The sequence below is a fragment of the Rummeliibacillus sp. NPDC094406 genome (assembly GCF_044763875.1).
GTDB lineage: Bacteria > Bacillota > Bacilli > Bacillales_A > Planococcaceae > Rummeliibacillus.
Map to the genome: position 1 here is coordinate 115,158 of NZ_JBIWGZ010000003.1, position 115,343 is coordinate 230,500.

At 35.2% G+C, this 115,343-nt stretch carries 115 protein-coding genes, 1 pseudogene and 1 riboswitch (1 of these 117 only partly in view); of the genes and pseudogenes, 21 read left to right on the top strand and 95 right to left on the bottom strand.

The window, feature by feature from the left end; genetic code table 11:
- From meaB to ACIQ4I_RS08990, 9 genes are all read right to left on the bottom strand, one after another.
- Positions 1 to 766, bottom strand: partial view of a methylmalonyl Co-A mutase-associated GTPase MeaB gene (gene meaB, locus ACIQ4I_RS08950; RefSeq protein ID WP_403095421.1) — the 5' portion only. Its footprint begins 314 nt before the window's first position; only the first 766 of its 1,080 coding nucleotides appear in the window; its start codon is at positions 764 to 766; the stop codon falls past the left edge of the window.
- Entirely contained in the window at positions 766 to 2,913 is a 2,148-nt protein-coding gene (gene scpA / locus ACIQ4I_RS08955; RefSeq protein ID WP_403095423.1) for a methylmalonyl-CoA mutase, read from the bottom strand. Before scpA ends, meaB begins: the two co-directional genes overlap by 1 nt.
- A complete protein-coding gene (locus ACIQ4I_RS08960) occupies positions 2,910 to 4,571 on the bottom strand; it encodes a methylmalonyl-CoA mutase family protein (RefSeq protein WP_403095424.1) in 1,662 nt (553 codons plus the stop codon). The genes scpA and ACIQ4I_RS08960 overlap by 4 nt, the downstream gene beginning before the upstream one ends.
- 118 nt (positions 4,572 to 4,689) lie before the next feature.
- Positions 4,690 to 5,952 carry a dihydrolipoamide acetyltransferase family protein gene (locus ACIQ4I_RS08965; RefSeq protein ID WP_403095426.1) on the bottom strand — a complete coding sequence of 421 codons (1,263 nt, stop codon included), beginning with the start codon at positions 5,950 to 5,952 and terminating at the stop codon, positions 4,690 to 4,692.
- A 126-nt stretch (positions 5,953 to 6,078) separates the two neighbouring features.
- Positions 6,079 to 7,062 carry an alpha-ketoacid dehydrogenase subunit beta gene (locus tag ACIQ4I_RS08970; protein WP_403095429.1) on the bottom strand — a complete coding sequence of 328 codons (984 nt, stop codon included), beginning with the start codon at positions 7,060 to 7,062 and terminating at the stop codon, positions 6,079 to 6,081.
- A gap of 3 nt (positions 7,063 to 7,065) precedes the next feature.
- Positions 7,066 to 8,070 carry a thiamine pyrophosphate-dependent dehydrogenase E1 component subunit alpha gene (locus ACIQ4I_RS08975; RefSeq protein ID WP_403095430.1) on the bottom strand — a complete coding sequence of 335 codons (1,005 nt, stop codon included), beginning with the start codon at positions 8,068 to 8,070 and terminating at the stop codon, positions 7,066 to 7,068.
- A gap of 15 nt (positions 8,071 to 8,085) precedes the next feature.
- Entirely contained in the window at positions 8,086 to 9,513 is a 1,428-nt protein-coding gene (gene lpdA / locus ACIQ4I_RS08980; protein WP_403095432.1) for a dihydrolipoyl dehydrogenase, read from the bottom strand.
- A gap of 181 nt (positions 9,514 to 9,694) precedes the next feature.
- Complete coding sequence (locus tag ACIQ4I_RS08985) at positions 9,695 to 10,789, bottom strand: Leu/Phe/Val dehydrogenase (RefSeq protein ID WP_403095434.1); 1,095 nt, start codon at positions 10,787 to 10,789, stop codon at positions 9,695 to 9,697.
- A 186-nt stretch (positions 10,790 to 10,975) separates the two neighbouring features.
- Positions 10,976 to 13,027 carry a sigma 54-interacting transcriptional regulator gene (locus tag ACIQ4I_RS08990; protein ID WP_403095452.1) on the bottom strand — a complete coding sequence of 684 codons (2,052 nt, stop codon included), beginning with the start codon at positions 13,025 to 13,027 and terminating at the stop codon, positions 10,976 to 10,978.
- A gap of 132 nt (positions 13,028 to 13,159) precedes the next feature.
- On the opposite strand from ACIQ4I_RS08990, the gene ACIQ4I_RS08995 reads away from it, so the two are divergent.
- On the top strand, positions 13,160 to 13,405 hold the full coding sequence (locus ACIQ4I_RS08995) for a DUF2627 domain-containing protein (protein WP_403095454.1): 246 nt from the start codon (positions 13,160 to 13,162) through the stop codon (positions 13,403 to 13,405).
- A gap of 438 nt (positions 13,406 to 13,843) precedes the next feature.
- Here the strand turns inward: ACIQ4I_RS08995 and ACIQ4I_RS09000 are convergent, their stop codons facing one another.
- From ACIQ4I_RS09000 to nusB, 17 genes are all read right to left on the bottom strand, one after another.
- Positions 13,844 to 14,308, bottom strand: coding sequence for a DUF4825 domain-containing protein (locus tag ACIQ4I_RS09000; protein WP_403096119.1), 465 nt, complete (start codon positions 14,306 to 14,308; stop codon positions 13,844 to 13,846).
- A 695-nt stretch (positions 14,309 to 15,003) separates the two neighbouring features.
- A complete protein-coding gene (locus ACIQ4I_RS09005; protein ID WP_403095455.1) occupies positions 15,004 to 15,735 on the bottom strand; it encodes a glycerophosphodiester phosphodiesterase in 732 nt (243 codons plus the stop codon).
- Entirely contained in the window at positions 15,728 to 17,299 is a 1,572-nt protein-coding gene (locus ACIQ4I_RS09010) for a flagellar assembly protein A (protein WP_403095457.1), read from the bottom strand. Before ACIQ4I_RS09010 ends, ACIQ4I_RS09005 begins: the two co-directional genes overlap by 8 nt.
- A 475-nt stretch (positions 17,300 to 17,774) precedes the next feature.
- On the bottom strand, positions 17,775 to 18,065 hold the full coding sequence (locus tag ACIQ4I_RS09015; protein ID WP_403095460.1) for a hypothetical protein: 291 nt from the start codon (positions 18,063 to 18,065) through the stop codon (positions 17,775 to 17,777).
- Between the two features lie 737 nt (positions 18,066 to 18,802).
- Complete coding sequence (locus ACIQ4I_RS09020; RefSeq protein ID WP_403095463.1) at positions 18,803 to 19,249, bottom strand: GyrI-like domain-containing protein; 447 nt, start codon at positions 19,247 to 19,249, stop codon at positions 18,803 to 18,805.
- A 354-nt stretch (positions 19,250 to 19,603) separates the two neighbouring features.
- Entirely contained in the window at positions 19,604 to 19,765 is a 162-nt protein-coding gene (locus ACIQ4I_RS09025) for a hypothetical protein (protein WP_403095466.1), read from the bottom strand.
- A gap of 425 nt (positions 19,766 to 20,190) precedes the next feature.
- Positions 20,191 to 20,982, bottom strand: coding sequence for a sporulation transcription factor Spo0A (gene spo0A / locus ACIQ4I_RS09030; protein WP_403095469.1), 792 nt, complete (start codon positions 20,980 to 20,982; stop codon positions 20,191 to 20,193).
- A 296-nt stretch (positions 20,983 to 21,278) separates the two neighbouring features.
- Entirely contained in the window at positions 21,279 to 22,238 is a 960-nt protein-coding gene (locus tag ACIQ4I_RS09035) for a SpoIVB peptidase S55 domain-containing protein (protein WP_403095471.1), read from the bottom strand.
- Between the two features lie 149 nt (positions 22,239 to 22,387).
- Positions 22,388 to 24,085: a DNA repair protein RecN gene (gene recN, locus ACIQ4I_RS09040; RefSeq protein ID WP_403095474.1), complete on the bottom strand. Its 1,698-nt coding sequence runs from the start codon at positions 24,083 to 24,085 to the stop codon at positions 22,388 to 22,390.
- A 26-nt stretch (positions 24,086 to 24,111) separates the two neighbouring features.
- A complete protein-coding gene (gene ahrC, locus ACIQ4I_RS09045; RefSeq protein ID WP_403095477.1) occupies positions 24,112 to 24,561 on the bottom strand; it encodes a transcriptional regulator AhrC/ArgR in 450 nt (149 codons plus the stop codon).
- Between the two features lie 102 nt (positions 24,562 to 24,663).
- The gene (locus ACIQ4I_RS09050; RefSeq protein WP_397539247.1) at positions 24,664 to 25,485 is read right to left on the bottom strand and encodes a TlyA family RNA methyltransferase; all 822 of its coding nucleotides are present in this window, start codon (positions 25,483 to 25,485) and stop codon (positions 24,664 to 24,666) included.
- Entirely contained in the window at positions 25,485 to 27,392 is a 1,908-nt protein-coding gene (gene dxs, locus ACIQ4I_RS09055) for a 1-deoxy-D-xylulose-5-phosphate synthase (protein WP_403095480.1), read from the bottom strand. Before dxs ends, ACIQ4I_RS09050 begins: the two co-directional genes overlap by 1 nt.
- Positions 27,393 to 27,484: 92 nt before the next feature.
- A complete protein-coding gene (locus tag ACIQ4I_RS09060) occupies positions 27,485 to 28,369 on the bottom strand; it encodes a polyprenyl synthetase family protein (protein WP_403095483.1) in 885 nt (294 codons plus the stop codon).
- On the bottom strand, positions 28,370 to 28,609 hold the full coding sequence (locus ACIQ4I_RS09065; protein WP_397539250.1) for an exodeoxyribonuclease VII small subunit: 240 nt from the start codon (positions 28,607 to 28,609) through the stop codon (positions 28,370 to 28,372).
- A 3-nt stretch (positions 28,610 to 28,612) separates the two neighbouring features.
- Complete coding sequence (gene xseA / locus ACIQ4I_RS09070; RefSeq protein WP_403095486.1) at positions 28,613 to 29,968, bottom strand: exodeoxyribonuclease VII large subunit; 1,356 nt, start codon at positions 29,966 to 29,968, stop codon at positions 28,613 to 28,615.
- Positions 29,969 to 30,170: 202 nt separating this feature from the next.
- Positions 30,171 to 31,022, bottom strand: coding sequence for a bifunctional methylenetetrahydrofolate dehydrogenase/methenyltetrahydrofolate cyclohydrolase FolD (gene folD / locus ACIQ4I_RS09075; protein ID WP_403095489.1), 852 nt, complete (start codon positions 31,020 to 31,022; stop codon positions 30,171 to 30,173).
- A 36-nt stretch (positions 31,023 to 31,058) separates the two neighbouring features.
- Entirely contained in the window at positions 31,059 to 31,433 is a 375-nt protein-coding gene (gene nusB / locus ACIQ4I_RS09080) for a transcription antitermination factor NusB (protein ID WP_403095492.1), read from the bottom strand.
- A gap of 372 nt (positions 31,434 to 31,805) precedes the next feature.
- Between nusB and ACIQ4I_RS09085 the strand changes: the two are divergent.
- Positions 31,806 to 32,042 (top strand): annotated as a pseudogene (locus ACIQ4I_RS09085) (transposase); the annotation flags it as partial.
- Positions 32,043 to 32,259: 217 nt separating this feature from the next.
- On the opposite strand, the gene ACIQ4I_RS09090 reads toward ACIQ4I_RS09085, so the two are convergent.
- The 13 genes from ACIQ4I_RS09090 to ACIQ4I_RS09150 form a co-directional block, all read right to left on the bottom strand.
- On the bottom strand, positions 32,260 to 32,667 hold the full coding sequence (locus ACIQ4I_RS09090; protein WP_397539254.1) for an Asp23/Gls24 family envelope stress response protein: 408 nt from the start codon (positions 32,665 to 32,667) through the stop codon (positions 32,260 to 32,262).
- A 21-nt stretch (positions 32,668 to 32,688) separates the two neighbouring features.
- The gene (accC, locus tag ACIQ4I_RS09095; protein ID WP_403095495.1) at positions 32,689 to 34,044 is read right to left on the bottom strand and encodes an acetyl-CoA carboxylase biotin carboxylase subunit; all 1,356 of its coding nucleotides are present in this window, start codon (positions 34,042 to 34,044) and stop codon (positions 32,689 to 32,691) included.
- Between the two features lie 15 nt (positions 34,045 to 34,059).
- Positions 34,060 to 34,566, bottom strand: coding sequence for an acetyl-CoA carboxylase biotin carboxyl carrier protein (gene accB, locus ACIQ4I_RS09100; RefSeq protein WP_403095498.1), 507 nt, complete (start codon positions 34,564 to 34,566; stop codon positions 34,060 to 34,062).
- A 115-nt stretch (positions 34,567 to 34,681) separates the two neighbouring features.
- Positions 34,682 to 35,230, bottom strand: coding sequence for a SpoIIIAH-like family protein (locus ACIQ4I_RS09105; protein ID WP_403095500.1), 549 nt, complete (start codon positions 35,228 to 35,230; stop codon positions 34,682 to 34,684).
- On the bottom strand, positions 35,227 to 35,478 hold the full coding sequence (locus ACIQ4I_RS09110) for a hypothetical protein (protein WP_403095503.1): 252 nt from the start codon (positions 35,476 to 35,478) through the stop codon (positions 35,227 to 35,229). Before ACIQ4I_RS09110 ends, ACIQ4I_RS09105 begins: the two co-directional genes overlap by 4 nt.
- A 264-nt stretch (positions 35,479 to 35,742) precedes the next feature.
- Complete coding sequence (locus tag ACIQ4I_RS09115) at positions 35,743 to 35,889, bottom strand: hypothetical protein (protein ID WP_403095504.1); 147 nt, start codon at positions 35,887 to 35,889, stop codon at positions 35,743 to 35,745.
- Positions 35,889 to 36,689, bottom strand: coding sequence for a stage III sporulation protein AE (locus ACIQ4I_RS09120; protein ID WP_403095506.1), 801 nt, complete (start codon positions 36,687 to 36,689; stop codon positions 35,889 to 35,891). The genes ACIQ4I_RS09115 and ACIQ4I_RS09120 overlap by 1 nt, the downstream gene beginning before the upstream one ends.
- 126 nt (positions 36,690 to 36,815) lie before the next feature.
- Positions 36,816 to 37,136, bottom strand: coding sequence for a hypothetical protein (locus tag ACIQ4I_RS09125; protein ID WP_403095509.1), 321 nt, complete (start codon positions 37,134 to 37,136; stop codon positions 36,816 to 36,818).
- A gap of 54 nt (positions 37,137 to 37,190) precedes the next feature.
- Entirely contained in the window at positions 37,191 to 37,421 is a 231-nt protein-coding gene (locus ACIQ4I_RS09130; RefSeq protein ID WP_403096120.1) for a SpoIIIAC/SpoIIIAD family protein, read from the bottom strand.
- Between the two features lie 1,551 nt (positions 37,422 to 38,972).
- On the bottom strand, positions 38,973 to 39,530 hold the full coding sequence (gene efp / locus ACIQ4I_RS09135) for an elongation factor P (RefSeq protein ID WP_403095512.1): 558 nt from the start codon (positions 39,528 to 39,530) through the stop codon (positions 38,973 to 38,975).
- A 24-nt stretch (positions 39,531 to 39,554) separates the two neighbouring features.
- The gene (locus tag ACIQ4I_RS09140) at positions 39,555 to 40,622 is read right to left on the bottom strand and encodes a M24 family metallopeptidase (protein WP_403095515.1); all 1,068 of its coding nucleotides are present in this window, start codon (positions 40,620 to 40,622) and stop codon (positions 39,555 to 39,557) included.
- 5 nt (positions 40,623 to 40,627) lie between these two features.
- The gene (gene aroQ, locus ACIQ4I_RS09145; protein WP_403095518.1) at positions 40,628 to 41,068 is read right to left on the bottom strand and encodes a type II 3-dehydroquinate dehydratase; all 441 of its coding nucleotides are present in this window, start codon (positions 41,066 to 41,068) and stop codon (positions 40,628 to 40,630) included.
- Between the two features lie 28 nt (positions 41,069 to 41,096).
- Positions 41,097 to 41,546: a hypothetical protein gene (locus tag ACIQ4I_RS09150; protein WP_403095520.1), complete on the bottom strand. Its 450-nt coding sequence runs from the start codon at positions 41,544 to 41,546 to the stop codon at positions 41,097 to 41,099.
- A 389-nt stretch (positions 41,547 to 41,935) separates the two neighbouring features.
- Between ACIQ4I_RS09150 and ACIQ4I_RS09155 the strand changes: the two genes are divergently transcribed.
- Positions 41,936 to 42,820, top strand: a complete 885-nt coding sequence (locus tag ACIQ4I_RS09155) for a DUF1385 domain-containing protein (RefSeq protein ID WP_403096121.1) — start codon at positions 41,936 to 41,938, stop codon at positions 42,818 to 42,820.
- A 109-nt stretch (positions 42,821 to 42,929) separates the two neighbouring features.
- Here the strand turns inward: ACIQ4I_RS09155 and ACIQ4I_RS09160 are convergent, their stop codons facing one another.
- The 4 genes from ACIQ4I_RS09160 to ACIQ4I_RS09175 all read right to left on the bottom strand — a co-directional run bounded on the left by ACIQ4I_RS09160 (position 42,930) and on the right by ACIQ4I_RS09175 (position 47,569).
- Positions 42,930 to 43,277: a hypothetical protein gene (locus ACIQ4I_RS09160; RefSeq protein WP_403095522.1), complete on the bottom strand. Its 348-nt coding sequence runs from the start codon at positions 43,275 to 43,277 to the stop codon at positions 42,930 to 42,932.
- 68 nt (positions 43,278 to 43,345) lie between these two features.
- Entirely contained in the window at positions 43,346 to 43,924 is a 579-nt protein-coding gene (locus ACIQ4I_RS09165) for an HAD-IA family hydrolase (protein ID WP_403095525.1), read from the bottom strand.
- Between the two features lie 68 nt (positions 43,925 to 43,992).
- Positions 43,993 to 46,557 carry a vitamin B12-dependent ribonucleotide reductase gene (locus tag ACIQ4I_RS09170; RefSeq protein ID WP_403095529.1) on the bottom strand — a complete coding sequence of 855 codons (2,565 nt, stop codon included), beginning with the start codon at positions 46,555 to 46,557 and terminating at the stop codon, positions 43,993 to 43,995.
- 178 nt (positions 46,558 to 46,735) lie between these two features.
- A complete protein-coding gene (locus ACIQ4I_RS09175; RefSeq protein ID WP_403095532.1) occupies positions 46,736 to 47,569 on the bottom strand; it encodes a lipoate--protein ligase family protein in 834 nt (277 codons plus the stop codon).
- Between the two features lie 107 nt (positions 47,570 to 47,676).
- Between ACIQ4I_RS09175 and ACIQ4I_RS09180 the strand changes: the two genes are divergently transcribed.
- The gene (locus ACIQ4I_RS09180) at positions 47,677 to 48,057 is read left to right on the top strand and encodes a rhodanese-like domain-containing protein (protein WP_403095535.1); all 381 of its coding nucleotides are present in this window, start codon (positions 47,677 to 47,679) and stop codon (positions 48,055 to 48,057) included.
- A 340-nt stretch (positions 48,058 to 48,397) separates the two neighbouring features.
- Here ACIQ4I_RS09180 and gcvPB read toward each other — a convergent pair whose 3' ends face one another.
- The 11 genes from gcvPB to comGA form a co-directional block, all read right to left on the bottom strand.
- Positions 48,398 to 49,876 carry an aminomethyl-transferring glycine dehydrogenase subunit GcvPB gene (gcvPB, locus tag ACIQ4I_RS09185; RefSeq protein ID WP_403095538.1) on the bottom strand — a complete coding sequence of 493 codons (1,479 nt, stop codon included), beginning with the start codon at positions 49,874 to 49,876 and terminating at the stop codon, positions 48,398 to 48,400.
- A complete protein-coding gene (gcvPA, locus tag ACIQ4I_RS09190) occupies positions 49,869 to 51,215 on the bottom strand; it encodes an aminomethyl-transferring glycine dehydrogenase subunit GcvPA (RefSeq protein WP_403095541.1) in 1,347 nt (448 codons plus the stop codon). The genes gcvPB and gcvPA overlap by 8 nt, the downstream gene beginning before the upstream one ends.
- Positions 51,216 to 51,240: 25 nt before the next feature.
- Positions 51,241 to 52,341, bottom strand: a complete 1,101-nt coding sequence (gene gcvT / locus ACIQ4I_RS09195; RefSeq protein WP_403095544.1) for a glycine cleavage system aminomethyltransferase GcvT — start codon at positions 52,339 to 52,341, stop codon at positions 51,241 to 51,243.
- Positions 52,342 to 52,481: 140 nt separating this feature from the next.
- Positions 52,482 to 52,576: riboswitch (glycine riboswitch) on the bottom strand.
- 148 nt (positions 52,577 to 52,724) lie between these two features.
- A complete protein-coding gene (locus ACIQ4I_RS09200; RefSeq protein ID WP_403095546.1) occupies positions 52,725 to 53,237 on the bottom strand; it encodes a shikimate kinase in 513 nt (170 codons plus the stop codon).
- Between the two features lie 173 nt (positions 53,238 to 53,410).
- A complete protein-coding gene (locus ACIQ4I_RS09205) occupies positions 53,411 to 53,614 on the bottom strand; it encodes a hypothetical protein (protein WP_403095549.1) in 204 nt (67 codons plus the stop codon).
- Positions 53,592 to 54,035, bottom strand: coding sequence for a competence type IV pilus minor pilin ComGF (comGF, locus tag ACIQ4I_RS09210; RefSeq protein ID WP_403095551.1), 444 nt, complete (start codon positions 54,033 to 54,035; stop codon positions 53,592 to 53,594). Before comGF ends, ACIQ4I_RS09205 begins: the two co-directional genes overlap by 23 nt.
- The gene (locus tag ACIQ4I_RS09215) at positions 54,014 to 54,319 is read right to left on the bottom strand and encodes a hypothetical protein (protein WP_403095553.1); all 306 of its coding nucleotides are present in this window, start codon (positions 54,317 to 54,319) and stop codon (positions 54,014 to 54,016) included. The genes comGF and ACIQ4I_RS09215 overlap by 22 nt, the downstream gene beginning before the upstream one ends.
- Complete coding sequence (gene comGD / locus ACIQ4I_RS09220; protein ID WP_397539279.1) at positions 54,309 to 54,773, bottom strand: competence type IV pilus minor pilin ComGD; 465 nt, start codon at positions 54,771 to 54,773, stop codon at positions 54,309 to 54,311. Before comGD ends, ACIQ4I_RS09215 begins: the two co-directional genes overlap by 11 nt.
- Positions 54,757 to 55,071: a competence type IV pilus major pilin ComGC gene (gene comGC, locus ACIQ4I_RS09225; protein WP_403095556.1), complete on the bottom strand. Its 315-nt coding sequence runs from the start codon at positions 55,069 to 55,071 to the stop codon at positions 54,757 to 54,759. Before comGC ends, comGD begins: the two co-directional genes overlap by 17 nt.
- A gap of 13 nt (positions 55,072 to 55,084) precedes the next feature.
- Entirely contained in the window at positions 55,085 to 56,158 is a 1,074-nt protein-coding gene (gene comGB, locus ACIQ4I_RS09230) for a competence type IV pilus assembly protein ComGB (protein WP_403095559.1), read from the bottom strand.
- Positions 56,118 to 57,149: a competence type IV pilus ATPase ComGA gene (gene comGA, locus ACIQ4I_RS09235; RefSeq protein ID WP_403095561.1), complete on the bottom strand. Its 1,032-nt coding sequence runs from the start codon at positions 57,147 to 57,149 to the stop codon at positions 56,118 to 56,120. The genes comGB and comGA overlap by 41 nt, the downstream gene beginning before the upstream one ends.
- A gap of 300 nt (positions 57,150 to 57,449) precedes the next feature.
- On the opposite strand from comGA, the gene ACIQ4I_RS09240 reads away from it, so the two are divergent.
- Both ACIQ4I_RS09240 and ACIQ4I_RS09245 read left to right on the top strand, forming a co-directional pair.
- The gene (locus ACIQ4I_RS09240) at positions 57,450 to 58,145 is read left to right on the top strand and encodes a helix-turn-helix transcriptional regulator (protein ID WP_403095564.1); all 696 of its coding nucleotides are present in this window, start codon (positions 57,450 to 57,452) and stop codon (positions 58,143 to 58,145) included.
- A gap of 136 nt (positions 58,146 to 58,281) precedes the next feature.
- Entirely contained in the window at positions 58,282 to 58,524 is a 243-nt protein-coding gene (locus tag ACIQ4I_RS09245) for a DUF2626 family protein (protein WP_403095567.1), read from the top strand.
- A gap of 669 nt (positions 58,525 to 59,193) precedes the next feature.
- Here the strand turns inward: ACIQ4I_RS09245 and ACIQ4I_RS09250 are convergent.
- Positions 59,194 to 59,832 (bottom strand): MBL fold metallo-hydrolase, encoded by a 639-nt coding sequence (locus tag ACIQ4I_RS09250; RefSeq protein ID WP_403095569.1) that lies wholly within the window; start codon positions 59,830 to 59,832, stop codon positions 59,194 to 59,196.
- 233 nt (positions 59,833 to 60,065) lie between these two features.
- Here ACIQ4I_RS09250 and ACIQ4I_RS09255 point away from each other — a divergent pair, with 233 nt between their 5' ends.
- On the top strand, positions 60,066 to 60,248 hold the full coding sequence (locus ACIQ4I_RS09255; protein ID WP_397539286.1) for a DUF2759 domain-containing protein: 183 nt from the start codon (positions 60,066 to 60,068) through the stop codon (positions 60,246 to 60,248).
- Positions 60,249 to 60,367: 119 nt separating this feature from the next.
- Here the strand turns inward: ACIQ4I_RS09255 and ACIQ4I_RS09260 are convergent, their stop codons facing one another.
- The 5 genes from ACIQ4I_RS09260 to rpmG form a co-directional block, all read right to left on the bottom strand.
- Positions 60,368 to 61,462 carry a YqgU-like beta propeller domain-containing protein gene (locus tag ACIQ4I_RS09260; protein ID WP_403095573.1) on the bottom strand — a complete coding sequence of 365 codons (1,095 nt, stop codon included), beginning with the start codon at positions 61,460 to 61,462 and terminating at the stop codon, positions 60,368 to 60,370.
- 170 nt (positions 61,463 to 61,632) lie between these two features.
- Positions 61,633 to 63,513, bottom strand: coding sequence for an LTA synthase family protein (locus tag ACIQ4I_RS09265; protein ID WP_403095574.1), 1,881 nt, complete (start codon positions 63,511 to 63,513; stop codon positions 61,633 to 61,635).
- Positions 63,514 to 63,708: 195 nt separating this feature from the next.
- Positions 63,709 to 63,921 carry a YqgQ family protein gene (locus tag ACIQ4I_RS09270; protein WP_403095577.1) on the bottom strand — a complete coding sequence of 71 codons (213 nt, stop codon included), beginning with the start codon at positions 63,919 to 63,921 and terminating at the stop codon, positions 63,709 to 63,711.
- A 23-nt stretch (positions 63,922 to 63,944) separates the two neighbouring features.
- Positions 63,945 to 64,508: a 5-formyltetrahydrofolate cyclo-ligase gene (locus ACIQ4I_RS09275; RefSeq protein ID WP_403095580.1), complete on the bottom strand. Its 564-nt coding sequence runs from the start codon at positions 64,506 to 64,508 to the stop codon at positions 63,945 to 63,947.
- A gap of 67 nt (positions 64,509 to 64,575) precedes the next feature.
- Complete coding sequence (rpmG, locus tag ACIQ4I_RS09280) at positions 64,576 to 64,725, bottom strand: 50S ribosomal protein L33 (RefSeq protein WP_066786565.1); 150 nt, start codon at positions 64,723 to 64,725, stop codon at positions 64,576 to 64,578.
- 168 nt (positions 64,726 to 64,893) lie between these two features.
- Between rpmG and ACIQ4I_RS09285 the strand changes: the two genes are divergently transcribed.
- On the top strand, positions 64,894 to 65,277 hold the full coding sequence (locus ACIQ4I_RS09285; RefSeq protein ID WP_403095583.1) for a hypothetical protein: 384 nt from the start codon (positions 64,894 to 64,896) through the stop codon (positions 65,275 to 65,277).
- Complete coding sequence (locus tag ACIQ4I_RS09290; protein ID WP_403095585.1) at positions 65,274 to 65,756, top strand: hypothetical protein; 483 nt, start codon at positions 65,274 to 65,276, stop codon at positions 65,754 to 65,756. The genes ACIQ4I_RS09285 and ACIQ4I_RS09290 overlap by 4 nt, the downstream gene beginning before the upstream one ends.
- A gap of 423 nt (positions 65,757 to 66,179) precedes the next feature.
- Here the strand turns inward: ACIQ4I_RS09290 and phoU are convergent, their stop codons facing one another.
- The 5 genes from phoU to ACIQ4I_RS09315 form a co-directional block, all read right to left on the bottom strand.
- Complete coding sequence (gene phoU / locus ACIQ4I_RS09295; protein ID WP_403095588.1) at positions 66,180 to 66,836, bottom strand: phosphate signaling complex protein PhoU; 657 nt, start codon at positions 66,834 to 66,836, stop codon at positions 66,180 to 66,182.
- Between the two features lie 12 nt (positions 66,837 to 66,848).
- Positions 66,849 to 67,643, bottom strand: coding sequence for a phosphate ABC transporter ATP-binding protein PstB (gene pstB, locus ACIQ4I_RS09300; RefSeq protein ID WP_403096122.1), 795 nt, complete (start codon positions 67,641 to 67,643; stop codon positions 66,849 to 66,851).
- Positions 67,644 to 68,301: 658 nt separating this feature from the next.
- The gene (locus ACIQ4I_RS09305; protein WP_403095591.1) at positions 68,302 to 70,488 is read right to left on the bottom strand and encodes a peptidoglycan D,D-transpeptidase FtsI family protein; all 2,187 of its coding nucleotides are present in this window, start codon (positions 70,486 to 70,488) and stop codon (positions 68,302 to 68,304) included.
- 351 nt (positions 70,489 to 70,839) lie between these two features.
- Entirely contained in the window at positions 70,840 to 71,448 is a 609-nt protein-coding gene (locus ACIQ4I_RS09310) for a superoxide dismutase (protein WP_403095593.1), read from the bottom strand.
- 130 nt (positions 71,449 to 71,578) lie between these two features.
- Positions 71,579 to 72,058, bottom strand: coding sequence for a DUF456 domain-containing protein (locus tag ACIQ4I_RS09315; protein WP_403095594.1), 480 nt, complete (start codon positions 72,056 to 72,058; stop codon positions 71,579 to 71,581).
- Positions 72,059 to 72,245: 187 nt separating this feature from the next.
- Here ACIQ4I_RS09315 and ACIQ4I_RS09320 point away from each other — a divergent pair, with 187 nt between their 5' ends.
- The 4 genes from ACIQ4I_RS09320 to ACIQ4I_RS09335 all read left to right on the top strand — a co-directional run bounded on the left by ACIQ4I_RS09320 (position 72,246) and on the right by ACIQ4I_RS09335 (position 74,947).
- A complete protein-coding gene (locus ACIQ4I_RS09320; RefSeq protein ID WP_403095596.1) occupies positions 72,246 to 72,758 on the top strand; it encodes a DUF1189 family protein in 513 nt (170 codons plus the stop codon).
- 52 nt (positions 72,759 to 72,810) lie between these two features.
- Complete coding sequence (locus ACIQ4I_RS09325) at positions 72,811 to 73,143, top strand: hypothetical protein (RefSeq protein WP_403095598.1); 333 nt, start codon at positions 72,811 to 72,813, stop codon at positions 73,141 to 73,143.
- Between the two features lie 96 nt (positions 73,144 to 73,239).
- The gene (gene ispG / locus ACIQ4I_RS09330) at positions 73,240 to 74,355 is read left to right on the top strand and encodes a flavodoxin-dependent (E)-4-hydroxy-3-methylbut-2-enyl-diphosphate synthase (protein WP_397539299.1); all 1,116 of its coding nucleotides are present in this window, start codon (positions 73,240 to 73,242) and stop codon (positions 74,353 to 74,355) included.
- Between the two features lie 19 nt (positions 74,356 to 74,374).
- Entirely contained in the window at positions 74,375 to 74,947 is a 573-nt protein-coding gene (locus ACIQ4I_RS09335) for a hypothetical protein (protein ID WP_397539300.1), read from the top strand.
- Between the two features lie 60 nt (positions 74,948 to 75,007).
- Here ACIQ4I_RS09335 and ACIQ4I_RS09340 read toward each other — a convergent pair whose 3' ends face one another.
- Positions 75,008 to 75,487: a hypothetical protein gene (locus ACIQ4I_RS09340; protein ID WP_403095600.1), complete on the bottom strand. Its 480-nt coding sequence runs from the start codon at positions 75,485 to 75,487 to the stop codon at positions 75,008 to 75,010.
- 660 nt (positions 75,488 to 76,147) lie between these two features.
- Here ACIQ4I_RS09340 and ACIQ4I_RS09345 point away from each other — a divergent pair.
- Positions 76,148 to 76,450: a hypothetical protein gene (locus ACIQ4I_RS09345; RefSeq protein WP_403095601.1), complete on the top strand. Its 303-nt coding sequence runs from the start codon at positions 76,148 to 76,150 to the stop codon at positions 76,448 to 76,450.
- Between the two features lie 735 nt (positions 76,451 to 77,185).
- Here ACIQ4I_RS09345 and ACIQ4I_RS09350 read toward each other — a convergent pair.
- The 3 genes from ACIQ4I_RS09350 to ACIQ4I_RS09360 are packed head-to-tail and all read right to left on the bottom strand — an operon-like array spanning position 77,186 to position 79,246.
- Positions 77,186 to 77,611 (bottom strand): Fur family transcriptional regulator, encoded by a 426-nt coding sequence (locus ACIQ4I_RS09350; protein ID WP_403095603.1) that lies wholly within the window; start codon positions 77,609 to 77,611, stop codon positions 77,186 to 77,188.
- 16 nt (positions 77,612 to 77,627) lie between these two features.
- Positions 77,628 to 78,476 (bottom strand): metal ABC transporter permease, encoded by an 849-nt coding sequence (locus ACIQ4I_RS09355; RefSeq protein WP_403095605.1) that lies wholly within the window; start codon positions 78,474 to 78,476, stop codon positions 77,628 to 77,630.
- Positions 78,473 to 79,246: a metal ABC transporter ATP-binding protein gene (locus ACIQ4I_RS09360; protein ID WP_403095606.1), complete on the bottom strand. Its 774-nt coding sequence runs from the start codon at positions 79,244 to 79,246 to the stop codon at positions 78,473 to 78,475. The genes ACIQ4I_RS09355 and ACIQ4I_RS09360 overlap by 4 nt, the downstream gene beginning before the upstream one ends.
- A gap of 104 nt (positions 79,247 to 79,350) precedes the next feature.
- Between ACIQ4I_RS09360 and ACIQ4I_RS09365 the strand changes: the two genes are divergently transcribed.
- A complete protein-coding gene (locus ACIQ4I_RS09365) occupies positions 79,351 to 79,596 on the top strand; it encodes a hypothetical protein (RefSeq protein WP_397539306.1) in 246 nt (81 codons plus the stop codon).
- Between the two features lie 271 nt (positions 79,597 to 79,867).
- Here the strand turns inward: ACIQ4I_RS09365 and ACIQ4I_RS09370 are convergent, their stop codons facing one another.
- The 18 genes from ACIQ4I_RS09370 to ACIQ4I_RS09455 form a co-directional block, all read right to left on the bottom strand.
- A complete protein-coding gene (locus ACIQ4I_RS09370) occupies positions 79,868 to 81,406 on the bottom strand; it encodes an acyl-CoA carboxylase subunit beta (RefSeq protein ID WP_403095608.1) in 1,539 nt (512 codons plus the stop codon).
- 16 nt (positions 81,407 to 81,422) lie between these two features.
- Positions 81,423 to 82,202: an enoyl-CoA hydratase gene (locus ACIQ4I_RS09375; protein WP_403095610.1), complete on the bottom strand. Its 780-nt coding sequence runs from the start codon at positions 82,200 to 82,202 to the stop codon at positions 81,423 to 81,425.
- Positions 82,202 to 83,110, bottom strand: a complete 909-nt coding sequence (locus ACIQ4I_RS09380) for a hydroxymethylglutaryl-CoA lyase (RefSeq protein ID WP_403095611.1) — start codon at positions 83,108 to 83,110, stop codon at positions 82,202 to 82,204. Before ACIQ4I_RS09380 ends, ACIQ4I_RS09375 begins: the two co-directional genes overlap by 1 nt.
- Complete coding sequence (locus ACIQ4I_RS09385) at positions 83,110 to 83,322, bottom strand: acetyl-CoA carboxylase biotin carboxyl carrier protein subunit (protein ID WP_403095613.1); 213 nt, start codon at positions 83,320 to 83,322, stop codon at positions 83,110 to 83,112. Before ACIQ4I_RS09385 ends, ACIQ4I_RS09380 begins: the two co-directional genes overlap by 1 nt.
- A gap of 539 nt (positions 83,323 to 83,861) precedes the next feature.
- Positions 83,862 to 85,223 carry an acetyl-CoA carboxylase biotin carboxylase subunit gene (locus tag ACIQ4I_RS09390; RefSeq protein WP_403095614.1) on the bottom strand — a complete coding sequence of 454 codons (1,362 nt, stop codon included), beginning with the start codon at positions 85,221 to 85,223 and terminating at the stop codon, positions 83,862 to 83,864.
- Between the two features lie 12 nt (positions 85,224 to 85,235).
- A complete protein-coding gene (locus ACIQ4I_RS09395) occupies positions 85,236 to 86,879 on the bottom strand; it encodes an AMP-binding protein (RefSeq protein ID WP_403095616.1) in 1,644 nt (547 codons plus the stop codon).
- Positions 86,880 to 86,914: 35 nt separating this feature from the next.
- Entirely contained in the window at positions 86,915 to 88,057 is a 1,143-nt protein-coding gene (locus ACIQ4I_RS09400; protein ID WP_403095618.1) for an acyl-CoA dehydrogenase family protein, read from the bottom strand.
- Between the two features lie 98 nt (positions 88,058 to 88,155).
- Complete coding sequence (locus ACIQ4I_RS09405; protein WP_403095620.1) at positions 88,156 to 88,776, bottom strand: TetR/AcrR family transcriptional regulator; 621 nt, start codon at positions 88,774 to 88,776, stop codon at positions 88,156 to 88,158.
- A 623-nt stretch (positions 88,777 to 89,399) separates the two neighbouring features.
- Entirely contained in the window at positions 89,400 to 90,053 is a 654-nt protein-coding gene (locus tag ACIQ4I_RS09410; RefSeq protein WP_403095622.1) for a hypothetical protein, read from the bottom strand.
- A gap of 12 nt (positions 90,054 to 90,065) precedes the next feature.
- Positions 90,066 to 90,563 carry a DinB family protein gene (locus ACIQ4I_RS09415; protein WP_403096123.1) on the bottom strand — a complete coding sequence of 166 codons (498 nt, stop codon included), beginning with the start codon at positions 90,561 to 90,563 and terminating at the stop codon, positions 90,066 to 90,068.
- Positions 90,564 to 90,928: 365 nt separating this feature from the next.
- Positions 90,929 to 91,636, bottom strand: coding sequence for a class I SAM-dependent methyltransferase (locus ACIQ4I_RS09420; protein WP_403096124.1), 708 nt, complete (start codon positions 91,634 to 91,636; stop codon positions 90,929 to 90,931).
- On the bottom strand, positions 91,620 to 92,123 hold the full coding sequence (locus tag ACIQ4I_RS09425) for an NUDIX hydrolase (protein ID WP_403095624.1): 504 nt from the start codon (positions 92,121 to 92,123) through the stop codon (positions 91,620 to 91,622). The genes ACIQ4I_RS09420 and ACIQ4I_RS09425 overlap by 17 nt, the downstream gene beginning before the upstream one ends.
- On the bottom strand, positions 92,104 to 92,811 hold the full coding sequence (locus tag ACIQ4I_RS09430; protein WP_403095625.1) for a Type 1 glutamine amidotransferase-like domain-containing protein: 708 nt from the start codon (positions 92,809 to 92,811) through the stop codon (positions 92,104 to 92,106). Before ACIQ4I_RS09430 ends, ACIQ4I_RS09425 begins: the two co-directional genes overlap by 20 nt.
- A 19-nt stretch (positions 92,812 to 92,830) precedes the next feature.
- Positions 92,831 to 93,298, bottom strand: a complete 468-nt coding sequence (locus tag ACIQ4I_RS09435) for a GNAT family N-acetyltransferase (protein ID WP_403095627.1) — start codon at positions 93,296 to 93,298, stop codon at positions 92,831 to 92,833.
- A gap of 247 nt (positions 93,299 to 93,545) precedes the next feature.
- A complete protein-coding gene (locus ACIQ4I_RS09440; protein ID WP_403095629.1) occupies positions 93,546 to 94,304 on the bottom strand; it encodes an aminoglycoside phosphotransferase family protein in 759 nt (252 codons plus the stop codon).
- Between the two features lie 175 nt (positions 94,305 to 94,479).
- Entirely contained in the window at positions 94,480 to 96,066 is a 1,587-nt protein-coding gene (locus ACIQ4I_RS09445) for an amidohydrolase (RefSeq protein ID WP_403095631.1), read from the bottom strand.
- A 216-nt stretch (positions 96,067 to 96,282) separates the two neighbouring features.
- Positions 96,283 to 97,173 carry a deoxyribonuclease IV gene (locus ACIQ4I_RS09450; protein ID WP_403095632.1) on the bottom strand — a complete coding sequence of 297 codons (891 nt, stop codon included), beginning with the start codon at positions 97,171 to 97,173 and terminating at the stop codon, positions 96,283 to 96,285.
- A 17-nt stretch (positions 97,174 to 97,190) separates the two neighbouring features.
- On the bottom strand, positions 97,191 to 98,489 hold the full coding sequence (locus ACIQ4I_RS09455; RefSeq protein ID WP_403095634.1) for a DEAD/DEAH box helicase: 1,299 nt from the start codon (positions 98,487 to 98,489) through the stop codon (positions 97,191 to 97,193).
- A gap of 163 nt (positions 98,490 to 98,652) precedes the next feature.
- Here ACIQ4I_RS09455 and vrrA point away from each other — a divergent pair, with 163 nt between their 5' ends.
- Positions 98,653 to 99,615 carry a VrrA/YqfQ family protein gene (gene vrrA / locus ACIQ4I_RS09460; RefSeq protein WP_403095636.1) on the top strand — a complete coding sequence of 321 codons (963 nt, stop codon included), beginning with the start codon at positions 98,653 to 98,655 and terminating at the stop codon, positions 99,613 to 99,615.
- A gap of 79 nt (positions 99,616 to 99,694) precedes the next feature.
- On the top strand, positions 99,695 to 100,678 hold the full coding sequence (locus tag ACIQ4I_RS09465) for a 4-hydroxy-3-methylbut-2-enyl diphosphate reductase (protein ID WP_403095638.1): 984 nt from the start codon (positions 99,695 to 99,697) through the stop codon (positions 100,676 to 100,678).
- Between the two features lie 112 nt (positions 100,679 to 100,790).
- On the opposite strand, the gene ACIQ4I_RS09470 is transcribed toward ACIQ4I_RS09465, so the two are convergent.
- The 8 genes from ACIQ4I_RS09470 to ccpN all read right to left on the bottom strand — a co-directional run bounded on the left by ACIQ4I_RS09470 (position 100,791) and on the right by ccpN (position 109,651).
- The gene (locus tag ACIQ4I_RS09470) at positions 100,791 to 101,909 is read right to left on the bottom strand and encodes a Nif3-like dinuclear metal center hexameric protein (protein WP_403095640.1); all 1,119 of its coding nucleotides are present in this window, start codon (positions 101,907 to 101,909) and stop codon (positions 100,791 to 100,793) included.
- 2 nt (positions 101,910 to 101,911) lie between these two features.
- Entirely contained in the window at positions 101,912 to 102,604 is a 693-nt protein-coding gene (locus tag ACIQ4I_RS09475; RefSeq protein ID WP_403095642.1) for a tRNA (adenine(22)-N(1))-methyltransferase, read from the bottom strand.
- Positions 102,605 to 102,805: 201 nt separating this feature from the next.
- A complete protein-coding gene (gene cccA / locus ACIQ4I_RS09480) occupies positions 102,806 to 103,180 on the bottom strand; it encodes a cytochrome c550 (protein WP_403095644.1) in 375 nt (124 codons plus the stop codon).
- A gap of 1,112 nt (positions 103,181 to 104,292) precedes the next feature.
- Positions 104,293 to 104,859: an NfeD family protein gene (locus ACIQ4I_RS09485; RefSeq protein WP_403095646.1), complete on the bottom strand. Its 567-nt coding sequence runs from the start codon at positions 104,857 to 104,859 to the stop codon at positions 104,293 to 104,295.
- Between the two features lie 90 nt (positions 104,860 to 104,949).
- Positions 104,950 to 106,098, bottom strand: coding sequence for an RNA polymerase sigma factor RpoD (rpoD, locus tag ACIQ4I_RS09490; RefSeq protein WP_403095648.1), 1,149 nt, complete (start codon positions 106,096 to 106,098; stop codon positions 104,950 to 104,952).
- 33 nt (positions 106,099 to 106,131) lie between these two features.
- Positions 106,132 to 107,955 carry a DNA primase gene (gene dnaG / locus ACIQ4I_RS09495; protein ID WP_403095650.1) on the bottom strand — a complete coding sequence of 608 codons (1,824 nt, stop codon included), beginning with the start codon at positions 107,953 to 107,955 and terminating at the stop codon, positions 106,132 to 106,134.
- Positions 107,956 to 108,184: 229 nt separating this feature from the next.
- Positions 108,185 to 109,000: a pyruvate, water dikinase regulatory protein gene (locus ACIQ4I_RS09500; RefSeq protein WP_403095652.1), complete on the bottom strand. Its 816-nt coding sequence runs from the start codon at positions 108,998 to 109,000 to the stop codon at positions 108,185 to 108,187.
- A gap of 12 nt (positions 109,001 to 109,012) precedes the next feature.
- Positions 109,013 to 109,651: a transcriptional regulator CcpN gene (gene ccpN, locus ACIQ4I_RS09505; RefSeq protein ID WP_403095654.1), complete on the bottom strand. Its 639-nt coding sequence runs from the start codon at positions 109,649 to 109,651 to the stop codon at positions 109,013 to 109,015.
- Positions 109,652 to 109,968: 317 nt separating this feature from the next.
- Here ccpN and ACIQ4I_RS09510 point away from each other — a divergent pair, with 317 nt between their 5' ends.
- The 4 genes from ACIQ4I_RS09510 to ACIQ4I_RS09525 all read left to right on the top strand — a co-directional run bounded on the left by ACIQ4I_RS09510 (position 109,969) and on the right by ACIQ4I_RS09525 (position 115,053).
- On the top strand, positions 109,969 to 111,351 hold the full coding sequence (locus tag ACIQ4I_RS09510) for a glycine--tRNA ligase (RefSeq protein ID WP_403095656.1): 1,383 nt from the start codon (positions 109,969 to 109,971) through the stop codon (positions 111,349 to 111,351).
- Between the two features lie 427 nt (positions 111,352 to 111,778).
- A complete protein-coding gene (locus ACIQ4I_RS09515) occupies positions 111,779 to 112,651 on the top strand; it encodes an ABC transporter ATP-binding protein (protein WP_403095657.1) in 873 nt (290 codons plus the stop codon).
- Positions 112,652 to 112,662: 11 nt separating this feature from the next.
- Positions 112,663 to 113,760, top strand: a complete 1,098-nt coding sequence (locus tag ACIQ4I_RS09520) for an ABC transporter permease (RefSeq protein ID WP_403095659.1) — start codon at positions 112,663 to 112,665, stop codon at positions 113,758 to 113,760.
- Positions 113,761 to 115,053 (top strand): ABC transporter permease subunit, encoded by a 1,293-nt coding sequence (locus ACIQ4I_RS09525; RefSeq protein ID WP_403095660.1) that lies wholly within the window; start codon positions 113,761 to 113,763, stop codon positions 115,051 to 115,053. It abuts the gene before it with no gap.
- Positions 115,054 to 115,343 lie beyond the last annotated feature (290 nt).

The window sequence follows — 115,343 nt, forward strand, 5'->3', positions numbered from 1 at the left end:
AAAGGTGCAGAATCTGTTTATATTCTGCAACTGTTTTTTTGGCATTACGGACATTATCGCCATCTGCTTTATGCACAACAATCGTATCGGCAAGTTCCATAATTCCTTTTTTCATGCCTTGTAGCTCGTCTCCTGCTCCTGTCAAAACAAGTAACAGGAAGAAATCAACCATACCACGTACGATTGTTTCGCTTTGTCCAACGCCGACTGTTTCAATCAAGATGATATCATAACCGGCAGCTTCACATAAAAGCATCGTTTCACGTGATTTTTTGTGTACGCCACCAAGTGTACCGGCAGACGGAGATGGTCGGATGAAAGCATTCTTCTCACGAGATAGTTCTTCCATTCTTGTTTTATCCCCTAAAATACTGCCACCCGTAACGGTTGAACTTGGATCAATGGCTAGTACCGCTACTTTGTGACCTTGACTGCAGAGCATTTTCCCGAAGGTTTCGATAAATGTACTCTTCCCTGCACCAGGTACACCGGTAATCCCAATTCGAATGGAATTGCCTGTATAGGGGAGGAGTTTTTTTAATAACTCCTGCCCCTCCACTTTATCATCAACATTTGAGCTTTCAAGAAGTGTAATTGCTTTTGCCAGATGTAGGCGTGAGCCTTCTCTCACTTCGTTAGCTAATGCATCTAAGTCAAGACTCACTTTCTTTTTCTTGACAAACTTTTTTCGCTTTGTAGGCTCCATACCATCGTGAATCGCTTTAACACCTGGTTGTACAAAAAGCGCTGATTCTTTATCAGTCATTAAGCTTCCTCGTAGCCTAGTCGTTCATAAATGATTTCAATCATTTTTTGTGATGCGATTGGCAATACAGTACCAGGTCCAAAGATTGCCGCTGCACCATTTTCATATAAGAATTCGTAATCTTGAGCTGGTATTACACCGCCTACGATTACGATAATATCTTCACGGCCTAATTTTTTTAGTTCTGCGACTAATTCAGGAACTAATGTTTTATGGCCAGCTGCAAGTGAAGATACGCCAACAACGTGAACATCGTTTTCTACAGCCATTTGAGCTGTTTCTTCTGGTGTCATAAATAATGGTGAAATATCGACGTCAAAGCCAAAGTCAGCATATGCAGTCGCAACTACTTTCGCACCACGGTCATGACCATCTTGGCCCATTTTAGCAACTAAAATACGTGGGCGACGACCTTCATTTTCTAAGAACTCATCTGTCATTTGTTTAATTTCAGTAATAGCTTCTGTATCTGAATAGTTTGAAGCATATACACCACTAATTGAACGAATGACCGCTTTATGGCGTCCAGATACTTCTTCAATAGCATCAGAAATTTCACCAAGTGTTGCACGTGCACGAGCAGCGTCTACTGCAACAGCAAGTAAGTTTTCTTCACCAGTTTGTGCTGCTTTTGTTAATCGTGCTAAGTGGCGTTTCACTTCTTCATCATCTCGTTCAGCTTTCATTTTGTTAATACGGTCAATTTGAGATTGACGTACTAATGTGTTATCGATATCCAAAATTTCGATTGGTTCTTCTTCAGTCAATCGATATTTGTTTACACCGATAATGGTTTCTGCTTTTGAGTCGATTTTCGCTTGGCGTTTCGCTGCTGCTTCTTCGACTTTCATTTTTGGAAGACCCGTTTCGATTGCTTTAGCCATACCACCTAGTTCTTCGACTTCTTCAATCAATTTCCATGCTGATTCAGTTAATTCATCTGTCAATTTTTCAACATAGTATGAACCGCCCCATGGATCGATTGTTTTTGTCATACCTGTTTCATTTTGTAAGAACAATTGTGTATTACGTGCGATACGAGCAGAGAAATCAGTAGGAAGTGCAATCGCTTCATCAAGTGCATTTGTATGAAGGGATTGCGTATGTCCCATTGTTGCTGCATTAGCTTCGACTAACGTACGTGTCACGTTATTGAATGGATCTTGTTCTGTTAAAGACCAACCAGAAGTTTGTGAGTGTGTACGTAATGCAAGCGTTTTTGGATTTTCTGGATTAAATGTAGACATCATTTGTGCCCAAATTCGACGAGCTGCACGCATTTTCGCAACTTCCATGTAATAATTCATACCGATTGCCCAGAAGAATGATAAACGTGGTGCAAATTTATCGATATCAATACCAGCTTTCAACCCTGTACGAACATATTCAAGTCCATCCGCTAATGTATAAGCAAGTTCGATATCGTTTGTAGCACCAGCTTCTTGGATATGGTAACCAGAAATTGAAATAGAGTTAAATTTCGGCATGAATTTTGAAGTATATTCAAAAATATCAGCGATAATTTTCATTGACATTTCTGGTGGGTAAATATATGTGTTACGAACCATATATTCTTTTAAAATATCATTTTGGATTGTACCCATTAATTTATCAGGTGTTACGCCTTGTTCTTCCGCAGTAACAATATAGAATGCAAGAACTGGAAGAACTGCACCATTCATTGTCATGGATACAGACATTTGATCAAGTGGAATGCCATTAAATAGAATTTTCGTATCTTCTACTGAGTCTATTGCGACACCGGCTTTACCTACATCACCAGTTACACGAGGGTGATCTGAGTCATAACCGCGGTGTGTTGCAAGGTCAAATGCAACTGATAAACCTTTTTGTCCCATCGCAAGGTTTCGGCGATAGAATGCATTTGATTCTTCAGCAGTTGAGAAACCTGCATATTGACGGATTGTCCAAGGACGACCTACATACATTGTTGGATATGGTCCACGAGTATTTGGAGCAATACCAGCAACATCATTTAGATGTTTTAGTCCTTTGTAATCTTCTTTTGTGTAAACATTTTTCACTTCAATGTTCTCATTTGTATTGAATGTTTCAGTTGAAGTGGGTACTTGTTCTTGTTGTAATACATCTTCTATTGAAATCTCTGCAAAGTTTGGCTTGCTCATCGTTGAACCTCCTTCAAGGTATCTTGGATGCCTTGTAATTTCTCGATAATATTTTGACCAGCATAGACAAAGCCATTTAAGCCTTGGCTTTCCCAATCTTCATCAAATTTACCTGCTGCATCAAGGATTACATGTCCAGGTTTTGCAGCTAATAATGCTGGAATGACTTCTTTTGTATCTTCATCGATTGCGCTAAATACGACATAATCTGCAGAAGTGTTTGCTAACCACTCTTGTGCTTTTTCTACATCAGTAAATGGTTCTGTTTCTTCAGCTGTAATACCTGCAGTAGCGAATACACCTTTTACAAAGTCTGTACGTGGTTTAATCTTTTTGAAAGAACCATAAGTTAGAATTGCAACATTAATCGGTGATTTTTTGAATTCATGTCGAAGATCTTCGAATGGTTTTGCGATACGATTCACTTCATAGAAGGATTCTGTAGGTAATTCTTCTTGAGCGTTTGCAAAATCATTTGTACCAACTAAAACTGTTTTACGACGTTCAACATCTAGGATCCGTTTTGCCATCATTTCTTCAAGTTCTTTTTGAAGATTGCCAGATGCAACATAAGCACTATAGCCGCCTGCTTCTTCGATTTCGACAAATTTCGCCCAAGCTTCCTTCACAAGATCATGCGTTAATGATTCGATGTAATATGAACCACCAGCTGGATCCAATACTTTTGTTACATGAGATTCTTCTTTTATCACTAGTGAAACATTTCGTGCGATACGAATTGATTGTTTTGTTGGTTTTGTTAATACATCATGAGGATGTACTGTCACCACGTCCGCTCCACCTAAAACAGCGGAGAAAGCTTCATTACCAGCACGTAAAAGATTTACATACACATCTAATTTAGAAAAACTACGCAAAGATGTTTCTGCAAGGATTTTCACAGGTTGTGGTTTTTTAACACCATGTCCTAAAGCAAATGCTTTCCATAACACTCTAAATGCACGAAGTTTCGCAATTTCCATAAAGAATTTTGTATCAACAGAAAATGATACAAAGAATTGTTTTTCGAATTCCTCAAAACTTATGTTGCCAGCTAACTCACTCGCTTTTGCAAGTGCAATGGCTAATTCTTGAACGGCATTTGCCCCTTCATAATGCGCATCAGAAATGTAAGCGTTTAACTTTCGAACATTCGGAAAATCAGAAATATTAAATATTTCTCTTGATTTGATAAATCCTGTTACTTCTTTATTTTCAATGTAATTAAATACATTTAATACTGCTGGATCCACTACATTGATGCAAAATGGATGTTTTTCAAGTAATTTCGCCAATTGTTTTAGTGCAAATTCATTCCATTCGAAATTCACTTTACCAACTGTGACATATTGATTACCACGCTCAAAAGAATCTTCTACTTGTGCTATAAATTCTTCAATTGTATCACCGAAAGCTTCTTGTGCTAAGCCAAATACACCTTCAGTTTGCATTGCTCGAATAGTAGAAACCTGTTCTTCTAATTTGCCATCAACTTTTGCTAATAGGCTTTCAGCAGTATATAAAGGTTCTTGTGTGATACCTTCAATTGTTTTAGTAAATAATGATTCAAAAGGTTTCCCCTTCAAAGCTTTTATCGATGTTTCCTTCCATTCATCATAAGAAGGATTTGTAAATTCTACTTCTTTCATTTTTGTCATACGGACGCGATGACGCTTCCCCCCTTCGGTGATTCTATTAACTATTTTACACAACATTGTGGATTGGTAAAAGTAAAAAAAGTCTGAAAACCGTAATATAACGGTTTTCAGACTACTGTTAATAAATTGAAGTATTGTCATTTGAGATGTTTTCGAGAATTTCCTTCACGCGAGCGAGAAATTTCCCACTAATAAATCCATCTAAAATTCTATGATCAATTGATAAACAAATATTTACCATATCCCGTGCAGCGAACATTCCGCCGTTCATAATAACAGGACGTTTGACAATGGATTCAATTTGTAAAATAGCAGCTTGAGGGTAATTGATTATGCCCATAGATTGTACAGAACCAAACGAACCTGTGTTATTGACAGTAAATGTTCCGCCTTGCATATCCTCAGATTTTAGCTTGCCACTTCTTACTTTCGTTGCTAGCTCATAAATTTCCTTAGCAATTCCTTTGATGGATTTATCATCAGCATTGTGAATGACTGGTACAAATAATGAATCTTCCGTCGCAACAGCTATAGACAAGTTAATCTCTTTTTTCTGGATGATTTTGTCACCTTGCCATTGTGAATTCATCATCGGGAATTCTTTCAAAGCTTGCGATACAGCTTTTACAAAGAAAGCAAAGTAAGTAAGACTGTATCCTTCTTTCTTTTTAAATTCGTCTTTGATTGAATCACGATAACTTACTAAGTCTGTCACATCAACTTCCATCATCATCCATGCGTGCGGTATTTCTTGTGTACTTGTCACCATATTTTTTGCGATGGCTTTACGCACACCGGATATTGGAATTTCAATATCCCCTGAACTGATTGGCGTAAATTCTTTTTCCACTTTGGATTCAGCAACTGGTTGTTGTTTCACTTCTACTACAGGCTTCTCATCTGTTTGTGTAGAAGCTTTTGGAATAAATCCTTCTTCCAGTATTCTTTGAATATCTTTTCTCGTAATACGCCCTGAAGTACCGCTACCTTCCACTTGAGTCAAATCAATTTTATGTTCTGCAGCTAAGCGTACGACTGCTGGAGAATATCTTGTTTTCATGGATTGATCTGTTGGTTTTGTGGATGTAGCAACATTGGTACTTGGACTATTTTGAGGTGCCTTTTTAGTTGTTGCAGCTTCTTCAATTTCAATCTTGCAAACAACTTCGCCAACAGCAATTGTGTCGCCTTCGTTTGCAATCAGCTCTCCTATTGTACCTGTAAAAGATGAAGGAAGTTCTGCTGTTACTTTGTCTGTTTGTACTTCAGCCAAAGTATCATATTTTTTTACTTGATCGCCTGGCTTAACCAACCATTTTTCAATCGTTCCTTCTGTTACACTTTCACCTAACTGTGGCATTGTGATGTTTTGAGTTGCCATCATATAACCCCCTTTACCTTTTAGAAAATATCCGGTTTCAGCAGCTCACAGGATATGAGTCAGATAGCCGTTGCCACAGACCGTGGCGCGCTTAGGCTATCTTCCTTAAGACGAGCCGCTTCAGCATTAAAATTCTGCTAATTCACGCATTGCTTGCTCTACTTTTTCTGGATTAATCATAAAGAATTTTTCCATTGTTGGTGCATATGGCATTGCAGGTACATCAGGTCCTGCTAATCGTTTAATCGGTGCATCAAGATCAAATAGCGCATGTTCCGCAATGATCGCAGCCACTTCACCTATGACACTACCTTCTTTGTTATCTTCTGTTACAAGTAAAACTTTACCTGTTTTTTTCGCAGCTTCAATAATTGCTTCTTGATCAAGTGGATAAATCGTACGCAAATCTAAAATATGAGCAGAAATCCCATCTTTTTCAAGTCGTTCTGCAGCTTGTAATGCAAAATGAACGGCTAATCCATAAGTAATCACCGTAATATCTTCGCCTTCGCGTTTAACATCCGCTTTCCCAATTTCGATTGTGTAGTCATCATCAGGAACTTCGCCTTTAATCAAACGATAGGCTCTTTTATGTTCAAAGAACAATACAGGATCTTCATCACGAATTGCTGCTTTTAACAAACCTTTTGCATCATAAGGTGTAGAAGGAATGACGATTTTCAAACCTGGTTGATTGGCAAATACAGCTTCTACTGATTGTGAATGGTAAAGTGCGCCGTGAATACCTCCGCCAAAAGGTGCTCTGATCACCATTGGACAAGTCCAGTCATTATTTGAACGGTAGCGAATTCTTGCAGCTTCAGAGACAATTTGGTTAACAGCAGGCATGATAAAATCTGCAAACTGCATTTCAGCAATTGGTCTCAATCCATACATTGCTGCACCAATTCCAACCCCTGCAATAGCAGATTCAGCTAAAGGTGTATCGATGACTCTTTCTTCCCCAAATTGTTCATACAGTCCTTGGGTTGCTTTAAAAACGCCACCTTTACGACCAACGTCCTCACCAAGTACGAAGACGCGTTCATCTCTTTCCATTTCTTCTTTCATTGCTAATGTAATCGCATCAATATAAGATAAAATAGCCATTTGTTACACCTCCTCTTGTTCTGCATAGACATATTTTAGTGCGTCCTCAGGTGCAGCATAAGGAGCTTGCTCTGCATAATCAGTTGCTTCATCAATTTCAGCCATAATTTCTTCTTGTAGTTTTTCTTCAATTTCAGCAGTTAAGATGTTTTGTTCTCTTAGATAACTTGAAAATCTTATAATTGGATCATTAGCTTTACCTTCGGCTAGATCCTCTTCAGTACGATATTGACGTTGATCATCGTCGGAAGAATGTGCAGTTAAACGATAACAAACAGATTCTATCAAGCTAGGACCTTCACCTGCTCTTGCACGGTCCGCAGCTTCTTTTACTACTTTGTATACTTCTATTGGATCATTTCCATCTACTGTTACTCCAGGCATTCCGTAACCAATTGCGCGATCTGATATGTTTTCACAGGCAATTTGTTTATTTAATGGAACGGAAATAGCATAACGGTTATTTTCCACCATAATGATAACTGGCAATTTATGGACACCTGCAAAATTAGCTCCTTCATGGAAATCTCCTTGATTGGATGATCCCTCACCTAAAGTCACAAACGTTACAAAATCCTTCTTTTGCATTTTACCAGCAAGCGCAACGCCCACTGCATGTGGTACTTGTGTTGTAACCGGGGAGGAGCCTGTTAATATACGGTTTTTCTTCTGACCAAAATGCCCTGGCATTTGTCTACCACCAGAGTTCGGATCTTCTGCTTTCGCAAAAGCAGATAACATTAAATCTTTTGTTGTCATCCCAAAGTGTAATACAACACCCATATCTCTGTAGTATGGTGCCACAAAATCTTCTTCACGATTTAGTGCAAAAGCTGCACCGACTTGAGCGGCTTCTTGACCTTGGCAAGAAATTACAAATGGAATTTTACCTGCTCGATTTAAAAGCCACATTCTTTCATCTAATCGACGTGCTAATAGCATTGTTCTGTACATTTCAAGTACTACTTCATCTGATAAGCCTAATGCAGCGTGTCTATTTTCAGTCATATTTTCATCTCTCCCTTACTGATGAATAGCTTTTCCCTCAACAGCTAGAGCTGCTTCTCCTATTGCTTCCGATAACGACGGATGTGGGTGAATATGTGAAGCAATTTCCCATGGTGTCGCATCTACTAGCATCGCAAGACTAGCTTCAGAAATGAGTTCTGTCGCATGCGCACCAATTATATGCACACCAACAAGGTCTTCTGTTTTTTTGTCTGCAATCATCTTGACAAAACCTTCTGTTTCACCAAAGACAAGTGCTTTACCTATTCCTGCAAACGGGAATTTCCCTACCGCTATTTCAATTCCTTGTTCTTTCGCTTGTTTTTCAGTTAAACCAATACTCGCAACCTCTGGACTACCGTAAATACAGCGAGCAATTTTATGAAGCTCTAACGTTTCTGGTTCAAAGCCTGCGATATGTTCAACTGCATGAATCCCTTCATGAGATGCTACATGTGCTAGTTGTAAGCCTCCAATAACATCTCCAATCGCATATATATGTGATTCCTTTGTTTGATAATGATTATTTACTTCGATAAAACCTCGAACTACTTGAATATCTGTATTTTCAAGTCCAATATTTTCAGTATTAGCCTGTCTGCCAACCGATAATAATAATTTTTCCGCTGAAAAAGTTTGTTGTTCTCCATCGATTTCAGCTGTAATTTCAACTCGATCTTCCAACTTTTGAAGAGAAGTTGCAATAAGATTGGCATTCGTCACTACCTTAATACCACGTTTTTTAAAGGATTTAGCCATCGCTTTTTGAATGTCTTCATCCTCAGTAGGTAAAATAGCGTTTGAATACTCAACAACAGTTACTTCTACACCAAAGTCATGTAGCATAGAAGCCCATTCAATCCCAATAACGCCACCGCCAACAACGATTAATGATTTTGGTAATTGATCAAGTGTCATTAAATCATCAGAAGTTAAGATTCTTTTTCCATCAGGTGTCAAGCCCTCTAAAAATCTGGGTCTTGAACCCGTTGCAATGATTACATTTTGAGGTATTAGCATTTCATTTTCTCTATTGTCTTCAAATTCTACAGAAATTGTACCTGGCATTGGTGAGAAGATGGATGGGCCTAGAATTCTTCCATACCCTTCATAAACATCAATTTTCCCTTTTTTCATCAATGCTTGAATCCCTTTATGCAATTGGTCAACAATCCCATTTTTACGGTTTTGAGCCTGTTCAAAGTTTAATGTAATATTTTGAACATCTACACCGAATTCGTGAGCTTGCTCTTTTGTTGTCCGATAAACTTCAGCACTGCGTAACAAAGCTTTACTCGGTATACAACCTTTATGTAAACAAGTACCTCCTAGTTTACTTTGTTCCACGATGGCAGTAGAGAGGCCTAATTGTGCAGCTCGAATTGCAGCGACATATCCTCCCGGACCGCCACCTACTATGACAAGGTCATAATTCTTAGCCATAAGAACACGCTCCCATTTTATATTTCCATATTATTTATACCACTTAATAGTATATCTCAAACCTGATAACTGTCACTTTTTCTCTATGACATTTAGATAAAAGTGACAGCTTCTTTTTTATTACCTGGTACTAAATTATATCATACTCTCAGAAAAAATCATCTTTTTATCTTATTCTATTTTAGCGATTTGATAGAATATGCTTTTCATTTTGCAAGAATGTGCTTCTTGATTTGGAAACCCTAGAAATTCTTTCCTCTGCTAATCGGTTGGCAGCCAAATAAGTCGGAATTCCATCTCGTTTTGAAATTTCAATTATTTTTGCGATACTGTCATAAATTCCTTCGACTCTTTTCATCGCTCGATCTCTATTGTAACCATAAAGTTCATCTGCTACGTTTATCACGCCTCCAGCATTAATAACATAGTCAGGTGCGTAGACAATTCCTAATTCATGCACTATTTGACCATGATGTGATTCTTGCAATTGATTATTTGCAGAACCTGCAATAACTTTTGCTTTTAATTGAGGAATGGTTTGGTCGTTTATTATTGCTCCTAGGGCACATGGTGCAAAGATATCAACGTCTTGTGCATAAATTTCAGTTGGATCAACAGCTGTTGCGCCAAATTCTTCTACAACACGTTTAACTGCAGTTTCGTTGATGTCTGTAACAATTAATTGCGCTCCATCTTCATGTAAATATTTGCATAAAGTGTATGCAACATTCCCAAGACCTTGAACTGCAACCTTTTTACCTTCTAAACTTTCGCTTCCGAAGGCTTCCTTCGCCGCAGCTTTCATTCCAACATAAACACCATATGCAGTAACAGGAGATGGATTACCTGAAGAACCAAATGCTGGAGAAATCCCGGTAACATAATTTGTTTCTTCATGAATTAAATCCATGTCTGCAACTGTTGTACCCACGTCCTCAGCAGTAATGTAGCGACCATTTAACCCTTGAATGAATCTGCCTAACGCACGGAACATTTCTTCGTTTTTATCTTTGAAAGGATCTCCCATTATTACTGTTTTCCCACCACCAAGATTTAAACCTGCTGCTGCGTTTTTATATGTCATACCACGTGCTAATCGCAATGCATCCTCGATTGCCGCTTCTTCTGAAGCATATGTCCACATCCGTGTTCCACCTAATGCTGGCCCCAATGTTGTATCGTGAATAGCTATTATTGCCTTTAATCCTGATGTTTGATCCTGACAAATCACCACTTGTTCGTAATCGTATTTCTCCATGTATTTAAAAATTTCCATTTGTAAATCCCCCTTTGAAGTTGTGAAAAAATCCACCTTTTCTGGTTGCTTAGATAACCCAGTTACTTATATTAATTGCAAGATGTATGCCAAATGAAAAAAGCCTATCAAAAATGATTTTCATTAATGATTGGCTTTTTATATTATGCATTTTTTTGCACACCATGCAACTTTTTGCGCGCCATTTTATGCAAGTTCATATTTTTCTAATTTATAATATAAACTTCTTAAAGAGATATTAAGCATTTTTGCGGTTTTTGTTTTATTATGCTGACAACTTTCTAATGCATGATATATGATTTGTTTTTCAAAATGATTAATCCGTTCTTCTAATGTACCTTCAACATTCAAATCATTTGTTAGCCTTTTTACATCCATATCCTTTTGATTTGTTGAAATATGCAAATACCTTTCATGTAATTCTGTTTCATTTATCGGCATGTAAATCATTGCACGTCCAATTACATTTTCTAATTCACGTACATTCCCTGGCCAACGGTAGGACTTTAATCTTTGTAAAACAGTTGGTGTTATGCTTGTAACATTTCTTCCATACTCACGATTTAGTTTCGAAAGAAGCCGTTCTACAAGTTGGGGTATATCCTCTAAACGTTTTCGTAATGATGGAATATAAATCGGCATTCTATTCAAACGATAATAAAGATCCTCGCGGAATGTATGATCATGCAAAGCTTTTTCCATATTGACATTTGTCGCCGCAATAATTCGTACATCGATTGGAATCGGTTTTGAGCCACCTACCCGAACAATTTCTTTTTCCTGTAGGACTCGCAATAATTTCGCTTGCGTACTTAGCGAAAGCTCACCAATCTCGTCTAAAAAAATACTTCCTTTATTTGCTTCTTCAAATAACCCGCGTTTCCCCCCTTTTTTGGCTCCAGTAAATGCCCCGTCTTCATAACCAAATAGTTCACTTTCTAAAAGATTCTCAGCGATTGCAGCACAATTTACACGGATAAACTTTTCGTAATGACGATTACTTTCACTATGAATCGCATGCGCGAAGAGTTCTTTCCCTGTCCCTGATTCGCCTCTTAAAAATACTGTGACCGGCGTTTTAGCAGCTAATTTAGCTTGTTCAACAGCTAATTTCATTTCATCTGAATCTCCGATAATATCATCGAAAACGTATTTAGATTCTAGCGTTCTAATAATTGTTTTTGCCTGATTTAACTCATTTGCTAACCTACGCATTTCTGTCACATCATGAATAACACCTACACTACCTTTTAGTTTCTCTTCAACTATAATGGGAGCAACATTAACAATTACTTCTCTCTTATGAGGTCCAAGTCGCATATTCACACCACGAATCGGTTTTTTTGTTTCAATTACTTTTAAATGCATACTTTCCCCTTCAGAGATGTCCGTTGTAGCTGGTTGGCCGATGATTTCATCTGGTGATAATCCTGTAATCCGAGTATATGCGGGGTTTACTACTATCCCCCGTCCTTTTTCATCCACAACTGAAATAGCATCATCACTAGATTGTATTATCGCTTCTAGCATCGTTTTGATCTCTTTTAAATCTGTTATTTCTTCAGCTAAGGCTACAACTTCTGAAATATCCTTAAAAATCGCTAAGACGCCAATTTGCTGAGAATTTTCATCAATCATTGGAATGCGGGAAGTCACTAATCTTTTCCCTGTTTCTAATAGAAATTCTTGGTTTGTTTCTGCAATTCCTGTTTCCATTACGCGCTCTATACCACGATCATGAATCACAGTTGTAAAATGCTTTCCTATTGCATCTTCAATTGAAACTTCCGTCATTCTTGCAGCACTTTGGTTAAAAAATGTAATCATACCTTCTGGATTTACGCTAACCATACCTTCTTCAATTGAATTAAAAATAATTTGCTGACGACGTGAAAAGTTTTGGAGTTTTTGAATATAGTATTCTTTTTCCTGTAAAAGTTGAACGATAATCTCAGCTATTCCACCTGGTATTAGTATTGTTTTTTTTGATAACGATGTTAAAAGATCATTAAAAACCACACTTTCACCTGTAACATCAATAACCATATCTAACGGATAGTGCAAAAAGTCGCGCCAATTACTACCTGTCTCAATGCCGGCTTTCCTTGCTGCTGCAATTCCTGGCGCATCTTCCCTTATATCTACCACTGCAACAGTTTGCAAATTTGTTGAATGGGCTAACAGCTTTAATATAGCTGTCCCACCGCTCCCCGCACCAACAATCATTATTCTATGCAAATTTTTTCACTTCCTATCTACTAAATGCAATTTTTTTCAAGAATTAATTGATATTATCTTAACCAATGTTTCAGCCCTTGACAATCAAAGCATTACACGTGAGAATAAAATAGATTAGAGGAGTGGACGAAAATGGGTCGTTTTATAGCTTTTGTCATTTTGGCAATTCCTGCAATAATGGCTGCCGTTGGGATTAAATTAATGCGTGATACCTTTTTCGCGAAACTATTTGATCCAATTCCATATCTATGGCTGCAATTTGTTTTAGGAATAGTGTTGTTTCTATTGGGATTTGGCTTCTTTGCAGGTTTTTTATTGAATCGAGACCGTAAAAACGGACGAGTTGCGCCAAAATACACTAAGAACAAAGAAAACTAGAAAATGATTGTATTAAAAACGCAAGGATCACAATGATCCTTGCGTTTTTAATCTCTATTTATTTTTGAATGAATCAATTTCATAAATCCATTTTCGTTTTTTCATTACGAACATGTCAACACATTTACTTTTTAATATTCAGATTTGAATGACAGGCTTGGCTTCAATCTCCTCGGGCCAACACGATGTTGGTCACGAAGCCGTTGCTACAGGACGTGCCGTTCTTAGGCTTTGTTCCTTAAAAGATGTGCTCCTGCTGTAGGTTTAAATTAAAGTTTGATCAATAACACATCGCAAACCCACATTTTTGGCCAAAATTAAAAGAATCCGTTTTGAAAAAAGATTGATCAAAACGGATTTTTCTCTTGTGAATTAGTATACATTTTTTATAAAAAAGTTTGATCATTTCATAGCTGTGAGTTGTAACAATCGCGCCCGTTAATTGAATAATTGATTTATTACGCTTTCATCTTCCATATATTTTTGTGCAAGTTTTTTTAGTTCATCTTCATTTTTCAATTCACCAAAATCTTCTCCATACCAATTTTGTAGATTTTCTTTTGTTATTTTGTATTCTTGATTATCAAAATTAAACGTTATCCAATCTGCATTCTGAACTAATGCAAATAAAAATGTTGCGTTATAAATAGCTGTTTTTTTATAGTTCTTTTCTGAGTCTGACCAATCATAATTCAAAATAATGCCATACGGCTTCTCTTTTGTTTTAAGTTCAAATCCTTTAAAGTGTTCTGCACCCTGCAACTTACTTACAATGTTCCCTACTGCGCTGTTATCTCCAACATACGAATCTTTAAATTTAAATATATCTTCTTCCCCATTTTTTATATTACACCCACTTACAATTAAAATTACCAACAGTAAGAAAGACGAGAATTTAAGCATTTGTTTCACTAGTATCCCTCCTAATCAATTAATTCTTCACCCATAAAATCTACCATATTGGGTGTATTTGCCCGACTTCTCGATAAGGTGGATTAAGGGATCTACGAAAAACAAATCCACGTTAAATAGAGAATAGGTGCTTCCTTATGCAAGAAAAGCACCCGTTTGGAAATATTATTCATTCTGTGCCATCCCAAGTAACTTTCTACCCATGGATAAAATTACAACGCTCGTTGCCCATAATATCAACTTGGAGCCAAAGCCAATCAGTGGCCCCCATGTGCTAACCTGATGTTTCCCCAGATTAACCTCTAACTGCCCTTATTCCATTAAATGGACCATTTGCTGCATAATCTATTACCTTTACCATAAGAAACCAATCCACACCTGCATCGCTTCGCTAGCTTCGTCGCAAGAAATTCTTTTTAACAAAAGAATTTCTTCCTGCGGGGCTTTCAGCTTAAGCTTTTCCCGTAGGACTCTGAATGAACTTCACTGAATTAGCTTCTCACGAAGGAAATGCGAATGCATTTTCGAGGAATCGCTGTCTTTCGCTCTACAATGAACAAAATTGGGTATCATTAAACATTCGTATATTTCATATGAATTTTGAATTATGAAATTGATTCGAATAAATAAATATATCCGTTCTCCTGCCCCTTCTTCTCACATCAACAATTGACTAAAAACACATTTTAGAAATTGCCGTCCGTTTTTTGTGCTTCACGAACAATTTGCGGATAATCTGTAATCCATCCAATCACTGCTTTATGTGGAGAAGCAATATATTTTTCGTTGCCATTAATATTATAGAAACGACATCTCTTTCCTTGGCGCAAACACGCATCCAAATATCTTTCTTTATAATAACGAGATTTATTGGCATGAATTGTATCAATATAAGGGATTTGATCTATTTCATCCCAATTGAGAAACTTCGTTGCGATTAATGCCGTTTCAATATTTGGTGCAAATCTTTTGGCTTTTTCTAGTAATTCCGAATGAAATGACGAAAAATGTAATCCATCAATATTCTTACATTTTTCAACTGCAATTTTCAAAGCTATTTCATTTTCCAAAAATGATTCCTTTAGCTCCACATTTAAGGGTACTAAATGATTTTTATGCCAAGCTAATAATTCATCGAGCGTTAATATTCTAGGTCCTTTTAATCTACGTACAAATAGTTTTCCAACTCTTAACCGTTTGATTTCCTCTAAAGATAAACTGGAGACTAATCCATTCTTTCCGGTAAGACGTCTGAGATTTAGATCATGTACGACGATTGGAATATTATCCTTTGTCGTTTGTATATCAAGTTCTATTCCATCAGCTTTCATTTCAAGTGCAAGGTCAAAAGCTTCAAGAGAATTTTCAATCGCATTTGCGGATGCACCTCGATGAGCGAATACAAGTGCTCTAGACATTTATTTCACCATTCTCCAATTTGAATTTCCCACAAGTTGTATGATTCAACGTTGTAGACTTTTTCCCAATCTGAATATAGGTTCCTGGGAACGCTTCTTTTGTAATATGAATTATTTCATCTCCCATGGTTTTAATTTGATATGCTATTTCATTCACCTCAACTTCAAGACGCTTAAATTCTGATTCTTTTTCGTTGATTTTTTCTATAATATCATCATATGTTTTTCGTTGTGCTTCGTTCATATGCTCTAACAAAGGCTTAAGTGAAAATACTTTTTCATCTAAGTCAGCAATTTCTTCTTCCAATTTTATTATTTTCTCTCTTCTTTCTTTGATTAATTTCGCACTCTCTATTCGATCTGGTATCATGATGATGAGTTCTGTTTTTCTTTCTAATCGATTTCCAGACATAGCTGAATGAATAGAATGCGTTGCTTCTGCGCGACCACCTATTATTTTGCCTTGCTGCTCATTTACATAGATATTTTGCGCTTTAATATCTGAACCCATTGCATATGAGCCAATAAAGATATCCTTTAAAGCTTTCAATGTACTGTCATTCGCATGTTTTACATAAATATTCCCGCAAGCACGTACTACTGTCTCACCATTCCCGAAAATACCTCCACGAATATACACATCTCCACTAGTTGATTCAATCAGTTTAGGGCCAGTAACCCCTTCTTGGCCTTCTATTTGAATATCTCCCGTTGCCACAACTGAATAACCTGGCAATATACTTCCTTTTATTGTAATTGAACCATCAAATGTTAAATTACCTGTTTCTAAACCAACATCCTTTTTTACAAGAAGATGTTTTTGTATCGAAAAAGTTCCATTAGAATAATCAATTACGCCACTATCAATCGCTCTAATCACCGTTTTGCCATCTTCTTCTTGTTCATAAACGGAAGCAACTTCAAAATTTAATGGAATGTCCTCACCGTCTATGGCAGGGATCTCTTCTCCTAATACATTTTTCCCAGGTATTCCAGGTTGTGCAGGTATTTTCTCTCCTAACCAAGCATCCTTTTCAATCTCATAAATAAAATTCATATCTAAGTAATCTGCACGCCCATCTTCTAAAATTTGAGGCTTTTTTTCAGGAATTTTAATATAAGTAATTTTCGCATCTTCACCTTTTTTCGCTGGTAAACCCGCAGCTATAATTATTGATTTTTCTGACATTGCCGTTTCGAAGGATACTGAATAAATTCCAAATTGAATCCCTGCATTTTCTGCGACTTCTTTTATTTGACGATTCATGCTTTCTTCATCATGAAAAATAGTTGAAGGATCCTCGTTGATATACATTGTAGCTTTCATACAATCTTTCGAAATCTCAATCTCAATTGGTGGTAACCAGCTACCAATTTCCACACGTTCATCTGAGCCTAAACTCAAAGCAGTTCTTAGTACAGCAAAGCTTGCTAATTTGATTCTTTTATATTTTTGTAAAATTGTATCAAAGTCCTTTAAAGAAAAACCCTCTTTTTTCACTTCGATATACACAATTGATTGGTCTTCTGTTAATACTATGTAATCGTTCTCATAAATTTGCAAAAAAACTCCATCCTCCCCATTGTGTCTGTGTATTATATCATCGTAATATTTTGGAATTATTTTAATTTCCCTTATAAAAAACTAATTATTTTTTATTCATTCAACAATTAATCACTTACTATTTTTAGTTCCAACAGAGCCATTCTTTTACAAATTATTCTATATAAAAAAAATGGTTTTGTAAAATATATTATACTAACAATTGAAATAAAAACTGGTTAATTGTTGATTAATATTGATAAAAAGTCGTTAAGGGCAACTTACTCTTTCAAACGATTTCACTATGTTAATATAGTAAAACACTAGACTTGGCACTTTGCCATTTGGATAGATAATAGCTTCAAAAATCAAGAAAATAAATAAATTCTATTAGTGCCACATCAACTAGGTTTTTTCTCATATAAGCTGAATATACAAAGTTACCAAAGAAGGCAAATATACCCCTAGTCCACACCAAAACCCTTTTTCAAAAACACTATAAAAAATGAATAATGATTGGAATCACTAATAATAAAAAGGCGATTGAAAGTATAGCCCATGTTACTTTATTCGGTAACTTCTTACTTCCTTTTGTATAAAATCCAGTAAATTGGAATTTATTACTATAAATCACAAAGATGATAAGAAGCAACGCAAATGTAACGACTAATAAGTAATGATCCGTTTCAATTCCGATTAAATGATACATCTTATTTATGGGATAGTAGAAAATAGCAAAAAATAGAAAAAGTATAATCAATACTCTACAAAATTCAAATAGAATCATTCACTACAGCTCCTTCCATTCTTAATAATTTCCGAATAATATTTCAATTGCAAACTACAACCAAACATATCATCTTTAATATACTCAATACGCTATCTCCTAATCCAAAGACCTTTTTTAAAATGCGATTGAATTAATCCATTTCTTTTATAGATATATTATACTATAAATATTTCCAATTCCTTTTATATACTCAATTCAAACACGATATTTTCATTTCCTAATTTAACATTTAATACTAGAACAGGATTTTGGCAACTTTCCTTAGCAACAAAAACGCCTTTAAAAACCCACCTGACAATACTAACAAATAATAGTACGACATTCTCAATAGACAAAAAAAACGCACCTCCATTTATTGAATTTCTATAATCTCAATAAATGAAAATGCGTTATTATTCCCATTCTTCCTTATATCACCTTAGTTCCAACATTTAAAGGGTTTTATGCCAAGTGCTTTTGTTATTTCGTCTGGATCAATAATACCCTTTTCATAAGCAACTAAGCAACTAAGCCTCTATGGTCTATTTCTCCTTTACTCGATATTCCAAAATACGTGTAACTATTAGTTTTTTCATTGTTTACCTCTTAATTTAATCTTTTGCAGTTTTTTCTTCATCTCTATTTTTCGATAAACCTGCCCTTTTGCAAAGAAACGATTGCTCTTATTGTACAATGAACAATCGCATCGTTAGATAAATAATATAAGTTGGGACCCTGGTTTTAAGCAATGGATTTTAACTATAGATTGGTAAATAAATCTCAACCTCTTCCTCATTATTTTCCATTGGATGATAAGTCTCAACAATATGGGATTCTAGATTTCTTTTATAACCCTGTTCATTTGCCCATTTCAATAAATTGTTATGCAGCTTATTGAGATCATTTATTTTCCCTCTAGTCGTGACATAGTCGAATGTAGTTTCGATATAATCCATTCCAATTGGAACTTCTTTCTTAGTCTCTTTAACAATTACTCCTACATAATAATGACCTTCCAAATGGTTGTCATCCCTTTTAGGTTCGAAAAGAGCTATTTCTGTATCCGAATGATTATCAATTTCGTCTAAACGTGCTAGAAACTGCTGGGCAAGTTTTGGAACCTCAGTACCAAAATTAGCAAAAGATTCTTTGCCTTTTATGCCTGTAACTCTAAAGATTTTCTTAACTTTTTTGAATTCCACCATTTCATCCCCAAATACTTTAATACCTACTTATATTCTCTTCCTACTATTTTATTCCTCTTGCATCGTTAATTACGAAGAAATTTAACTTATAGCAGTCGAATTTAGTTAATTAATTAAACCCTTTTTCCATTTGGTTTAGGGATAAAATTTTATTCGTAATATGTCGGAGTATGAGCATGATCTGTTGTTCTGTATTTGACCCAAGACCATAAGCTATTTGCCACCTTGCATCGTTGTCTGGAAAAGATATCGAGTATTTGGCAATGGGTAATAGTTGTTTTGGATTGTCTATCAAAAATCCAATAATGATTTCACATTCGTTGTCTCTCGCTAAAAAATACAAAAATTCATTTAGAAGGTTGCATTCCATTTTTTAACAGGATCTAGTAGCTCATTAACAAAGTGATATATTCTCTCCCAATGAAGAAATTCAGTTTCCCATTCAGCAAAGGATTTATTTACTGTTTTAGCCCAATTTCTAAATATTTCAATCTCTAAAAGCATTTCACGCATTATAAAATTGACTCCTCCTTATTAGGCACTTCTAGGCATTTGGATTTTTGGCAAGCGGAAATAAGCATTTGTTCTAGTTGTTATCAAATGCTGAATGCTTATCAATTTCTAACCAACAGATAAAACGAGTTTCTCAGATAGTTTTGAGAAGTTTGGTAATCTTATCAGGTTCATTGGGAAACAAGAATTGTTCAAGTTGTAACTCAATTTCCGTAATATTATTTTCAATTGAACACAAAAAAGCACACCTCCATTTATTGAATTTATTTGTAAACTCAATAAATGGAAATGTACTATATAACACAATTATATTTAATTAGTTATAAGTTCAAAAAGTAATTTATTATTATATAATTTCATTTTACAGATAATTGCAATTCACTATTATCCTTTATATTTCAAGGTTTTCAACATTTTAAACCACTTTAAACCGCTACCATCTCAATACGAATTTTATCAGCAATCATTGCGATGAATTCAGAGTTTGTAGGTTTTGATTTTAAATGGTGTACTGTATAGCCAAACATTTTGGAAATAGATTCATAGTTTCCACGATTCCATGCGACTTCGATAGCATGGCGAATCGCACGTTCCACTCTAGAAGGCGTTGTATCGAATTTTTTCGCAATGTCTGGATATAACACCTTTGTGATCGAACCAAGCAATTCTACGTCAAGATAGACCATTTGAATCGCCTCACGGAGGTATGCATATCCTTTAATGTGCGCAGGAACACCAATTTCTTTAATAATAGCTGTAATTGTGGCATCAAGTTGACGTTGATCTAATTTTTGCGGTTTAGAACCTTGTAAAATGCTGACACGTTTTTGTTTTTCAACTCGTTTACCAGCACATTGTAGAATTTTCGTCGCTAATCGATCAAATTCAAATGGCTTTAGCATGAAGTAAGAAGCACCTAATTCAACAGCTTGCTTCATCACATCTTCTTGACCGAAAGCTGTTAACATAATTACTTGAACGTTGTTATATTGTGGATTTTCATGCATTGTTTCAAGAACAGCTAGTCCATCTAGATGTGGCATAATAATGTCCAATAATAGGACATCTGGAATTTGGTCTTCCAGCATTTTCAAACATTGTTTGCCATTTGTTGCTGTGTTAATCACTTCGATTTCAGATTGATTTGAAAGATATTCTTCCATCATTTTAACTAATTCACTATTATCATCCACGATTGCAACTTTTACTTTCTCCATTAATGTTCCTCCTTAGTTCTTCCTAAAATAAGATCAAAATCTGAGTATACTCTGAATGTAGACACGCTTTTGATACAAAATGGTTTATTCGACAACTTCAGGGTTAGCCCTTCAATTTTTTTGAAAATGAGTATGTTGGAATAGATATTTTCTTGATTTCGACAAAATTATGTATATTTCATACCTGCTGTTTTCTTATCCTAATTGTAACAAATATTTATCCGAAAAAATATGATGCTTTAGCTATTTTCTTTATAAATTAGAGAAAATCCACCCGAAATGGGTGGATTTACATATTAAGCGGGTTGATTTTGGAGCATTTCAGTAATTGGTAACGCAGCTCCTTTTTCTGGACTTTCGATAAACATATGAGTTACTGCCCCTGCGAAGTGCCCGTTTTGTATAATAGGACTACCACTCATTCCTTGTAAAATGCCGCCTGTTTTTTCTTTTAATACGGGGTCTGTTATTTCAATTTGGAAGTTTTTCTCATTCACTTTTGTTATCGTAACATCAAATGACTCCACTTTTTTTCCTGATATAGTCGTTAATAATTTAGCAGGTCCTTTTTTGATTTCGGAAGGTTGCATAATTTCAATTGCTTCTGGCAAAGCTGGTTGTATAGGTTTTTGCCATTTTCCAAAAATTCCATATACACTATTAGACACTATGCTTCCGATTTGACCTTGAGTATTTTCAACTGCAGAGATTTTGTATCCTGGTTCGCCAGGAATACTTTTCTTAATATGTTCAATCCTTGCGTAAAAAATTGCGCCTTGATTGAATTGAGGTGGTTTTTGTAAAATTTGATCGATGATTTGGTGTCCTAATGCACCATATTGCTTGGTATCAGGATCTAAGAAGGTAAGTGTACCTATTCCATCTGTTTCATCGCGAAGAAAATTCATAACGGATGTCATTTCTTCTCTTTTTACATCCAATTTTTTATCTTTTTCATCTCTGTTAATGGTTAAAGTTATGGAGTCTTTATTGGATGTTTTAACGATTTCATGAATGTTTTCGAGTTTTTTTACGGAAGTATCATTGACCATTTCAACAATATCTCCTCTTTTTAACCAACTTCCATTTTGTAATAACACATCATTTGAAACTGTAATGTCCGTTAATTGCAATTCCACACCAATTGAGTCTCCCATCGGGATAACCTTTTTCGCTGCACTTGCAATCGTTGTCCAGGATCCAAAAACGACAAATAAAATAAATAAGCTCAGAAAAGAGCGCTTCGCATTTTGCATATGTCACCTCCTTTTCACTTATCATGGCTTCTATTTGAATAGTTATGAAAGGTAAATATTTGTCTACACTTTGAACGTATAAAAAAGCATCTCACAAATATTTGTAAGATGCTTAAAATTTAGGATTTAATTTTCACTTCTGCATTTATTTAAATCATTGCTTTTTTCCGTTCATCAGCAATTTCAATCAATTCTTTAGCATGTTGGAATGTCAATTCAGTTACTTCCGCTCCGGACATGATACGACTGATTTCATCGATTCGATCATTACCAAAAATTTCAGTTAAAGATGTAAAAGTTCGATTTGTATCCTCTTGTTTTTGGATATGATAATGATGATCTGCCATTGCTGCAACTTGAGGCAAATGGGAAATACATAAAACTTGAGAATGTACCGAAATTGCGGCAATTTTTTCTGCAATTGCTTGAGCAACTCTTCCACTAACGCCCGTATCTACTTCATCGAAAATGATTGATGTAATACCATTTGTTGTTGAGAAAATTGTTTTCAAAGCAAGCATAACACGAGAAAGTTCTCCACCTGACGCAATTTTCGTAAGTGGTTTCGGTGGCTCTCCAACATTCGTGGCAATATAAAATACGATTCTGTCCAAACCATTATGATCAAATTGTTCTTCTTGTAATGATTCAAAATGAACGCTAAATTCCGCTTTTTCCATATACAATTCGCGTAATTGTTGCATAATAGCATTAGATAGTTTATTGCCTACTTTTTTACGAATTACTGTTAATTCATTCGCTGTAGCTTGAAGTTTTTTTCGAAGTTCAATTAATTGTTGTTCATTTTTTTGAATATTTTCATCACGATTTAATAAGGATTCTAATTCTTCACCAATTTTTTCGCGGTATTCTAAAATTTCCTGTAAAGTTGGTCCGTATTTGCGTTTCATAGATTGAATAAGTGCTAAACGGTGCTCTACTTCATTTAATCGTTCTGGGTCGAATTCAAGATCATCTAAAATATTTTTTACACCAAATGCAGCTTCTTGTAGATTATAAAAGGCATTCGATACTGCATCAGAATACTCTTTAAAGCTTTCATCTACTGTCGCAACATCTTCTAAATCCGCCATAGCTCGTCCAATCCAATCAAGTCCTTTTGACTCACCTAAGATTGCTTCATGAGCTGAATTCGAACATTCAAAAATTTTGTTGAAATTCATTAATCGACGACGTTCTTCAGTCAAATCTTCTTCCTCGCTTGGCTGGAATTTACAAGCGTCAATTTCTTTAATTTGAAATTGATAAAGGTCAATTTTTTGAGCAACTTGTTGTTCGTTTACGGAAATAGCTGCAAGTTCTTTTTTCAATGATTTATATTCATCGTACCGATTTAAATAGCGTGCTTTTACAGGCTCTATTTCATCTCCTGCAAATTGATCGAGCAATGATATATGTTGCTTATCATCCATCAATTCTTGGCTCTCATGTTGCCCGTGAATATCGATTAAAGTCGCACCGATTTCACGTAGTAAGGACAACGGGACAAGTTTTCCATTTATGCGACATACGCTTTTACCGTTATCGTTTAAATCGCGACGTAAGATAATCATTCCTTCTTCAATATCGATACCTGCATCCGCACATTTTTCATACGCTAGATGGCTGTCCTGTGCCACTGTAAAAAGGCCTTCTAATTCAGCCTTTTTCGCACCATGTCTAATAAATTCTTGAGAACCACGTCCACCCGCTAATAACTGAACAGCATCGATAATAATGGATTTACCTGCACCCGTTTCCCCTGTTAACACTGTTAGTCCTTCTTGGAAATCAACAGTTAGCTCTTCTATAATTGCAAAATTTTTGATAGATAGCTCTTTTAACAAGACTATTTCACCCCGTCTTTATAAGCTTACAGCATTTCAATTAACCGATTTTTGATCGCATCTCGCTCTGTCTCGGCACGACAAATAATGAGAATAGTGTCGTCACCACAAATTGTGCCTAAAATTTCCTCCCAATCCAAATGATCGAGTAAAGAACCAATAGCATGTGCATTACCTGGTAATGTTTTCATGACTAACATATGGCTTGTTCCATCGATTGATATGAATGCATCTGCTAATGCACGATGTAGTTTCTGGATTGGATTGAAGCGTTGGTCAGCTGGTAAGCTATATTTATATCGTCCATCTTGTAATGGTACTTTAATAAGATGCAGTTCTTTAATATCACGAGAAATAGTTGCTTGGGTTACTTGATATCCTGCTTCTTTTAACAAATCGACTAAATCATCTTGCGTTTCAATTTCATTATTTGCAATCATATCACGAATTCTAATATGTCGTTGGCTTTTATTCAATTGTTTTCACCTCTATGCATAATTATGCTCATTCATAAATAACGTAACATTTTTTCTTTATTTTAACAAGAAAAAACACGGTCCGACAAAGCTAGGACCGCGTTATTTCAGTTGTTGATGTGCTTCTTTAACTAAGGAAGTAAAATCCGTATAGGATTCAATTTCTTCTCCTGGCTTTGGATTATATAGATGAAATAGAAACTCAATATTTCCCTCTCCACCTGTTATTGGTGAGTAGGAAGCATCTTTTACAACAAAACCAATTGATTTAGAAAAAGTTGCGATTTTATCTAATACTTCTAAATGAGTTTTCGCCTCACGGACGACTCCTTTTTTTCCTACTTTTTCTTTTCCTGCTTCGAATTGTGGTTTTACAAGAGCTACCACATCTCCTCCAGGTAATAGAAGTGTTTTCAATACTGGGAGGATCAATTCTAAAGAAATAAAGGATACATCAATTGTTGCGAAATTCGGAAGACCTTCAATTAAATCAGGAGCTGTTACATAACGGAAGTTTGTTTTCTCCATTACTGTTACACGTTCATCAGAACGAATTTTCCATGCTAACTGATTGGAGCCAACATCTAATGCATAGCAATGTTTTGCACCGTTTTGTAATGCACAATCTGTAAAGCCGCCTGTTGATGATCCAATATCTAGCATTAATTTATCTTTTACATCAACATCGAATAGTTTCAATGCTTTTTCTAATTTTAAACCGCCACGACTAACATATGGTAATTGATGTCCTTTAATTGTCAATTCGCAATCGACGGGGATTTTTTCCCCCGCCTTATCGATACGAACTTCTTTTGAGAACACAAGTCCTGCCATAATCGTACGTTTTGCTTTTTCACGTGTTTCGCATAAGCCACGTTGAACTAATAATATATCAACGCGTTCTTTTGGTATTTTTGTTGTCATTATGCTTTTAAACCTGCTTGCTTATTCGAATTTTTGGTTACTAATTCTTCGATACGTTTTACTGCTTCCTCGTCTGTAATATGCAAATCGCGAAGCAATAAATCGACACTACCATGTTCTACGAAGACATCTGGAATACCTATGCGATCGATTATGTCTGTAGAGTAGTTATGATCATTAGCAAATTCTAATACAGCACTACCAAATCCACCTTCAAGCATAGCTTCTTCAATTGTTAATATTGGTTTTCCGCTTTGCATTAATCGGTGAAGCATATTCTCATCCATTGGTTTGATGAAACGTGCATTGATAATTTCAACTTTAATCCCTTTAGCTGCAAGTATATTGGCTGCGTCTTCTGCTAGAGGTATGGTTGTTCCAAATGTCACGATTGCTGCATCTTTTCCATCTCTTAGCACTTCCCATGAGCCAATTGGGATATCGTGTAATTCTTCATCCATAGGCACACCTAAACCATTACCTCTAGGATAACGAAGTGCAATTGGACCGTCATTATAATCTAATGCCGTTTTCACCATATGTTGTCCTTCATTTTCATCTTTTGGCATCATAATCACAATATTCGGCATATGTCGTAAAAATGCAATATCAAAGACACCTTGGTGGGTTTCTCCATCGGCTCCAACTAGTCCTGCACGATCAATTCCGATAAAGACATTTAGATTTTGACGACAAATATCATGTAACATTTGATCATAAGCACGTTGTAAGAATGTAGAGTAAATCGCTAAAAACGGTTTCGTTCCAGCTTCAGCCATTCCAGCTGCCATGGTCGCTGCATGTTGTTCTGCAATACCAACATCAAAGAAACGATTTGGAAATTCTTTTGCAAAACCTTCCAGTTTCGATCCAACTGGCATTGCTGGTGTGATTGTTACAACACGTTCATCTACACGAGCAATTCTTGTAACTGTATCTGCAATCAATTTAGACCATCCTGGTGCAGTCGTGCTTGATTTCACAAAGTCTCCTGTTTCTATTTTATAAGGACCTGTTCCATGCCAAGTACCGATTGTATCAGTTTCAGCTGGTAAATAGCCTTTACCTTTTTTCGTGACAACATGAATAATAACGGGACCTTGCATTTTTTTTGCATTTTGTAATGTTGCTTCGAGTGTTTCAAAATTATGACCATCAATCGGTCCAAGATATGTGAAACCTAATTCTTCAAAGAACACACCTGATACAAGTAAATATTTTAAGCTATCTTTTACTCGTTCAGCTGTAGAAGCTAATTTTCCACCAACTGCTGGAATTTTCTTCAATAAACCTTCTAAATCGTCTTTTGCTTTGTTATATTGGTTCGCTGTGCGAAGGCGACCTAAAATATTATGCATAGCTCCAACATTCGGTGCGATAGACATTTCGTTGTCATTTAAAATAACAATCATATTCTTTTTTTCATGCCCAATATGATTTAGTGCTTCTAGAGCCATACCACCTGTTAAAGCACCATCACCAATAATTGGAACGATATAGTTGTGTTCACCTTTTACATCGCGTGCAGCTGCCATGCCCATAGCTGCAGAGAGTGATGTGGAACTGTGGCCTGTTTCCCAAACATCATGATCACTTTCATTACGTTTAGGGAAACCACATAAACCTTTATATTGACGGAGTGTATCAAATTCTGATGCACGACCAGTTAAAATTTTATGGACGTAGGCTTGATGTCCAACATCAAAAAGAAATTTATCTTTAGGACTATTAAAAGCACGATGAAGTGCAATTGTTAGCTCAACAACCCCTAGGTTCGGACCTATATGCCCACCTGTTTTTGAGCATTTTTCAATTAAAAACTTTCGAATATCATAGCTCAGATCTCTGAGCTGTTTCGTATTTAATTCTTTCAAAAAGGATGGACTAGATATACTGTTTAAATCCATCGCCATCACACACCTTTTCATTATAGATTCATCGCACAATGTTTTTTACCATTATAACAGTGATAATCAATTGCACAAAATTAAATGGGCTGTTATTTGTTACGATGAACAATATATTCAGCAAACTCTTTCAATAAATTACTTTCAGATGGCAATTTTCCCAATGCTTCAATAGCCAAATTATAATGTGTATGAAGTTTTTCTTTTGCACCATCTAATGTTAAAAGTGCAGGGTAAGTGCTCTTATCACTTGCAACATCTTTTCCTGCTGTTTTACCTAATTGTTCTGTAGTTCCTACTATATCAAGGATGTCATCTTGTATCTGGAAGCATAGACCAATATGATTTGCATATTCAACCAAAATAGCCTTTTCTTCTTTTGAGGCACCAGCTAAAATAGCTCCAGATTCAATACTAAATCGTAATATAGCACCTGTTTTATTGACATGAACGTTTTCAAGTTCTTCTAATGTCAATTGCTTTGTTTCACCTTCGATATCTAGGATTTGTCCTCCTACCATACCTTCAGCACCCGCTGCAACACTTAGCTTATCTATAAGTTCTAAACGTTTTTCGGCGTCAACTTGTTCCATTCGAGCTAAAATACCAAATGCAATCGTATTGAGTGCATCACCAGCTAGTGTCGCAAATGCATCACCATATACTTTATGGTTCGTCAATTTACCACGGCGATAATCGTCATTATCCATACTTGGCAGATCATCATGGATCAATGAATAGGTATGAATCATTTCAATGACAGCACCTACAGTGTAAGCTGCATCATCTTTTACATTGAAATGATCCATAACAGCTAATACAAATAGCGGGCGAACTCTTTTACCACCTGCGTTTAAGGAGTAAAGCATTGCTTCTTTTAATATTTCTGGTGCTGTAATCTCTTTCACAAGATCATTCATACGTTGTTCAACGACAGGAATGTTCTCATTCATAAATGCTTTCAATTGTTGCGTCATTTACTTTTTTCCCTCTTCTCCTGCTGGTTCAAACGGCTGTTCATTTCCGTTTTCATCCATAACGGAAACTAGTTGTTCTTCAGCTTTAGTCAATTGTTCATGGCAAAACTGAGATAATTTCATTCCTTTTTTGTACAGTTCAATAGCATCTTCTAACGGAACTTCACCTTGTTCTAGTTGATGTACTATTTCTTCAAGATCATTAATCGATGTCGCAAATGTTTGTTTTTTACCAGTCATCTCTTATACTCCTTTATTTTCCATTGTAATAGATGTAATGGTTGCAGTTGCTTTGCCGTCATGTAGATGAAATTCTACCTCATCTTTTTCCTTAATATCCTGGATTGATTTTAGTACTTGTCCATTGTGATAAGTAAGGCTATATCCACGTGTCATAATAGATAATGGATTTAATGCTTCTAGTGTTCGAATAACGGAACGAAATTCTTCTTTTTTTTGATTGATCATTTGTAAGACCGCTATTTTCAATAATTTCTCATTATTCTCTACTCGCTTTTTTTCATAGCGAATCTGTTGAATTGGTGAACGAATTTGCAGACGATGATCCATTTGATTAACTAAAAGTTTTTGATTTTTTATATAGTTCACGATACTTTGTTGTAATTGTTCGTCTATTCTCGAAACATGCTCGATAAAAGGTCGAAATAATCGATCAGGATAGGCTAGTGGATAGGATTTCTGTAAGCGCTCTAATTTTGCTTTCTCGTGTTTGATTCTTGCTTGAGTTAACTGGAATAATTGAGCTCTTCTTGTAAGCAAATATTTGGCCAAATCCTCGCTGCTAGGTACTGCTCGTTTTGCAGCTGCAGTTGGCGTGGCAGCTCGTACATCTGCTACCAAATCAGCAATTGTCGTATCTGTTTCATGACCTACACCACTTATTATTGGCAGATCACTTTCAAATATTGCCCGGGCAACAATTTCTTCGTTAAAAGCCCATAAATCCTCTATAGAACCGCCACCACGTGCAACGATTAATGTATCAATACCAGGCGTATTATTCGCCTGTTCAATCGCCTTTACAATACTTTTGGCAGCATGCTCCCCTTGTACAAGCGCGGGGAATATCACAATATCAGTTAATTTATAATGCTGTTTGATGGTCGTACAAATATCCCGAATTGCAGCACCAGTTGTGGCTGTTACGACAGCAACCTTTCTTGGGAAAGTTGGAATTGGTTTTTTATATAAATCAGAAAAAAAACCTTCTTTTTCAAGTTTTTCTTTCAACTGTTCAAAGGCTAAATATAAACTACCAAGACCATCTGGATCCATTGTTTGAGCATAAAGTTGATATTGTCCGCCACCTTCATACACATTAACATCACCTTTTATAAGCACTTTCATTCCGCTCTCAGGTTTAAACTTCAATTGTTTTGCATGTGTAGCAAACATTACTGCCTTAATCTGTGTTTTTTCATCTTTCAATGTGAAATAGATATGGCCTGAACCTATATGGTGTTTGACATTAGAGAGTTCTCCTTTTACGTAAACATTACGTAAATGAGGATCTACGTCAAATTTCTTTTTGATATATTTTGTTAAAGCTTGGACTGTTAAATAAGGTGTGCTTGTCAAAACCTCAAACTCCTTATCTATTCGCTTTGTTAGCGTATGCTATGTAGCGATTTGTTAAGTAATTAGCTTCACGTTTCAAGCTACGGTGTATTTAGGCTATTTTCCTTCGATCGACCACTTCATCATCCAAGTAAAAGAGCTGTCTTTCGCTAGAAAAACAGCCCTTGACGTTACTATTTTACCTGTTTTACGTTGATTTGTCTTATGATAACTTTTTTTTAGCAGATTGCAATGTATTAAATAATAGCATTGTAATTGTCATAGGACCAACGCCACCTGGTACAGGTGTAATTGCTGAAACTTTTTCGATGACTGCATCGAAATCTACATCTCCGCAAAGTTTGCCATTTTCATCTCGGTCCATGCCAACGTCGATTACAACAGCGCCCTCTTTTACATGATCTGCACCAATCATTTTTGCACGCCCTGTTGCTACAACTAAAATATCAGCTTGAGTTGTAATAGCTTTTAAATCGGGAGTTTTTGAGTGACAATATGTAACTGTAGCATCTTTTTGTAATAGTAGTTGTCCCATAGGAACACCCACAATATGACTTCGACCAATCACAACAGCGTGTTTCCCTGCAATATCTACATTAGCATGTTCTAGAAGTTTCATCACGCCATATGGAGTACAAGGTAAGAATGTTGGTTGTTTTAATAACATTTTACCGACACTTATTGGATGGAAGCCATCGACATCTTTGTCTGGAGAGATCGCTGCGATTACTTTTTGTTCATCGATATGCTTTGGAAGTGGTAATTGAACTAAAATCCCATCAATTGATGGGTTAGTGTTTAATTGCTCAATATGTTGTAACAATGTTTCTTCTGTGACTTCTGCAGATAACTTAATTAGCTCTGAGTAAATGCCCATTTGTTCACATGATTTTTGTTTGTTTGAAACATAGGTATGTGAAGCGGGGTCGTCACCTACTAAAATAACTGCTAGACCTGGAGTAATACCTTGTTCTTTTAAAGCATTCACTTCTTGTTGAATGGATTGTCGAATCGTATTGCCAATTTCTTTACCGTTAATTAGTTTGCCTGACATCTTGTTAACACTCCCAAATTCAGCTTTTTTTATCTATTATGCAAATTTTGATAATACACCGTTGACAAATTTACTTGATTTTTCGTCACCGAAAGTTTTACTTAGCTCAATTGCCTCGTTTAATACAACACTTTTTGGTATTTCTGGTGTATACATCAATTCATAAGCCGCTAAGCGCAAAATTGTTCTTTCAATTTTAGCTAAACGATCGAATGACCAATTTTCTAATTTCCCTGCTAATGCAGCATCAATTTCTGGTTGATGTTGAACAGTACCTGAAACTAATTTTTCATAGAAATCATTTGTTTGTTCTTCCATCACGTGCACCATTGCTTCTTGAATTGTTAACTCTGTATTTTCTAGTTGAAAAAGTGTTTGTAACGCTTTTTCGCGCGCTTCTCGTCGCTTCATTATTGTTTGTGCTCCTTTATACTACTACATCGGTACACTGTGGACTGTTAAATGTTATAAAATAGCAAAGAACGGCACAAGTGACCCATTATGTGAAGTATTTCATTTGTTTACATTTAGATTTATTTTATCACAAAATAAATATCATCGCATGGATTCTTGCATCTTTTGAAAAATCAGAAAAAAATTATACAAAAACTCTTTTGAACCATTTTTCTCGGACGAGCAGCGTAGCATTGCAGAAGCATTGTTTTGCTAAGAAAAAGAACCTAGCAAATGTGTAGGAGACTGAAAATGTCTGATTAGCATGTATATCCTTTGATTTCCGTTATAATTAAAGGAACTAATGGAACTAACTACAGGTAGTGTCTCATGATTTCAAATCAAGAATCCTAAACTTAAGCCCATTTATAGCATTGTACGATAAAATTGTGCCGAATTCGCTAAATCAATGAACTCGTCGATTTTTCATTTATTCTAGAAGAACTTAAAACAGAATACTGTTTAGTTAATGGACGCAATGCGATTCCACCAATTCGTATGTTCAAGTATTTATTATTTAAAGCGATTTTTGATGTATCGGATGTAGACATTGTGGAAAGCACTAAAAACTTTTTGAATTGTACTTGCGTTCTCAACATTTTACTTCTCACGATTAGAGATTCAAAGGATGTTCTTTTTGTAACTAAATCAAGAGTAAAGGAGCACTTCTGAAAAATAAAAAGGGTGTCTTGAAAGTGATTTTACACTTTCAAGACACCCTATAGATACGCCTTAGAATGTATCTGTAAGTAACAAATACATTCTTCTACGCTCATAAGAAAAATTATTCAGTTTTTGCGTCGTTCAATTGGTCAAATTGAATTCCTGTAATATGTACATTCACTTCTTTTGTAGTGTGAGATGTCATATTAGCAATTGCTTCTCGGATTTGAGTTTGAACTTGCTTTGCTACTTTCGCGACAGATACACCATATTGCACGAAGCAATAGACATCTACGATTAAGCCTTCTTCAGTCCATTCTGTTTTTATCCCTTTACCATGAACTTTTTTACCGAATTTTTCTACAACACCTGTAGCAAAATTACCTCTAGTTTTAGAGACACCTTCCACTTCAGTTGTAGCAATTCCCGCAATAACTTCAATGACTTCAGGTGCAACCTCAATCTTACCTAATTTATCCTTACCAGAAGGAGTATTTTGTGGTAGAGATTGTACGACTTTATCAGCCATAGAGTTCGCCCCTTTCTCGTGTTATGAATTCATAACGTCATTTTCTTCAAGGAATTTTGTATTGAATTTCCCTGATTTAAATACTTCATGATCCATTAATTTTTCATGGAAAGGAATTGTTGTATGAATGCCAGGTCCTTCAACAATAAATTCACCTAAAGCGCGTTTCATTTTAGCGATTGCTTCTTCACGAGTATCAGCATGTACAATTAATTTCGCTACCATTGAATCATAATATGGCGGAATTGCATAGCCTGGGTACATCGCTGAATCAATACGCACACCAATACCACCAGGAGCTAAATAACTTTCAACTTTACCTGGAGATGGCATAAAGTTTTTAGATGGATTTTCTGCATTGATACGACATTCAATCGCCCAACCATTTACTTTCACATCTTCTTGTTTATACACCAATTTTTCACCAGATGCAATTTTCAACTGTTCACGAACTAGGTCAATACCTGTGATGGCTTCTGTTACTGGGTGTTCTACTTGGATACGTGTGTTCATTTCCATGAAGTAGAATTTATCCTCTTTATAGTCATAGATAAACTCAACAGTACCAGCACCACGATAACCACAAGCAATTGCTGCTTTAACAGCTGCGTCACCCATTTCAGTACGGCGTTCTTCAGATAGTGCTGGAGATGGAGCTTCTTCTACAAGTTTTTGCATACGACGTTGAACTGTACAGTCACGTTCACCTAAATGGATAGTATGACCATAGCTATCAGCTAACACTTGAATTTCACAGTGACGGAAATCTTCGATGAATTTCTCTAAGTATACGCCTGGATTACCAAAAGCCGCTGCTGCTTCTTTTTGAGTAATTTGAACGCCTTTGATCAAATCCTCTTCATCACGTGCAACGCGGATCCCTTTACCACCACCACCGGCAGTAGCTTTAATAATAACTGGGTATCCGATTTCTTTTGCCACTTCTACAGCTTCATGTTCATCTGCTACAAGACCTTTTGAACCTGGAACTGTTGGAACGCCTGCTGCAATCATTGTGTCTTTTGCGATATCTTTAATACCCATAATTTTAATCGCATCAGAAGTCGGTCCGATAAAAGTAATGCCAGCATCTTCACAAGCTTCTGCAAAGCTAGCGTTCTCTGCAAGGAAACCGTATCCAGGGTGAATACCATCACAACCTGTTTTTTCTGCCACTGTTAGAATTCTATCAATTTTCAAATAACTATCACTAGAAAATTTAGAACCGATACAGTATGCCTCGTCCGCAAGTTGTACATGAAGTGCTTCACGATCTGCATCTGAATATACAGCAACAGATTGAATATCTAATTCTTTACATGCTCGAATAATGCGTACCGCGATTTCTCCACGGTTTGCGATCAATACTTTTTTCATTGCACACGGCCTCCCTTAGTTTTCTTTCACTAGGAATAAAGGTTGACCGTATTCCACTAATTCGCCGTCTTTAACAAGAACTTCGACGATTTCACCTTTTACTTCTGCTTCAATTTCATTGAATAATTTCATCGCTTCGACGATACAAACGATTGATTCTTCGCCCACTTTGTCCCCTACTTGAACGAATGCTGGAGATTCAGGATTTGGTGATTGATAGTAAGTACCAACCATCGGTGAAACGATTTTGTGTAAAGATGCATCATTTGCAACTTCAACTTTTGGTGCAGGTGCTGCAGCTTTTTCTGCAACTGAAGCTGCTGGTGCTTTAGGAGCTTCAACAACTTGAGCTGCTGGTGCTGTAACCGCTTTAACAACTTGCGCTGGAGCTTCAGCTATAACTGTTGTACCACTATTCTTTTTAAGTTTAACTTTTGTGTCATCTACTTCGTACACGAACTCATCGATTGAAGAAGAATCTACTAGTTTAATGATTTCGCGAATTTCTTGAATTTTCAACATACATTACTCCCCTTACTTGTGTGTAGTATAATACATTTACTATTTTATCTCGTTTAATGTATTTTTTAAACACTTATTTATAAATAAACATTATTCAAGAAAATTCGCACAAAAATCAGTTAATTGTTTCAGATTGGAAATCGACAACAATTTGTCCAGAGTTATCAAGCTCTTTTTTTACCATATAAATAATTTCATTTGCCTTAGCTTTTGACAATTCATTCGCCTGTACTGTAACACGAATTCGATCGCTTTCAGCTTTTACAAATGCATCTGGATATCCTAAAGTTTTGATTAACATTTCTAACATAGCTTCGTTTGATTCATTTTTTGAAATGGCATCAATTTGATTGAATGCTTCGTTTTTTTCTTCAGCTGTGTATTGTGAGGAACCGATTTTTTTATTTAAAGTATCTTTTAATTGACTACGTTGATTTTGTAATTCCATTCGCATTTCTTCAAATAGATGACTTTCTGTTGTCACTGGTGTTGTTTTACCTGTTTTACTAGCAATATCACTAATTTTAGTATCTTTTAAAGCGTTATCACTGAAAATTGCTAGTCCATTAAATGGTGTCACAGGATTAGATAAATAATATACCGAAATTACCGCAGCTAAACTTAGTAATGTTAAAAACCATACTGCTTTCTTTTTTACTCTCAATTTGAATCCTCCTTTTTTTCCATTGGTCGTACCACAATTCGATGGGTTGGTATTTCTAGTACACTTGATAAAACTGTAACGAGATCATTTTTTACTGTTATCGAATCAGCTCCTTCTGCCACGACTAAAACGCCCGTTACTTTTTGTTGTTTGCTTTCAGCATTTTGTTGCCAACTAAAATATTGGCTTAATGATGATTCATCAGTTTTCGCATCTGGTGTTGGCTGATCATAATAGAAATAAATCATCACTTTTCCTACGCCCTCAATTGAACTAAGAATAGATGTTAATTCTTGATATTGTTCTGTATTGTTAGTGGAAGTTTTCGCATCATCTTTCGCTCCCTTTGATAGGCTCCAAAAACCACTAACTAAAAGTAGTACAATGATGATTCCTGCAATGAGATACTGCGACTTTTTAAAGTGTAGTGCTTTTCCAAGGACATCTCCTCCTTCAATACATTAACAACTAGTACATCTTATGAACTGATTGTATTCAATATGCAAAGCAATCTATAAAAAGAAATAGTTAATGCAATAAAGTGCTATGACCATTCTTAAAAGTTGAGTTGATTCTTCCTCATAATCTTTCGGCAAAATTAAAAGTAATATTTTTCCGACTATACTAAAAGCTAACAAGCCAAATAAAAAGCTTGTCACTACGTTCCTCCCTTTCCTATTTGCATTTGTATCATTAGTAGCACCATCATGATAGTAAAGAAATACGCGAATGCAATTAAAAACGAAACAGCACAGAGGACAAAGAGAGTTTTACTAATATCTTCAATTAATCCATTTACTTTACTATCTGTAAAAGGTTCTAATACTGCTGATAGAAAACGATAACTAAAACCCAATATTAAAATATTTATTGTAGGTAGGATTGTTACACTCCAGACACTGATTAATAATCCCGTACTAGTTGTTACTAATGCAGTTGAGGAATATTTTTTAAAAGTATTAAGAGATTCCGTAACTAACGAACCAATAATCGGGATATTCTGTTGGATTAACCTTTTAATAGGTTCAGATATATCTGCTGTATAGGAGCCAATAATGACACCATTAGCAGCAAGTAACATCGCATAAATTACTACTGAAGCTGAAACAATACTAAGAACAGACATACGCAAAAAATCCGCCATTTTAGCAAAGGATAACTCAGGCAACATCCTCGTAATAAAATCAAATACAAAAGAAGCTATTAACATTGGAATAAGGTATTTTGAAACGATTACTAAAACTGTTTGTAAAAACAATAAAAAAACGGGACTAATCGCCAATACTGAAAATAGCCCCGAACCAAGAAGTAAAGATGATGTTAATAATGGTGACAGTACAACATAGATATGCATCAGTTGATCTGTAATATCTTGCATTTGAAGAAATGCATCAAATACAGGACGAATGGTGACCACAATCACTACGATTAAAAAGAAAAACCTTGTCCACTCTTTCATTGTTGGAATCAGCCAATTGATACAAAGAAATAGAAATGCATATAGAAAAAAAGAACGTAGTGCAAAAAGTTGCTCTTTAAATGGCTCTAAAAAGAAAGTAGTCAGTTGTTCGATACTTACAACCTCCTATGGTACTAATAGCTTCTCCCATTGCTTTAAAAGTTGACCTAACTCGTCCAACCATAGTGTTACAATCCAAATTTTAATCGCAAGATGACTAATAAAAGCAATGCTTCCATAATCATTTTCTTCTAATAAATGAGAAACTATGATTGAACATAAATAAAGCAAGGAACTACCTAATATTAATGGCAGATATGGCAAATCAAATAAATAAAACGTTCGTAATTTTTGCCAAAAAGGTAGTACAACTTGCATCATTAGGAAACTACATAATATAAAAAAAAACACGATTGATAATAAGCGATGTAATGCTGGAGACGTCATTTGTATTCCTACCAAAAGCAGGAGTGATAGTAATATATAGAATAGGAATGTCATCTATGACGTCATCAGCCATTGGAAAAATGTAATAATTTCATCAAAGAAGAGACGCAAGAATCGAAGTAACTCGATGGTTATATATAGATATGCAATGAAATTTAGGAAAAAGGAAAACTCTTTTTTTCCTGTTTGTTCAAAGAAAACATGCAATAATCCTAAGACAAGTCCAATCCCAGCAATACGAAGCAAATCTTGAAGTTCCGAAGTCGCCCCTCCTTTCTCTTCAATTTATGTATGGCACAAAAAAATATGCAAAAAGAGAAGTGTCTAATTGTTTAAAAGACTTAGACTTATTTCTATTATGTTAGATTGATTTATTATGAAATTGTTGTTTGGGTTATTTCTTAGAATACAATACAGACAACACCATGAAGGATTTACCCATTAAGATTTACAAATTTAAATAAATCTATTGAATAAATTGCTTCTGGTCGCCCATTTATGAGAAAAAAGTGAGGAATTGAAATTGAAACTGTTTATTTGCATACTATTTTTTCTCTATTATTAGGATGCACAGCGGAAAATCAAGAACTACATTTGGAATTATTAAAAAGTTATTTTGTAAAGATTTCATGGGAAACCGCAAAATCGAGTATGGTTAGAAATAAGATTACTGAAAAAGTGTTTAAATATAAATATTAATAGTATTAATCTGTTTGCTGAATGATGTGGAATTAGCTTCGCTTTCCGCGGGCGAGCGTTGAGCCTCCTCGGCAGAGAACTGCCTGCGGGGTCTCACCTGTCTCGCTTTCCCGCAGGAGTCTTCGCTAATTCCACATCAACAAAGATAGCTATACAAGATTTTTATTATAAAATTTTCAGCTTTTTTACTTTTTCAGTACCTTCGCTAGAAAACAAGATGTCTTTACAACTCTAACCATAGATTCTGATAAGAAGAAAATATCGAAGGAATATAATATTTGGTTTAATAAAGAGAATTCTGTTACCTTTATTGATTGTAATGAACAAAAAACAGGAACTTTAAATAAAAAAGATGCCAAAGGTTTAAAAGAAAAACTAATGAAATGAATCAATTTTATATATCCATTTTTTTGTTAAGCAAGAACAATCCGCTACAGACGGCGCTTTCCACGGGCTTGACTTCAATCTTCTCGTCACTACTTTTTGAGTACTGAAAAAGTGTTTAAAAACAAATATTAATAATATTAATCTGTTTCTGCATGATGAGGAATTAGCTTCGCTTTCCGCGGGCGAGCATTGAGTCTCCTCGGAAGCCCGTACCGTGCTTCACTGCGGGGTCTCACCTGTCTCGCTTTCCCGCAGGAGTCTTCGCTAATTCCTCATCAACAAGGATAGCTATACAAGATTTTTATTATAAATTTTCATCTATTTTTACTTTTTCAGCGCCTTCACTTCGTTCCTGCAGGGCTTTCAGCTCAAACTTTTCCCGTAGGACAATGAATAGGCCTCACTGAATTAACATCGAACGAAAGAAATGCGAATGCATTTTCGAAGACTCGCCTCTTCTGCTTCACAAATCACAAAATTATTTATCATTAAATGTTCGTATATTTTTCATAAATTTAGCATTATAAAATTCATTCAAATAAGTTAATTAATAATAATGAATTTTCGCTTTTATCAACAAAACTGTAAATAATGTTATACTGCCTCAAAGATCATGTGTATTAATTCAAAAATACCTAAAAAAAAGATGACTCCTGTACAATACAGGAGTCATCTTCTTAATAATTCATAGTCTTTTCTAAATACCCTTCACAGAGGGTACATTTTAGATTATCATATGAAATAATTTAATTATGCACGTGAAACGTATGAACTATCTGAAGTGTTGATGATTAATTTATCGCCTTGGTTGACGAAGAATGGTACGTTTACGACTAATCCAGTTTCCATTGTTGCTGGTTTAGAGCCACCAGTTGCTGTATCACCTTTAATACCAGGTTCAGTTTCAGCTACTTCAAGTTCAACTGTATTTGGAAGATCGATACCTAGGATTTCACCTTCGTACATCATGATAAATACTTCCATATTTTCAAGTAAGAATTTTAATTCATATTCTAATTGTTCTTGAGTAAGTTCGATTTGTTCATAAGATTCCATATCCATGAATGCATATGCATCACCTGATGCATAAAGATATTGCATTTTACGAGTATCGATTTGTGCTTTTTCAACTTTCTCACCAGCACGGAAAGTTTTTTCTGCCACGCTACCGTTACGTAGGTTTCGTAATTTTGAACGTACGAAAGCAGCACCTTTACCTGGTTTTACGTGTTGGAATTCGATTACTCGGAATAGGTTCCCATCAACAAGGATAGTTAAACCTGTTTTAAAATCGTTAACTGAAATCATTTCTAAATATCCTCCAATATTAAATTATAAGATGATTAATTCTTTTGGGGCATGAGTTAATTTTTCATTGCCAGTCGCTGTAATAAGCGTATCATCTTCAATACGTACGCCACCAATACCCGGCAAATAGATACCTGGTTCACATGTTACAACCATTCCTGGTACTAATACTACATTTGAACGATGTGATAATGCAGGACCTTCATGTACTTCTAAACCTATCCCATGACCAGTAGAATGACCAAATGCATCACCATAGCCATGTTCTTTAATATAATTGCGTGTAACTGCATCCGCTTCAATACCCGTCATACCTGGTTTAAATTTTTCAAGACCTAGTAATTGAGCTTCTAAAACAATTTGATAAATTTCTTTTAGTTGATCAGCAGGTTCACCAACAGCAACTGTACGAGTTGTATCAGAGATATAACCATTGTATAAAGCACCATAGTCTAAAGTGACTAAATCACCTTTTTCAATTATTTTATCAGTTGCAACGCCGTGTGGCAATGCCGAACGCAATCCAGAAGCAACAATGGTGTCAAATGAAGAAGATGTTGCACCTTGTTTTCTCATGAAAAATTCAATTTCATTGGAAACTTCAAGTTCTGTTTTTCCTGGTTGAATAAACTGAATAATATGTTCGAATGTGGCATCCACAATCTCACAAGCGACCTTTATAATTTTAATCTCTTCTGAAGTCTTAATCAAGCGAATATTTTCAATTAGCCCAGATACTGCTAATAATTCTGCACTGATTAACTTAGAATATACTTCATACATTGCGTAGCTTACTGTATCTTTTTCAAAACCAAGCGTTTTTATACCCATCACTTTTACTTGATTTGCGATTTCTTCCATTATTGTTCCCTTGTTTTCAACAATGCGGAAACCATTACTTTTCACCTGTGCATTCGCTTGTTCTGTATAACGAAAATCTGTTATAAATACTGCATCGTTTTGTGAGACAATCGCAACACCTGTTGTTCCAGTAAAGCCCGTCATGTAGCGACGATTATAATCATTCGTAATTAAAAGGGCATCTAAATCTTGTATCTCAAGTGCTGTACGTAATTTTTCTAGTTTTCCCATAGTTGTCATTCCCCTCTTTCAGCTTCTAAAAACATTCTTAATGCTGCCTGATAGCCGAATGTACCAAGTCCTGTTATTTGTCCTACACAAACGGGAGCAAGGTAAGAATGATGTCTGAATTCCTCACGCTTATGTACATTTGAAATATGAATCTCTACAACCGGTACTTCTACACCTGCAATAGCATCTCTAAGAGCAACACTTGTATGTGTATATGCGCCAGGATTAAAAATAATCCCACTCACACTCGAATCTTCAGCCTCATAAATCCAATCAATCAGTTGCCCTTCATAATTGGATTGTTTACATTCAATTTCGGCATCGTACGCAGCAGCTAAACTCTTAAGCTTGGATTCAATATCTTGCAAGGTCTCAGAACCATAAATTGTTGGCTCTCTTTTACCTAGACGATTCAAATTAGGTCCATTTAAGCATAAATACTTCATCCATTTTCCTCCCAAATCTATAATATCCTTATTTTAGCACATTACTAGAATTGGGCAACTTATTTCGGGAATCTAAATTTCTTATTTTGGCATGATAAGATGCCGTTTCGAATATCCATAAAAGATGAATTGCAACTATGACAGCCAAAGGTACTGAGAATTTGTGTATATAGACTGTTTTTTGAACAGACCATTCAATTCCCCAAACAATAATCACTGCAACGACTAATGACATCATATCCATTCGAATCTTCTTTAACAATTCTCCCAAAGCAAATAAAATAGAAGCTATAGCAAGTAATAATACCCATAGCATAAACCACTTAACCAAAACATGTGAATCACTAAATACATGATATTTTTTTGTCCATCCAATCGGTGAAAATTTCATGAACGAAAAAGTTTTTAATAACTTTAATGAAAGAATACATGTAATGGAACTACAAAATATAGTCCAGAAAAACACTCGTAATCTCAATTGAACGCCTCCTTTGTAAAAAGGATAGACAAAATACCATAATAATATGCTTTTCCTAGAGCTTTGGTAAATTTTTTAGTACAATAAAGTGAAACTCCATCAGTGGGGGTTTTTCTTCATTCCCCACTGAAAAAAAGAACTCAATTTAATTTCGCCACGTCCTGTGGCAACAACTGAGTGTCCAACATCCTGTTGGACCGAACCAATCAGGCTTTTACGGGCAGTTATCCCCCACCTATCTTCTTCATTCTCAATCTTGAGGTGGGGGTGTTACTGCTCGTTAATGCGGGATAAAAGCAGTCTTAATTCATCTAAAGAGAGCGGTGTTGGTATTGAAAAATCAACCTAATCTTCCTGTATACGGAGGACAAGCTTTGGTTGAGGGTGTCATGATGGGGAGTAAAGAACATACTGTATCTGCCATTCGCCGTAACGACAACTCAATCGAATATTTTTATGTAGAGAGAAAGAAGAATCCAAAACTCCAAAAACTAAAGAAAATTCCTTTGGTGCGCGGAATCATTGCTCTAATCGAATCAGCAGCAAATGGTTCTCAGCATTTGCAATTTGCAGGTGAAAGATATGGAGTAGAACCTGGAGAAGAAGAAACAGAAGAAACAAAAGAAGGTTCAAAATTAGAAATGTGGCTTGGTGTTGCTGCAGTCGGTGTCATATCTTTTATCTTTGGTAAATTCCTTTTCACCTTAATTCCAGTCTTTCTAGCACAACTTTTTCATACTTGGTTACCAGGTAAAACAGCACAAATTTTACTAGAAAGCTGTTTTAAATTAATTTTACTAATAAGCTACATATATATTGTATCCTTAACACCACTTATTAAACGGGTCTTTCAATATCACGGATCAGAGCATAAAGTGATCAATTGCTTCGAAAATGGACTACCTTTAACTGTCGAAAATGTACAAGCACAATCTCGTTTACACTATCGTTGTGGTAGTAGCTTTATGTTATTTACAGTGTTCGTTGGAATGTTTATTTATTTCTTAGTTCCAACAGATCCATTTTGGCTTCGTATTGTAGACCGTATTTTGTTAATTCCCGTTGTTCTTGGGGTTGCTTTTGAAGTTTTGCAAGCAACGAACGCATGCCGTAATATCCCAGTCTTACGTTACTTAGGTTATCCCGGCTTATGGCTTCAACTGTTGACAACAAAAGAACCAAAAGATGATCAAGTTGAAGTTGCAATTGCTTCATTTAATAAGTTATTGGAAATTGAAAAAGATCCTTCAAAAATCCCAGGTAAAGCAGTCTAGTAGAGTATCCCTGCTTTAAATAATGCTGGTCTTTGAAAAAAATTATCAACATCTATTAATATAAATTTAAATAAAAATGCAAGGCGCCTAATTTAGGTGCCTTGCATTTTTATTTTTTACGATTGCGCCATTTTTGAATCACTTTTATTCCCAAGAATCCCACAAGCCAAAAAATCAAATAATAGATCGTAAAGCTCCAATATGATTTATCTAATAACGTGTACAATACAATAGCATACGCCATGTATGAAACGATTAGAGCGATAAATGGATTAATCTTATTTAATGCACATGAAATCCCTTGTACTAAAAATGCTAATGGGAAGATAATCGTTAGCCCTAATATGAAAATAGATTTATTGACATCTCCTTCACCAAAGGCCTTAAACATTGATAATACCGTTAAAGTAAGCATTGTAAAAGCTGGGAATACTATACCGGCAATTTTACTATACATGAAATCACTCCTTGCAGTTCCTTCTATTTTATCATGAAAAGGATTACAAAAAGTATTAATATCAAAAGTTAATACTTATTCCAAAATTGTTTCCATGCACTAGGAAACTCTCTATAATCATTTATTGAAAAATCAGCTGCTTCACATTCTCCTTGAAACATACATGTAGCAAATCCCACTTGTTTTGCAGGAATTAAATCAAGCTCACGATCTCCAATAACCAAGGATAAATTATATTTATCATGTAAATATTGATAAGACCCCGGATTAGGTTTTCTCGGAAAACCATTTTCTAAAGTGACAATTTCTTTAAAATAATGTGCTAAGTTGTAATGATGAAGGACTTTTTCAACAGTTGCTCGATCCTTATGCGTCATAATGACATTACAATTTGCTTGTTGTAGTACAAGTTCTATATTTGGAAATGGTGGCATCTGATCCATCTTAAGTGCACGATTTAATTGCATAAAACTCTCTTTTTCTTGTTCTGATATTTGAAAATAGTCAAAAGCATGAGAAAAGGAAACTTTTAAATGTTTGAAGACTTCATCAAAACTCCCTCTTTCTTGAATCGTTTGATAGAAAAGAGTAGCATATGCCGGATATGTATTACAAATTGTGCCGTCAAAATCCCATAATATATTCATTTATTTACCCCTATCCGAAAAAAATCCAAGTATGTATCACTACACACTTGGATTTTTTCTATTTTGTCTTATAGACCACATTTTAATTGGGCACCACAGTTTGTGCAAGTATTACAGCCACCTAATTCTTCGACTGTACCTTTACGGCATACTGGACAAGTATTACCCACTTCAGAACCTATTGTTACATTTGTAGAACGTAAATCTTGGATTGTATCCACTAGAACAACTGGACGTTTTTCAATTACTTTTTCTTCTTGCATCGTTTCATCCATATTGTTTTCTTCTGCTTTTAAAGTTAATACTTGTGAATCGCGGCTACCGTCAACATATACTGTACCGCCTTTTGCGCCACCATTGTATAAACGTTCATACACTTTTTGAACTTGCTCGACAGTATAGCCGCGAGGAGCATTTACTGTTTTCGAAATTGAGCTATCAATCCAACGTTGAATGATACACTGTACGTCTGCATGTGCTTCAGGAGCTAATTCCATTGCAGTAACAAACCATTCTGGTAAGTTTGCTTCGTCTGCTTCAGGATGTGCCGCTAAATATTCTTGAACAATATCAGCTTTTACTTCGATGAATTTACCTAGACGACCACTACGGTAGTAAGTAAATGAGAAGTAGGGTTCTAATCCAGTAGAAACACCAACCATTGTTCCTGTTGATCCAGTTGGAGCTACCGTTAATAAGTGTGAGTTGCGGATACCGCCATCAAGAACAGCTTGACGTATATGTTCTGGCAGTTTCTTCATATAGCCTGTTTCTGTGAAACGTTTGCGAAGCTCAGCAGTTTCTTTTTCGTTTTTACCGATCAAGAACGGGAAGCTACCACGTTCTTTTGCAAGCTCTGTAGATGCTTCATATGCAGTAACTGCGATTGTTTCGAAAATTTCATCTACTAAAATATTACCTTCTTCTGAACCATATTCTTTTTCGCAGTAGATTAGTAAATCTGCTAACCCCATAACTCCAAGACCGACACGACGTTCGCCTAAAGCTTGTATACGGTTATCCTCTAAGAAGTAAGGTGTTGCATCAATTACATTATCTTGCATTCTCACACCTACGCGAACTGTTTCTTTTAGCGCTTCAAGGTCAACAGTTTTTGTATCTTTTTGTGCAAATTGAGCTAAGTTAACTGCAGCTAAATTACATACTGAATATGGGGCTAATGGTTGTTCACCGCATGGATTTGTAGCAACAACTTTTTGACCGTAACTTTTAGCATTTGTCATTTCATTGGCATTGTCAATGAAGAAAATACCTGGTTCAGCTGAGTAAGTAGCACAAATATTGATCAAATTCCAAAGCTCAAGTGCTTTGATTTTGCGATATGAGCTTACAGCATGTCCCTTTTCTTCCCATTCACGAACATCGCCACATTCATGCCATTCATCGTTATAAATTGCCATTTCTTTTGCATCGTAAGTTTCAACAGATGGGAAACGCAGATCAAATTCTGCATCACTTTCAACTGCTTCCATGAATTCGTTTGTCAATGTAACAGAAATATTAGCACCTGTTAAGAATTCTGGATTGTTTACGCTATAAGTACCACCATCACGTAATTTTGTTTCAGCATCTTTGAAGATGGCTTCATTGAATCCGCCGAAACCAGGGATGGATTTATAATTGATAATACCTTGATACATCGCTTTTTCTTGCTCTGTTAAAGGTTTGAATTGTAGTTTTTCTTTTGCTAAGCGTTTAATTTCTTCATCTGTTGTATTTTCGATTAAGAATCGTAAAATACGAGGATTTTGCATTTTAGAAATAATAAATTCAAAAATGTCAGGATGCCAACATGATAGCATAATCATTTGTGCTCCGCGACGTGATCCACCTTGCTCTACGAGATGTGTCAATTTCGCAATATCATCGAGCCATGATACAGAACCAGATGATTTGCCGTTTACTCCACGAGCTAATGTATTACGTGGTCGTAATGTTGAACCATTTGTACCAACACCACCACCGCGACTCATGATTTCCATTACTTGTTTGCGGTGATCACTTATCCCTTCACGCGAATCTGCCACAAATGGCATAACGTAACAGTTGAAGTACGTAACATCAGTACCTGATCCTGCTCCGTAGATAACACGTCCTGCTGGGATGAAGTTCAGACCTACAAGTTGTTTATAAAACTTTTGATACCATGCTTCTCGTTTTTCTTCTGTCTTTTCGACAGATGCTAATCCCGTTGCATTACGTTTTGCTATTTGTTCGTAAAAAACTTCTAGAGGCTTTTCAATGACGTCTAGTGAGCGAGTAACAATTCCTTCTGATAGCTCTTCTGGATCATCGATTGCGCTACGATAATCATCTTCGATTAGAATTTTTGCTCTTTTTTTAACTTCATCGATTGAAACGATATAGCCAAGTCCACGAGCAGGAAACTTAGGATCTGCTTTTACTGTTAAAACAACAAAATCCCCAACTTTTAACGTTTTCTTTTCAGTATCTTTGAAAGAATAACGGTCGATCATCACAAGTCGAGAAACACCTTTGTGCGTTAAATGCATGTCCTCTGTGATTGGATGAACTTGAGGAAATTGTTGAATGTCTTTGTTTAGTTGTTTAATGTCGATTGTCTGATTATGATGCTGCGATGCAAGTACCATACCATCCGCCTCCCTATTTCTTATAGCAAAACACAATATATAGTATTTATACAATTAAATACGATACTATATATTGATTGGAAAAGCAAATAGCGCTTTTTTAGAAAAAAACGTTGTTATATCGCGATTCATAGGTATTTTCGGTTTTTTTATCACAAAAAATAAGCCTAAAAACCTATTATTTTCTAAAGTTCCATTCATCCGTTTCATAACGTGTTTTTGCAAGATTTTCAACAAAATCTTGTTGTTCTTGTGTCAATTCGTAAGGTACTAATTCAATATCTAGTGCATCTTCAAATCCCTTGTGGAAAGCTTCAGCACATGCTTCGACATCTACTTTACGTTTTGCTAATTGATTAATTGCGATCGCTTTTTGTGGTAAATGTTTGCGCATACGATCTTTTGATGCTTCTGATGGAAATTTGAAAACAGAGATCAATTTTTCATCATCTAAATCTATTAAAATTGATCCATGTTGTAAAATTACGCCCTCTTGTCTAGTTTGTGCACTACCTGCAACCTTTTTACCTTCTACGACAAGTTCATACCAACTTGGTGCATCAAAACAAACTGCACTTTTTGGCTTTTTCAAAATATCTCTTTTTTCTTCCGAATCAGGCACAGAAAAATAAGCGTCTAAGCCTAAATTGCGAAAGCCTAACAATAACCCTTCACTGATCACTCGATAGGCTTCTGTGACTGTTTTAGGCATGTTAGGGTATTTTTCTGAAACGATAACACTATACGTTAATTCATGTTCATGTAAGACTGCTCGCCCACCAGTTGGACGTCTTACAAAACCTAAATTTAATTTCTTTAATTGATCGAAATCGATATCTTTTTGTACTCGTTGAAAATAACCTACTGAGAGTGTCGCTGGATTCCATTCATAAAAACGAATTACTGGTGGAATTAGCCCTTCGCTATGCCAATGTAATAGTGCTTCATCTAAAGCCATATTATACGCAGGGCTACATGGACCTGAATTTATAAAATACCATTTAGTTGTCATTTAATCGTCTCCCTTTTATATCAACTTTTCTATTTTATCAAAGTCATTGGACTATCGCTAGTTCTTCTTTTATAATATTATTTATAGATAGAAAGGGGTAAGTCATCTTGAGCTGGTTATATACAATACTAATCATCCTAGTTGTAATTATTATTTACGCGCTTATTAATGCATTACGCTTAAAAAAAGCAGTTACAACTCTAAATGAAGAAGAATTTAAAAAAGGGTATCGTAAAGCACAATTAATCGATGTTCGTGAATTAAAAGAATTTGAAGGTGGGCATATTTTAGGTGCACGTAACTTACCTACAACCCAACTTCGTAATCGATATCATGAGCTTCGTCCAGATAAGCCAGTATACTTATACTGCCAAAATGCTGGTCGTAGTGCACGTGCTGCTTTATTCTTAAAGAAAAAGGGCTACAATGAACTTTATCAATTAGAAGGCGGTTACAAAAACTGGCACGGTAAAATTAAAGTGAAATAGTTTCTTCTAATTAAGGAAAGTCGTTTCAATTACGAAATGGCTTTCTTTTTTTCGTAGAATTTTTTCCTAATCCAATTTTAGAAAGGTGCTGAACGTTTTATTTCCCACATCATTTCCTGAACATATATAATAGGAAGAAACTCAAAATGATTTTCCGTTAATTTCATTGAACAAACCTATTATTATTCTATGAAAAATCTTGAAGCTAACTAAATCCTAAGATTTTATAAATTAAATATAAAACGCACTGCAATCCAATTTAGACTGCAGTGCGTTTTACTTTGTCATGAAATTGTTAGAAAATCCAAAGCTCCTGTTTAATCGTTTTTATACCTATAGATTAGGCTTCAACAAGCGCAGTAGCTTTTGTGTATTTCAAAACTGGATTACGTGCTGCACGAGTTTCATCTAAACGGCTAATAACAGTCGTATGAGGTGCTTCTTGCACGATTTCTGGTGTTTCTTCTGCTTCCTTGGCAATTTGAATCATTGCATCACAGAAAGCATCTAATGTTTCTTTAGATTCTGTTTCAGTTGGTTCAATCATTAACCCTTCTTCCACATTTAATGGGAAGTAAGTTGTTGGTGGATGATAGCCAAAGTCTAACAGTCTTTTCGCAATATCAAGTGTACGGACACCCAGTTTTTTCTGACGACTTCCACTTAATACAAATTCATGTTTGCAATGACGGTTATATGGCAACTCATAATATGGTTGCAGACGACGCATCATGTAGTTTGCGTTAATAACTGCATTTTCTGTTACAGCTTTTAAGCCGTCTGGTCCCATTGAGCGAATGTAAGTGTATGCACGAACATTAATACCAAAGTTACCATAGTAAGGTTTCACACGACCAATAGATTGTGGACGATTATAATCGAAATGATAGCCTTGTTCATTTTTTACAAGTACTGGTTTTGGTAAATATGGAATCAAATCCTCTTTTACTCCAACTGGGCCAGAGCCAGGGCCACCACCACCATGCGGGCCAGTAAATGTTTTGTGTAAGTTTAAGTGTACGCAGTCAAAGCCCATGTCGCCAGGGCGCGCTTTAGACATAACAGCATTTAAGTTTGCGCCATCGTAGTATACTTTACCGCCAACACTATGAATGATTTCAGCAATTTCAAGAATATGTTCTTCAAATAAGCCCAATGTATTTGGGTTTGTTAACATTAAAGCAGCCGTATCTGAACCTACGACACTACGTAAATCTTCTAAGTCAACTAAACCATTTTCATCAGATTTAACTGTTATTATTTCAAAACCTGCAACGGAAGCGGATGCCGGATTTGTACCATGCGCAGAGTCAGGTACAATCACTTTTGTCCGTTCGTGTTCACCATTTGCTTCATGGAATGCACGAATCATCATTAATGCTGTCCATTCTCCTTGAGCACCAGCTGCTGGTTGAAGCGTTACTTCATCCATCCCTGTAATTTCAATAAGATGTTGTTGCAGATCATACATTAATTCAAGTGCGCCTTGAACTGTTTTTTCATCTTGCAATGGATGAATGTTGGCGAATCCTGAGAAACGTGCCACAGATTCATTGATTTTCGGATTATATTTCATCGTACAAGAACCTAATGGATAAAATCCAGAATCCACACCATGATTACGACGAGACAATGCTGTATAGTGACGCATAATATCCAATTCAGAAAGCTCTGGTAATTCTGCTTCTTCCTCGCGAATAAATTCAGATGGTAAAATGCTTGATAGTTCTAATTCGGGTACATCTAAATCTGGTAAGCTATAGCCTACACGACCTTCTTTAGATAATTCAAATACAAGTGGTTGATTTTCCTTATGCATGTTGAGCCCCCATTTCTTGCACGAGTGCATCGATTTCTTCTATTGTACGTTGTTCAGTAACCGCGATTAGTACATGATTTTCAAATTCTGGACTGACTTTTCCTAAATCAAAGCCACCAATAATACCTTTTTCAAATAAAGCTTCATTTATAGCTTCTACTGAACCTTTTACTTTTACAACGATCTCATTGAAATGCGATCCTTGGAAAGCTACTTCAAAGCCTGCACGTTCGAAAGCTACCTTCGCATAATGAGTCTTAAGAATATTTTGTTTAGCCATTTCTTGAACACCTTTTTTACCTAGTGCTGTCATCGCAACAGAAGCAGCTAAAGCGTTTAATGCTTGGTTAGAACAAATATTAGAAGTTGCTTTTTCACGACGAATATGTTGTTCACGCGCTTGTAACGTAAGAACATATCCTCTTCTGCCTTCTTCATCAACTGTTTCACCGATTAAACGGCCAGGTACTTTACGCATTAATTTTGTTGTTGTTGCAAAATAGCCACAGTGAGGTCCACCAAAACTTTCAGGAATACCAAAAGGTTGAGCATCTCCAACCGTAATATCAGCACCTAATTTACCTGGAGGTGTAAGAATTGCTAATGATAATGGGTTTGCCGAAATAATAGATAATCCCTTTACTGCATGAATAGCATCTGAAATCGCTTGAACGTTTTCAATTTGGCCATAGAAATTAGGATATTGCACCATTACGCCTGCAGTGTCTTTATCTATTAATCTTCCAAGAGCTTCTAAGTCAGTAACGCCATCTTTTAATGGAACAGTTACTACTTCAATAGATTGACCATATGCATATGTTTTCACAACATCTTGTGCGATTGGATGTACTGCTTCTGAAACTAAAAGTTTTTTACGACGTGTCTGACCTGCAGCTAACATTCCTGCTTCTGCAAGTGCAGTGCCACCATCATACATGGAAGAGTTTGCAAGATCCATTCCAGTAAGTTCAGCAATCATTGTTTGAAATTCAAAGATAGCTTGTAATTCACCTTGAGAAATCTCAGGTTGATATGGAGTATACGCAGTGTAAAACTCTGATCGAGAAATGACATGGTCAACTATAACCGGTTTGTAGTGATCATATACACCTGCACCTAAGAAGGATACATACTCGTCACTATTTGCATTTTGTTTTGCAAGTTGTGCCAATTCTTTTAATAACGCTGGTTCTGATTTAGCAGATTTTATCTTGTAATCACCTTTAAATCGAACTTTTTCTGGGATGTCTGCGAATAATTCATCAACAGATGATACGCCAATCACCTTTAACATTTCTTGCTGATCTTGTTCAGTCATTGGTAAATAACGATGTTTCATTGCAATAATACCTCTCTTCTTTTCCTTATTTTTGACGTTTATAAAAAGGTGTTTCAACTGTCGTCACTTTTAAGCGGCGGTTACGAATTTCAATTTCTAATTCTTGGCCCACCTCAGCAAATTCACTTTTCACAAGTGCTAATCCAATATTACGTTTTGTAAGAGGTGATTGTGTTCCTGTTGTCACTTCACCTATTTCCTCATCTCCTTTAAAAACTCTATAACCATGACGAGGAATGCCTTTATCAATCATTTCTATACCAATACTTTTTCGTGGTACACCATTTTCTTTTTGATCAAGTAAAGCTGCTTTTCCAATGAAATCTTCTTTTTGAAGTTTCACGACAAAATTAATACCTGCTTCCAGAGGTGAAATTGTATTTGATAATTCTTGGCCATATAGAGGAAGGCATGATTCAAAACGCAATGTATCACGTGCACCTAAACCACATGGAATCACACCTTTTGGTTCACCAGCTTTTAAAATTTGATCCCATAGAGCTACGACTGCTTCTTTAGATGCGTAAATTTCAAAACCATCTTCCCCTGTATACCCTGTACGAGAAATAAGCGTATCAAATCCACAAATTGAAACATGTTGTTGCAAGCGGAAAGGTTTAATTTCTTTAAGATTTGACTCTGTTAAGGATTGCAATACTTCTTCTGCAAGTGGTCCTTGAAGTGCTAATTGTCCATATTCATCTGAACAATTCGTAATCTTCACGTCTCCAATTTCCTGTTTTTTCATCCAATCGAAGTCTTTTTCTATATTTGCTGCATTTACAACTAGTAAATAACGATTTTCTTCTAGTCTATAGATTAGTAAATCATCTACAACTCCGCCATTTTCATAACACATTGTTGTATATTGTGTTTGATTAATCGCTACCTTTGAAACATCGTTCGTTACAAGTTTTTGCAAATACGCTAAACTTTCTGAACCTTCTACGAATATTTCTCCCATATGCGAAACATCAAACAAGCCCGCTTTTGTACGAACTGCTTCATGTTCTGCCTTGATAGAGGAAAACTGCACGGGTAAATCCCAACCACCAAAATCAATTGTTTTACCACCATATTTCGCATAAGAATCAAATAATGGTGTTTGTTTTAATTCTGTCGTCATTTTTCTTCCTCCTAATCATCAATTCACAAAAAAAGGACAGAGAAACCCTATCTAAGGGTTTCTCTGTCCATGCACCTGAAAGTTTAACCATTACGGCTGGCCTCTTTGGTGGCTACATAAAGTAGCTCTCTCCAGAGTTGCGTCCTGTACGAGTCTTTTTGCCTGAGAGATTCACAGCACTCACTATTTGCTCCTTCGGCGACGCTACATAAGCGTTCTCTCCCCGTACAATCATCCGCCCAAGAATAATTCTTGGTACTATTTTCATTCCAATGTTCTATAACAGGATTGCTTGACTATATCCTAACATTGAAAGTGATAACATGCAATAACTTTATGAAAAATGTTTTAAAAGCGAACGATGCAACATATACATCTCATGATTATTCGCCTTTCAATCTTGTAACTTGGAATGCAGCATACTCAACAATCTGTCTCAATGAACGACCCTCTGTACGGATATTTATGTGTGCTGCACTCTTATAATATTTTCTTCGCTGATAAAATAAATCTTCTAATTCTTGTTTAGTTGAGCGTTGGACAATAGGGCGATTTTTGTCTTTATGGATTCTTTTCCAAATATCAGGGAATGTTGCGTCTAAAAATAATACTAATCCAGTTTGTCTCATAATTTTTCGATTTTCTGCATTCATTGCAACTCCGCCACCAGTTGAAATAATACAAAATTCATCACGAAAATCTTTTAAAAATTCCGTCTCTATTTTACGAAAATATGCTTCTCCTTTTTGTTCGAAAATTTCTGGAATTGTCATTTTTTCCCGTTTCACGATTTCTTTGTCCATGTCGTAATAAGGCATTCTTAGAAAATAACTAAGTCTTCTTCCGATTGCACTCTTCCCGCTGCCCATATAGCCCACTAAATAAACTTTTCTCATCTTCTCACCTTCTTATGACTAACGACTACCTTACAACTTTATATCACTTTTTATTAATAGTAGCATGAACACTAGTCGATTCCAATAAATCATTCGATGATGAGAAGAAATAAAAGAAAATTAGAACATTATGTCAACATTTGCAAGTCATTTCGAATAAGAATCTTTAGATTTCAATTTGACTTCTCACTTTCTTCCTGAATTGAGTTTAATACTAACTTCGTTTGATCGATTGCAGCAATTCGTAAGGCATCATATGCTCGATAGTGTGAATCATAAGCAAAACTCGCCGCCATCATTAGATTTGTGACAAAAAACAAAAAAATCATAGCGGTTAAAAGCATAAAGCCTTGCTCATTCTTTAGAATTCGGCACAATAAAATCTCTACTCCTTTCTTTGCCATTCATAAATTTTACAGTTGTATTTAATCTATTGTTGGCATATTCAAAGTTGACCATTGAAATGCCAAATAGTAAAGGTTGATAACCTTCTTCCCTTCTTAATTCCCCAGACGCTTGTTTTACGCCTAAATTCCCTCTCGTTGTTGAGTACTGAATATGATATGAAGTTCTACGATAAAAATCTTTTGTAAAGGTTAACTCTTTCTGCAATTGAAAAGAAAATAGTTCCCATTGTAATTCATCAGTATTAAACATTCCATTGTTTTTATGGCTACACCAAATAAAAAACAACAGAAAGAAATGAGCAAAACAAACTAAAATCATCAACTGTAATAATGCATCTAATAATGTAAATCCACGCTCATCTTTATTGTTTAAGAATCTGTATTGACACAAAGTCTTTCTTTTTGAATTCCTGAGTATTGGATACAAATTTGAAACTCGTCCCCCTCCCAGTAATAAGTGACTCCATCAATTGTTATTTGTCCTTCATATTTTTGAAGCTTTTTGATGTTACCAGCCGCATATAATGCCGCTTCTGCAGCATGTAAACTCAACTTTTTTTTGTAGAGCGATGTCTCTAGACGATAATAGAATGGTAATAATGTTCCAAAAATGAGGATCAAAATAACAAGTGTCAATAATGATTCTGGCAACGAGTGCCCACGTTCATTGAACAATTTTCACCCTTCCTTCACCTAGATATACAATCAGCTCTACTTTTCTTCCATTTACAGAAAACGTCATCGTCCCAGCTCTACTAACCGTTTGTCTTTCCGTAAAAATCACATGATCTAACGTACTGTAATATCTATATGCAATATTTTCTGGATATTTTCTAACAACAATAGGTTTAACCGTACTAATTTGAGGTACATAAACTTGAATTTCTCCAATCTTATCAAATACGTATAGACTTGCAGCACCTTGATAACGAAATGACATCGCATGCGTCAGCTCGATATCTAATTTTAATTGTTCTATAAAACGATTTTCTATTTGTCGATCTAACTGTTTCTTTCCCACACTAATACCGATTGTGCAAATGAACATTGTAATTGCTAAAACAAGTAGCATTTCGATAAGAGTAAAACCTTTCTGATTGTTACTATGACATTTAGTTTGAAACGTCAACTTTTCCATCTGCTATCGTAATTGTTTTCCCTTCACATGTTTTTGAATCACTTACTTTTAAATATTCTTTATTTTCTAATTCTGATATCGACGTCGGATATTGCCCTAAATCAATACGATAAGCCTCTACTTGTCCCTGTACCATTTTGACATAGGCATCGCATCCCTTCTTATCAACTGTTGTGAAGTGCTTTGTTACATTTGGAATGGCAATTAAAATCAGAACCGAAATAATAAACAACACAATTAACATCTCGATTAAAGTAAATCCTTTTTGATTGTTTTGTTTAAAAATCATAGTCCGCTCCTTTTTATACAAGTTCCAACATTTCGTACATTGGTAGTAAAATAGCAAGATAAGCTCCTAAAATACAAAGTGCAATAATGACAAAAAGCAGAGGTTGCACAAGAGCTAATACCCTTTGAACATTATTTTCTGTTCGATCAGTGAGAAATTCGCTATAAATTTGTAGTTCGCGTCCCAGATTCCCTCCTTGTTCACCATGAATAACATGTGCATAGAATCCTTTATAAAAAAAGTTCTCTCTTTCTATAGCTGTAGAAAGTGAATCTCCATAGACAATTCTATTTTGAATTATTTCTGCTATCTTTGCTAAATAAGGTTGTAACGACTGCTTTTGTAGAATATCGAGTCCTTCTTGCATCGGCATACCACTTTCTATGAGACCACCTAATTCATAAGCTATTTGCCTAGTAATTTGTAATTTAAATTGTCGGTTGACTAAAGGTATACTCATTAAAAAATGAATTTGTTCCTCAATTGTTTTTTTACATAGCCACCGCCAGATGATAATTAAGACACCCAATACCCCAATTGCTAGTACTATTATAAAATCTGGTAAATGCAAAAATAAGGCAGACAATGTTAAATCTAAATTCCCTTCTGCTGTGCGGTTATTTATCATAAAAGACATATTAGGTAAGAAATATGTTCTAAAGGCTAAAAATAAGATAATTAGAAATAGGAAAAGGACAATTGGGTATGTCATCAATTTAATTAAACGTTGCCTATTCTGTAGTTTTTTTTCTAACTGATTTGCAACTGTTTTTAATGCTTGTACAGTCTTACCGTGCTGCTCGGCCACTAAAATTGTCATTAGATAAATTTTAGGATAGCCTAATACATTTAATACATCTGTCATTGATGACCCATTGCGTAACTGATTTAAAATATCATCTTCCATTTCTGACTTACTTTTTAAATGATGGGGCATAAGCATGAATAAAGAATCCGAAAATGTATATCCTTCATCCAACAACACACTCATCTTTTTTAATAACTGTGCAGGTTCTTTCAATTGAATTTTTCTCTTTAAAAAAAGCTTATCCACCCAATCTTTCTTTTGGATTAAGGGTAATTGCACTAAATCTTACCCCCTTTGCTATTTGACCTTCTAGCGTTTTTTCAGACGGAAGTTTATAGGAAATACCTGTATCGATTGCTTCAAATGCTTCTTCTAAATAACTTTCTGATAATATTTCAAATACTGCAGAGGCTTTTTGATTTGATGTTAAATGAACGAGACGTTGTGCTACGACACCTAATACTGTTTGTTTTAACTCCTCAAGTGAAATGCCTAAATCTAATAATCGATATAAACACCCAACTGTATCTTTACTATGAATAGTCGTAACTACTAAATGCCCCGTCAGTACTGCTTCGATAGCAATTTGTGCTGTCTCTCTATCTCTTATTTCGCCAATCATAATAACGTCTGGTGAGTGTCTTAATATTGCTTTTAAACCAACTGCATAAGTTACTCCAGCTCTTTCATTTACTTGGATCTGCAACAAATGTGATTGGTTATTTTCCACAGGATCTTCCAAAGAAATAATGTGTTTTTGAAAGTTTGTTGCAAGATGATGAATTAATGAATAGAGTGTAGTGGATTTGCCACAACCGGTTGGACCTGTCACAAATAATATTCCTTGTGGCTGTTCGACAAGTTGAACTAATTGTTTTGCAGAATCAACAAATACACTTAATTCTGATATTGGTAATGTTCGATTTTGGAGCATTAATCTTATTACTAGACTTTCTCTTAAAAAAACAGAAGGTAAGGTAGAAACACGAAAAGAAATTTGTTGTTCATTGAATTTTTGCTCGAATGAGCCACTTTGGGGTTTGCGTTTTTCACTTATGTCTAAAGAGGATAAATATTTCAAATAGGAAATCATACGATCTCCAATATCAAGGGGAAGGTGACCAGCCGATATTAGCTGCCCAAACTTTCGATAATAAATTTCATACTGATTATTTGTAGGCATGAGATGTAAATCTGATGCACCAAATTGCAAAGCTTTTTGTAATAGTTGCACCGATTTTTGTTCGATAATCGTTTCAGTAACTGACATTGTACCTCCTCTCAACCATACAAGTAATGACCGCTCTTTACTTGTTAAGAATATTATACATGGACTATATTGGAAATGAAAGAATTTATTTCAATTAATTATTCGTAATATTTTCCCTATTTCACTTTTTATCATAGTGCTATTTCCCTTAATTAGACAACTAAACTACATTTATTTGGGTTAATTACATTAAATTTCCACAAAAAAATCACATTTTATTGAAGAAAAGTTTTTTTCTACTGCTACAATTGAATTATTGCTTTATAATAATAGTATTCAAATAGGAGGTGAAGAGATTACATGTTAAATTCACTAAAAGTTACAAGTACTTTATCTGATGAAACTAGATTCTCTATATACCAATTTATGTTACAGGAAAAGAAATCTTTTTCTGTTCAAGATATTGCTGACCGCTTTCATATTCACCCTAATGTAGCGCGACTTCATTTAACAAAACTAACTGAAATTGCAGTAATCAGCTCAGAATATGAAAAGACTGGTAAAGGTGGGCGACCTGGACGTAGATATAAAGCTGAAGAAAAAGGCGTTACATTATCTTTTCCAAAAAGAAATTACGATGAATTACTTGAATGGGCTCTTGAAATTCTAACAGAATTTGGTGAAGAAGCAAATAATGTAGGTAAGAAAATTTGTTATAAAAAAGGTACGGAAGACATGGAGAAATTTGTCTTAAGCCATGGTAAAGATCGACTTCAACTTACATTTGATGAAAAATTAGAATTGATTACTGAAGCAGCATCACTAATCGGTTATGTCCCTTTAATTAAAGAGACGCCAGATGGTAAAACCATATCTTTTGCAGTTTATAATTGCCCATATAATAATGAGATACAAAAGCATTCAACACTTGTTTGCGATTTACACGAATCCTACTTAAAAGGTCAATTCGATACGCTTTTCGATGTCAAAGATTTTGTGCAGATTGAAAGTATGACTAATAGTTGTGATTACTGTACTTATAGAATTAACGTATAATATAATATCTGGTAAGACTTTGTGAAATATTACACTGCATTGTCACAAAGTCTTTTAACTTGCGGTTTACATGTATCAATATAATCATTTATAATGATTATGAGATTATTGTGTCGTCGAAAAGGAGGGATCGTACATGGATAATATGTATAAGATGCTTGGCTTCTGGACAGGTATTTTCGCAGTTATGTTTTATTTAGGTGATATGAAAGAGGTTTCGTTATTATTCGTAGCTAATACAGGATTTTTCCTTCTATTAGGTTTCTTAAACCTTACAGAACGCATGTATTTGTACATTTTCGGTGCATACTTAACAGTATTCTTTGCTGGATTCACGTACTATACTACATTCATTCACGTACCAGGTTTAGAACATTAATAGTAAAAAAAGACAGTCAATCGGCTGTCTTTTTCTTTTGTATAGTTTTCACTATTGACATAGTACAAACGGTCGTATATGATATATTAGTAGCTTAACTTTATCCCTCCCATTTATATATGGTGAGAAAACATCCCCTAGATGAAGATTAATATCTTCTACTTAAGAGGCCTATAAAGCCTCTTTTTTTTGGCGATTTTTAACTTTATTATTGATTTCAAAACCGTATCCATCTCGTGGATACGGTTTTTATCTATAAATTGAATTACTATTTTTTATGTACTTCATTTAATACATCATATTAATTTTTTTATTGAATCAATTTCATAAATCCGTTTTTGATTTTTAAATACGAACATTTCAACATACTAACTTTTCCATATTTAGATATGAATGTTCCGCTACAGGCGGCGCTTTCCACGGGCTTGGCTTCAATCTCCTCGTCACTTCGTTCCTGCGGGGCTTTCAGCTCAAGCTTTTCCCGTAGGAGTCACCGTCTTTCGCTCCACAATAACAAAATTGGATATAAATCCTTTTTGAGTTTCATATGTTTTAAACGTTTGCCAAGAGAGTAAACAATAACATACCTATTTTAAGTAGAGGGTGTTAAATAATTAGATCAAATATATAAAAAAATAGCACCTAAACGTAAGTTCAGGTGCTACTCTATTAGAATCCATTTAAAAATGGATTTTGTTCCATTTCAATATCAACCCTAGTTGGATCCCCATGGCCAGAGTATATAATTGTTTCCTCATCAAGGGTTAATAATTTATTATGGATAGACTCTAATAGTTGCTTACTGTCCCCGCCTTCTAAATCAGTGCGTCCAATACTACCTTCAAAAAGTGTATCCCCTACAATCGCAAAGCCTTCATCTTTAAATAAAAATGTAATACTTCCAGGTGAATGACCTGGAGTGTACAAAATATCAAGTGTAAAATTAGCAAGCTCCAGTCTTTGTTCTTGGTCAATTAAGTAGTCAGCAGGCTCAATTTGAATATTGGGAATTTCCGCGTACCGTCCAGATCCATTTTTCATAGGCTCTTGTAACCATTTTGATTCCTTTTTATGCAAGTATACCGGTATTTTAAATGTATTTCTAACATCATCTACGGCACCAATATGATCAAAATGAGCGTGTGTTAATAAAATAGCTATTGGCTTCAAATTAAGTGCTCTTATTTGATGCACAAGTTTGTCACCCTCACCTCCAGGATCAATTACTAAACATTCCTTATCCGAATTACTTATCAAATAACAATTCGCTTGAACAGGTCCAAGCGGATATGTACGTATATTCAACACTTTCATCACCTCTTCTTCATTATACAGATAAAAATACTGTTGGCTACTATCTTGTGAGTCTTTCTAATGACACAGAAATCTGTCAGGTATTGTCATATATAAAAGTTATTATTTTCAAGTACGTTCGAATTTCCGTCACTTTTTATTCTCGACAAAAGCTGGAAATAGCTTTACAATAGAGAAGGAATAATGTTTACGGCATTCATTTTCTGATGTCGAAAGGAGTGTCTCTATTGAACTTATTAATGGTTATTTTTGGCCTAGTAGCTATCCTAGGTCTTGTCGGCACTGTGCAAGCTCTTAAAGAAAAAGCTATTCTTGGAATAATCTTCAACTTCGCAGCATTCGCAGTGTTTGGATGGTTCGTAGTAATGACTGTCCTACATCAAGGTTTTCCACCAAGCCTTCATCACTAATTGAAAATTGGTAGAAGAAAGGATATCCTCTTTTGGATATCCTTTTTTCTATCTAAAAATTTCCAATTATCAATAATTTTCAGTATTTAAATGAAGCATTTCTATAATTAATGGTATTTCTATCCTTGAAGCAATAGCCAATCTTTTACCTTAAATTTCTTGGTTGTGAATACTTTTTCATAGTTAAAACCGGTTAAACACACGCTACCTTTTGAAGAACAGACAATGGGTTCATAATTTTTCATTTCACCTATTTGTTGAACACTATGAATTGAGGCGTGTACAAGTTGAAATGGATTTTCTTCTTCATCTATTTTACCACTCTTTGTCGGTAATAATGTAATAATTGATTGATCATCTAACCATTGCACTTCTGGTACAAACCATTGTGAGAAATTGGTAACAGCAGGTGTTTCCCATACTTGCTTTTGTGTTCCCTTTTGTAATACATACTGAAACTCCTCACGTTTGAAATCCATTGAAACAATTAATGTGGATTGTTTATAACTATTCATATAAACTACTTGATGATTAGATAATGGTGTTTCTTTATTATTTCTCCAGTCAACTTTTGACAAAGTCCCGCCGTTTAAAGGGTTGTTGCTCATTCTATTCATCCATAAAGTATCATCTGTTAACCATACCCAAAATGGATTTTCTGATTGAAATTCATGTAGCTGTTCTTTTTTACTTTCATAGACATAACTTTTATAGGAAAAGTTATCACTAAATGACGCAAATGCTAATAAGTCTACATTATTAGGATTCCATACAATTGATAACTCTGATGATGTAACTTCAAAATGATGTAATGGTTTCCCCTCAACCGACAGTATCGTGACTTTTGCTTTTTTTTCGTTACTTGCTGTTTGAATAAGTATTTGCTTCATACTAGGATGGATGAACGCTTGTATAATGTCGTCATTAGTGGAGTAGATTGTTTTCTTTTTCCCCGTTAATAAATTGTATCTAACTAAGTGTTCTCCTTTTTGATCCTGTTTAATAAAAAGAACTTCAATTTCAGATAAGAATCCAACAACACTATGTAGTTCATCTGTTTTTAATCGATAAGGTACAACATTCGATATTGTTTTTACAGTTTCTATTGATTTCTTTTCAGACTGCTTCTGTTCGTCCTTTGAATTTAAGTGTTGTTGTTGGCATGCAGCAAGGAAAACGGCAGAAATAAGTAATAGATATGCAATTTTCTTCATAGTTGCCACATCCTTTCTAGCTATTCTATTATACGATTAATTATATAAAAAGCTATCATTCTAATAAAATTTTTTTATGTCAAGAGAAATGAAAAACTTCATCTCATAAATAAAAAACCACATAGCTATTATAAGCCATGTGGTCAGTAGTATAACAATTAACTATTTTTCTATTTTGCTTTCCCTGTTTCATTATCATAGAATCTAAGCAAGTCCCCATTGATAATCTTATCAGAGTATTCTAGTTTTTTGTTTGATTGATCAATGTAAGGTTGGCATTTTGATATATCTGTTTTTTCACCATTTTTCTTATCGTAACATACTTCACCAGCATAAACTAATTTATCTGTTACGAATCGACCATCACGGAATGTTACGAAATCCTTATGGTCTTTAGAGAATAAGTCAGTACCCATTTGTAAGTCGTTTTTCGTATCAACACCAAGTAAATGTAAAACTGTTGGTCGTACATCCATTTGGCCGGCAACTTCATGCATTTGTTTACCAACTCCAGAATGTGGAATATGGATAAAGAATGGTACTTTTTGAAGTTGAGCAGAGTCAAATGGTGTAATTGAATCTTTACCTAAATATTGAGCCATTGCTTTGTTATGGTTTTCAGAAATACCATAATGGTCACCATACATAACGATAATTGAGTTATCATATAGACCAGCTTTTTTTAGATCAGTAAACAATTCTTTAATCGCTTCATCTGTATATCGTTCAGTTTGGAAGTAACGATTTACAGTATTATCATCAGAAGTATAAGGTTTGATAAATTGATCTTCCGGATCTGATGTGAACGGGAAGTGATTAGATAATGTAATCATTCGTGTATAGAAAGGTTGTGGCATTGTTTTCATAATATCAACTGATTGGTCCATATAAGGAATATCTTTTAGACCCCAGTTAGCTGAGTTTGCATCTGTTACTTTGTATGAATCTACATCATAAAAATGTTTAATCTTTAATGCTTGATACATCATATCACGGTTCCAGAAGCTTTTATTATTTGCATGAAGTACAGAAGTATAGTAGCCATTATCATTTAGTTTTTCCGACATAGAGTCGAATGTATTTCCACTATTTGTGAAGAATACAGCTCCTCGTCCTGTACCATATAAAGAGTTTTCAATAATAAACTCTGCATCAGATGTCTTACCTAGACCTGTTTGATGATAGAAATTATCAAAATAGAATGTATCTTTATCTTTTGTTAGTTTGTTAAGGAACGGCGTAATTTCTTGACCATTAACCTTATTGTTGATCACAAAGTTTTGAGTAGATTCAAGTGAAACTATAATTACATTACGTTTTTTGGCAACACCGAAGGTTTTTTTGTTATTTTCACCTTGGTTAGATTTAACATAATTTGTTACATCAGTTAATTCACTACCATCAGCAAAAGCACGTTGAACATGTGATTTTGATTGAATGAAAACATCATATAACTGATAGTTGTAAGTACCAATATTCTTTACTAATAATTCACGGTCAAAACTACGTGTTAATAATTGTGGTCTTTCAGTTTCTGCAAGGCCAAGGTTTAAGAATAGCATTGCAAATGATAACACAAAGTATGTGCGACGCATATTTGGTTTAACAACAAATGCTTCTTTTGCAACAGGCAAGAATTTAATAGCTAATATCAATAACACGACATCAGTGAAATAGAAGATATCCGTCCAATACATTGAAGATCCTGCAGAGTTTCCTAAATCACTAAAGTTACTAGTTTGGAACAATACTGGTAATGTTATAAAGTCATTAAAGAATCTATAAAATGCCACATTACCATAATTAACTATTGATAAAATAATACTTACTGTAATCATATAGCGATTTCGTACTTTTGTTGTTTTGAAGAATAACGAAATCCCATATGCAAATAACAAGAATGCAAGCGGGTTGATAATTAATATGAATTGTTGCATTGCATTTTCAATTTTCATATCAAAACTTGTTTGATAAGTAATATATGTCTTAATCCAAGTGGTGACGATTGCGATCACCAATATTGAATGTTTAGGTAGTTTTTTGAGATTCATTCCTAACATCCTCCTACTTTCTTTCGTTACAATTTTAGTTCCATAAATGAAAGAAACAAAATTCATATTAATCCTTTTTTTACAAAAACGCAACAATTTTGTTACACATTCATTAAAATCGTAAATCTATATTAATGGATACCCCTATATAAACGAATTCATCATCAGAAGGTTTCATTGTAAAAAAAAAACTTATTAATCTTTCATCTTTGCTTCTTTTTCTAATCTCATTTCTTCCATTCTCAAAATATGGCGAGCTGATTGGAATTCTTGTGATTCGATTATACCACCTTTATATAATTCCATTAAATCCATTTCCATAAGTTGCAAATCACCAATACGATTTTTGGTATAAACAAACGTACCGAAACGTTTTAAAAGCTGCATAACATCATATACTGTTTCCAAGGGTAAATAAGCCCCCTTTCAATTCACTTACATTTTATTATCTCATTTTCAGTGATAATTTTTTCAATAGGTACATCATAATCATCTGTCGGGATTTTTTCAACTACCTGCATTAGAAATGCCAAAGAAATCGTTGGATTCTTAAAATTCGACAAAAATCGATCATAGTAACCACCACCGAATCCAAGTCTGAAGCCTTGTCTATCATATGCAAGCCCCGGTACAATTAAACAATCAATTTGTTCTTTAGTAATTTTAGTTGTTAAATGCGGAATTGGCTCTGAAAGCTGCATGTAAACTTTCTCTAGTTGTTCAAAAGATGTAATTTCATAAAATGTCATCATTCTTGTTTTAGGATCGCATTTCGGTACAACAACCTTTTTTCCATCGTTCCATAATGTTTCGATTAAGGTCCACGTTTCCACTTCTGGAAATGCAGAAAGTGTAATACCAATCACGTTTGCGTTTTTCACAGCTTGTTCTTGAAGTAGTTGTTTATGTATAAGTTTAGATTTTTCGTTATAAGTAGATTGTGAAAGTTTTTTTAAATCATTCATTATTATTTTACGAAGTTCTTTTTTATGCATACGTCTTTCACTCCTTTTCTCTAAAAATGGAAAAAGCCAAAACCACAAAGGGTTTTGGCAATGAGCATTATTTCGTTTCACGGTGAAGTGTCATTTTGTGATCACGAGAACAATATTTTTTCAATTCAAGACGTTCTGGATTGTTACGTTTGTTTTTCTTTGAAATGTAGTTACGTTCGCCACATTCAGTGCAAGCTAATGTAATATTAACGCGCATTGTTATCCCTCCCACTCTATATAAAGAATAAAATGTCTTAGTGAGCATGATTTATACGACTAGACCATTATATCATATATTGCGAAAAAATCTACTGTCATTTCTAATTAGAATTTGATATGTTACAATTAAATATACAACTATATATCCATCATGAGGTGAATAAAAATGGACTTATCGCTCATTTTGATTATTGTTGGGATTATCATCATCATCGCATCCTTTTTTGTCGGAAATCAATCGAAACAATTAGAAAAAGATGTTGAAGAATTATCCCTTAACTTTTATCAAGAGACACACCAATTAAAACGCCGTTTAAAAGTAGTAGAAGAAGAATTATTAATTGAGCCACAAACTTTTGCAAAACAAAAAAAGAAAGTAAGTCCAAAGCCAAACGCGAAAGTAGGAATTAATGGCATTCATCAAATCTTGATTAGCCAAGTTCTAACTTTACATAAACAAGGCTATAACACAGATGAAATAAGTAACCGATCTGCCCTATCATCCGATCAAGTAAAAGCCATCATAGCTTCTGGGGGCTATCGCCTATGATGAAATCTTCATTGCGTTCATTTGGTATAGGTATATTCTTCGCAGGCGCTATCTTAGCGATCAATAATCATTTCGATCAAAACACATCTGCAAATACAATCACTACCTTAAAATCAACAAATTCTGATCAAAAAGGCACTGTTGTTATTAAGAAAGCAGAGCTTGCTACTTTAAAAGAAGAAGCTGCTGATGCAAAAGCACAATTAGCAAAAATACAAACGGATTATAATAACTTAAAAACAGATCAAACAACTAAAAAAGACAGTGTAAAAACATATACTTTGATGATAAAAAGAGGAATGGGCACTGCAGAGGTTAGTAAAGCGTTGAAAACTGGCGGCATTGTAAAAGACGATGCGGAATTCGAACGATATATTATTAATAAAAATGAAGCAAAAGATATACAGATTGGTGATTATAAACTTACTTCAGATATGACCAATGCAGAAATATTAAAAATTATTACTACGGCAAAATAAAGAAAGATGTTTCACAAGTGTAACAATCCACTTGTGAAACATCTTTTTTAAATTATATATAATTCATAACACCAATTTTCATCATAAAAGCCATATAAAGAGATTTGAATATTCTTTTTAAAAGATTTCTATTAGAATCAATTCTTTAAATCCATTTTTATTTTTAAATACGAACATTTCAACACATATACTTTTCTATATTCAGGTTTGGATGTTCCGCTAGGACTATGAGTGGAACCTCATTGAATCAATATTACACGAAGGATATGCGAATGTATTTTCGTGACTCGCCGTCAAAAGCGAAGCAATGAATAAGATTGGATGTCATTAAATGTTCGTATATTTTATATGAATTTTGCATTATGAAATTGATTTATTAAAATATAAAAAAGTTATCCAAAAGTAATTTTTGGATAACTCCTTTTATGAATTTAGGGCAAATCGTTTACCTTGTACGATAAAGAATAATGCTTCGGCAAGGTTTGTTGCATGATCTGCTGCTCTTTCGATATATTTGCAAATTAATGCTAATTGAATTGCCTGATTACTTGCATTCTCAGTTGAAGCCATTTGTTCGATTGCCGTCATCGTTTCGCCATAATAACGGTCAATTTGATCATCTCGAAGAGCAATTTCTTTTGCTCTCTCGATATCCTCTTGAACAAATGCGTCTAGCATTTCTTTTAGCATCGTAATAGTTAATTGCCCCATTTCACGCAATTGTTTTTCAGGATAAGGATTGGGATTCTTTCCTATTCGAATAGTTTCTTTTCCAATACTAACAGCATAATCACCAATTCGTTCCATATCTTGAGCAGCTCTAATAATGGAAACTAATCGACGTAGGTCTGTTGCAACTGGTTGTTGCTTTGTAATTAATAAGATAATTTCATCGTGCAGATGTTCTTCCAGACGATTGATAAAGCGATCTTGCTCGATAATGACAAGAGCTCCATCAATATTTTTTCCAAATAGTACTTCTAGTGATTTTTCAAATGCTTGAATTGAACGTTCACAAAGGTCTACTAACAGATCTTGCACACGAATTAAATCTTTATCATATTTTTCACGAGGTGTCATTCTGTTTCCTCCTTATCCGAATCGTCCAGAAATATAATCTTCCGTTCTTTTATCTGATGGTGTTGAGAATAATTTATTTGTATCATCAAATTCAATTACTTCACCATTTAAAAAGAATGCTGTTTTATCAGAAATACGTGCAGCTTGTTGCATATTGTGCGTTACAATAATAATGGAATAGTTTTGTTTAAGTTCTTGTACAAGTTCTTCCACTTTTAAAGTAGAAATAGGATCAAGTGCTGATGTTGGTTCATCCATTAAAATAACATCTGGTTCGATAGCTAAACAACGAGCTATACAAATACGTTGCTGTTGACCACCAGAAAGTCCGTATGCACTTTGGTTAAGACGATCTTTTACATCATCCCAAATAGCTGCTCCTCGTAAACTTTTCTCAACGATTTCATCTAATACTTTTTTGTTTTTAACGCCATGGATTCTAGGTCCATAAGCTATATTGTCATAAATTGATTTTGGAAATGGATTTGGTTTTTGGAAAACCATTCCTACTTTCGTGCGTAATTCTTCTACTCTATAGCTTTTATCTAGAATATTACGTTCACGATATACAATTTCTCCAGTAGTACGAACAATAGGAACAAGTTCTACCATGCGATTTAATGTTTTTATATATGTCGATTTACCACAACCAGATGGTCCAATTATAGCAGTAACATCATTTTCAACAATATCAAGATTAATATCTTTTAATGCTTGTTGCTCACCGTACCATAGATTCAAATTTTTTGTTTGGTAAACAGTCTTTTTCTTTTCTGATTGAAGTACCTTTAAATCTTCTACTGAAATTTCATCAGTTTCTTTCACTTGAATTTTCAACATTATATTTCCTCCTACTATTAATAGCGTTTTGGGAATTTGTATCAGATGAAGATTGCGTCGAACTCCTACTAAGTTTGTAGTATTCATTCTGATAAAATCTGTCATTTTATTTTTTTGCATATTCTTCAAGATAAAACGCTACGCCAACACCGAGTAAAAGTGAAACTGGTGCAACACCAATTAGAATCGATTAAAGTAGCTGCGTGAATATCAGCCTTTTAGGAATCCAGAAGAAAAATTGCCCAGGAAATCAAAAACACTACCTTGGGTATTACTCCTATTAATCAAATTTCCCAATGTTTTAACTCGAATAAAGTAGCAATTTGAAAGATTGCCTTCCAAAGGAATTATTTTATTTATTACATTACTCACTATAAAGCTGGAATGTTGAGGTTATATAAATTTAATGTTATTAATTATTATCGTTTTGTAAATGTAATGTAAATTGCTTATTATGGCCATTGCTCCCTCTATTATTACTGCTGGAGATTTTTTCTGTTACAACTTCAGAAGTTTCATTTTCACACAAGCATAACCTATATCTTAAAAGAAAAAAAAGCACAGTGATTGATAATCACTGTGCTCTATTTAATATAGAAGAAACTCATAGTTTCATATGCAAATATTATTGTGCTGTATTTGTTGAGTCTTTAGATGGTGTTTTTGTAATCTTTTGATTCACGGATTCTTTATTGGTATTTAAATTTTTCTTTTGTAAATCGAAATAGGTTTCAACTGCTTGTCGTGCAATTATATTATTAATTGCTGTGTAACTTTCACTCGTTGTAACCCAAGGAACAACTACCGCATAGGCAATTTCCGGATTTTTATACGGCGCAAAGCCAATATGTGTAATTGACAAAGTTTGAGTCCCATATGCAGCTTTTTTTGGTCCATAATATACTACCTGTGCTGTACCTGTTTTACCAGCGGCATCAAATTTTGCATCACGGAAGTAGGAAGCAGCAGAACCTTGACTACCAAAGTATACTTGATGCATCCCTTGTTTCACATGGTCAATTTCATATTGTGAGTTATCGATTGTATTCAATACTGTAGGTCCAACCTCTTCGACTAGTGGCCCAAGGTTTTTACCATCTTTTGAAGGTTCGCGAACTTCTTTTACAACATGTGGTTGTATTCGTTTTCCTCCATTAGCAATGGTAGATACATATTGAGCAAGTTGAAGTGGTGTAAATGTATCAAATTGCCCAATTGCTAAGTCAAGTAATTTACCTGGAAGGAGTTCTTCCCCTTTAAAACCTGCGAATTCACCCGGTAAGTCAATACCAGTATCTACTCCTAAACCAAATTGCGCATAGGAATTTCGAATTTTTGTAAAATCACTTGGTTGTACATGCAATGCCATATTTGGTACATAATTGACACCAGCAATCTTCATCGCTGTTTGGAACATATAAGAGTTTGAAGATCGTTCAAGAGCTGTCACATCGTTCATTGGAATTGCGCCTGAACGGTTAAAGATAGATGATTTTGGTTTTGTTCCGGCAAGTTTAATCGGTTGGTCAACCAAGACTTGACCAGGAGTAATTGCATGTAGTTTATACCCTGTCAATAATGTTGCTGGTTTTACTACAGAACCTACTTCATAGGCAGATGTGAAAGTACCAATTGAATAATCATTTACAACTGTTCGACCATTTTTATCTGTATCTAATTTTTTCCCAACCATTGATAGTACATCACCGGTATTCGGGTCCATCATCACAAGGAATGCTCGATCCAATAGACTAGATGCGCCAGATGCTTTTGCAGCCAACAATTGTTGTTCTACAAGCTTTTCTAATTTAGTTTGTAGTTGACTATCAATTGTTAATACCAAGTCTTTCCCTGGTGCACCATTATAGATTGATTTCGTATCAACTACTTTACCTTTACCATTTGTTTCGTTTTTCACTACGGCTTTTTGACCTTGAAGTAGTTCTTCATATTGGGCTTCAAGATAACTTTTCCCAACGCGGTCATTTCGAGAATAGCCACGTGCTAAATAATAGTCTAACTTATCTTTTGGAATACCCTCATTTGGAGTTGTTGTAGAGCCAAGAATACTTAGATCAGAGTTTTTAACACGAGCCCAGTCTGTAGTTGTGTTGACATTTGGCAAGTCATTTAAATGTTCTGATACAACAGCAAACTCTTTATCTGTTACATTATCACTCTTAATGATTTGTGGAGATAAGTTGTACCCTGCTACCATTTTGCTGTAAATCGCTAAAACTTGTAAGTCTTTTTTCGTTAAACTTTTCAGCTCTGAATTTGTAATACGTTCTCGTACTAATTTATCGATCTCAGCTTGCTTATCTGTAGCAGCTATTTTCTGGTTTTTATTAATCGCATCTTGTTCACTTTTCGAAACCTTTGCATAAGCTTCTTTATTATGAAGCTTGATCCAAAAATCTTGTTTATCTCGTAATGCAATTTTACTTGTATCCATCTTAATGAGCGTTGCTAATTTTCTTGCTGTATTTAACATTTCATCGCTCGTTGTCGATTGAAGTTTTGTATACGTAATCGCATTTTTCGGCTTATTATCGACTAATACTCTTCCTTGACTATCATAAATTCGTCCCCTTGGAACACTAGTATTAACTGTTACTTCTTCTGTTTGCTGTAATGCTCTAACATAATCGCTCCCTTTTACGATTTGCATATAACCCAATCGTAAAATAAGAATTGAAAATAGCACAAAAATCGAGAAGAAAAGTATATTCATACGAAAAGATAAATTTGCACGCTGTTTCGCTTTGACACTTGATGCACGTTTCTTTGTATTTTTGTTTTTTTTGCGCATGCATTTAGCCCCCTTTCCGCTCAAATCACAATTAGTAGTATATCATTTTTCAACACAAAAAACATAAAACTATTGGTTGAAAATGAATAATTGCATGTTTCCAAAATCATAGGGAGTTAGCACGTTTCTTGCCTATGTAAATGTGGATGAACGATCTGATTTCGCTTTTGCAAATTCCAACTCTACTCGCCAACTCCTCGAGGTCGAATAACCTATCTTCAGCGGCAACAATCACCTCTTCGGGAACAGAATATTTGATTGTTAGAGTACATGAGCGAGTTCCTCATTTAAAATAAAAAACACACATCTTACTGACGCGTAAGATGTGTGCTTTGTTCCAATATTATTGGATTATTTTGCAGCAGCGAAACGTTCTGCAATTTTGTCCCAGTTTACAACATTCCAGAATGCTGTAATGTAGTCTGGACGACGGTTTTGGTAGTTTAAGTAGTAAGCATGTTCCCAAACGTCAAGGCCAAGTAATGGTGTTTTACCTTCCATGATTGGAGAGTCTTGGTTTGGAGTAGAAGAAATTTCCAATTCACCATTAGCTAATGATAACCAAGCCCAGCCTGAACCGAAGCGAGTTTTAGCAGCTGCTGCGAATTGTTCTTTGAAAGCTTCTAAGCTACCGAATTTTGCATCGATTGCTGCAGCTAATTCACCAGTTGGTGTACCACCAGCGTTTGCAGCTAATGATTCCCAGAATAATGAGTGGTTAGCGTGACCGCCACCATTGTTACGTACTGCTGTGCGAACTGCTTCTGGAACTGCATCTAAGTTAGCGATAACTTCTTCAACTGATTTGCCTTCGAAATCTGCTTTACCTTCTAGAGCAGCGTTTAAGCCCGCTACATATGTAGCATGATGTTTGTCATGATGGATTTCCATAGTTTTTGCGTCAATATGTGGTTCTAATGCGTCAAATGCATAAGGTAAGTTTGGTAATTCAAATGCCATAATAATATTTCCTCCTCGAAATAATGTAATTATTAACTACAACTCATAGGTTAACAAAATTTAGATAATCGTTCAAATATTATTCACTGTATTTTTTAATTTCAGTCTTTTGACTGAACTTCTACTCATTTCATACAACCATTATAAATAGAATAATCATCACAATTTGGACGATTCCCTTCGTTACTATTGATGTTAAGAATCCAACCAGTGATCCAATTCCAGTTTTTAAAGCGAGCTTAATGGAGCTTTTTGAGAATAGTAATTCTGCAATTACTGCGCCTATGAACGGGCCAACTAAAATACCAGCAAACGGGATAACAAAGGGCCCGACTAGTAATCCAATTGTACTTCCCCAAATTCCAGCTTTACTTCCTCCAAATCTCTTAACTCCTAATGCATTCGCCAATGAATCTGCACCAAACAAAAGAATTGTAAATAGCACTTCTATAACCCAGAACCACCAAGGAAATTCTCCAAATCCATGAAATAGTCCATGAATAATAAACCCTAAAAAAATAAATAAAACAGATGGAATAATCGGATAGATTAAACCAATAAAAGCAATGGCAAAACTTAAAATAACAAGTGTCCAAGAAATATATTCCATAACAAACCCCTTTAATGTAGAATTCTATTAACCTTATTTACCCTTTTTTCACTACAATTTATTTTCACATTAAAATTAAAAATACGTCAAATGATTAACACTTTCTTTTATTAAGTATACATTTAATTACGTTGCCTATTCGTATCATCTTGATTCCCATGTTAATATACTAATGGAGGTTATACATATGAAAATTAAACACTGGCAGTTATTCAAAGACAGCCTCATCCATCCAAAAAAACTAGCTGCATACCGACTGCTCCCCATTGGAAAAGTTATTCAATATGTATTATTACTTGTCACATTCGTTACAATCATTTCTTTTATTCAATTCCTTACTGGAGTTGGTCTTGAAACGAGCCAAATTGAAGGACTTAAAGAATTCATCAACGACATTAAATGGTTAATATATCCCTTTGCTTTTATACTGTTATTTCTTATTAATTCATTTTCATTATTTGTTCAAATTAGTATTTATGCATTTGTCGGGATCGGTACTCTAAAGCTTCTGAAAAAACGTGGAGAATATCGCCATTTATGGCGAACAACTGCAATTGCTATCACTTTATCGACCATTTTCACGACGCTATTAGTTTTTTTTCCCTTTAATGCTCGTTTATGTACAACTGTTGGGATCATCATTACAGCTGTTTATCTGACAATTGCTTGTACAAAATATCCAAATCAACCTCAAAAATGAGGTCTGAATCTCTTTCTTTTTCATATATTAGTGGAAAAGGGAGGGATTTTTTTTGAAAATACTAGTTTCCGCACTAATCATTTTAATTTGTGCTTATTTTATAAAAGTAGATTTAATAGAAGGAACCATTTCGAAAGCTGATTTTTATACAGTGGAGCAGAAATGCGAGAAGACAGATAAAATCCAAACGATTACTGTCACTACAGCTGATGGAGATACATGGGAATCATTATTTGCTCTTTATCCAGCAAAAGATATAACCTTTGCTGAAAGACTTGAACTTGTCTACAAGCTCAATCCGCACCTTTTAAAACAAAGCTTTAAACCAAATGAACAAGTTATCTTACCATTCCGGACAAAAAATGCTAATTCATGTACGGATTAGGCAGTTAATGTTTCTTTCTTGTCATTTCCTTTCAAACACTGCTAAAATAGTTTACAGTGAAGGCTTTTATAGAAGCCTATGAAGGAGAGAGTTTTCATGAATGAAATCACGCACCGCTCGAAAACGCGTAAAGTCCGTGTAGGTGATTTAACGATCGGCGGAAGCAATGAAGTAATCATCCAAAGTATGACGACAACTAAAACACATGACGTTGAAGCAACAGTTGCTGAAATTCTTCGTTTAGAAGAAGCTGGTTGCCAAATCGTACGTGTCGCTTGTCCTGATGAAAGAGCAGCTGATGCTCTAGCAGACATTAAAAAACGCATCCATATCCCACTTGTAGCGGATATTCACTTTGACTATAAACTAGCTTTAAAAGCAATTGATGCCGGCGTGGATAAAATCCGTATCAACCCTGGTAATATTGGACGAAAAGAAAAAGTAGAAGCTGTTGTAAATGCAGCAAAAGCAAAAGGTGTGCCGATTCGTATCGGCGTTAACGCTGGTTCACTTGAACGTAAAATCCTTGATAAATACGGCTATCCAACAGCTGATGGTATGGTTGAAAGTGCATTACACCATATTAAAATTTTAGAAGATCTTGATTTCCATGATATTATCGTATCTATGAAAGCTTCAGATATCAATCTTGCTATTGAAGCATATGAAAAAGCTTCTCGTGCATTCGATTACCCATTACACTTAGGAATTACTGAATCTGGTACATTATTCTCTGGTACTATTAAATCTGCTGCCGGCCTAGGTGCGATCCTTTCAAAAGGTATAGGTAACACATTACGTGTATCTTTAAGCGCAGACCCTGTTGAAGAAGTAAAAGTAGCGAGAGAATTATTAAAATCATTCGGTCTTGCTTCAAACATGCCTACATTAATCTCTTGCCCTACTTGCGGACGTATTGAAATTGACTTAATCTCGATTGCAAACGAAGTAGAAGAATATTTACAAACAATTAAAGCCCCAATCAAAGTTTCTGTTCTTGGTTGTGCTGTAAACGGACCAGGAGAAGCGCGCGAAGCTGATATCGGTATCGCTGGTGCTCGCGGGGAAGGTTTACTTTTCCGTCATGGTAAAACAGTTCGTAAAGTACCTGAAGAAACAATGGTTGAAGAATTGAAAAAAGAAATCGATATTCTTGCTGAAGAATATTACAAAAAACAAGAAGCAGAAAAAGCATCAAACACTCAAAACTAGCATCTAGGGGGATTTTGTAATGACGAAGAAATATAGTTTTGGTATTGATATAGATGGTACAGTCACTACACCTGAGTTCCTTTTACCTCATATCAATAATGCATTTAAAACGAATTTGATTTTAGATGATATTATAAAATATGACCTTACAGAAGCCCTTTCTGTTGAAAAAAAGGATTTCTTTGATTGGTTTAAAAAAGAAGAACTTAACATTTACAAAAATCCTCCTGTTCAATCAAATGCACATCGTATTTTATCTAGTTGGTATCCAAATGTTGCCTTGAACTATATAACAGCTCGTGAAGAAAATTCTCGTGAAGTAACAGACCAATGGTTCAAATCAAATCAATTACCTTACGATAAGATTGATATAGTCGGTCCTACTGATAAAGTGATAGCTGGACGTAAATACGGAGTACAACTATTTATGGAGGATAAACACGATAATGCTGTTCATCTCCATGAAGAATTAGACATACCCGTTCTGCTATTTGATGCCCCATACAATCGTGAACCAATCCCAAATGGTGTTATTCGCATAAACAACTGGGTAGAAGCTGAACATTGGGTAAAAAAAGAATTCGGTATTTAATAGATTATAAGAAAAAAGCGAAAGATCATATAATTGTGGTCTTTCGCTTTTTGTATGATATTAAAAATTAATAGATAACAATTTCTTTGCTTTTTCTAATTTTTCAGGTTCTTTTTTGACTGTCATGTACGTCATTTCTTTTTTCATTGTATCTTGGAAGAAAATTGTACCATCTTTTAGCATATAAATTTTATAAGTTATCTTATCCATAGACTTAGTATCACCAAGAGCTATTATGTAGCTACCTTGTTTGTCCAATTGCTTAACAACCTCTGCTTGCTTTTCAGTTTTTGGCACCATAACAACAGAACGATTTACAAGTCGTATAAAATCCTGCACTGTTGCAGGGTCTTTGATTAATTTCCCAGTTTCTTTCGTCGAAACCCCTTGATCATTAACACTTTGAATGTATAGATATTGATAAAATTCAGATTTAGGAATAATAATCTCTCTCGTATTCGCTTTGGAACTACTATTATCACATCCGACTAAGCCAATTACCAATGCTATTAATAATAATAAAGTTTTCAAAAATTTCATAGCAAAACTCTCCTTTTCCCTACAATAAATTCCCCTTTTAACATTATACTTGTAAAAAAAAGAATACGTTTAATGATCATCAAGTTGTAACAAGTTTGGCAAACCTTTCTTGTCACAACTTGATCAATTATGCTGTGATGTAATAATCGTATTGTTTTGCATTTTTGAGCAGTTAAACTACTATAAATGCTGAAGCTTTTGTATAATGTTGATGTAATATATTTTTTAATATCAAGGAGAGCGGTGAAAAATAATGGATTGGCAATATATTATCAATCTCTTTGCAAACTGTTTTATTTTCCTCTTCTTTATTCAATATATTTTGAGCTTTTTTAAAACTTCACGGAAAGATCTTTTAAATAAAATTTTGATCAATTGCCTTGTAATTTCCGCAATTGTCATTTTATCAGTACCTGTACTAAAAGAATGTGATATTCGATTAGGTTATTTAATTGAATTTCCGTTTGAAGATTAACATTTGAGTAGTTATACAAAGTTCGTCTATTTATCTAGACAGACTTAGATTGTCGACAAAAGGTTTCGAGAGGAATGCTCTCTCGTTACCTTTTGTTATTTTTTTGTATTTAAAACCAATGATCAGAGGTTGATGCATTCTTTAGGCTGTAGAAAATTGTAATATATATTCACCTATTCAGTTGATTGAACCGAAAATTATCATTACTTTCAGCAACTATAGCTAAAGCTTATGGAAAGAGATTATATAATATTACTGCTGGATTAAATATTAAAGGCGTTGGAGTATACGTTAGAAAGCTAGGATCGCATTATACTATTGCTAGTAATGGTTTAACAATGCGTTATGTTGAAACTGATGGTACATATATAGTGTTAGGAACAGTTGATCATAGTGGAAAAACTTTAGACAAAACAGCAAGAAAGGTTGGCCCATGGGTATGGAAAGTACCATGCTGTTGCATCTTTTGTGGGACAACCTTTAGTTGATATAAGTGATTCAATTACTAGTGCAATTAAATTAAAAATCTTTAAACAGATCAAAGAAAAACGCTGTTGTTGTTCAAACTTTTACTATGAAATAATAAAGAAAGAGGTGTGACTCAATTGGCATTTAATGGTGGAGATGTATTAATTCTTATTATTGTTATTTGTATTTTACTATCTTTAATTGGTATCTTTAGTTTACTTTTAAAAATTCTAAAAAAACTAAAATAAAAAGGCTACCTTTTTGATAGTTTTTTTATTTAAAACTTCTGAGTATACTTTATCTCACTATGCATAGGCATCCAGTGCATCTATTTGCGAAAAATAAGTTTTGCCTTTCCGACACCTCAAATCACATAAGCTAGAAATCATTTATCTCATCACTTTAATATTTTTTTGAATAAACGAATCTTTTAAGATTCTAAAGTGTATAATCTATTATCATTTTGGTAAAAATGGAAATAAGACGGTTTAATGGACCGTCTCGAAAATTCTCCATATTCTTTTAGTACGCACGTTTGAATTGCCGTTCAAGCGTGTTTTTTAATTGTAAAATTACTCATGATGCACTTCCTATCGCATATATAAGTTATATACATCTTCTAATCGTTCATCGCACCAATGGTTGTAAAACCCCTTTGCAGAAAACATACCTTGAACATGACAGTAAAAAATCAATTTGACCACCAAAAATGCTCAATTTAATAATATGCTCAAAAAAAAGCCTGTCAAACGTTGCTATGACAGGCTTTTCTCTATACACTCGGGACATTTACCGTAAATTTCAAATTTGTGATCCTCAATCTCATACTCCGGAAGTTGTTCGTGGAGCATGTCCATTGGGCAAAGGTGGATTTCTTTAATTTTACCGCATTCCATACAGATGAAGTGATGATGGTGATGCTCGGTTTCACATTGCATACGGAAGTGACGTTCACCTGATAACTCGGTTTCTTCCAGTATACCTAAGTCTACGAATGTGGCTAAATTGCGATAGATAGTATCAAAGCTCATACCGGGGTAATCTTTTTTCATCACAGCTAGCAAGTCGCGGGCAGTTAAATATTTCTCCGTAGCTTCGAACATTTCTAAAATTTGTTCGCGTTTATCTGTTTTTTTAAAGCCGCTATCTTTTAAAATTTCCCATGCTTTTGTCAAATTCATTACCCTAGTACTCCCTTCAATCTTTTGCGCGTATTGCCATCACGATTTTCTTACCAATAATGACAAGCAATAATATTAAAATTGATGTTACTACGATTGTACCACCTGGTGCCAAATTCAAATAGAATCCAGTTATTAAACCAATAATTACTGCTAATTCTCCAAATAGAATGGCAAAGAAAATGGTTTGTTTAAATCCTTTAGCGATTCGGATGCTTGCAGCTACAGGTAATGTGATTAAAGATGATACAAGCAAGATCCCTACAATTCGCATACTTGCAGCAATCACTAATGCTGTCATTACCATAAACATTAAATGGACTGTTTTGGCTGGTAGCCCACTTGCTTTTGCATATTCTTCATCAAATGATAAAACGAATAGTTCTTTGTAAAAAAGACTAATAAATAATATTACTAATACAGCAATTGCAAATACAATCCACATATCTTGTCTACTAACTGCTGAAACAGAGCCAAATAAATAGCTAAATAAATCGGTACTAAAACCTTGTGCTAATGAGATGAAAATTGCACTCAAACCAAGACCAGCAGACATGATAATTGGAATCGCCAATTCTTCAAAATGTTTATATAAACTGCGGAGCCGTTCAATTAAGACAGAACCCCCTACCGCAGAAATAATTCCTAGATAAATAGGGTTTAATGTTGCAAATGCTGCAACACTTTGGCTTAAGTATAAGCTACCCGCAATTCCAGCTAAAGTAACATGGCTTAATGCATCAGCGATTAGTGATAATCGACGAACAACGATAAAAACGCCCAATAATGGGGCGATAACCCCTATGATAATTCCCGATAAAAAGGCATTCTGCAAAAAATCATAATGTAATATAGATTCGATCATCTTTGTTTCTCCTTATTGTCATGATGAATTTTACGTACTGCATGGCCATACCATGCATTTAATTGATCATCAGATAAGGAATCATAATCATCTTTATAGCCATGAAAGTGGATGGTTTGATTTAAACAAGCCACATGGCTAATCGTATTGGATACTGTATCCACATCATGTGTCACCAAAATCATGGTCATATGAAGTTGCTCATTCAGTTCTGTAAGCATATCATAGAATGACTGCACATTTTCGTGGTCAATTCCGACGGTTGGTTCATCTAAAATAAGCAATTTTGGTTCTGCGACTAGTGCTCTAGCAATAAAAATACGTTGTTGCTGACCACCTGAAAGTTCACCAATATTACGATTCGCATACTGCTCCATACCAACAGCTTGTAAGGACTCCATAACACGTGCTTGCTGTTTTGGTAAATGTCTTTTGAATAGGCCGATTTTTTTAGTAAGCCCACTCGCTACAACCTCTTTTACAGTGGCAGGGAATCCTGAATTAAATGAATTGGATTTTTGAGAAACATAGCCAATCCACTCTCTTTGTTTAAAAGTTGAACTCGGTTCGCCAAACAACTTAACAGTGCCCTTTGTAGGTTTTAATAGACCTAAAATTATTTTCAGCAATGTAGATTTGCCAGAGCCATTGGGGCCAAGTAACGCTAAAAAATCACCTTCTCGAACAGATAAAGTAATATTGTTTAACACTTGCGTATATTCATATTGGAATGAAACATCTTGTAATTCAATTAACGGCTGTTGTGCCATAAAACTTCGCTTCTTTCTAATTCATAATCATTACGATTTACAAAAACTTAGTATAATAGATTACGGACGCTTTGTAAAGGACAATTACCTGAGAGGATGAGTAAATGGATTACCTAGCTCTATTAAGTGAAATTAATCGTAAATCAGATAAGGAGCTTGCTGAGTATGCCAAAACTTATCAGATTCCACTTTCGAAAAAAGAAATACAAAAACTCCGCCCACTTCTTTCATCGTTTTCGATCCAATGGGTATTAACTGGTATACCCGATCATGTAATGAAAGAAATTGAAAAAATACTTGGAAAACAGAAAACAAAAGAGTTACTAGGAAAATACGGAAGGTATATTTAGCCAAAGAATTATAGACAAATTTGGAATGCGCGTCATTTTTCTGGTAATAGCTCATTAACCTTACGGATATTTACAGAATCCGCCAGTAGACGCGCTTATTTTTGAACTATCTATTCCTGATAAATTTGTACTTGTATGACTCTTAAATAATTTTCATAGATATGATCTTAATAGTTAATACAACTTATAACGAACAACAATAGGCGAAATGCTTTTTTTGAGCATTTCGCCTGTTTAAATAAAGTAGATTAAATTAAGCTTTAAACAAGCCTTAAACTGGACTAACACCATGCTTACGATCTGTAAATGTAAGTTCCTTTGTTTTATAAGCCTCTAACCTTGTCTCTAATGTTTTCCGAAGCTCATTTGGCTCAATAACGTCATCAATAATTAACTCAGATGCTAATCGATACACATCAATTTCCTCGCGGTATTCATTGCGACGTGCCTCAATGAATGATGCTTGCTCTTCTTTTGGCAACTGCGCAATTTTATTTGCATAAACTGCATTAACTGCTGCTTCTGGACCCATAACAGCAATTTGGGCGCCTGTTAATGCAATGCAAACATCCGGTTCAAATGCTGGACCTGCCATCGCATATAATCCTGCACCATATGCCTTACGCACAATCACTGTAATCTTAGGAACAGTTGCTTCACTCATCGCAAAAATCATCTTCGCCCCGTGACGAATGATACCCATTCTCTCCACCTGCGTACCAATCATAAAGCCAGGCACATCAGCTAGGAAAATTAAAGGAATATGGAAGGCATCACAAAGACTTATAAACTTCGCTGCTTTATCAGCTGAATCATGAAACAGCACACCGCCTTTTACACGTGGTTGGTTTGCAATGATTCCAACAGATTGTCCATTAACTCGTGCAAATCCAGTAATAATCTCCGCAGCAAATAATTTTTTTACTTCACAAAATGAATCTTCATCTATAAACCGATTGATTAAATCGTACATATTAAATGGAACATTTTGATTTTCTGGAATCAATTCTGCAATCGATTTTTCAAATGTAGCGGGCAATTTAGGTTGTTCTATTGTTGGCTTATTTTTGAAATTGTCTGGAAAATAACTGATATACTGACGTGCATAAGCAATAGCTTCTTGTTCTGTCTTTGCTAACACATCTCCACACCCTGATATAGAACAATGCATCTTAGCGCCACCCATTGTTTCAAGGTCTACCTTTTCTCCAATCACCATTTCAGCCATTCGAGGAGAACCTAAATACATAGATGCATTGCCCTCTACCATAACAACTACATCACAAAATGCTGGTATATAAGCTCCGCCTGCAGCAGATGGACCAAATAGTAAACAAATTTGTGGAATTCGTCCTGATAATTTTACTTGATTGTAAAAAATACGACCTGCACCACGACGTCCTGGGAACATGTCGATTTGGTCGGTAATACGTGCACCAGCAGAATCAACTAAATAAAATAACGGAACCCCAAGCTTTTCAGCCGTTTCTTGAATGCGAATGATTTTTTCTACTGTACGTGCTCCCCAAGATCCTGCTTTTATGGTTGAATCATTAGCCATTACACATACTGTACGTCCATGAATTTTCCCAATCCCTGTAACAACACCATCTGCTGGTAAATCTCCAGCAAGTATATTGGCAAACGTTCCATCTTCCACGAGTAACCCCTCATCAAATAAAAGCTCTAATCGTTCACGAACAAAAAGTTTACCTTGCTCCTTATTTTTTTCGTGATATTTTGCTTTGCCACCTTTAAGAATTGTATCTTTTAGTTGCGCATGTTTGTTTTCAGTTGTTAATTCTGCCATTTCTCCCATCCCCCTTTTATTTTCCCTGATAAACTGGTGTTCGTTTTTCCTTAAAAGCATTAAGACCCTCAAGTCGGTCCTCTGTATGGAGCAAACGACTATATGCTAAAGATTCAATTTGCAGTGCTGTTGAAATATCGGTTTGCATACCTTGATTTATCGCTGTCTTCGCCTGAACAAGAGATAATGGCGCATTTTTTGCCATTTCACTTGCAAGTTCTTTTGCTTTTATAAGCAGCTCTTCAGGCTCTACAACGTGTTCAACAATCCCATAATCCTTAGCTTCTATAGCAGATAAACGACGCGCTGTATAAATCAGCTCTTTTGCTTTACCAATACCGATTAATCTCGGGAGACGCTGTGTACCTCCAGCACCTGGAATGATGCCAAGTGAAGCTTCTGTAAGACCAAGTTTTGCTTTGCTGCTTGCTATACGAATATCGCAGGCTAGTGCTAATTCTAATCCTCCACCAAACGCGACACCATTGATGGCTGCAATGACTGGTTGGGCTAATGATTCAAAAATATTTACAGTTTGCCCAATCATTGCAATGGTTTTCCTTACTTCTATTTCAGTCATTCCGTTTCGTTCCTTTAAATCTGCACCCGCACAAAAAGCCTTTTCTCCTTGTCCTGTGACAATTACGACGCGAACACCTTGATGGTATTGAATCGTATCAAGTGCATCTTTAATCTCCTTTAACATTTGAACAGATAATGCATTCGCCGCTTCAGCTCTTGATAATGTTAATATGGCGACACCTTGGTCAATTTCTAGTTGTACGAACTGTAACATCAATGTTCCTCCCCTCGTGCAACTGCCACTAGCTTTGAATCTAATCTTTTTCCAATCTTTTGTTCTATCAATAAAGCTGTTTGCTGAATTTTATCTAGACTGATCCCTGTTTCAATGCCCATCCCATGAAGTAAATACAACAAATCTTCTGTCGCTACATTACCTGATGCACCTTTTGCATATGGACAGCCACCTAATCCTCCAATAGCACTATCAAACTTTGTTATCCCGTGTGATAGACTTGTCATCACATTCGCTAATGCAGTTCCTCGTGTATCATGAAAATGCATGGCTAATTGATTGACCTTAAAATGCTGTAACATCTCGGTTAGAAGGGCATCAACTTGTGTTGGTACACCAACGCCAATTGTATCTCCAAGGGAAATTTCCGTAATACCCATATCAAATAGCCTTTCAGCCACTTTTACTACTTGAGTAGGTTTTACAAAACCATCATACGGGCAACCAATCACCGTTGAAATATAACCACGTACTGTCTTACCAGCAGATAGTGCACCTTCTACTACTTCCTTTAAAACAGGAAATGTTTCATCAATGGTTTTATTGATATTCGCTTTATTATGTCCCTCACTAGCTGACATAAAGACACTTACTTCATCTACACCTGTTTCTAAAGCTCTCTCCAAACCTTTACGATTTGGCACAAGTGCAGCATATGTAATATCCTTTTGTCGCTTTATAGCCTTTAACACCTCAACTGCATCCGCTAGTTGCGGAATCCATTTCGGATGAACAAAGCTCGTTACTTCTATGTAATCGAGCCCTGTTTCACTTAAGCGATCAATAAAAGCAATTTTGTCTGTTGTTTCGATAAAACTTTTTTCGTTTTGCAGACCGTCACGTGGACCAACTTCTTTAATTTGAACGCTCATTGGAAGTGCTATCATTACTCAATCTCCACTAAATCATCATCCACATTAATAAAATCGCCTTCTGCTGCAATCACTCGCTTGACTGTTCCTGCCTCTTCTGCTGCAATTGGAATTTCCATTTTCATAGATTCTAAAATCACGACATCTTGCCCGGCTTCTACTTGATCCCCTTCAGCAACAAGAATTTTCCAAACAGTACCCGCCATACTTGCTTTTACTATGGTCATATATATCCCTCCATCTAAATTTGTTTATTATTTGAATCAATTTCATAAATCCATTTTTGATTTATGAAAATGAACATTTAAGCACATTAACTTTTCACTACTCAGATTTGGATGTTCCGCTACAGACGGCGCTTTCTGCGTGATGTGGAATTAGCTTCGCTTTCCGCGGGTGAGCGTTGAGCCTCCTCGCTCACTTCGTTCCCTGCGGGGTCTCACCTGTCTCGCTTTCCCGCAGGAGTCTTCGCTAATTCCACATCTACAAATATAGCTAGACAAGATTTTTATAATAAATTTTCATCTATTTTTACTTTTTTACTGCCTGCACTACGTTCCTGTCGGGCATTCAGCTCAAGCTTTCCCGTAGGTCTCTAATGAACCTCACTGAATTAGCCTTGCACGAAGGAAATGCGAATGTATTTTCGAGGAGTCGCCGTCTTTCGCTCCACAATGAACAACATTGGATATCATTAAATGTTTGTATATTTTTTATGAATTTTGCATTATTAAATTGATTCATTTTGCAAATTATCAGTTCTACTTTATTTACTGATAGTAGAATTTTTAGGTATATAAAATTGCTCTACAAATTTCGTCGTTGTTACGCCACTTTTAAACTGTTCGTGCTTTACAACATCTAATAGCATCGGGATATTCGTTTGAATCCCTTCGATGACATAGTTAGATAGTGCATCTATTAATCTTTCACAAGCCTCTTTCCTAGTCGGAGCCCATACGATCAGTTTGGCAATCATTGGATCGTAGAATGGAGTAACTACGCTACCTGTTTCGACTGCCACTTCATGGCGAATGCCATCGCCTGTTGGTAAAACTAGCTTTGTTATCTTTCCTGGTGAAGGGAAAAATGTAACCGGATGCTCTGCATAAATTCGTACTTCTATCGCATGACCATTTCTTTTTAAATCTTGTCTCGTAATTGTTAAAATCTCATCATTTGCAATTTTTAATTGCTCTTCTACTAAATCGAGTCCTGAAATTTCTTCTGTAACAGGGTGCTCGACTTGTAATCTTGTGTTCATTTCTAGAAAATAGAAGTTTTGCGCACCGTCTACTAAAAATTCAATCGTTCCTGCATTCGTATAACCGATTGTTTTCGCTGCATTCACTGCTGCATCGAGCATTTTTTCACGAGTTTCCTGTGAAATAAATGGTGAAGGTGCTTCCTCTACAACTTTTTGATTACGACGTTGAATGGAACATTCCCTTTCAAAAACTGGAATAATATGTCCATAGTGATCAGCTAAAATTTGCACCTCTACATGATGTGGATCGGCAATAAATTTTTCGATAAACATCGTGCCATCTCCAAAAAAGCTTTGTGCACGTTTTTGATTTCCTTCAAATGCGTTGCGAAGTTCAACTTCATCACGGACGAGTTGCATACCAATTCCGCCACCACCGGCTGATGCTTTCAACATGACGGGATAACCAATTTCATGGGCGATTTTCGCTGCTTCGTCTGTATCCGCAATCGGTTCATTAACACCTTGTACAATGGGTACGCCAACTGCTGCCATTGTTCTGCGCGCTTCTAACTTACTCCCCATTGCCTCAATAACTTCTGATTTAGGACCAATAAATATGAGCCCCGCTTCCTCTACTTGCTTTGCAAATGTGGCATTTTCAGATAATAATCCATAACCTGGATGAATCGCTTCGGCTCCAGTCTTTTTTGCCACATCAAGAATTGCTTCTATATTTAAATAACTATGTGATACGGGTGGCTTCCCGATACAGTAGCTTTCTGTTGCCTCTTTTACATACAAACTATTTTCATCAGCTTCAGAATAAACTGCAACAGTTTCAATTCCTAGTTTTTCACACGTTCGGATAATCCTTCTTGCAATCTCAGCTCGATTTGCAATGAGCACTTTTTTAAACATAGCGAAACCTCCTCATTTTAGGGATTTTGTAAATCCTTCGAATTGTTCTCGTAGCTTAAATTTTTGAATTTTTCCTGATGCTGTCATTGGATACTGGTCGACGAAGTAAATATAACGAGGTATTTTATGACGAGAAATTTCACCATCACAAAATGCTCGAATTTCCTCTTCAGTTGCTGTTTGACCGTCCTTTAAAATGATCCATGCAGCTGCCTCTTCCCCGTACTTCTCATCTGGTACACCAGCAACTTGTATATCCAATACTTTAGGATGTTGGTATAAAAACTCTTCAATCTCACGTGGATAAATGTTTTCGCCTCCACGGATGAACATATCTTTGAGTCTTCCAGTTACTCGTACATATCCCTCTTCATCCATGGTCCCAAGATCTCCTGTATGCAACCAATTATCTTCATCAATTGCTTCTCTTGTAGCATCCGGGTTTTTATAATACCCCTTCATGACAACATAACCGCGGGCACAAATTTCACCTTGCTCACCACGAGGAAGTTCAGTATTTGTACCAGGCTCTGTAATTTTTACTTCAACATTTGGTAAAGCACGCCCAACTGTCTCCACCTTTAAATTAAGTGGATCCTCTGTTCTTGTTTGTGTTAATACAGGTGAAGATTCAGTTTGACCATAACAAATCGTTATATCTTTCATTCCCATAATATGAATGACATCTTTCATTACTTCAACCGGACAGTTGGATCCAGCCATTACGCCCGTACGTAAAGAAGATAGATCAAATTTCTCAATATTCGGTAAATTTAACTCGTTTATAAACATCGTTGGTACACCGTGAAGTGCTGTACATTTTTCCTTTTCAACAGTACGTAATACTTTTTCTGCGTTGAATTCCTGCACTGGTACCATCGTTCCACCAACAGAAACAATGGCTAATGTTCCGATTACACAACCAAAGCAATGGAAAAACGGTACTGGAATACAAAGCTTGTCTTCTTTTGTTAACTTCATACACTCTGCAATATTAATCGCATTGTTGATTAAATTAGAGTGACGTAACATAACACCTTTTGGAAAACCAGTTGTACCAGATGTGTACTGAATATTAATAACATCTTCATAGGATAAGGACTTTTTGCGATCAGCTAGTTGTTCATCAGAAATTTTTTGACCAGTTGAAAGAAACTCATCGTAACTAAACGTACCAGGATAATGATTTTCGCTTATGACGATAACGGTTTTTAAAAGTGGTAGACGAGCACTTTCAAGTTGCCCTGGCTCACTTGTTTTTAATTCCGGACATATTTCGTAGAGTGTTTCGATAAATGAATAATCCCGGAATTGATCAATTAACACAAGTGCACGTGAATCAGATTGTTTCAGTAAATACTCAAGCTCTGTAGTACGATAATTTGTATTTACGGTTACCAGTGGCGCGCCCATTTTCCCAGATCCAAATTGTAAACCTGGCCACTCTGGTACATTAGTCGTCCAAACAGCAAAATGGTCACCTTTTTCTAGACCAATTGCCATCAATGCTTTTGCCACCTCATCAGCATGTTCGTTAAACTGTGCATACGTCATCCTTAAATCACGATCAGTATAAACAAGTGCTTCTCTGTCAGGATCCAATATCACTTTTTCTTCCAATAGATCGCCAATCGTTTGATAAACAAGTTCTGCCATGCAAATGTCCTCCTATTTATTCATTTGTTTTAAAACTAACAACCTAAAATACGAGAAATGACCACCCGTTGAATCTCAGAAGTACCTTCGCCAATTTCCATTAGCTTAATATCACGTAAATGACGTTCTACATCGTATTCCGCCATATAACCGGATCCACCATGAATTTGAATGGCTTGATTACATGTTCTAAAGCCCATTTCAGATGCAAACAATTTTGCGAATGCAGCTTCTTTTTTAAATGGCTTACCATGATCCTTTAACCAAGCTGCCTTCATTACCATATTGCGCGCTAACTCAATTTCCATCGCCATGTCCGCTAATTTAAAGCTAATCCCTTGGAATTTTGAAATAGACTGACCAAATTGTTTGCGCTCTTTTGAGTAAGCCAATGCTTTATCAAATGCTGCTTGTGCAATCCCAACCGATAGTGCTGCAATGGAAATACGTCCACCATCTAAAGTGTTTAAAAACTGACCAAATCCTTTTTTCTCATCACCTAGCACGTTTTCTTTTGGAACACGAACATTCTCAAGAATGATTTCACATGTATTCGATGCACGAACACCCATTTTTTTATAATCAGAGCGAATTGTTACTCCTGGAGTATCAGTTGGGACAATAATAGCCGAAATAATATTTTTTCCTTTTTCATTTTGACCTGTCACAGCTGTTACAACGACTTGGCGAGCATATTCAGCATTTGTAATCCAGCATTTCTCTCCGTTAATCACCCATTCGTCACCATCTAAGTACGCTTTGGTTCTAGTACCACCAGCATCAGAACCGGCATTTGGTTCAGTTAACCCAAATGATCCTAGCGTTTTCCCTTGCGCCATTGGGACTAAAAATTCTTGCTTTTGCTCCTCTGTACCAAAGTTATTAAAAGGAGTAGCTCCTAAACTGACTGCAGCTGCATAGCTTAACCCTGTCCCACCACAAGCACGACCAATTTCTTCAACAGCTAGCGCGTAAGAAATCGTATCTCCACCTGAGCCACCGTACTGTTCCGGGAACGGAATACCGAAAAGTCCTAAATCAGCCATTTTGTCAAAGCTTTCTTTTCTGAATGCATGTGTTTCATCAAGTTCACGTGCGTGTGGTTCAATTTCTGCCTTTGCAAAATCACGTACCATATCACGAATCATTTGCTGTTCTTTCGTTAATTCAAAATTCATGATTATTTCCCCTTTCAATTCCCCATCTATTTTGTAGTACCGACTAGTCGGTCTGACCCCTTGTTTAAAAAAAGCATTCCCTATTTAACTTACTTACACTAGCTAAGTAAATGTTGATATGATAAGGCTTCTTCATAACCTTTATCTGTCACAATTCCTCTTAGTATTAAATCATTAAAATGCAATGTAATTTGCTCCATTGTTAACGGACCGCTTTGCTTGTACCATTTATATGTCCAGTTCACTAATCCTATAATCGCCATTGCCGTAATTGTTACAGAAATTTCTGCTCGAAAATCCCCACTCAACTTACCATCTTCAATCACTTGTTCAATCAGCTTTCGATATTCAGTACGTTTTTCTTTAATGATCAATTTATAGGCAGGTGGTAAATAGGTTCCTTCATCATAAAACACGGTAATATGCCGATTGTATACATCAAATACATTTGTAAATGCATACAACATTGCACACACTTTTTCAATCGGGTTATCGTACTTGGCATAGGCTACTTTTGTTTGTTTTAAAACAAATGAAATAAACACATCATGAATTTCGTATAGGAGGGCATCTTTGGATTTAAAGTTATGGTAAAACCCCCCTTTTGATGTTCCTGCTTTTTCAACGATTTCATCAACGGATACACCGTGATACCCTTTTTGTTGAAACAAATCTAACGCTGTTTCAAGAATACGTTCCTTTACAGATTGCTTTGACATAAATATCTCCCCATCCGTAAATCACTCCCTAAGTATGGCGCTTAATAGACTATGTTCTAATAGATATGCATATAACAATGGCCCAATTAATGTTCGTGTTTTTTATCAAATTCTTGAATTATGAAATTGAGTCATTTAGTTAAATAATAGATTTTTCTAAAAATTAGCACATATATTACAATTAAAATATATCATTCTCGTAACCTAAAATCTATAACATGTATTATTTTTTCTCTAAAAGGACAAAAAAATCTATATTACGCTATTATTTTCATGTTTTTATAACACTAAAAAAACCATTGGAATCTCTTCGCTATGAATGTTTTTGTACATGAGATTTCCTGATTAATATAAATTCCTACATTTTATAAATTCGAAATTCCATAATACTCTACGCTCCTCTATATATTCATTTCCATTAAAAGTTATGACCAAAAACAGTTAAATACTTTTTTAGAATGCCTCAATGGCCACTTCAGGAATCTCATATAAATTAAAGCCTGAAATAAAATTATTTAAGTTATAATACCATGCTGATTTCCTATAAATTTCCAAGAAGTTATTTAACGCTTTAACAAACAAAAAATCCCTTAACCTCCAGAGAGATTAAGGAATTTACCTTCTTACTTTAATTTTGATATATGCAACTGTACGAGAATTTCATCTATTAAAGGGTCTAATGGATTTAATATTCCGGTATGAGTATTTTTCCCCGCTTCTACCATTGATAGCTGAGCAATAGCTAAAAAGTCAGTGTTATTATTTTTAAATTCAGTTAATTCCTTAACAACTATTTCATTATGTTCTTTGATATTGCCATTCATCAAATATTCAAATGCATTCGGTATTATTTCTATACTATAGTCAATGGGTTTATTTAGTCGATGTAAGTAGTGATTAAGCCTTCCGGTTGTTCCCTCAACAGTTTTAGGATTTGTAAAAACTAGGGTTTGTGGCGAAGGTAAATGTGAAAATGCTTTAAAAAACGGTTCGTCAATTTTAATAATAGGGATACTCCACTTATTTGTATCATCTAATATAGCAATATAATTTGTACATGTAATAACGATAGCATCTACTCCGCTTGCTACTATCCAATCGACTTGTTCCATTACCTTTTTCTTAGATTCTTCAGATTTGAAGGTAGGATCATTTGTAATTCGCATCATTAATCCAGGATCTACAAAATGTTGAAGTGTAATTGGATATTCTGAAAAGGCTTTTTCTATGTAGTGAATATTTGAATAATGAGCGTGCAAACATCCTAGCGTCTTCATTTTGTCTCTCCTCTACAAATTAGATCTTTTTTCTATAGTGTCTTCTTCAAAATAATTTAAGAAATCTTGAATTTGCCGAAAATGATGCAAGTCATGTTCAATCAGACCTTCAAAATATTTATCCATTGTTAAATTATTATTGCCGATTCTAAAACTTTTGAAGAATTCTCCAGTTGACATCAAATTAAGTTTTTCTATAATCTTTAATCTCTCTTCAACAAACTCTTTTATCACATCTTCTTTTATCTTTACTTTACTTTCAAATGCAGCTTTTGCATTCATTTCTTGTACATTTACACTTTCCAACTTCTTATTTTCTAGGAATAAATAAGGCAACCTTTTTTCTAAGACGAAATGATCCCAATAGATTAAATGACCTATCACTTCACAAATAGACCATTTTCCCTCTGCAATAGGTCTAAACCAAGTTATATTAGATAAATTCCTTAAACTTTCTACAATTTCAATTGACTCTTTATAGTGTTTTATAACTCTTTCTTTCGCTTCGATCTATTACATCTCCATTTCTATTGATAACCTTATAAGGACATCTAATTAAACAATTTCACATCAATATTCTTATTTACTAAAACTAAGTATTAATGTAATTGTGCTCGATGATGATTTAAATGAGCCAAAATTCTAAAAGTCATTCAAAGTAAGAATAAGTTGCTTCTGAACAAATGGATGTTTCTTCTGTTAGATTCTCTAAAGTTTGATAAACCCACTCTAATTTTTATATCCTTGCTGTAAATCAATTATCCATGCTTCCTTAGTACAAGCTACATTTTCAGCGTAGAATTCATTCATTTCATACTTTTGGGACAGCCCCTCTGCTTGAATATGGCTTTGATGGTTTGAAAAACAATTTATTTTTAGCCTCTTTTTTGAAAAATCGCTGTTAATAATCCTTCAATCCCAAAAACAGAATCATTTTTAATTACTTTTCTCATTTCTCGAATCTCGATACAATCGAAATCATGGAAAATTCGTTTTAATTTAACTTCGGTAAATCCTAATCCCCCCTGCAAGCTTTTCACTCGGTACACTTCCCAATCCGAAATATCAGATCCACCAAGTTGCCCATTTTCAATAAAACAATTTAATGCAAAGTATCCACCTGGTTTTAAAGATTTTTTTATTAGATTAATATAGTCCATCCTTCTATGTGGGGCGATATGATGGAAGCATCCTGAATCGTATATCAAATCATATTTGTATTCTTCAACATTTAAATCAAAAATATTCTGATTGATAAAATTGATCTTAACATTTCTCTCATTCGCTCTTTCAGTAGCCCAGTTTATCGATTGTTCAGAGAGATCAACTGCATCTACTTTAAAGCCCTTCTCTGTCAAAAAAATCGCATTCCGTCCAGGGCCACATCCTAATTCTAAAGCATTCCCAACATTTAAAATACCTTGATCAAAATAACTAACTAGATTTTCATCTGGCTTATTTTCAAAGAATGGTATGTTCTTTTCACGATTAGAATAAAATTCATTCCAAATTATTTCTGAATCTTGAAGTAAGTAATCTAGCATTCGTTTTAAATCTTCATAATTATTAATCTCTTCCATAATTACCTCCAGTTAAAGCATTTTCAAGAATGATTGATGCTATCTCATGATCTTCGATTACAAATGGAATTTCTGAAGGTTCTACCCAAATACGAGTTTCTGCCTCATTTTCCCTTAAAAATGAATCACAGGTTTTGATATCCATTCTATAAAACGCCTGATATCCAACAATTGGATACTTCCCGAAGATATCAAAATACTGATTTTCTTTATGATTGACTTCTATTGCCCCTAAATAAGTAATATCCCCTTTGACATAGGCTTCTTCATAAACCTCTCGATGAAGTGCTTCTGCTGGTGATTCGCCTTTTTCAATATGACCACCAGGGTAGTTAAAACCTCTATTTTTAATTTTAGAGAGTAATACTGTATCATTTTGAATGCAAATTGCATGGACACTTGTAATAATATCTTGATTTTGCAATGGATATTTAGGTAACCAGGTTAAATTTACTTTTTGACCATCCCAATCAACAGTTATTGTTTTCATCTAAATACCTCACAGGAAGTGACTTTTCCATCACTTTATTTACAAAAGACACACTGTAAGCTCCTGCAGCAGGTCTTGAACTAACAATTTCTTTAATATCTTGATCGAGATAGTGAATCGCAACACCATCATCAGCTGCTATGCCCGGTCCCATCCTACTTGTTCCAATAAGATGTTGGTAAGAGGGTCTTCTATCCGCTTCTCCATCATAGTGAGGACAGTTTCTCCCTTTTAGAAAACCCAAACATTGAATTGGTTCGAGTCCATCCCCAAATGAATCTGTTACCCCTTCTTCAAACCAACAAATGGAACCTGCACTAATACCTGCTAAAATAATGCCTTGGTTCCAAGCTTTTCGTAAGATTTGATCAATACCCCATACTTCCCAAAGTGCTAATAAATTTTTGGTATTACCTCCACCAACATAAATAATATCTTTGTCTAGTAAAAAATTTTCTAAGTCTCTAGTTGGTGGATTAAATAACGATAGATGTGAAGGAATACAATTTTGCTTTCTAAAAAAATCATAAAATCTCTTAATATAATTTTCTGCATCCCCACTTGCAGTAGGTATAAAACAAATTTTAGGTGTCTCTTTCTTCGATTGACTTAGTATATATTGATCTAACAAAGGATTTTCATGCTCCATTGAAAATCCACCGCCACCTAGTGCTATGATTTGTTTCATCATCCTTCCTCCATTCATCCTATAGATAATAGCTCATTATAATTAGCTCACCTTTTTTCCCCATAGTTCGTACCCCATTATCGACAAATCCGCATTTCTTGTATAAAGATTGCGCTGCTACATTAGCAACATTAACTGCTAATACAATTTCATCAATGTCAGAAAAATCATTTTTGACAAACTGTGGTAATAGTTGCAAAGCTTTTTTGGCATAGCCTTTTCCCTGTTGTCTAGCATCAGTTGAAAAAGCTCTTAATAATATTGCATTATGATTTTGGCTATATGGTTTTACACCTTCATTTTTGTGAAGATCGAAGAATGTAACTAATTGTTCCAGTTCAATTGCTAAAATTGAAGAACGATCAGCATCTTCATTTGATATTTCAATGCATTCTATTGGCGTTCCTGTGAATTTCATCTGCTCTTCTGTTAATTTGTAATTTTCAATTAATTCATTGTATTTATCTGTATATATATAAAGTTCCATGTTAATCTCCCTTAATAATTTTTCTTAGAAGCTTTTTCATAATTCTAGCTAAAACCTAAAAGTTATCCTTTTCTAGTCTCTTCATTTCCCATTCGATAAATCGATCAATTTAAAGATGAACTTTGCAAATTATTATATAAATCCTATAGAGTTTCCATTACTCTAAGTTCAACATTACGGTTTGACAATTCGCTCAACACATCTGTTTTTGACAAGAAATGTATGGCGTCATCTTCCCAAATACCAATTAAAAAAATTCATATAACCCATCATTGAAAAAGGTAAATTCTTTATCAGTAATTTTATATCGTGTATAACCTTCGTAAAATGCCACTTTTTCTTGATCTGTGAATTTTCTTATAGACAGCGCTTCATCATAACGTGGATCACCGATTGTCATAAAACCAACATCGATATAAGATATAACTTTACCTTTATTAACCATAACATTATCAGTCGTGCAATCACCATGAATCATCGTTTGTGGAACAAATTTTGGTCGATTATGATAAAGCTCCTGCAAAAGATCTAATGAACCATCGCATGTTCCTTTTTCAGCATAGAATTTAGCTTGTTGTAATTGCGTATCTAACCAATCTTGAGGTAATTCATAACTTGAGATTGGTTGTTCGTGTAACTGACATAAAAATGTACCGAAGCTTTCTATCAATTGAAACTTCTCTGTTTCATTTTCTGCCAACTTTATTGCTTGAGTAAGACTATTGCCAGGTATTTTGGACATTAGCAAATATGCCTTTCCTTTGTCACAGAAAAATGCAATCAACTTAGGAACAACTTTCCTATAGCTATCTCGGGCCATCTCTAAAACTTTTGCTTCTTTTCTAAGCCAATCTTTATATTTTGGCTCTTCACATATTTTCAAAATATATGAGCCTTCAGTATTCCTAACTTCAAATACAGTTGAAGTCCATCCTTGCTGTGAACCTTTTGTTATTACTAGTGGTGGTTTCAAATATTTTTCTAATAATATGTTTAAATGTTTCATATACTCTCCTATTCTGTCAATAATACATAGCTTTTCGCACACCATTTTTTCCTAAATAAGTAAAATACCTAATATTTTATATAATACATTATCATACTTAAACAAAAACAAAAAGACTTAGCAAACTACTGTTTGCCAAGCCAATCTAAGTTCTTAGGTATCAATTTATTTTGGGCTATGCATCAGTTCGATCAAATACTACGCGACCTGCAACTACTGTCTTCACAGCTTTTGCTTCAAGCATGTCTTCTGATGTTCCTTCAAATAAATCGCGGTCAAAAATAGAAAAGTCTGCAACATATCCTGGTTTTATCAAGCCACGTTCTTGTTCTTTGCAAATGGCTTGTGCACTGCCGACTGTATACATACGAATTGCTTCAAAACGACTCACTTTTTGTTCAGGCACATAGCCATCATGGTTGGCATATGGCTTTTTACGTTCTACCGCTGCATAAATAGTTAGAAGTGGATTGATGTCTTCAATTGGTGCATCTGTTCCTGCAGCACACATTACGCTACTGTCTAAAATCGTCTTCCACGGATAAACAAAGTCTAAGCGATCTTCACCAAGACGATCAATAATCCAAGGAAAATCAGATGGTACGAATGCTGGTTGTGCATCTACAACAACTGGTAACTTAGTGATTCTTTCTATTAAGTCTTTACGTAAGACAGAAACATGTATAAAGCGATCACGTTTACCTGCAGGAGCTGGGTATTTTTCGATGACATTTAAAACTTGTTCTGTACCAGCGTCACCGATCATATGTACAGCAATTACTTCATCATATTTACGTGCCAGTTTCACAAGATTTTCTAGTTCTTCATTAGTTTGAATAAGTAATCCACTATTTTCACGATTATCTGCATATGGTTTTGAAAGTGCAGCTGTTGAACCACCTAAAGCACCGTCTGCAAAAATTTTCATTGCACCTGGCTCGATAAAAGGCTCGTCAAACATTAAATTGGCCTCCATCATTTCTTCAAATACAGCATTATGGCGTAGTAAGTTGACTCTGAAATGATGCTTTTCACCAATGACACGACGATATGCAGTTAACGGATTCATAAATTCACCGAAATAATACATTTCCTCTGTATGTCCGCCAGTTAAGCCATATGATAGCATATTATCTACAGTTAGATTTAATTCTTCTGTCAATGAATCAATATATGCCTCCCCTTCTCTGGGGATTGCTGCAGTCACAAGTTCTGAAGCTTTATCATATAGCAATCCATTTAGCTTACCATCTTTTGCTCTTCCAATTTCACCGCCTGCGGGAGATATGCTTTGTTCTGTAATTCCGCCTGCTGCAAGTGTTGCTGTATTTCCTAATACTACATGGTGGCAAATTCTCGTTAATAGAATCGGTTCTTCACGAATGGCATCCAATTCAGCTTTAGTTGGGATACGTTTATCAGTAAAATTATTTTCGTTCCATCCTTCACCAAATAACCATTGATCAGAGGATGCTGTCTTCGCTGCTTCTTTCACCATTTCTAACATTTCTTCAGCAGAATTAGCTTTTGTTAAATCTAGTCGAATTAATTTTTCGCCTTGGAAAATCATATGAAGATGGCTATCCACGAAACCTGGATACATCGTAGCACCTTCCAAATCAATTTGTTCGTCTGCTTGTTCTTTTAATTCAGCAACTGAACTGATTGCAATAATTTTACCGTCTTCAACAAGTACCGCTTCAACGGTTTCATTTTCCTGTTCCATTGTATAAATAGTTCCACCGTACCAAAGTTGTTTCATTATAGACTCCTTTCTAACCGTAGTTTCAAAAGCTATTATCTTTGTATAAATTATCCTATTTTTTGTTTAATTCAGCAAGAAATCTCATTCTGCTTTTTTATTCCAAGTAAACTCTAATATTTTGTACATTACTATTTGATCCTTTTCTTAATAAAAAAAGCTACCTTCTGTTGTATTTTTAAATCAACAGTTAGGTAGCTATATAGTACGATTTGTTTATTCTCCGCGTAATGCGTCGATTTTTTCTGGCATAAATTTTTCTGAACGGAACATTTCAATTTCGTATGCATATGGTGCTTTTTTGTTTTTAGCGTCTGTTCCTACCCATGGTGTTTCAAGGATTTTCGGAATTCCTGTGAAAGCATCATGATGAACGATTCGATTTAATGCATCAAATCCAATATGGCCGAAGCCGATATTTTCATGACGGTCTTTTGCAGCACCACAAACATTTTTACTATCATTGATATGCAGTACTTTAATACGATCGACTCCAATGACTTTATCGAAATGTTCTAAGACTCCATCAAAATCATTAATAATGTCGTACCCTGCATCATGAGTGTGGCAAGTGTCATAACATACAGATAAGCGTTCATTATTTGTAACGCCATCAATAATTTTCGCTAATTCTTCGAATGTACGGCCACATTCTGAACCTTTACCAGCCATTGTTTCTAAAGCAATTTGAACTGGATAATCAGCAGATAGTACTTCATTTAAGCCCTCAATAATTTTCGCGATTCCAACATCTGCACCAGCACCTACATGAGCTCCTGGGTGTAATACGATTTGCGTTGCACCAATTGCCGATGTACGTTCGATTTCTTTTTGCAAGAAGTCCACACCAAGCGCAAACACCTCAGGTTTGGTAGTGTTCGCAAGATTAATGATATACGGAGCATGAACGACGATATTCGATAAACCGTGCTGTTGCATATGCAGAAGTCCTGCCTCGATGTTCAATTCTTCAATAGGTTTACGACGGGTATTTTGAGGCGCTCCTGTATAAATCATAAAGGTAGAAGCACCATAAGAAGCTGCTTCCTCACTTGAAGCAAGGAGCATCTTCTTACCACTCATCGATACATGAGAACCAATTAACATATGGGTATATCCTCCTTTTAGCGTTGGCGGCGACGTTTTTTACGTTCTTTCTTCTTAATTTCTTCCATTTCCCAACGCATATTACGCTTGTATCCTGGTTTTACTTTTTTCGGCTTACGTACTTTTGATTTTGCAATACGGTCGATTTCATCTGATTTTTTCTCACGTTTTTCTCGTGTATGGCGTCCTTTCATTTCAACGATTTCGCCATCTTTGATGTCTTTTGCAACAAATGGAATACCCATTTTTTCTACGCGTGCAATTGCATCTTCATCAGAAGGTTCGAAAATTGTAATCGCAACGCCCTTGTTACCCGCACGTGCAGTACGACCAACACGGTGAATGAAGAATTCAAGATCTTGTGGTAATTCGTAGTTAATAACATGGCTAACCCCTGGAATATCAATACCACGAGCAGCTAGGTCTGTTGCAACGATGTATTGGAATTCTAAGTCGCGAATTTGTTTCATCATTTTTTTACGATCACGTGGTGTTAAATCACCATGGATACGTCCAACACGATGTCCATTATTTGAAAGGAAATCAGCAACATAATCAGCTTGTTTACGTGTATTCGTAAAAATAATTGCTAGGTAAGGATTAATAGTATTCATTGTTTCAAGTAGTTTACTATTTTTTGATTTACTACGTGTTGGAATTAAATAGAAATCAATATTTTCTGCAACAGGGCGTTTATCATCCATGTGTACATGGATTGGTGATGTCATATATTTTTTCAAGAAAGGTTGTAAGCTTTCTGGAATTGTTGCTGAGAACACATACATTTCAAGATTTTCAGGCATTTGTGATGCAAATTGGTCAATATCTTCGATAAAGCCCATATCAAATGCAAGATCTGCCTCGTCAATAACGAGCATTGAAGCTGTATGCACAAGTAACGCTTGTTCTTTAACTAAATCACGAATTCGTCCTGGTGTACCAACGACAATTTGTGGTTGTGTTTTTAGTTTGTCGATAGAACGTTGCTTGTCCGTTCCTCCGATAAATAATTTTGAGTGAATATCTGTTCCTTCAATTAGCTTTTGAAGTTCGATATTAATTTGTGTTGCAAGCTCACGAGTTGGAGCAGCAATAACAGCTTGTACCTCTTGTTTATCTTGACGAATTCGTTCAACGATTGGGATTAAGAAACTGTGTGTTTTCCCTGTACCTGTGTGGGCTTGGCCGATTGCACTTTTACCTTTGAGGATGAGTGGAATCATTTCTTTTTGAATCGGGGTTGGCTCTGTAAAGCCTAATTTCTCTATAGCCTCTCGTAAAAAGGGCTGGAAATTATAATCTGTATATTTGGACATATATTGTCCCTCCTAACTTACTACATTCATTGTAACACGATTCGTACATTAAGTAGACCATTTGCATATGATATCTATTAATAGAACATTCGTCAATTCCTCGTGACGATTTTTCCTATATTGTTTGATTCGTTTATTTTTTCTAAAATGAAAGGAGAATCTTATGGTTTACCCATCCTATTTCCCTTACGGTAATTCTTATCAAGGAAGTTTTAATCCATATCCTATGCAACAAATGATGCGTCCGCCTTTTTCTTTACCAGGAAGATTTGGTAATGCCGCTCAAGCTATACCTAGAGGACCAGGTAATTTTGCTAATCCAGCCCAAGCTATTCCTAGAGGACCAGGTAATTTTGCTAATCCAGCCCAAGCTATTCCTAGAGGACCAGGTAATTTTGCAGGTCCTGCTCAAGCTATTCCTAGAGGACCAGGTAATTTTGCTAATCCAGCCCAAACTATACCTAGAGGGCCAGGTAATTTTGCAGGTCCTGCTCAAGCTATTCCTAGGGGGCCAGGTAATTTTGCTAATCCAGCCCAAGCTATACCTAGGGGACTAGGTAATTTTGCAGGTCCCGCTCAAGCGTTAGCAAGAGGTGTAACTAATTTTAATAATGCAGGAAAAGTGGCGGATGCAGCAGGAAATGCCGCGGGATCAGCAAGAGCATTTGCTAGAAATATAGGTTTTGGTGGTGCGGCTAGATCGGCCGAGGCAGCGAATGCTGCTGCAAATACGGCAAATGCTGCAAATGCTGCGGGAGGCGCAGGAAACGCTCTTGGAGGCTTTGCTAAGATTGAGCAATATTTAAACACAGCTGATCAATTTTTTAACACAGCACAAAAATTCACTCCTATGGTGAAGCAATTCTCTCCTATGTTCCAAAATTTACCGGCACTTTACCGGATGTATAAAGGCTTCCAGTCAATTCCTAATGCGAACTCACCTGCAGATCCTCCTCAAGGCGGAGGAAAAGAACCGAGAGGACCTTTAAAATATATACTTGGAAGAAATAGAAGACAACAACCTCAACCGCAATCGCAATCGCAATCACAACGATCACAGCAACCTCAGCAATTTACACAACAAACTCGCCCTTCAACTCCTCGTATATTCCAACCCCCTTTTTAACGAACTAAACGATTATTTTGTATTCAATTCCAGAGTCCGTTATAATAATACGTAGCGAGCAATGAAAGGAGTTCGAATCATGGAAGTCATTAAAATCACACCAAGAGGTTACTGCTACGGCGTTGTTGATGCTATGGTCATCGCACGCAATGCAGCCTTAGACAAAACACTACCAAGACCCATCTATATTCTTGGTATGATTGTTCACAACAAACACGTAACCGATGCATTCGAACAAGATGGCATCATCACATTAGACGGTAAAGACCGCTTAGAAATTTTAGAAAAAGTAGATAAAGGTACTGTAATTTTCACTGCTCATGGCGTCTCTCCCGAAGTACGTGAATTAGCACGAAAAAAAGGGTTAATTGCCATAGATGCAACATGTCCAGATGTTACAGTTACACATGATTTAATAGAAGAAAAATCAGCCCATGGCTACGATATTGTTTATATCGGAAAAAAAGGTCATCCCGAACCAGAAGGAGCAATTGGTGTTGCTCCAGACCATGTATTTTTAGTACAAAGTATTGAAGATATTGATCAATTACAAGTAACACGAGATAAAATTCTCGTAACAAATCAAACGACAATGAGCCAATGGGACGTTGCTCATTTAATGGACCATTTGAAAGAAAAATACCCAAATATTGAAGTCCATCAAGAAATCTGCTTAGCAACTCAAGTTCGTCAAGAAGCTGTTGCAAAACAAGCAGGTGATGCTGATTTGCTGATTGTTGTTGGTGATCCTAAAAGTAATAACTCTAATCGTTTAACTCAAGTTTCTGAAGAAATTGCTCATACGAATTCTTATCGTATTGCAGATTTATCTGAACTTAAATTAGAGTGGCTTGAAGGCGTTGAAAAAGTCGGTGTAACTGCTGGCGCTTCTACCCCAACGCCAATTGTTAAAGAGGTTATCAAATTCTTGGAACAATATGATCCAAAAGATCCAACAACACATAACTTAGCTCGTACAGTTACACTGGACAAAATTTTACCTAAGATAAAACAACCAAAACCTGTTGAGAAAATCTTACCTTATAATTTATCAAAAAAATAGAAAGTTACTTCACATCTTCTTAATCTAATAAGAAGATGATTATTTTGGTAGTAAAAGAGCGTCTAATTAGTCCTTTCAGACTGAATAGACGCTCTTTTGTTTTACAGTATTATTATATAAATTGGAAAGGTTCTGTTGAAAGTTTTGAAGCAATAAATGCACATTCAATTTTGTTTTCTGTACAAAGGGTTGCCATTTTTAGTGCAACACCCTCTTTCATCACACTTTCAACATGATGACCTGGATCAACAATATGCAACCCTATACTTTCCGCATCTTGAGCCACATGGAAGTACATATCTCCTGTTACAAATACGTCGGCACCTGCTCGTTTTGCAGCATAGATGTATTTGTTACCATCTCCACCAAGGACAGCAATTTTCGAAACCTTTGAATTCAAATCACCAACAGCTCTTACCTTTGGTACATTTAATGATTTCTTCACATGTTCAGCAAATTCTTTTAAAGTCATAGCGTCAACTGTACCAATTCGTCCCAAACCCATTTCTTTTGCAGGTGTTTCTAAAGCATATAAATCATATGCTGGTTCTTCATATGGATGATGGTTTAGCATTGCACGCAAGACTTTGTTTTTATTCATTTCTGCAACAACCACTTCTATTTTCACTTCAGCTTCAGTATGCAATTTCCCGATTTCTCCAGTATAAGGCTGTGCACCATTTAATGCTCTAAACCTTCCTTGCCCAGAAATGGTGTAACTACATGAATCATAGTCTCCTATTTGTCCAGCACCAGCACCTGCTAATGCTTGGCGTAACTCATCTGCATGGTCTTCAGGAACGAAAACTGCTAGCTTATACATTTTCTCAGAAAAAGTGGGTACAAGTACTTCACAATTTTTCAGTTGCAATGCTTCTGCTAGAAGATCATTTACTCCACCTTCTGCAACATCCAAATTTGTATGTGCAGCATAGACGGCGATATCATTTTTGATACATTTTTCGATTAGTTTTCCCTTAGGGAGATCAGTACGTACATTTGCTAATTTGCTAAAGATTGGTGGATGATGAGCAATGATTAACTCGCAGCCATTTTTAATTGCTTCATCAACAACATCTTCATTTACATCTAAAGTGACTAATACTTTTGAAACAGACTTATTTAATGTTCCAATTGCTAAACCAATAGGATCTCCATCCTTTGCAGCAATTTTCTTAGGAGACCATGATTCAAAAAGCTGGATAATTTCTTGTCCATTTGTTTGCTTCATAGTTATAAAACCTCCTTCACCATTTCAATCCGATGCTGCAATTCTTTCGCTTTTTCGATAATTTCAACCGATTGTTCTGCTTTTTCCATTGCCTTTAATACATGTTGCCATTGTTGAATTTCACGATTCCATTTTTCTTTGAATACTTCATTTTGTTGTCTCATTAAAACAGGACCTAGTAATAGCTGCTCTTCTGTTAGTGAATCTTCTCCAGGTTCAAGCACTATTACTTCATAGATTTTGTCATCTTCATTTAAAATTGCTTCATCAACTATTTTCCAATTACGGCGAATAGCCCATTCTCGTATGGCAATCGCATGTATATTTGGTTGAAGAATTAAGCGTTCTACACCAATTAATCGTTCTACATCTTTTTCCAAAATAGATGCGATTAACGGTCCACCCATTCCTGCAATTGTAATGGCTGTTACATGATCTTCTTGTTCTATTGCTTGTAAACCATTTGCTAGTCGTACTGTAATTTGTTTTTGTAAACCTTCTTGTTGTACTTCATGACACGCTGATTCATAAGGGCCTTTTACAACTTCACCAGCAATTGCACTTGTGGCAAGGTTGTTTAGGACTAAATAGCACGGTAAGTATGCGTGATCACTTCCTATATCAGCAACAATCGCATTTTGTGGTACAAATGATGCTACTTTTTCTAGTCGTTTTGATAATTTTTGAGCATTCAAGTAATAGCCCTCCTTCTTGTAGTATTGTAACGAAAATAATCACTTTTTGCATAGAATATTGTTATAAAGAATCCATTCGTTTATGTTAAATTCTAAAAAGTCGCTAGTTTTTACATAAATCTAGTTGAGGTGGCTAATTTTTACATAGAAAAACCCTTATCCGATTCGAGGATAAGGGTTTGGAAAATATATAAGAATTAATTATTTTAATTCAGAGATATATTTAGCCATAGCATCAAGATCTGCACCTGAAACAAGTCCAGGTGGCATACCGCCTTTACCTTTAGTAAGAATTTCTTTTACTTGGGCATCAGATAAACCTGTACCATGTAAGTTTGGACCTACATTACCTTTAAGGTTATCGCCATGACAAGAAATACATTTTTGTTTAGCAATTGCTTCTGGATCTGCTGCACCTGCTGCTTCACCTTTACCAGCTGTTTGTTCAGTTTTTGCTTCTTTTCCGCCTTTTGCGATTTCGGCTTTTTTATCTGCTCCGTCAATAGACATGAAGAAGATTAAACCTAGACCGAATGCCATGATTAAGATATACGGAATAATAGGATTCTTTTTCATCAATTACCCTCCCTAATAAGTTCAATCTATTTCTATAAATAGAATCAGTCAACACTTAATATTGTACTTCATAACTGGTAAAACGAAAAGACCTTCTGAATAAGTTTTCCCTTTTTTGTGACAATTATGACACAATCGATATATTAACATCCAATTTATCTTGCTATTACCATTATTCCAACTTAAGTGTAATATTTTCTATTTTATAACAGTTTTTAACCCCTTAAATAATGTTCTACTTTATACTCTTTCTCGTAATTCTATCTGTGCATTTGAATGGTTTACCGTACTATTCCCAAAGTAATTTTAGATACATATAAGTCGTTAAATTCCTTAAACCTTCTTTGTTCATTAAATACTCTATTGAAACTTGTACATACTAAGATAAAAGCCCGATTGTTGATACATTCAAATCTATTTGTCATATGGTACATGAATGTAAAATCCAGTACTAATAACCAATGTGCTTTTGCCCCTTAATATTCCCTAAACATAGTCTTTAATGCAAGATGTGATGTTTTGCATGGCTTACATTTGTAATATAACCTTTACTTTCATTAATTATATATAACCATTCGCAAGCATTGCAATTGTCTCAGTACCTTCACCATTAGAAGCTGCATTAGGCTCTGTTAAAACAAATAATACTCCAAGGTTTCTCCTGTACAAATCACTGTTAGAATCTTCCCTTTTGTTCTTTCGTTCCAAATAAAGGGAGTGGAGCACCTCCTAATGAAATATGAGCAGAATACGTAATACCTTTAGATGAACTCTACTCAGTTCTTCCGTTATGATTGCAAAACCATCTGCAACTGCTTCATCTTAAGTTTCTTCAAAAGCAATCCCATTATTCGCATTTTACCTAATTGTTTAAAAATTTCTTACAAACTGTTTTGTACGATCTCTGTCTACCAGGTGCAACAACTTTATCGACGAATTCTCACATCATATTCTGTCATATTTTATAATTTTTCTCATCTTATTCAATTTCATTAATGCTTTTCTAGTTAAAAAATATGAATAGTTTCTAAATAAGCAACTCAATAATTCGGATAATATTTCATTTCCAGTATTTACTTAGTATGCCGCTAAAATAGATTTATGAAATTGATTCACTTGAATAACATATAAAAAATAATAATAATTAACCCGACTACTCCCGAAATTTTAAAATAAATTAAATTTAATAGTTTACCAGAAATCAACCATAAAAGACAATTCCCTATTAGCACACCATAGAGTACTAGTGTTTTTTCGACTAAAAATAGATTTTCGAGTTTAATTGAGACACCCAAAATCAGCAAAGCTACCGTCGCATAGGAAAAGGTAGTCATAATTGTTTTATTTTGTGTATATTTAAAAAGAAATAATAAAAGAGCAATAATTACACTAATACTTAATATTACAGGAATAAGAACAAATGGTGCTTTTAATACAAATAATGTAATTAATAAAACAGCTGTACCAATTGATAAAAATATCATTTTCAAATTATTCTTTGTCGAACTTTCTGCTAATATGGACTTAGATGCGTTGACTTCCAACTTTGTGTAACCCTCTACTTCTTCCCCTTGAGAATATAAAGTTGTTAAAAAATCACAATAGTGTTCCGGTAATAGCTTGTTCTTCTTCCAGAATAGGATCTCATTTAGGATAATTTCTTTCTTTTGACTGTTCACTTAAACGCCCCCAGCTTTAGAAACCATTTTCACCCATAATTTTACCTTATTCGACGAAAAAAGACACCCCTAATTGGAGTGTCTTTTATCCTATTCTAGAAAGTCTTTTAAACGTTTACTTCGTGATGGGTGGCGCAATTTTCTTAGAGCCTTCGCTTCTATTTGACGAATACGTTCTCTTGTGACACCAAATACTTTCCCTACTTCTTCAAGTGTACGCGTACGGCCATCATCTAAACCGAAACGTAAACGTAGAACATTTTCTTCACGATCAGTAAGTGTATCTAAGACATCTTCTAATTGTTCTTTTAAAAGTTCATAAGCTGCATGATCTGATGGTGATTGTGCTTCTGAGTCTTCGATGAAATCTCCCAAATGCGAATCATCTTCTTCACCAATTGGTGTTTCCAATGATACTGGTTCTTGAGCGATTTTTAGGATTTCACGAACTTTTTCTGGTGTTAAATCCATTTCTTCACCGATTTCTTCAGGTGTTGGTTCGCGTCCTAAATCTTGAAGTAATTGACGTTGAACACGAATTAATTTATTTATGGTTTCGACCATATGCACTGGAATACGAATCGTACGTGCTTGGTCAGCAATTGCACGAGTTATCGCTTGGCGAATCCACCAAGTTGCATAAGTTGAGAATTTGAAACCTTTACGGTAGTCAAATTTTTCTACAGCTTTGATTAGACCCATATTACCTTCTTGAATTAAATCAAGGAATAACATACCACGGCCAACGTAACGTTTTGCGATACTAACTACAAGACGTAAATTTGCTTCTGCTAATCGTTTGCGTGCTTCATCGTCACCTTGTTCGATACGTTCAGCAAGTGCGATCTCTTCTTTTGCACTTAATAAGTCAACTCTACCGATTTCTTTTAGATACATACGAACGGGGTCATTTATTTTGACGCCTGGTGGAACACTTAAATCATTCAAGTCAAACGTTTCTTCATGGTCTTTGCCTTTAAGTAGACGATCTAAATTTTCTTCATCACCGTCTTTGCCACCTAATTCGATACCATTAGTTTCAAGTTTTTCGATGAATTCTTCTACTGCATCAGCTTCCATTTCATAGGTTTGCAGTTTATCTGCAATTTCTGCATAAGATAATTCACCGTTTTTCTTACCTGTTTCTAGTAAGAATTTTTTTGTTTCTTCTAAAGTATGTTCCAGATCTATTTCTTTTACTTCTGTTTCATCGGTTGAACGTTTAGACTTGTCCGCCACAGGTGTTTCCTCCTTCTAACAATCACTATCCAATTACACTCTTGATAGTGATTTCCTTAAATCAATAACTTCTTGTGAAAGCTGCAATGCACTTCTCATGTCATGCATCTTTTCTGCTTCTTTTATAGCATGGTTTTTATCTTGTATTTGTTGTTCGATTCTAAATTTCTTCACCTGTTTCAAGCAGTCAGAAATTTCCTCTTCAGCATGATTCGGATCACGCTCTACGAGAGCAGCTTCCATAATGATTTTCCGTAGCTCTCTATCACCAATAACTTCTGCAAAGCGTTGATAATCCGCTTTTTGATGTTCTTCATAAAATCCAATAAGGTGAATATAGATAGCCATATAATCATCCCGTACAAAGGGATTTGTACTCTCTTCTTGGCGAATTCTATCTACAACGTCAATGTTGTGTAACATATGTGCTAAGAGTGATCTTTCCGCACGATCAGTCGCTGTGATTTTTTTCTTTTGAAGAGTAAGCTGTTCAGTTTTGGGTAGCACTTGTTGCTCAATTCTTTTAGAGCCTTTTGCAATCTGTGCTTCCTTTTGACGTAATTGCAGTTGTAAAGTTTCTTCAGAAATATTCGTGTCCATTGAAATCTGTTTGATATATAATTCTTTTTCAATGAGTGAAATTCCTTCAACCAAATAATTCAAAGCTTCATCTACATATTGCAATACATCATTTTGGTATTGAAAATTCTTGTTACGTCTTACATACATCAGCATAAATGCGACATATGCTTGCGGTTCACTTATTACTTTTTCTTTAAAAGCTTCTGGTCCAAATTGCTGTATATATTCATCTGGGTCTAAACCTGTTGGAAGAACTGCAACTTCAACGTTTATTCTTTCTGCGTGTAACATTTCAGCAGCTTTTCTTGCAGCTTCCCATCCAGCTTTATCGCCATCATAGCAAACAATTATATGATCAGTAAGACGCTTTAACTTCGTCATATGTTGCATCGTAAGGGCAGTTCCCATAGTTGCAACCCCGTTAAAGACACTTGCTCTTTTTGCAGAGAGCACATCCATAAAACCTTCAAATAACACAACATTACGTTCTTTTCGTATAATAGGTCTAGCTTGGTCCAAGTTATATAATACTTGTCCCTTATGAAAAATTGGAGATTCTGGGCTATTTAGATACTTAGCATCTTCTCCTCCACTATCCAGAATACGACCTGAGAACGCAATAATCTTACCTTGTTCATCCCGAATTGGAAACATTACGCGGCTTCTGAAACGGTCAAAATAGCCTGATCCGTCCTCTCGTTTAATAATTAATCCGCATTGTTCCATTTCTTCTAAACTAAAGCCTTTTCGTGTTAAAAGTTGAGTTAACGAATCCCAATGGGGCAGGGAATAACCTATTCCATTTGTTTCGATTTCCTCTTTTGTAAACCCTCTTTGTAGCAAATAGTTAAGCCCTTGCTCGCCTTCTTCAGTATTTAAAAGTAAGTGCTGATAATATTCAGCAGCAAAAGCATGGGCATCCTTCATACGTCCTTCTTCTGGAGAAATTGGTTGCGTATGATGTTCCGGTGTTGATGAAATTTCGACATGGATGCCGACACGTTCACCAAGTTTAGCTGTAGCCTCTTGGAAAGAAATATTCTCAATGTCCATTAAAAATGTAATGGCACTTCCCCCAGCGCCGCAGCCAAAGCAATGGAATATTTGTTTATCTGTAGATACAGAAAAAGAAGGCGTTTGCTCCCCGTGGAACGGACATAATCCAAAATAGTTTCTTCCACGTTTTGTCAACTGTACAAAGTCGCCAACAACGTCTACAATATCCGCTTTTGAACGTATTTGTTCAATAATCTCTTCAGGTATTTTTTGCGCCATTCCATCACCATCTTTTTTTGCTCATAACTGAATTCGAGATAATTACTATAAAGTCCTTCATTTTTCGACAAAAATTTTTTATTTAAGCTAGTATGGGCAAAATCCTTGTAATTATTTTTACCACAATTTTTTATTATAAAACATTTCACTTGAAATTTCTATCACTTTTTTGATATTTTATTGATAAAACACAAAAAAACCTCCCCTGAAGGAGGGTTCCACACTCATATCATTGGTGTGATGATTGAATACGATGGATAATATCATTTGCTGTTTCTTCAACAGCTTTGTTTGTAACATCAATAACTTGACAATCAATACGATCAACTACACTTTTAAAATGTACTATTTCTTCATTAATACGTTCAAGTTTTGCATAGTGAGCACCATCATTTAATCCTAATGCAATTAAACGTTCTTTTCGTATGCTATTTAGTTTTTCAGGAGAAATCACAAGACCGAAGCACTTAGCTGGATCCACTAAGAATAATTCTTCTGGCGGTTCCACTTCTGGTACAAGTGGTACATTCGCTACTTTATACCGTTTGTGTGCTAAAAATTGCGAAAGTGGTGTTTTAGAAGTACGAGACACACCAATCAATACGATATCGGCTTTTAGTAATCCTCTTGGATCACGACCATCGTCGTATTTTACTGCAAATTCAATCGCCTCTATTTTTTGAAAATAGTCATCATCTAATTTACGGACCAACCCTGGCTCTTCCAATGGTTCAATTTGAAGTGTTTCCCCTAGCATTTCCATAATTGGTCCCATTAGGTCAACAGCTGGAATTTCTTTTTTTATGCATATGTTGCGTAAAAATCCACGCATAACTTCTTTTACTAATGTGTAAACAATAATTGCATCCTGCTCTAATGCAAGATGAACAATTTCAGTTAATTGTTCTTTACTTTCCACATGGGGGAAACGTTGAATCTTCGTATCCTGCATACCAGGTCTAAATTGACTGATAGCTGCTTTTGTTACTAGATCACCTGTTTCTCCCACAGAATCTGAAATGATAAAAACAGATAAATTATTCATGGAAGCATCACCTCACAAATCATGATTTTCAGCAAGCGATAGAAACGCTCGTGTAATATTTGTTTTTGTCAAACGACCTATGACCTCTAAGCCATCTGGATGTTCGATTACGACAGGTAATGCATCTATTTGTCTTTCAATAAGTTTATGAGCTGCCTGAATTAAACCGTCTGATTTAAAGCAAAATGCTATATTTGGCATCCTCGTCATGATAATATGTACGGGAATATGATTTAAATCTTGACTACCTATGCTTGTGCGAAGTAAATCTTTTCTTGAAAGCACACCAGTCAAATAAGAATTATGATCTACGACAAATATTGTACCCACATCTTCTAAAAACATTTGACAAATGGCATCATATACAGAAACATTCTCAGAAACTACAACCGGAATCGATTGGAAGTCTTTCACCTTCATATTCGTCATGCTATCGACAACAGCTTGGTTTGTCTTTTTACCGGAGTAAAAATAACCAACACGCGGTCTAGCATCCAAAAAACCTGCCATTGTTAAAATGGCTAAATCTGGTCTAAGTGTCGCTCTAGTCAGTGAAAGACGCTCAGCTATTTGTTCCCCAGTTATAGGGCCATTTCCCTTAACAATTTCTAAGATCTCTTCCTGACGTTTGTTGAGTTCTATTGGACTCACCGCCTCAAAAAGTGTTATACTCATTCCTAATTATTATATACTACTTTCGAATATATTGCGAAGAAAAGAATCGCATGTTACAATGTCAACAAAACAAATAAGCGATGAACGGTCAATAAGTATGATTTCATCATAAAGCGAGTAGAGATGGTGAAAGTCTACACGAAATCAGAAAAAGGCAGCCGGGAGCTAACTTTTTGAAAGAGGATTACTTTGGTAATCAATCGGGGTGGAACCGCGGGTCAATAGCACTCGTCCCCGGGTACAAATATGTGCCCGGAGACGGGTGCTTTATTATTTAATGGAGGGATAATCTAATGACAAAAACAATGGAAAGTATCGTAAGCTTAGCCAAACATCGTGGCTTCGTCTTCCCTGGTTCAGAAATTTATGGAGGCTTAGCAAACACTTGGGATTACGGTCCACTTGGTGTTGAACTTAAAAACAATGTAAAAAAAGCATGGTGGCAAAAATTCGTTCAAGAATCACAATATAATGTTGGTCTTGACGCTGCTATCTTAATGAACCCAAAAACTTGGGTAGCATCAGGTCACGTTGGTAACTTTAACGACCCGATGATTGACTGTAAACACTGTAAAGCTCGTCACCGTGCAGATAAATTAATCGAAGACGCAGCACTTGCTAAAGGTGAAGAAATTATCGTTGATGGTATGCCTTTCGATAAAATGGCAGAAGTCTTAAAACAATATGACGTTCACTGCCCTGATTGTGGCGAACAAGATTTCACTGAAATCCGTCAATTCAACCTTATGTTCAAAACATTCCAAGGTGTTACAGAAGAATCAACAAACGAAATTTTCCTACGCCCTGAAACAGCACAAGGTATTTTCGTTAACTTTAAAAACGTTCAACGTTCTATGCGTAAACGTACTCCTTTTGGTATCGCACAAGTTGGTAAATCATTCCGTAACGAGATTACTCCAGGTAACTTCACTTTCCGTACACGTGAATTTGAACAAATGGAACTTGAATTCTTCTGCAAACCAGGTACAGAACTAGAATGGCATGCATACTGGAAAGAATTCTGTAAAAAATGGTTATTAAACTTAAGCATGAATGAAGATTCTATGCGCCTTCGCGATCACGAAGATGAAGAACTTTCTCACTACTCAAACGCAACAACGGATATTGAATTTAAATTCCCATTTGGTTGGGGCGAACTATGGGGCGTTGCATCTCGTACAGATTTCGACTTAAAACGACATATGGAACACTCTGGTGAAGACTTCACTTACATTGATCCAATTTCAAACGAACGTTATGTACCATATTGCATCGAACCATCACTTGGCGCTGACCGTGTAACATTAGCATTCTTATGTGATGCATATGATGAGGAAGAATTAGAAGGCGGAGATTCACGTACAGTACTTCGATTCCACCCTGCACTTGCACCATTTAAAGCAGCTGTACTACCACTTTCTAAAAAATTAGCAGAACAAGCTACTGATGTATGGGCTGAATTACGTAAAGCATTCCCAGTAGATTATGATGAATCACAATCAATTGGTAAACGCTACCGTCGCCAAGACGAAATCGGTACACCATTCTGTATCACATACGATTTCGATTCAGTTGAAGACGGTCAAGTAACAGTTCGTCATCGTGATTCTATGGAACAAAAACGTATGCCGATTGCTGAAGTAAAAGCTTATATTGAACAGTATCTTGCATTTTAATTTCTAAAATTAAACAGACATAACTCTTTTCAACTACAACTAGATAAGTTAAAACCAACATCCTTTAAGGGAGGTGACTCAATGTCACCTCTCTTTTTTTCGTAAGTGCTTTAAAGTTTAAATGTAGCCATTATATAGACTTCAAAAAGTATATCGATCATTTCTTTACAATCAAAAGATTGCTGTATTTAAGAAGAAAGGTAAAGAATGGTTAAAGCGTCTATCCAAACACAACGTAAAGCCTAGGTAATACAGTAAAACAACTCTCCCCTTCACAAAACTGAAAAATTGTTATCAAACAACACCGAACCTAATATATTATTATTTGAATTTACTGATTTTTTAATTTACATTTATTATACTATTGAGGTAATATTTAGTTTAATAATGTATTATATAAATTTTAATAGATAAGGTGGGAATATTATTGACCATTCTTTCAATCAAAAATCTATCTAAGACCTATAAAAGTCACCAAGTTTTAAAGAATATAGATTTACAAATTAACTCTCCAGGAATTTGGGCATTAGTTGGTCCAAATGGATCTGGTAAAACTACCTTTTTAAATACGATTACGAATTTGCTTCCTGCCACTTCGGGAAAAATTGAATTGGTAGATAAACCTAATACGGATTCAGATGTTTTTAAAGAAGTTTCCTTTTTGCAGGATAATACCGTGTTATTTGATTATTTAAACGGATATGATCATCTAAAATACATTTGTGATGTACAGGGTATCAATAAAAAACGAATCAATGAGGTCGCGAAATATGTAGGAATGGAACATTATATAAAAAAAAGAGTAGGTAATTATTCTCTGGGTATGAAACAGCATCTTCTTCTAGCAATGGCCATTATAAATAAACCCAAACTTTTATTATTAGACGAGCCTCTGAATGGACTCGATCCTACAAGTGCTATATTAGTTCGAAAAATTTTAATTGAACTATCTGAAAGTGGAACAACTATTCTATTATCTTCTCATAATTTAGCCGAAATTGATCGTGTTACATCTCAAATACTATTTTTAAAGAATGGTGAATTAATAGAAGAAAATATGCAATCTTACGAAACTACCTATTATTATTTTGAAGTCAATGACAAATTTCATGCGTTAAGAATGTTAGAAGAACTACATTATACTGTAGAACAATTTGAAAATGGTCTTAAAGTAAATTTAGGCAACTATCAACTTCAACGTTTACTTGATGAATTAAAAGCAGCTGAGATTACAATATTGGACATGTATAAAGAAGTAGCTGGTTCAGAAAAAAGATATGAAGAATTATTTGAAGTGTGAGGTTGACGAATATGAAGCTCATATTATTCGAATTTAAGAAAATTGTATGTTCTAAAGTTTTTCCTTTTTTTCTATTAATTACTTCACTTCTCATTACTGTTTATTTTATCTTCAATGTTGCCCATCAAGAAACTATTCCATCAAAGAAAATCGAACAGTTTTCAAAACATGCTAGTCATGTTCTCTCCCAATTTCAAGGTGATCAAAAAATTCTTGAAAAGGGGCCTAATCCCGAAATAGAAAAAAGAATTGAGATAGCAGGAACTTTATACGATCAACTAAAAGAATTGACTCAAGCAATAGAAGCTGGTAAATGGAAAAAGGAACTTCAATTAGAAAATAAGGTTTATATTTCAGCGATGCAATTTCAATATGTAGATGGTAGTTTTTCAATGAGTCAAGAAGATATGAAAAAAACAATGCGTTATAATAATGAATTACTAGTTAGAGGATTACCAAAGGAAGATTTAGATTACTCCATACAAACGTCTATTTTCATGAAAAAAATACTGTCTTTTCTCCTTACTCCATTTCCTTTTATCATTCTGCTTGTCATATTAAGTATTTTTATTACGAAAGAGTTTGAAGAACAAAATATGAAATTAGTATATTCTCTCCCCATTTCAAAATTGAAATATATTTGCATAAAGTATGTTAGTTTACTACTTACCGGAATTATTTGGTTAGGAGTTATTTTCATCTTATCTTATGCTATTCCTTCTATATTCGGTGAAAATATTGGGGATGTCTTTAATTATCCTTTGTTCGCAAATTCTGGTGACTTTGTGAGTTCAGGTGAATATTTGATGAGGGCTATTGTTTCTAGCATTTGTTTTATGAGCTTTGTAGTAGCGTTACTTTTATTAGTAAGCTTTTCCGTTAGAAATTTAGTGATTGCAAGTTTAGTTATTGCATTTGTTTTAGGTGGTGCAGTAATCATTACAAAGAATAGTGCGGAAAATTTTTGGAATCCTTTCGTTTACCAAAATATCGATCAAGCGATTCTAAAAACAGTTTCTTATTATCCGATAAGCCTACTTCCGTTGATGATTATTATGATTTTCCTGATTTTCATTACTCTCATGCTAAATCGAAAGCGAGGGATATGAATGTCGAAACTCTTTCTCTTCGAATATAAGAAGATTCTAAAAAAGAAAGTTACATGGATAACTTTCTTGCTATCTTTCATTGCTGTGATTAGTTTTTATTTTTATAGTATGTCAGTATCTGAAAATATTAAAAGTCAAAATATTAATAAGCTTGACTATATCATTTCATCTTATAAAAAAATGATTCTTGATATTAACAGTGAAAAAGATAAGTCTGAACAAGATAAAGACGTAGAAAATGTGAAGATGTTATCAACTCAAATTAAAGGATTAAAGAAAAGCATTAAGCAGTATGAAACACAGAAAGAAAATTTAATAAAAGGTAATTGGCAAGAAATTTATTCAAATGAAGCGACTTCCTTAGAGAAACAATTATCTCCAGAATTCAATATAGCGTCTCGCTCCATTGAAAATCAGGAAATATCAAACTTTACGATAAAAGCTACATTTGCAGAAGTAACATGGCTACAAAAGAAAAATGTAGAACCTTTTATCCAAAAAACAGTTTATACGCCTTATGTAGCGTCAATTTATGATCATTTTACAGGTAGTGTATTAGATGAATGGAAGACTACAACGGAGCGTTACTCTACAAATGGATTGTCCTTATTATTTCTATTGATTCAACAATACTTCATACCGATTGTAATTTTACTCGGATGTTTTATTTTTGCGAATACCATTTCATCTGACACAAATTCTAAGAAAAAAGGGCTAAATTTTTATTTTACCCTCCCAATTTATAAAAGAAAGATATATTTTGCTAAATACTTAAGTGGGATAACTTTTACTATGGGCTTTGTGTTGGTCATAACGATTACTCCTCTTATATGTAGCTTATTTTCAGGGGGAATTGGTAGTCTACACTCCCCTGTTCTAGTGTATGAAATCATTAAACCCAATCTTTTCGGCGCTGTAGATGATACAAAAGCTCAATTCCATCTTATTGAACTAAAGGATTATTTACAGCAACTAATTCCTTTAGCAATATTATTAGTACTCTTTTTATATTCTTTTTATTTCATGCTTTCCACAATAATAAGAAATTCAATCGTTTCAGTTTGTATAGTAAGTATCGTTTCTTTTGGTGCAATGAAGCTTTACCCGACAGTCTATAACCCTTTTACTTACATGGATCTTCATAAAATTATAAATAGCGAACTTTCAACAACACTATTTAAGGCGTCTATAAATCTTCAAAATGGTTTATCTACCTTAGTTATAATGGGGTGTATTTCAAGCATTATTGGTTATTTCTTATTCAAAAAAGTAAATACAAATTATTACTATTGAATAATTTTAGATGTAATCAAAGTTGGTTTAGTTAATTTATCAAGCGTGTTGATTAGGATAAAATAGGAAGATTATTCTTCTGTAATTAACTTTCAAGGTGCTCGTGTATCATTGTTCATTGATTGTAGCAGAGGATTGCTCGACTCCCGCTGGAAAGCAAGCAATCCGTAGCGGGTATCGTTTGATCATCCATTTTAATGGAGAAAACCGGATGATCAACACACATGTTTAATAAATATTCACATTTTATATAATGGTATTTCTATAAATAATCTGATTCAAAAATTAAT

Bases quoted from the DNA above. Each gene is read 5' to 3' on its own strand.
- scpA (WP_403095423.1), bottom strand. From the start codon at position 2,913: ATGAGCAAGCCAAACTTTGCAGAGATTTCAATAGAAGATGTATTACAA.
- ACIQ4I_RS08960 (WP_403095424.1), bottom strand. From the start codon at position 4,571: ATGACAAAAATGAAAGAAGTAGAATTTACAAATCCTTCTTATGATGAA.
- ACIQ4I_RS08965 (WP_403095426.1), bottom strand. From the start codon at position 5,952: ATGGCAACTCAAAACATCACAATGCCACAGTTAGGTGAAAGTGTAACA.
- ACIQ4I_RS08970 (WP_403095429.1), bottom strand. From the start codon at position 7,062: ATGGCTATTTTATCTTATATTGATGCGATTACATTAGCAATGAAAGAA.
- ACIQ4I_RS08975 (WP_403095430.1), bottom strand. From the start codon at position 8,070: ATGACTGAAAATAGACACGCTGCATTAGGCTTATCAGATGAAGTAGTA.
- lpdA (WP_403095432.1), bottom strand. From the start codon at position 9,513: ATGGCTAAGAATTATGACCTTGTCATAGTAGGTGGCGGTCCGGGAGGA.
- ACIQ4I_RS08985 (WP_403095434.1), bottom strand. From the start codon at position 10,789: ATGGAAATTTTTAAATACATGGAGAAATACGATTACGAACAAGTGGTG.
- ACIQ4I_RS08995 (WP_403095454.1), top strand. From the start codon at position 13,160: ATGGGTCGTTTTATAGCTTTTGTCATTTTGGCAATTCCTGCAATAATG.
- ACIQ4I_RS09000 (WP_403096119.1), bottom strand. From the start codon at position 14,308: ATGCTTAAATTCTCGTCTTTCTTACTGTTGGTAATTTTAATTGTAAGT.
- ACIQ4I_RS09005 (WP_403095455.1), bottom strand. From the start codon at position 15,735: ATGTCTAGAGCACTTGTATTCGCTCATCGAGGTGCATCCGCAAATGCG.
- ACIQ4I_RS09015 (WP_403095460.1), bottom strand. From the start codon at position 18,065: ATGATTCTATTTGAATTTTGTAGAGTATTGATTATACTTTTTCTATTT.
- ACIQ4I_RS09025 (WP_403095466.1), bottom strand. From the start codon at position 19,765: ATGCGTGAAATGCTTTTAGAGATTGAAATATTTAGAAATTGGGCTAAA.
- spo0A (WP_403095469.1), bottom strand. From the start codon at position 20,982: ATGGAGAAAGTAAAAGTTGCAATCGTGGATGATAATAGTGAATTAGTT.
- ACIQ4I_RS09035 (WP_403095471.1), bottom strand. From the start codon at position 22,238: ATGCAAAATGCGAAGCGCTCTTTTCTGAGCTTATTTATTTTATTTGTC.
- ACIQ4I_RS09050 (WP_397539247.1), bottom strand. From the start codon at position 25,485: ATGACAACAAAAATACCAAAAGAACGCGTTGATATATTATTAGTTCAA.
- dxs (WP_403095480.1), bottom strand. From the start codon at position 27,392: ATGGATTTAAACAGTATATCTAGTCCATCCTTTTTGAAAGAATTAAAT.
- ACIQ4I_RS09060 (WP_403095483.1), bottom strand. From the start codon at position 28,369: ATGACGCAACAATTGAAAGCATTTATGAATGAGAACATTCCTGTCGTT.
- ACIQ4I_RS09065 (WP_397539250.1), bottom strand. From the start codon at position 28,609: ATGACTGGTAAAAAACAAACATTTGCGACATCGATTAATGATCTTGAA.
- folD (WP_403095489.1), bottom strand. From the start codon at position 31,022: ATGTCAGGCAAACTAATTAACGGTAAAGAAATTGGCAATACGATTCGA.
- nusB (WP_403095492.1), bottom strand. From the start codon at position 31,433: ATGAAGCGACGAGAAGCGCGCGAAAAAGCGTTACAAACACTTTTTCAA.
- ACIQ4I_RS09090 (WP_397539254.1), bottom strand. From the start codon at position 32,667: ATGGCTGATAAAGTCGTACAATCTCTACCACAAAATACTCCTTCTGGT.
- accC (WP_403095495.1), bottom strand. From the start codon at position 34,044: ATGAAAAAAGTATTGATCGCAAACCGTGGAGAAATCGCGGTACGCATT.
- accB (WP_403095498.1), bottom strand. From the start codon at position 34,566: ATGTTGAAAATTCAAGAAATTCGCGAAATCATTAAACTAGTAGATTCT.
- ACIQ4I_RS09110 (WP_403095503.1), bottom strand. From the start codon at position 35,478: ATGATTTATTTCTATTATGATCAGCCAACACCAGATGCGAAAACTGAT.
- ACIQ4I_RS09120 (WP_403095506.1), bottom strand. From the start codon at position 36,689: ATGAAAGAGTGGACAAGGTTTTTCTTTTTAATCGTAGTGATTGTGGTC.
- ACIQ4I_RS09125 (WP_403095509.1), bottom strand. From the start codon at position 37,136: ATGACGTCTCCAGCATTACATCGCTTATTATCAATCGTGTTTTTTTTT.
- efp (WP_403095512.1), bottom strand. From the start codon at position 39,530: ATGATTTCAGTTAACGATTTTAAAACAGGTTTAACTATCCTTGTTGAT.
- ACIQ4I_RS09140 (WP_403095515.1), bottom strand. From the start codon at position 40,622: ATGGGAAAACTAGAAAAATTACGTACAGCACTTGAGATACAAGATTTA.
- aroQ (WP_403095518.1), bottom strand. From the start codon at position 41,068: ATGAAGTATTTATGCTTAAATGGACCTAATTTGAATCGTCTAGGTAAA.
- ACIQ4I_RS09155 (WP_403096121.1), top strand. From the start codon at position 41,936: ATGATGGGGAGTAAAGAACATACTGTATCTGCCATTCGCCGTAACGAC.
- ACIQ4I_RS09160 (WP_403095522.1), bottom strand. From the start codon at position 43,277: ATGTATAGTAAAATTGCCGGTATAGTATTCCCAGCTTTTACAATGCTT.
- ACIQ4I_RS09165 (WP_403095525.1), bottom strand. From the start codon at position 43,924: ATGAATATATTATGGGATTTTGACGGCACAATTTGTAATACATATCCG.
- ACIQ4I_RS09170 (WP_403095529.1), bottom strand. From the start codon at position 46,557: ATGGTACTTGCATCGCAGCATCATAATCAGACAATCGACATTAAACAA.
- ACIQ4I_RS09175 (WP_403095532.1), bottom strand. From the start codon at position 47,569: ATGACAACTAAATGGTATTTTATAAATTCAGGTCCATGTAGCCCTGCG.
- gcvPB (WP_403095538.1), bottom strand. From the start codon at position 49,876: ATGCATAAGGAAAATCAACCACTTGTATTTGAATTATCTAAAGAAGGT.
- gcvPA (WP_403095541.1), bottom strand. From the start codon at position 51,215: ATGAAACATCGTTATTTACCAATGACTGAACAAGATCAGCAAGAAATG.
- gcvT (WP_403095544.1), bottom strand. From the start codon at position 52,341: ATGACGACAGAATTAAAACAAACACCATTATTTGATTCTTATGCGAAA.
- ACIQ4I_RS09200 (WP_403095546.1), bottom strand. From the start codon at position 53,237: ATGAGAAAAGTTTATTTAGTGGGCTATATGGGCAGCGGGAAGAGTGCA.
- comGC (WP_403095556.1), bottom strand. From the start codon at position 55,071: ATGATTTTTAAACAAAACAATCAAAAAGGATTTACTTTAATCGAGATG.
- comGA (WP_403095561.1), bottom strand. From the start codon at position 57,149: ATGTCAGTTACTGAAACGATTATCGAACAAAAATCGGTGCAACTATTA.
- ACIQ4I_RS09240 (WP_403095564.1), top strand. From the start codon at position 57,450: ATGTTAAATTCACTAAAAGTTACAAGTACTTTATCTGATGAAACTAGA.
- ACIQ4I_RS09245 (WP_403095567.1), top strand. From the start codon at position 58,282: ATGGATAATATGTATAAGATGCTTGGCTTCTGGACAGGTATTTTCGCA.
- ACIQ4I_RS09260 (WP_403095573.1), bottom strand. From the start codon at position 61,462: ATGAAGAAAATTGCATATCTATTACTTATTTCTGCCGTTTTCCTTGCT.
- ACIQ4I_RS09265 (WP_403095574.1), bottom strand. From the start codon at position 63,513: ATGAATCTCAAAAAACTACCTAAACATTCAATATTGGTGATCGCAATC.
- ACIQ4I_RS09275 (WP_403095580.1), bottom strand. From the start codon at position 64,508: ATGCATAAAAAAGAACTTCGTAAAATAATAATGAATGATTTAAAAAAA.
- rpmG (WP_066786565.1), bottom strand. From the start codon at position 64,725: ATGCGCGTTAATATTACATTAGCTTGCACTGAATGTGGCGAACGTAAC.
- ACIQ4I_RS09285 (WP_403095583.1), top strand. From the start codon at position 64,894: ATGGACTTATCGCTCATTTTGATTATTGTTGGGATTATCATCATCATC.
- ACIQ4I_RS09290 (WP_403095585.1), top strand. From the start codon at position 65,274: ATGATGAAATCTTCATTGCGTTCATTTGGTATAGGTATATTCTTCGCA.
- phoU (WP_403095588.1), bottom strand. From the start codon at position 66,836: ATGACACCTCGTGAAAAATATGATAAAGATTTAATTCGTGTGCAAGAT.
- ACIQ4I_RS09305 (WP_403095591.1), bottom strand. From the start codon at position 70,488: ATGCGCAAAAAAAACAAAAATACAAAGAAACGTGCATCAAGTGTCAAA.
- ACIQ4I_RS09310 (WP_403095593.1), bottom strand. From the start codon at position 71,448: ATGGCATTTGAATTACCAAACTTACCTTATGCATTTGACGCATTAGAA.
- ACIQ4I_RS09315 (WP_403095594.1), bottom strand. From the start codon at position 72,058: ATGGAATATATTTCTTGGACACTTGTTATTTTAAGTTTTGCCATTGCT.
- ACIQ4I_RS09320 (WP_403095596.1), top strand. From the start codon at position 72,246: ATGAAAATTAAACACTGGCAGTTATTCAAAGACAGCCTCATCCATCCA.
- ispG (WP_397539299.1), top strand. From the start codon at position 73,240: ATGAATGAAATCACGCACCGCTCGAAAACGCGTAAAGTCCGTGTAGGT.
- ACIQ4I_RS09335 (WP_397539300.1), top strand. From the start codon at position 74,375: ATGACGAAGAAATATAGTTTTGGTATTGATATAGATGGTACAGTCACT.
- ACIQ4I_RS09340 (WP_403095600.1), bottom strand. From the start codon at position 75,487: ATGAAATTTTTGAAAACTTTATTATTATTAATAGCATTGGTAATTGGC.
- ACIQ4I_RS09350 (WP_403095603.1), bottom strand. From the start codon at position 77,611: ATGAATTTGACAAAAGCATGGGAAATTTTAAAAGATAGCGGCTTTAAA.
- ACIQ4I_RS09355 (WP_403095605.1), bottom strand. From the start codon at position 78,476: ATGATCGAATCTATATTACATTATGATTTTTTGCAGAATGCCTTTTTA.
- ACIQ4I_RS09360 (WP_403095606.1), bottom strand. From the start codon at position 79,246: ATGGCACAACAGCCGTTAATTGAATTACAAGATGTTTCATTCCAATAT.
- ACIQ4I_RS09365 (WP_397539306.1), top strand. From the start codon at position 79,351: ATGGATTACCTAGCTCTATTAAGTGAAATTAATCGTAAATCAGATAAG.
- ACIQ4I_RS09370 (WP_403095608.1), bottom strand. From the start codon at position 81,406: ATGGCAGAATTAACAACTGAAAACAAACATGCGCAACTAAAAGATACA.
- ACIQ4I_RS09375 (WP_403095610.1), bottom strand. From the start codon at position 82,202: ATGTTACAGTTCGTACAACTAGAAATTGACCAAGGTGTCGCCATATTA.
- ACIQ4I_RS09380 (WP_403095611.1), bottom strand. From the start codon at position 83,110: ATGATAGCACTTCCAATGAGCGTTCAAATTAAAGAAGTTGGTCCACGT.
- ACIQ4I_RS09385 (WP_403095613.1), bottom strand. From the start codon at position 83,322: ATGACCATAGTAAAAGCAAGTATGGCGGGTACTGTTTGGAAAATTCTT.
- ACIQ4I_RS09390 (WP_403095614.1), bottom strand. From the start codon at position 85,223: ATGTTTAAAAAAGTGCTCATTGCAAATCGAGCTGAGATTGCAAGAAGG.
- ACIQ4I_RS09395 (WP_403095616.1), bottom strand. From the start codon at position 86,879: ATGGCAGAACTTGTTTATCAAACGATTGGCGATCTATTGGAAGAAAAA.
- ACIQ4I_RS09400 (WP_403095618.1), bottom strand. From the start codon at position 88,057: ATGAATTTTGAATTAACGAAAGAACAGCAAATGATTCGTGATATGGTA.
- ACIQ4I_RS09405 (WP_403095620.1), bottom strand. From the start codon at position 88,776: ATGTCAAAGCAATCTGTAAAGGAACGTATTCTTGAAACAGCGTTAGAT.
- ACIQ4I_RS09410 (WP_403095622.1), bottom strand. From the start codon at position 90,053: ATGAAGACGCTAGGATGTTTGCACGCTCATTATTCAAATATTCACTAC.
- ACIQ4I_RS09425 (WP_403095624.1), bottom strand. From the start codon at position 92,123: ATGAAAACAATAACTGTTGATTGGGATGGTCAAAAAGTAAATTTAACC.
- ACIQ4I_RS09430 (WP_403095625.1), bottom strand. From the start codon at position 92,811: ATGAAACAAATCATAGCACTAGGTGGCGGTGGATTTTCAATGGAGCAT.
- ACIQ4I_RS09435 (WP_403095627.1), bottom strand. From the start codon at position 93,298: ATGGAACTTTATATATATACAGATAAATACAATGAATTAATTGAAAAT.
- ACIQ4I_RS09440 (WP_403095629.1), bottom strand. From the start codon at position 94,304: ATGAAACATTTAAACATATTATTAGAAAAATATTTGAAACCACCACTA.
- ACIQ4I_RS09445 (WP_403095631.1), bottom strand. From the start codon at position 96,066: ATGAAACAACTTTGGTACGGTGGAACTATTTATACAATGGAACAGGAA.
- ACIQ4I_RS09450 (WP_403095632.1), bottom strand. From the start codon at position 97,173: ATGTTAATTGGTTCTCATGTATCGATGAGTGGTAAGAAGATGCTCCTT.
- ACIQ4I_RS09455 (WP_403095634.1), bottom strand. From the start codon at position 98,489: ATGTCCAAATATACAGATTATAATTTCCAGCCCTTTTTACGAGAGGCT.
- vrrA (WP_403095636.1), top strand. From the start codon at position 98,653: ATGGTTTACCCATCCTATTTCCCTTACGGTAATTCTTATCAAGGAAGT.
- ACIQ4I_RS09465 (WP_403095638.1), top strand. From the start codon at position 99,695: ATGGAAGTCATTAAAATCACACCAAGAGGTTACTGCTACGGCGTTGTT.
- ACIQ4I_RS09470 (WP_403095640.1), bottom strand. From the start codon at position 101,909: ATGAAGCAAACAAATGGACAAGAAATTATCCAGCTTTTTGAATCATGG.
- cccA (WP_403095644.1), bottom strand. From the start codon at position 103,180: ATGAAAAAGAATCCTATTATTCCGTATATCTTAATCATGGCATTCGGT.
- dnaG (WP_403095650.1), bottom strand. From the start codon at position 107,955: ATGGCGCAAAAAATACCTGAAGAGATTATTGAACAAATACGTTCAAAA.
- ACIQ4I_RS09500 (WP_403095652.1), bottom strand. From the start codon at position 109,000: ATGAATAATTTATCTGTTTTTATCATTTCAGATTCTGTGGGAGAAACA.
- ACIQ4I_RS09510 (WP_403095656.1), top strand. From the start codon at position 109,969: ATGACAAAAACAATGGAAAGTATCGTAAGCTTAGCCAAACATCGTGGC.
- ACIQ4I_RS09520 (WP_403095659.1), top strand. From the start codon at position 112,663: ATGAAGCTCATATTATTCGAATTTAAGAAAATTGTATGTTCTAAAGTT.
- ACIQ4I_RS09525 (WP_403095660.1), top strand. From the start codon at position 113,761: ATGTCGAAACTCTTTCTCTTCGAATATAAGAAGATTCTAAAAAAGAAA.